The sequence below is a fragment of the Spongiibacter marinus genome (genome assembly GCF_016906995.1).
Lineage (GTDB): Bacteria > Pseudomonadota > Gammaproteobacteria > Pseudomonadales > Spongiibacteraceae > Spongiibacter > Spongiibacter marinus.
In genome coordinates, this window is the sequence record NZ_JAFBBD010000003.1 from 1 (window position 1) to 115,343 (window position 115,343).

Consider the following 115,343-nt stretch of genomic DNA (forward strand, 5'->3'; position numbering starts at 1 on the left):
CAGGCGGCACCAAGGTGCGCGCCAGCGGTGGACCACAACTGTAGCGCGGCGACCGCATCGGGCACGTCGGGGCGTGTGAGCCGAGCCGAGAGCGTGTCAGGCATCTTGTCACCAAACGCGGGCACGAGCACGACGTCTGGTTCCGGCACACCACGCGCAGTGACCACGGGGACCGTCAAGCCCTGCGCCGTTAGGATGCGACGCCGCACGCCCACCAGCGTGAGCTCTATGTGCGCGGGAGCCTGTGGCAGCGAGCTCGACATCGCATTGGCCAAGCCCACTGTGTCAGTGAGCGCCGCAAGCCCCAGATCAAACACGCCATCACAAACAAGGATATGAAGTTTCATGGCAATAATGATATCAAAGTTGTCATTTTTGTCTATATAAATGGTTGTCATGAAGACTTAGACTGCAGGCTCGTCGGTGCTTTCACCTAAACCATTTACCCAAAGGATTACAATATGACCAAGCTCGCCCTGTTTGTTCGCCTCGAAGCCAAACCCGGCCAGGAGGCTGCGCTTGCCGACTTCCTGGCCAGCGCACTGCCGCTCGCCAACGCCGAATCCGGCACCACTGCCTGGTTTGCATTGAAGTTTGGCCCTTCGACGTTCGGTGTGTTCGATGGGTTTGCCGATGAGGCAGGTCGCCGGGCACATCTGAACGGCCAGATCGCCGCGGCCTTGATGGCCAACGCCGCGACCTTGCTCAGTTCTCCGCCCAATATCGAGAAGGTCGAACTGCTTGCAGCCAAACTGCCTGCATGACAACCCGGCCTTGACTCAATCAGGTCACGCTGCGTAGGGCCACACGGCCCTACGCAGGCCGGGGGGATGTTCGGCGACAATTAGGATGACCAGTTGACGACAATTCTCTTGGCCGGTTGGGTGTCTCAATAGGTACCTTGTTTTCTGTTCGGAGTTCAAGGTGCCAAGAATATTAAACGCGCATACATGTAAAAGCGAAGCTCACCTGAGATTACGGTAATGCGCATTCCTTAAGTACTCTTAGCTATCTAAGCCCAGAGAGTTTTCAGTTGAAGAGCAGTGCTTGGTGAAGTGTCTACTGTTGCAGGTACGTATCAAAATTAAGTGGACACTTAAATTAGAACACCTACCTGTGATCGCCGGACGCTTAAAGTTATGTCAGGTCATCGGTTGAAGGCACCGCTTGCTCAACTTCTGCTTCTTTACCCTTGGCTTGAGCTGATTTTCGTGCTCGAATTTCGATATCAATAATGCGTCGTGCAAGTTTGATGATGCGCTGTTGCCATGCGTAGTTACCATCAACACGTTGCTTGTTGCTAAGCACGCTAGATAACCAGAGTGTGTCCATTGAGATCATCAACGCATCGAGTTTGCAAACTAAGCCGACAAACTGGCCAACCTGGGGCGAACTTATTTTTGCGTTGAAGGTTATCGGGTCGGTGTAGTCAGGTACTTCATCGATGCCGTTGGACTCCTGCATATTCCGCCCCAACCTGAACACCGATTCCGGACGAACGTGAACACCCATTCCGATCCATCGTGAACGCTGATTCCGGCGCAACGTGAACACTTTTACCGGGTTTTCCGGAATCACTGTTCATCTTCTCGGAACCGGTGTTCACGTTGAACCGGAATCCCGCTCAACGCATTGATTTTCTTTGAATTTGCTACCCTCTCCGCTTTTTCCGGAGGGGTCATGCCTGCCAAGAGGATCACCATGCGTAACATCCGAGAAGTGTTGCGGCTTCGACTCGCCGCTAACCTGTCACTGCGGCAAATCAACGCCAGTACCAAGACCAGCCTCGGCGCCATCCAGAAACTGGTGGCGCGAGCCGAGGAACTTTCCCTGACGTGGCCGCTGCCGGCCGAGCTCGACGACACCGCTCTGGCCACGCTGTTTTACCCACAAGCCGATACCACTGTGTCTGACCGTTATCACGTCCCCGACTGGGCTAGTGCCCACCAGGAACTCAAACGCAAAGGCATGACCAAGCAGCTCTTGTGGGAGGATTACACACCGAGCAGTTTCCCAACCGTTGCTACAGCTACTCCCAGTTCTGTGACCTGTACCGGCAGTGGAGCAAACGGCAGAAGCGATCCATGCGTCAGATTCACAAGGCGGGTGAGAAGTGCTTTGTGGATTACTGCGGGCAGACGGTGCCCATCGTTAACGGCGGTACCGGTGAGATCCGCGAGGCCCAGATCTTTGTTGGTGTGCTGGGCGCCTCGAACTACACCTATGCCGAAGCTACCTTCAGTCAATCCTTACCGGACTGGCTTGGCAGTCATACTCGCATGCTGGCGTTCTTTGGCGGTTGTCCCGCGATGATCGTGCCGGACAACCTGCGTAGCGGCGTCAGCCGTGCCTGTCGTTATGATCCCGATCTCAACCCCAGCTATCAGCAGTGGGCTGCACACTACCGCGTGGCCGTCGTGCCGGCTCGCCCCTACAAACCCAAAGACAAATCCAAGGCATAGGTCGGCGTACAAATCGTGGAGCGCTGGATTCTGGCGCGTCTGCGACGACAGACCTTCTTCTCTCTGGCAGAACTGAATCGCTGTATCCGGGTGTTGCTGGAAGAACTCAACGCCAGGCCCTTCAAGCAATTGCCCGGCAACCGAATTGAAGCCTTCCAGTCGTTGGATAAACCAGCACTGAACCCGCTACCCACTCAGGCCTACCGCTTCGTCGACATCAAGCCAGTGAAGGTCAACATCGATTACCACGTGCAATACCAACAGCATCATTACTCCGTACCGCACCACTATGTGGGTGAAACTCTGGAGCTACACGCTAGCGAATCCCTGATCACGATTTACTTCCGCCAGCGCCAGATTGCCTCCCATCCGCGCGGCCAGCGCCCCGGCACCACAACCGAAGCCGCGCACATGCCCACACGACACCGCAAGCACCAACAGTGGACACCAGGCCGTTTAAAGCAATGGGCAAGCAAGATCGGGCCGGAAACGCTTGTCTGGGTGGATGCCCAACTGCGTGCCCGCGCCCATCCGGAACAGGCCTACCGGGTCTGTCTGTCTTTGCAGAACCTCCATCTCCACCCATTCCTTTCAGTTATATCTCTGCGGAATCCGAATACGATGTCTATGGTTGGCATGTCACAATGATACGCGAGGCGATGGAATTCACTCGATTAGGCGACGTTTCTCCAGAGGGTTTCACTCTTGAGGGCAGCGGTGAAGCCGACATAACCTCCGCTCCCTAGTATGCACCAAACAAAACCTATGAAATCCATATATCTGGTGCAGAGGCATTCTCTGTGCAATCTGATAACTTTGGCAGACTGTCTTTTAGAGTTCCATTAGGCGCGGCCAATCGATTCCAGCAATACACTATTGAGTCGACTCTTGAAGGTCACCAGATTTTTCAATCTATCGTGAGTATTGCACAGCGCTGATATGCTTCCTGCTAGCAGAATAGAAATTATAAATTTGGCGTAAGTGTAAGTCGCCAATTGTATTCGGAGTTAGGCTCACTCGGTTTTGGCGACAGTTAACACATAGGAAGACTCTAGAACATCGGATTTGGCAATGGCTGCTAAGGGGGGCAAAAGAGGAAAAAGGTTCCGCATTCACCGCCCATTCTTGGCACCTTTGCGACCGACCCTGGACCGTACATGAACGGCGGCTTCATGCAGTGAGCGGCCACCTTTCAGATAAGCGCACTGACTGTTCATGGCACTCTGCCGACGCTGGTCACCCTCATTGTTGAACGGCCGTTTTATTGGCTTAGCGGGCGACAGGATCTGCAAACGTAATCCGAGAGTGTCGGTGGTCTATATGTCCGCTATTGTGAAAATAGTCGATTTTCACAAAGCGCGTAATGCCCCGACGACCTCAATGGCAGGCTCTTCATACAACAGCTGCTCCCTAACTGACATTGTTCCGAATTGCCCAAAGCGCTTCCGCCTCCGAAACGTGGTTAGTCACTCCTCTGAACATAATACCTTGACTTTATTCTACTTTTTCCTACCGGCTGTCCCGTGTCCCAGGACACGGGACATGTGGCGTCAGGGGTACGAAAAGTGGAAGTTGTAGTGGCGTGTTTTTATTCACTGGGGATGCCCCTACTTGTCTGATGCGAACCAACATGGCTGATCCAGAGACGAGGCTCCCAGCCGACGGGTATTCCTGCTTTGGAGTGGTAGCCCGATTGCCTACTTTGCTTGAAAAGTAGCGGCGGCATCAAACGTGATATTATTTTTCATTGAAATGCGAATTATACTTGAAATTTTCAAAAGAGATTCTCTTTATTGTCAATAAGTTACCTTTCGAACAATTGCTCACTTTATGAGGACATGCAGCATTTGCGACCCCTCGTTATGGCGGGCTTTTAGCTTTTTAACCACAGCTCGACTTCATCGTCGGTTTTGTTTGAAATCGTTACCGTCGTGCTCACTTACCTGTGTACTGTGGTTGCCGCCGCTCTATCCAGGCATGCAGGCCTTCTTTGCAGTCGCAGGTACCGGCCATGCGAGCAAACTGTTGTTTTTCGATCTCAAGGCCTTCGTCTATGGTGGTATTGATGCCGCGTGTGACGGCCGAGAGTATGCGCGCCGCCGCAAGTGGTGAATGGCGCAGAATGCGCTCGGCCATCTCCATGGCGCTGCTTAATAGTTGTTCATGGGGCACGACGTTATTTACCAGGCCGACTTCATAGGCTCGCTGCGCTGAAAATTGGTCTCCGGTTAGCAGCAGTTCTAGTGCGCGTTTTCTTCCTGCCAGCCTAGGTAGGCGCTGGGTGCCGCCAAAGGTCGGTGGAATGCCGATATTAATCTCCGGTTTGGCGAAGACGGCTCGTTCGCTGGCAATCGCTAAGTGAGCGGCCTCGGTAATTTCGCAGCCACCACCAAAGGCGATGCCATTTACGGCGACGATAATAGGCTTGGGAAATGACTCCAGCCTTGCCGTCATGCGCTGGCCACGGTTAACGAATGCTTTTACAGCGATATCGGTGCCTTGCTCAATGCTCTGTGTGAATTCATAAATGTCGCCGCCAGCAGAAAAGGCTCTGTCCCCTGCCCCAGTGAGAACTACGGCAGCAATGCCGGGGTCATCTTCTATCTGGTCGAGCAGGCTTAATAGGCGATCATTTGTGGCGTAATTCAGTGCATTTAATTTTTCTGGCCGGTTTAGGGTCAGCAGTGCAACGGCGCCCTGTTGCTCAAATAATACGGTACTGTCCATCGTCGTTTCCTCGTTGTGCATAGGCTGTTAAAGACCTTGTTCACGAGGATAGGAGTGGCGTAGCATTTAGTACACTCACTATACGGTATACCTAATGACGAAAGCCAAGGGCGACACCAAAGAAAAGATTGTGCAGGCCGCCAACACCTTGTTTTACCTGCTGGGCGTGAAGGCGACGAGTGTTGATGCAATCGCCGACAAGGCGGGGGTTACCAAACGCACGGTGTACTACCACTTTGCCAGCAAGGATGACTTGATAGCGGCGTATTTACGCTCGCGGGACCAACAGAATTTAGCTGCTTATCAGCAGGCGTTCGCCGAGCAGGATGGGGAAGTCACCGACAAGGTAGCAGCGATATTTGCCAATGTGGCCAGGGCGACCAGCCACCCAAAATGGCGCGGCTGCGGTTTTCAGCGTACAGCCGGAGAGCTGGCGAACAAACCGGGGCACCCGGCAATGAAAGCCGCATCTCGGCATAAAAAGAATGTGGAGCAATGGTTAACTGAGGCCTTTAGCGCCGCAGGACTGGCCGCGCCGGCGCTTACCGCGAGGCAGGTGTTTTTGCTACTGGAAGGTGCTCTGTCGAGTATGTTGATTCACCATGACCCAGCCTACATTACCGACGCGGGTCAGGCCGCAGCAGCCCTTGTCGCACAACATGCACTAGAGGCTAACTGAATAGAGGCTAAGTAGAGGCGCCGCTTGTGTCGTACCTAAATTTGGTCGAGACTAGCTGCCTGATTTTAGGGTGCCTGTGTTGTTGAACCGACTGTTTGGCCTGTTATTGATATGTGTGTGGTCTGGCGCTGCGGTGGCGGCGCCGCTGCGTATTGCTGTGGCCGCGAATTTCGCTCCCACACTGGAGAAGCTCGCCGCGCATTATGCGACCCTAGGCGGAGTGTCACCTGAGCTTGTTCGCGGTTCGTCGGGCAAGCTATACGCACAAATTCGCCAAGGTGCGCCCTTCGATATGTTTTTCTCGGCTGATATCGCCCGCCCGAAAGCGCTGGAGGATAACGGCTTCGTCATCGATGGCAGCCGCCAGGACTATGCGCGTGGCCGCTTAGTGCTGTGGCCGGTAAATAAAGATGGGCAGCGTGAACTGACAGCATTTAGCTATTCGCGTTTTGCCATTGCCAACCCGCGTTTGGCCCCTTACGGGCGAGCAGCGCAAGATGTTCTGCGGCATTTTAAGCTAGAAAAAGCGGCGGCAAAGCGACTGGTAGTCGGCGAAAATATCGCTCAGGCCTACCAATTTGTGCATTCCAAAAATGCGGAGGCGGGCCTGTTAGCGCGCGCTCAGATGCCCCCCTCTTCCACCGATTATTGGTTAATTCCCGATGACTGGCACCGGCCGATCAGGCAGCAACGAGTGCTGCTAACTCGCTGTGACGATATTGATGCTGCCCGGGCGTTTCTGATGTTTTTACAAACCGATATTGCTAAGCAGATCATTCGTAACGATGGTTATCAGCTGCCCACAAGGGAGGGTGCAGAATGATGGGGTTCGATAGCCAGGATATGACCGCGCTTTTACTTACCCTGAAATTGGCACTGGTCGTCACTGTTTTACTTTTGGTGATTTCGACACCGCTGGCCTGGTGGCTAAGCCGCAGCTGCTCTTGGTTGCGCGCTCCGGTAGCGGCGCTGATCACCCTGCCATTGATACTACCGCCTACAGTGCTTGGCTTTTATTTGCTGTTGGCAATGGGGCCGGAGGGGCCCATAGGCTACCTGAGCGAGCGTTTGGGAATTGGGAGCCTGGCGTTCAGCTTTACGGGCTTGGTGATTGGCTCCTTGTTTTATTCGCTGCCCTTTGTGGTACAGCCCATACAAAACGCAATGGAAAGCATGGGCGAGCGCCCTTTTGAAGTGGCCGCCACTTTGCGTGCCGGCCCAATTGATCGTTTCTTCACGGTGTTATTACCGCTGTGCCGAACGGGGTTTATCACTGCGGCGGTGCTGGGTTTTGCCCACACGCTGGGCGAGTTCGGTGTGGTGCTGATGATTGGCGGCAATATTCCGGGTGAAACCCAGGTGCTCTCGGTGCAGCTGTATGAACATGTGGAAGCCCTCGACTACCCCCGAGCGCATCGCCTCGCCGCGCTGATGTTGGCGCTATCCTTTATTACCATGCTACTGCTGCATGGGCTTCGCAGCGGCAAGCGCTCAGCAAAAGTATTGGGTTTCTAGCCGTGGTAAAGCAGCTTTCAGGTCATTTTAGATTGGCGTTTCCCGGCGACAAGTTCGCGCTTGATGCCGAATTTTCCCTGCCAATGGACCGTGTTACGGCGATATTTGGTCCTTCCGGTTCGGGAAAAACAACGTTGCTGCGCTGCATCGCAGGCTTGCAACGCGCTCGCGGCGAGTTGTTTTTTGGCGACGCTTGCTGGCAGCAAGGGCGCCACTGCCTACCCTGCCACCGCCGGCCGATCGCCTACGTTTTTCAAGAGGCGAGCTTGTTTCCACACCTCAGTGTGGCGGGCAACCTCCGCTATGCACAGCGGCGCGCAGCGCCCCAAGCGCCGGCATTGGAAGAAGTGGTGGATTTATTGGACCTTGCCGCATTGATGTCGCACAGGCCAGATCAGTTGTCGGGGGGAGAACGCCAGCGTGTGGCGATTGCGCGAGCGCTGTTAATCGGCCCAGAGTTGCTGCTGATGGACGAGCCCCTATCCGGCCTGGACGACCGCAGAAAAGCCGAGATATTGCCCTATCTGGAAACACTCTGCCGCGCGTCGAATATTCCTATTCTGTATGTCAGCCACTCTGTTGATGAGGTGTGCCGCCTCGCTGATACCCTGCTAATGCTGGAAAACGGCAACGTCAGCCACTACGGGCCAATGGAAGAGCTGCTCATGCAGCAGGTGATCGCCCGGCCGGGCAGCGCCGATGTGTCGGCGGTGCTGCGTGCCAGGGTGAACCGCATTGATGAACAATGGCAACTCGCGGAATTGGCCTTTAATGGGGGTGCACTTTGGGTACAACACAACGATGAAGCCTTAGGGAGCGAGCAGCGCCTGCGAATTCGCGCGCAGGACGTGAGTATTAGCCTGTCGGCCCACGGCGACAGCAGTATTTTGAATGTGCTGCCCTGCTCGATAACGGCAATCAGTGATGAGGCGGTAGGCGCCATGCAGGTACTAACCTTGCAGCTGGGTAGCGAGCGCCTATTGGCGAGGCTGACCCGGCGAAGTATCGACCACTTGGGCTTAACTGTGGGTATGTCGGTGTTTGCACAAATTAAGTCGGTGGCGATCATTCGCTAGGTGACAGGCATTTGGCGGGGCGGCGTTAGGGGGTTGTCATGTTCTCTTCACCCCAAAACGCCTTCATTGCACAGATTTTTCCGGCGTCATTAAAGGTGAATTGGTCGATGACTTCCAGGCGCATTTCGCCGTTGCCGGGGTTGAGTTCTACCACAAAGGGAAACACTGCATGGTTAGCGGCTAAGCGCACTGCGCCCTCTAATCTTGCAGAAATGCCGGAACTAAATGCGGTCTTGTAGAATCCTAGAATAGCGTCCTTACCGCGAATGACATCTCCGCCGACTGGGTCTTCCACGGTAGCGTTGTCATCAAAAAGTGCGTCAATTGCGCCGAGGTCGTGCTCAGTCAGCGCCTTGATATATGTTTCAACGGCTGTCACTTTAGGGTTTTTACTCACAATTGCGGGCTCCATCAGTTAGCCTAAGTGGATATTTTCAGTGTAACGCGGTATACCGATACGGGAAATCCGCTGATAGGAAATCACCGGAAAATTAGTCGTAAGACTGAACCACAGCGGAAAAACACAGGTAATTTATGCTTTTTACTCAACATCGTTCGTCGCGCACCCTTTTCGCTAGCGTTTCACTCCTCTTTTTATTCTTGCTGTCGCCCGCTTATGCGCTGACCGACTTAGAACCCAGCAAAGAGCATCGCAAGGCGATTCGCGACATGCTCAACCAACTCAATAGTAGCCACTATGTAAAATTGGCTGTTGATGACGCCTCGTCGTCGCGTTTGTTGGATGCCTACCTCAGTGACCTAGACCCTAATCGACAGTTTTTACTCGCCGAGGACATTGCCAGTTTTCAGCAATACCGCGACCGCCTGGACGATGAACTGAAAAAAGGCCGCCTGGATACAGGTTTTCTGATTTTTAACCGCTATCGTCAACGCATTGTGAGCCGTTTGGAGCGCAGCCTCGACGATCTGGAAAAAACCGTCGCAGCGATGGACTTCAGTGTCGACGAGAGCTTTTTGCTGGACCGCTCTGAACAGCCCTGGCCAAAAAACCAGACCGAAGCCGATGAGATTTGGCGCAAGCAGCTGAAAAATCGTGTTCTCGGTTTAAAGCTGGCGGGCAAAGAAGATAAAGCCATCGTTGAGTTGCTGGAGAAGCGTTTCCGTAATCAGGTGAAGCGCCTGACTCAGCTCGAGGCGGAAGACGCCTTCCAAATCTACGCGAATGCCCTCGCGTCGCTGTACGACCCCCACACCGATTACTTTTCGCCGAGGCTGTCGGAAAACTTCCAGATTAATATGAGCCTGAAGCTCGAGGGGATCGGCGCTGTTCTGCAAATGGAAGACGACTACACCAAGATCGTGCGACTGGTGCCTGCCGGCCCTGCCGATAAGCAGGGTGAGTTGCAGCCTGCAGACCGTATTGTCGGTGTTGCCCAGGGCAAGAAGGGTGATATGCAGGATGTAATTGGCTGGCGCCTGGACGATGTTGTCGACCTGATTCGCGGCCCGAAGGGGTCGGTTGTGCGCTTAGAAGTTATTCCTGCGCTGGCGCATAGCGACGAAGAGCGCAAGGAAATTGTGATCGAGCGCAACGAGGTGAAGCTCGAAGAGCAAAGTGCCAAGGGAGAGATCCTTGATATTGAAGATGCCTCGGGCAAGGTTAGAAAGATTGGGGTTATCGATATCCCAACCTTTTACTTGGATTTTGACGCCTTCCGCATGGGTGATCCCGACTTCCGCAGCACCACCCGCGATGTGCATCGCATTCTTGGTGAACTACTGGCCGAGGGCGCGGAAGGTATTGTGATCGACCTGCGTGACAATGGCGGCGGCTCGCTAGCCGAGGCCAACGGTCTGGTGGGCCTGTTCATTGAATCCGGGCCGACGGTGCAGATACGCCAGTCCAATTCCCGGGTGATTCGCGAAGGTAAGCGCCGCAGCTCGCCCTATTACACCGGCCCGTTGGCGGTGTTGATCAACCGCATGAGCGCATCTGCGTCGGAGATTTTCGCCGGTGCCATTCAGGACTACCAGCGCGGTATTGTGATCGGTACCCAGTCTTTCGGTAAGGGAACGGTGCAGTCGGTAAACCCGCTGAGTCACGGTCAGTTAAAAATGACCGAGTCGAAGTTTTACCGCATTTCGGGTGACAGCACCCAAAACCGCGGCGTGATTCCCGATATCAGCTTCCCTCCCCTCTATGATTCCGAGCAGATTGGCGAAAGCATTCTCGACAATGCGATGGCGTGGGACCGCATCGCCCGTGCTCGCCACAGCTATTATTACGACCTGCGCAGTGGCCTGGATAAGTTGGAAAAACGCCACGAGGAGCGCGTTGCTAAAGACCCTGATTTTCGGTTTTTGAAAGAGCAATTAGCGGCAATAGAAAAATATCGCGACAGAAAGTACCTGTCGCTGAATATTGCCAAGCGTAAAAAAGAGCGCGAAGAGCAAAAAGCCCTGCAGCTGGCGATGGAAAACCGCCGTCGTGTGGCCAAGGGTGAAAAGCCCTTGGATGTGCTGAAAGATGACGAGCTCGATACCCCGGATGATCTGTTGATCAGCCCGGATACCGAGGCGGAGAATGAGGGTGAAGAGAAAGACAAACGCCCTGACCCGCTGCTAAATGAGGCCGGCCATATTCTGGTGGACGCGATTCCTGCCTTCCAGCAGGAAAGACTCGCCGGGCGGCCCTAAAAAGGGCCTTCCCTTGAAGGCCAGCTTATCGGCTGGCCTCGCGCATGGTCACAAACTCTTCAGCGACCGTGGGGTGAATGCCAATAGTGGCGTCGAAAACGGCTTTGGTTGCCCCCGCCTTTATCGCCACTGCAAAGCCCTGGATTAACTCGCCGGCATCATCCCCGAGCATATGAACGCCGACAACGCGGTCTGAGGCTTTATCGACGATCAGCTTCAAAAATACCTTTGACGGATTCTCAGTGAGGGTGTGTTTCAGGTGTTTGAACTGCGACGTAAACACGCTGATATCGCCAAATTTCTCCCGCGCTTGTTCCTCGCTGTAGCCAACCGTTCCAATATTGGGTTGGCAGAAGATCGCGGTGGGAATGTATTCGTAGTCCATCGCCTGGTCAATGCCGCCATAGAGTCGCCGAGCGAGATTCATTCCTTCGGCGAGCGCCACAGGCGTCAGTTCCATGCCACCGATGACATCACCCAGTGCGTAAATACTGGGCGCCGCCGTTTGGAAGGTGTCCGACACGGCAATAAAGCCCTGCTCGTTGAGCGCAACCCGGGTGTTTTCAAGCCCAAGTCCCTCGAGTAGCGGCTGGCGCCCGGTGGCATAAAGCACAGCGCCGGTATTCAGCACGCCGCCGCTCTCCAGCTGAAGCTGCAAGCCGTCGGCGGTTTTCTCGATTGCAGTGACGTTTTCATTGAAACGCAGTTCGATGCCGCGCTGGCGCATTTCCTCTGCAAGGTGGCCGCGTATTTCCTCATCAAAGCCACGCAGAAACAGCGAGCGACGGTAAATTTGTGTGACCTTAACCCCCAGGCCGTTGAGGATGCCGGCAAATTCGGTGGCAATATAGCCTCCGCCCACTACCGTGGCATGTTCTGGCAGCTCATCGAGATAAAACAGCTCATTGGAGCTAATGGCGTGCTCTTTCCCAGGCACATCGGGGATATAGGGCCAGCCGCCAACAGCAATAAGAATCCGTTCGGCGCGATAGTGTTTGCCGTTTACGTCCACTGTGTGTTCGTCGACAAAGCGCGCGTGACCGTTGATCAGATCAACATTGGCATTTTTGAGAATATTGCCGTAGATGCCATTCAAGCGCTCAATTTCGCGGGTTTTATTGTCGCGCAGGCGCGGCCAGTCGATCAGGCCGTGCGAAACATCCCAACCAAAGCTGGCTGCATCGTGGAAGTTCTCGGTGAAGTGGGCCGCATAGCTAAAAAGTTTTTTAGGCACGCAGCCGACATTTACACAGGTGCCACCCAGATAACGGGCTTCGGCCACGGCCACGCGGGCGCCCATCGACGCTGACATTCTGGCCGCGCGAACACCGCCGCTACCGGCACCAATGACAAACAGATCGTAATCAAACTGACTCACAAAACCTCCGAATCAAGTGAATATGGCATTGGGACTCGCCGCAGCGACCGATGTTACAAACTTGGCGACGCGAGATCGTAGTGCTCGTACCAGGCCAGTTTTTCTCGCAAGCTGACCACTTCGCCGACAATAATCAGCGTGGGGGCTTTAACGGGATTTTTTGCCACTTCCTCAACCATGGTTGCCAAGGTGGCTACCACGACCTTTTGATGGCGCGTGGTGCCCTGTTGCACCAGAGCAATTGGTGTATCGGCGCTTCGACCGTGGGCGATGAGCTGCTCGCAGATCACCGGTAGGCCAACCAGGCCCATGTAAAAAACGATCGTTTGGTGGCCATGAACCAGCTCGGCCCAGGGCAGGTTAATGCTGTTGTCTTTCAAATGGCCGGTAACAAAACGCACTGACTGTGCGTAGTCGCGGTGGGTCAGCGGTATACCGGCATAGCTCGCGCAACCGGCCGCAGCAGTTACGCCTGGCACAACCTGAAAAGGGATCGATTCGTTTGCCAGCTGCTCAATTTCCTCACCGCCGCGCCCAAAAATAAAGGGGTCACCGCCTTTTAAGCGAGCGACTTTTCGGCCCTGCTTGGCGTGTTCAACCAACAAGGCGTTGATGTCTTGCTGGGGCACCGCATGATTCGAGCGCGCTTTGCCCACGAAAATACGCTCGGCATCTTTGCGGCACAACTCGACGATTTCCGGTGCGACCAAGCGGTCGTACAGCACAACATCCGCGCGCTGTAATAGCCGCAGCGCCTTAAACGTCATTAAGTCGGGGTCGCCGGGCCCGGCACCAATAAGGTATACCTCGCCGCCAGGACGAAGCTCTGCCTCATTGATCAATTTGCTGAGCATTTCGCCGGCCGCTTGTTCTTGCCCGGCATAGACCATCTCCGCCACAGGCCCCTGGAGCGTTTGCTCCCAGAAGTCACGGCGATCTTCTATGTCGTCAAAACGGGCTTTAACGGCGTCGCGAAATTGTCCGACCAAACCGGCTAGTCGCCCGTAAGCGGCGGGAATGCTCGATTCCAACCGCGAGCGAATCATCCGGGCCAGCACCGGGCTTTTACCGCCACTGCTCACTGCCACCACGATGGGCGAACGATCGATAATTGCCGGCAAAATAAAGCTGCACAGCGGCGGGTTATCCACCACATTTACCGGAATATTGCGCGCGTTGCAGTCCCGCGACACTTGCTCATTGAGGGCTTGGTCATCGGTGGCGGCGATGACTAAAAACACGCCATCCAGGTAATCCAAGCGGTAATCCGCGTGCAAACATTGCCCCGATTCACGGGCAAGCTGTTCCAGCTCAGGGGCAATATCCGGGGCGACAACGCGCAGTATCGCTCCTGCTTTACTGAGAAGCCGGGCTTTGCGCAAGGCGACTTCGCCACCGCCCACCAGCAAACAGGTCTTACCGTCGAGTTTGGTGAACAGCGGCAAAAAGTCCATCAGCCAAGTTCCTCAGCGCTGAGTTGCTCAATATTGCCCATATAGGGCTGCAATACACTCGGTATGGTCACCGAGCCGTCGGCGCGCTGGTAATTTTCCAGTATGGCGACCAGTGTTCGCCCCACTGCCAGCCCTGAGCCGTTCAGGGTGTGGAGCAGCTCAGGTTTACCGGTTTCGGGGTTGCGCCAGCGGGCCATCATACGGCGCGCTTGGAAGTCGCCGAAATTACTGCAAGAGGAGATCTCCCGGTAGGTGTTTTGGGCCGGTAGCCACACTTCCAGGTCGTAGGTTTTTTGCGCGGAAAAGCCAAGATCACCACCGCAGAGCAAGACCTTGCGGTAAGGCAGCTCCAGCTTTTGCAAAATGGCTTCGGCGTGCCCTGTCAGGGTTTCCAGCGCTTGGGCAGAATCGCCGGGCTTAACGAACTGCACCAGCTCCACTTTTTCAAACTGGTGCTGGCGAATCATTCCGCGGGTATCACGGCCGTAGCTGCCCGCCTCTGAGCGGAAGCACGGTGTATGGGCGGTGAACTTTAAGCCCTCTCCCAGCTCGCCCGCTTCGACGATAACATCGCGCAGCATATTGGTAACCGGCACTTCCGCTGTGGGGATCAGGTAGTACTCTGATTCGCTGTTAAGGCGGAACAGGTCCTCTTCAAATTTAGGCAGCTGCCCGGTACCGCGCAGTGAATCGCTGTTGACGATATAGGGCACGTAAACTTCTTGGTAGCCGTGCTCACCGGTGTGCGTGTTGAGCATAAACTGCGTGAGTGCGCGGTGCAGACGCGCCAAACCGCCGCGCATAACGGCAAAGCGACTGCCGGTGATTTTACTTGCGGTATCGAAATCCAGCCCGCCGAGGTTGCCGCCGACATCCACGTGATCTTTAACGTCGAAGTCGAACTGGCGCGGCTCGCCCCAACGCGAAATCTCTACATTGGCGTCCTCGTCTGCACCTTCGGGCACTTCCTCTACCGGTACATTGGGTACTGCCATCAACACCGCGTCGAGTTCGTCGTTCGCAGCCTTGGCTTCATTTTTTACGCGCTCGAGGCTCGCTTCTATAGTTGCCAGGGTTTCATTTACCTTGGCTTTGGCCTCATCGACCGACAGGCCGCTCTTTACTAATTCGCCAATTTGCTTAGAGGCTTGTTTGCGCTGTGCAAGCAGCTCCTGACTTTCCACATCGGCTTGCTTGCGACGGGTATCGAGTTGTTGAAAATGCGCCACGTCGAAGTCGTAGGCCTTTTTCTTCAAGGCGGCTGCCACGGCGTCCGGGTCCTGGCGAAGCTGCTTGATATCCAGCATTATATAAACTCTCCAAACCTTTGATATTTAAGCTATCTTGTAGCGATTATTCCTAGCCAGCAGGCCAGTACACATGTGGTAACAGTAGTGAGCATGTAGGCCAGCGCCAGCAGCGGTTTGCCCGCCTCCAACAGCGCTACAGACTCAAGGGAAAACGTGGAAAAGGTGGTGAAGGCACCAAAAAAGCCGACCATCAACACATAGCGCCAGTCGCTGTGCAAGGTGCTGCGCTCGGTAATCAGCACGTATACAACGCCAATGGCGGCGGAGCCGAGCACGTTCACTGCAAAGGTTGCCACTGGCCATTGGCTCGCGGGTAGCACCTGGCAAAGCCGGCCAATACCGTAGCGACTCAGCGCGCCGCTGGCACCACCTAAGGCGATCAGTAGATATTGCAGCACGCGCTTTCCCTGTTGGTTAAAGCGGGCATTTTAGCAAGAACTGCGCTCACGGATAACGCTTATGCGGGCTTTGTGCATCCAGTTGCTGTAAATAACGCATTTTTTCAGCAATTTTTCGCTCCAAACCGCGGTCGACGGGTTGGTAGAAATGCTCACCGTGAAGGGCTTCCGGCAAATAGCTCTCCCCGGCGGCGTAGGCATCGGGCTCATCGTGGGCGTAGCGATAGCCCTCGCCAAAGCCCTGGGCCTTCATTAACTTGCTGGGCGCGTTGCGTAGGTGCATGGGCACATCGTGACTTGGGTCGCTGGCGATGCGTTTTTTTAAGGCATTAAAGGCCGTGTAGACCGCGTTACTCTTGGGCGCGGCAGCTAAATAGGCCACGGCTTGCGCCAGTGCCAACTCCCCTTCCGGACTGCCGAGGCGCTCTTGTACATCCCAGGCGTCAAGGCAGACGCGCAGGGCTCTGGGGTCGGCATTACCGATATCTTCGCTGGCCATCCTTACCAAGCGCCGCGCGACGTAAATAGGATCGCAGCCGCCGTCGAGCATGCGAATAAGCCAGTACAGAGCGCCGTCGGGTGAACTGCCTCTTACCGACTTGTGCAAGGCGGAGATCTGCTCGTAAAACAGGTCGCCGCCTTTGTCGAAGCGCCGGGGTTGATGGCTCATTGCCTGCGAGACAGCGTCGGCGTCAATCGTTTGTTCGTCGCCCCGGTCGCGCATGATGTCCATTGCGAGCTCTAGCAGGTTAAGCGCTCGGCGTGCATCGCCGTCTGCCTGCAGAGCGAGCTCTGACAACAGTTCATCACTACACTGCCAGCCTTCCTCTTCACAGGCGTGGCGTAAAATTGCCAGCTGACTCTCGGCATCAAGCGCGTGAAGCGGGTACACCCGGGCGCGCGATAGCAGTGCGTTATTGATCTCGAAACTGGGGTTTTCGGTAGTGGCACCGACGAAAATTAGTGTTCCATCCTCCACATAGGGAAGAAAGGCATCTTGCTGGGCCTTGTTAAAACGGTGTACTTCATCGATAAACAAGACCGTCCGGCGACCGTACTGGCGCTCCCGCTTGGCCTCTTCAACGGCCTGACGTATATCCTTTACGCCCGCGAGTACCGCAGAGACCGTAATAAAGTGAGCGTCGCTATGCTGGGCAATCAATCTCGCCAGGGTGGTCTTGCCAACTCCCGGCGGCCCCCAAAAAATCATCGAGTGAAGCTGGCCTGAATCAAGCGCTGTGCGCAGCGCTTGCCCTTCAGCGAGCAAATGCGCCTGTCCTCGGTATTCAGCGAGTGATTGCGGGCGCATACGCGCCGCCAGCGGCGCGGGGTTACTCATGAGGGGGCGTTGTTTTCGGAAAAGATGAAGGTGTCGTCAGCCAGCGGTACGTTGTAGCGCGGCTTGATAAATTTCACCTCTGTGTACTGTTCCAGGTTGTCGCGCATACTCATGCCGATAAGTTTGCCCTGGCGAAAGCGCAGACTCATTTGGCTGAACATGCCGGGTTGTTTCGGCGTGAGAATAAACTCCCGCAGTGCGCCCTGTTTGTTAAACCGCACATCAAACTGACTTTCTAGCTGTTCAATGCTGGCGCCGATAATCATCGCCGGTGCTTCTGCCAGCTCGTCGCTAAATGGCTCGCTATTGAGCTGCTCCAAGTCGGCGTCGTAACGCCATAGCGTTACACCGTCGCTAATAAGTTGGTAGTGAAAAGGCTCGCGGCTCTCCCAGCGAAGCTTGTTGGGGCGCTCTACCGCAAGTTCGCCGCGGGTAAGCTGCAAAACGTTGCCGCTTTCATCGCGAACCTCTTGCTCAAACTGGGCTTGCAGGGTTTCCAGAGAGGATAAGTGCAAATGCAGTTGCGCAACATCACCGGCGTGTGCTGGCACCGCAAATATTACGCTAATAACGAGGGCCAAAAAGGCATTGTACATAAGGAAATCCTATTCGACCGGTGGCGGCGCCAGAACTTCTCTGCTGCCGTTGCTGGCCATCTCGGAGACCACACCTGCAGACTCCATGGTTTCTATCAATCGAGCAGCGCGATTGTAGCCAATGCGCAGTTTACGCTGCACAGAGGAGATCGACGCCCGACGGCTTTGGGTAACAAAGCGAACCGCTTCATCGTAGAGCGCATCGGCCTCACCGTCGTCATCGCCCCCTTCCGGGGCCATGCCTGGCATGGCATCGCTGCTGCTACCCTCCTCTAATAGACCATCGATATAGCGAGGTTCTCCCCGCTTTTTCCAATCGGCAACAACTCTGTGCACCTCATCATCACTACAGAAGGCGCCGTGCACCCGCACAGGCAGGCCGGAACCGGGTGGCAAATACAACATGTCACCGTGGCCAAGCAGCTGCTCTGCGCCACCCTGGTCAAGAATTGTGCGCGAATCGATTTTCGACGAAACCTGGAACGCAATCCGCGTGGGCACGTTGGCTTTGATCAAGCCGGTAATGACATCAACAGAGGGGCGCTGGGTGGCAAGAATCAAATGAATACCCGCCGCACGGGCCTTTTGAGCAATTCGTGCGATAAGTTCTTCAACCTTTTTACCCACGATCATCATCATGTCAGCAAATTCGTCGATGACCACCACAATAGCGGGCAGCGGCTCAAGGTCGGGCGCTAGCGCCTCTTCAAGGCCCGGCTGGTAGTTCTCGTCTGGCACGAATAGTGGGTCTTTGATGGGTTCGCCGCTTTGGATGGCATCCTTGATCTTGCGGTTGAAGCCCGCCAGGTTCCGAACGCCCATTGCTGACATTAATTTGTAGCGCCGCTCCATTTCAGCAACACACCAGCGCAACCCGTTGGCGGCATCTTTCATATCGGTAATGACTGGCGTCAGCAGATGGGGAATGCCGTCGTAGACCGATAGCTCAAGCATCTTGGGGTCTACCAACAGCAGGCGAACTTCCTCCGGCGATGACTTGTACAGCAAGCTAAGCAGCATCGCGTTAACGCCGACCGATTTACCGGAACCCGTCGTACCGGCAACTAATAAGTGCGGCATCTTAGCGAGGTCAGCGCAAACCGGCTCTCCCGAGATGTCGTGCCCCAGGGCCAGCGTGAGCGCGGACTTAGAGGCCTCAAAAGCCTGAGAGGAAAGCACCTCGCGGAAGTTCACGATCTCGCGATCTTCATTGGGAATTTCTATGCCAACGTAGGGCTTGCCTGGAATAACCTCCACGACGCGCACACTGACTACTGCAAGTGATCTGGCAAGATCCTTAACCAGGTTGCTGATTTTACTTACTTTAACGCCTGCATCTGGCTCCAGCTCGAAGCGCGTAATTACCGGCCCCGGAAACACCGCGACAACCTTTGCTGAGACACCAAAATCCAACAGCTTAATTTCGAGCAGCCGCGACATCGCCTCCAGCGTCTCAGGAGAGAAGCCTTTGTCTGGGTGGTGTTCCGCCGGATCGAGTAGTGATAATGATGGCAAGCTGCCGGTGACGATGCCGTCAAACAGCGAGGTTTGGCGCTCTTTCTCTACACGCGCCGATGGTGCGGCAGGCTTGGGCGGCGGCGTGATAGCCGGTGCAGTTCGGGTCTTTTGTATCTCGTTTTTCTTGGCCACCGACTCCTTGCGCTGTTGCTGCGCCTCGCGAGAGGCCTTGCGCTCTGCCCGCTGCTGGAGGAATTGGTAGTAGCGATCCTGAAGGCGCGCATAAAGCGTGAGGGTAATGCCCCCTAGACGGTCTATTAATTTCAGCCAGGACAGGTCGGTGAATACCGTCATTCCGAACAAAAAGATCGCCAACAGCAGCAGATGACTGCCGAAGTAACTGAAACCGGCGACGGTAGCGCTGCCGATCGCATCGCCCAGAACGCCCCCCGCACCGAATGGCAAGCCACTGTTGCCGTGATCTTCCGTGGCGGCCAGGCCGGTGCTGGCGATCATTACCAGCACAAAACCGATGCAACGCAAGGCGAAGACAACAGAGTCGAAACCGCTGGCATGCAGGCGGTCGCGAAACAGTTGTATCGCCCGAAAGGCCAGCATGGCGGGAAAGAGATAGGCCATGTAGCCGAACAATGCATAAAACACGTCGGCGAGCCAGGCGCCCACGGGGCCACCGGCGTTAGCGATATCTTCCCCACTGCCCGTTCTCGACCAACCAGGGTCGGCGGCGCTATAGCTGATTAGCGAGACAAAAATGTACAGGCAGGCCGCGACCAGAGCGATAAGCAGCCCTTCGCGCAAACGCAAATGCAGGGTGTCGCGGCCTTTGTCGGGAGTGTTGTTCTTTGACTTCGTGGTCTTTGCCAAGGGAAATCGGCTTCCTTCTTATCTTCGTAGCGATAAAACACTGCGCGGGCGCAAGCGAAGCGGTTGAAACCGCGAAATTTGGCCCAATATTAGCACTTCGAAGTGGCGTTTGTCGCCGTGTTAGCTTTTGCTGACCCCGGCCTTTTACCCTATGATAAGCGCCTAATCTCAGTCACCCGGGATGAGTACAAGTTCAATCCCCAAACACGGAATTCTGCCTTCATGAGCGACAGCCAACACCACCGTCTGATTATTCTTGGTTCCGGCCCTGCTGGATACACCGCCGCTGTATATGCTGCCCGCGCCAACCTCGACCCAGTGGTGATTACGGGTATGCAGCAGGGTGGACAGCTGACTACCACCACGGACGTCGACAACTGGCCCGGCGATCAAAACGGCGTTCAAGGCCCTGAACTGATGATGCGTATGCAGGAGCACGCCGAGCGCTTTGATACCAAAGTGCTGTTCGACCACATCGAAAGCGTGGACCTGAAGCAGCGCCCCTTCACGCTCACAGGCAGCAATACTTACACCTGTGATGCACTGATTATTGCAACGGGAGCCTCTGCTCAATATCTGGGGCTGCCCTCAGAAGAAGCCTTTATGGGCAAAGGCGTGTCGGCATGTGCAACATGTGATGGCTTTTTCTATCGTGGCAAGAAAGTAGCCGTTATTGGCGGTGGTAATACCGCTGTTGAAGAGGCCTTATACCTGTCAAACATTGCCTCAGAGGTGACCTTAGTGCATCGCAGAGACGCGCTGCGTTCTGAAAAAATCCTGCAGGATAAAATTCTTGAGCGCGCTGAGAATGGCAACATCAATATTTTATGGAACCATACTCTCGATGAAGTCCTGGGCGATGATTCAGGGGTAACCGGCTTGCGCCTGGCCAGCACACAAGACGACAGTACGCAGGAAATTGACGTTGCCGGTGTGTTTATTGCGATCGGTCACAAGCCCAATACCGGTATCTTCGAGGGGCAACTGGATATGCATAACGGCTACCTCAAGATTGCCAGCGGCACAGAGGGCAACGCGACCCAAACCTCAGTAGAGGGCGTGTTCGCGGCGGGCGACGTGGCCGACCATATCTACCGTCAGGCGGTGACCTCTGCAGGCTTTGGCTGTATGGCGGCACTGGACGCCGAGCGCTATTTAGACAACCTCGCCTAAATACGGGCACGTTGCTGTGCCCAGCATTCCCTGGTTAAGCGAAAATTCGCTGCAATTCCCAGAGATTGACTCCGCGCTGGATGACCCCAACGGCCTGCTCGCCGTTGGCGGTGATCTCTCCCCTGCTCGCCTTTTGGAAGCCTACCGACAGGGGATTTTCCCTTGGTATGAAGACCCACAACCCATTTTGTGGTGGTCGCCACAACCGCGAGCAGTGCTTTTCCCCGAAAAGATCTATGTGAACAGAACGCTGCGCAAGCAGTTAAAGCGAGAGCGTTTTCGGATCACTGCCGATCAATGTTTTGGCGAAGTGCTGGATGCCTGCGCTGAACTGAGTCCAAAGCGCCCAGGCACATGGATCACCGCAAACATGCGGAAAGCCTATAAACAATTGCATGAACTCGGCTGGGCGCATTCCATCGAAGTTTGGCAGCAAGGAGAACTGGTTGGCGGCCTGTACGGCTTGGCATTGGGGCGAATGTTCTTTGGCGAGTCGATGTTCAGCCATCGCAGCAATGGTTCAAAACTCGCGCTGCTGGGGCTGTGCAAACAACTACAGCGATGGGGGTTTGAACTTATCGACTGCCAGGTCGGCAATGACTACCTTTACAGCATGGGCGCCGAAGACCTAGCGCGCGCAGACTTTAAATCGATGCTGGAGACTTTCGCCCAACCGACAGCCAGTGATGCGAGCCACTGGACGCTGGACGCAGACCTGCTAGATAGCTATGAATGACGACCGACAAATTAAGCTCTACGCCACTGCCCCTCACCCGTGCAGTTACTTTGATGACCGCGAGGCGCAGACCCTGTTTGTAGACCCAGCCTGCGACGTTGGCTCTCCCCTTTATACTCGCCTGTCCCAAGCCGGCTTTCGGCGCAGTGGCAGCCACTATTACCGGCCAAATTGCGACGGTTGCAACGCCTGCATTGCCAGCCGGGTTCCTGTCGCCGACTTCAGCTTGAGTCGCAATCAGCGGCGGCAAATCGCCCGCAACAAAGACCTGGATTACTACTGGCGTGAATCGTTAGATGCTGAGGCCTACCCGCTGTATGAACGCTACATCAACGAGCGTCACCGCGATGGCGATATGTACCCCGCGTCGCGCGAACAGTTCGACAGCTTTATTGCCGACAGCCGTCAGGACACGACTTACCTGCATATATACCATCAACGTCAGCTGCTAGCGGTCAGTGTATGCGACCAGATGGGGGACGGGCTGTCGGCGATATACACGTTTTATGCGCCAGAAGCGCAACGTCGCAGCCTCGGCAAGCTGGCGGTCCTGCATATGATCGAAACCTGCCGGCAGCGACAACTACCCTATTTATATCTCGGTTATTGGATACGAGACTGCCAAAAAATGCGCTACAAAATTGATTATCGCCCCTTGGAGCTGCTTATGAGTCAGCGCTGGGTGCGATTGAATTGATCACAAATTGCCTAATCCCGCTATTTAGGGCAAAATGCGCGCAGTTTTTTCCGGGTCACTAGGCCCCACTCTCTACTTTCAACCACATCTGAGGATTGCTGCCGAATGGCGAAAGAAGACCAGATTGAAATGGAAGGCGAGGTTATTGATACCCTGCCCAACACCACGTTTCGCGTAAAGCTGGAAAACGGCCACGTTGTTACTGCCCACATCTCAGGGAAGATGCGCAAGCACTACATCCGTATTTTGACCGGCGATAAAGTTAAGGTTGAGCTCACGCCTTACGACCTGACCAAAGGCCGCATTACTTTCCGCGGCCGTTAAGCGCTAGCAATGAAACAGAGACCTGTGTCAGGCCTCTGTTTCTGTTTCCCGCTGAGTTTCCGCTTCCAGTGTTAGCGTATCTGCCTCGCTATTCACACTGATGTGCACAACACCTCCCTGCTCTTCCAGGCTGCCGAACAACACCATTTCCGCCAGCGGCTTTTTGATGTGTTCTTGAATGACTCTCGCCATCGGGCGGGCACCCATTGTGCGGTCGTAACCTTTTTTCACCAGCCAGCGGCGCGCGTCGTCATCAACGTGAAGAGCGACTTTTTTGTCGTCGAGCTGAGCTTGTAGTTCAACCAAGAACTTATCCACGACAGTAAGCACGACCTCTTCAGGCAGGGGCGCAAAGTTAATCACGCTGTCCAGGCGGTTGCGGAACTCCGGCGTAAACAGCCGGTTGATCGCCTCGCTGGCATCAGTGTGGTGATCCTGCTCGGTGAAACCAATAGAGCGGCGGCTAATACTCTCGGCCCCGGCATTGGTTGTCATGATAAAGATAACATTGCGGAAATCCGCTTTGCGGCCGTTGTTGTCGGTCAGTGAACCGTGGTCCATCACCTGCAGCAACAGATTGAAAAGCTCTGGGTGTGCTTTTTCGATCTCATCGAGCAACACAACAGAGTGTGGGTGCTTGGTCACCGCATCGGTTAATAACCCGCCCTGGTCAAAGCCGACATAGCCTGGAGGCGCACCGATCAGGCGCGATACCGTATGGCGTTCCATGTACTCCGACATGTCGAAGCGGATCAATTCCAAGCCCAGTATTTTTGCCAATTGGCGACAAACTTCTGTTTTACCCACGCCGGTGGGGCCGGCCAGCAGGAACGAGCCAATGGGCTTGTCCCCGGCTTTCAAGCCAGCTCGCGCCAGCTTGATGGATGCACTGAGCTCGGTGATTGCCTGATCCTGACCGAAGACCACCATTTTGAGATTATCTTCGAGCTTGGCCAGTGACGCTTTGTCATCCGACGATACGCTCTTGGGCGGTATGCGAGCAATTTTGGCGACAATGGCCTCAATATCGGCCACATCGATAACATCGACACGCTGATCCTCGGGCTGCAGGCGCTGATACGCTCCGGCTTCGTCTATTACATCGATGGCTTTATCGGGTAAAAAGCGATCATTGATATAACGCGCCGACAGTTCTGCGGCGGTTCGCAACGCTGCGTCACTGTATTTGAGCTCGTGGTGCCCTTCAAAACGTGACTTCAGGCCTTTCAATATATGGAAGGTATCTTCCACACTGGGCTCGCCGATATCCACTTTTTGGAAGCGGCGGCTCAGGGCGCGATCCTTCTCAAAGATCCCGCGATACTCCTGGAAGGTGGTAGAGCCTATGCAGCGAATTTGTCCGCTACTGAGCAGCGGCTTTAATAGATTCGAGGCATCCATAACACCGCCTGACGCGGCCCCTGCGCCGATAATCGTGTGGATCTCGTCGATAAACAGGATCGCACCTTCACGTTTTTTCAGGTCTGCTAGGAGGCCCTTCAGGCGTTTTTCGAAGTCGCCGCGGTATTTGGTCCCGGCTAATAGCGCCCCCATATCCAGAGAGTAAACGACACTGTCGGCCAGCACGCTGGGGACATCGCCATCGACAATCCGCTTTGCCAAGCCTTCTGCAATAGCGGTTTTACCGACACCAGACTCGCCGACGAGCAAAGGGTTGTTCTTGCGACGGCGGCTGAGTATCTGGGCAACGCGCTCTACTTCCTCTGTGCGACCAATTAAGGGGTCAATGCGACCGGACTGCGCCTCTTCGTTGAGGTTGGTCGAGAAGCTTTCCAGTGGGCGTTGCTCGGGATCACTGCCCTCACCCTCGTGCTCGCCGTGTTGCTCGTGCTCACCGGACTCTCCCCCGGACACCTTGGAAATGCCGTGGGTGATGTAATTCACGATGTCCAGGCGGTTAACACTCTGTGACTTCAGGAAATAGACCGCTTGGCTTTCCTGTTCGCTGAAAATAGCAACCAGAACGTTAGCGCCGGTCACTTCCTGTTTGCCGGAGGATTGCACGTGAAACACGGCTCTTTGCAAAACACGCTGGAAGCCCAAAGTGGGTTGGGTATCTCGCTCGACGTCATCGTCGGGAATACGCGGCGTGGTCGCGTCAACAAACTCGCTTAGTTCACCCTTTAACTGGGGTAAATCTGCTCCACAGGCCAGTAGCACCTTCACGGCGGCTTCGTTGTCTGCAAGGGCAAGCAATAAGTGCTCTACCGTCATAAATTCATGCCGACGGCTGCGGGCAGACTTGAATGCCTGGCTGAGTGTCGTTTCTAAATCTTTACTCAACATAGCCTGTTACGCCTTCTGTTGTTGCACATGGGTACTGCTTTGTACGTGACATGATCAGCCTTCGTTCTCTTCGATTTCGGCGAGTAGAGGGTGGCCGCTTTCACGTGAATACTGATTAACCTGCTCCGCTTTTGTTTCAGCGATATCGCGAGTAAATACGCCGCAAACCCCTTTCCCCTGGGTGTGAACGGTTAGCATCACTTGTGTTGCTTTTTGTCTATCCATATAAAAAAAGTCTTCGAGTACCTCGATGACAAACTCCATTGGGGTGTAGTCATCGTTTAGCAGCACCACTTTATAGAGCGGCGGCTTTTTCAGCTGTGGTTTCGACTCCTGTAGAGCGGTGCCTCCTTCATAATCGGAGTGATCTTCCTGGCTCATAACTGTGTTCGGGTACGGCATAATTCTGTTTACCTGAGCTTAGCATCGCGGTATTCCCCCACAATAGGGGTATTCACGAAGCGCGGCTAGCGAGAAGTCGCGGCTTGACGCCAAGCACTCCGTGTTTTAAAAATGGGTATTAGCGCGAGAAAAACAAGGTCTATCGCGTTAAATGTGACAATAACTATAACGAGAAATCAGGGTGTAAGGCTATGCAAAATGGTGTTGTAAAGTGGTTCAATAACGCCAAAGGTTACGGATTTATTCTCTCCGAAGATGGCAATCAAGAAGTGTTTGCGCACTACTCCGCGATCTCAATGGAAGGCTACAAAACGCTTAAGGCAGGTCAGAGCGTCTGCTTTGATGCCCAGCAGGGCCCGAAAGGCCTACATGCAACAAATATTCAGGCAGATTCTGAATTAGAACAAGAAGTTGAGCAGTGAACCAAGAAAAAGGCTAAGGTTTGCAAAGTGCCTTAGTCGCCACGAATACGTGGGCAATCACTCCGCGCTGTGATCCAAGCCCTCAATAAACGCGCCCACATCGACAGCAAGGCCACCCCACCAGGGGTGGCCGACACACTTACATGTGCTTGACGATCGCATCACCGAACTCAGAACATTTCAGCAAGGTTGCCCCTTCCATCAAACGCTCAAAGTCATAGGTGACGGTTTTGGCCTGAATCGCGCCGTTCATGCCGTCGATAATCAGGTCCGCTGCTTCATTCCAGCCGAGGTGGCGCAGCATCATTTCAGCCGACAGGATCAGTGAACCGGGGTTAACCTTATCCTGGCCGGTGTATTTTGGTGCTGTACCGTGAGTGGCTTCAAACAGTGCAACGTTGTCGCTGAGGTTTGCACCAGGTGCAATACCGATACCGCCAACCTGCGCGGCAAGTGCATCAGAGAGGTAGTCGCCGTTCAGGTTCAGCGTCGCGATAACGCTGTACTCATCCGGACGCAGCAATACCTGCTGGAGCATCGCGTCGGCAATTACGTCTTTAATGATGATTTCTTTGCCAGTGTTTGGGTTTTTCAGCTTGACCCATGGACCGCCGTCTAGCAGCTCACCACCGAACTCTTCCATGGCTAACTCGTAGCCCCAGTTCTTGAAGGCACCTTCGGTGAACTTCATGATGTTGCCTTTGTGAACCAGTGTCAGCGAAGGCAGGTCTTGATCGATAGTGTACTGAATCGCTTTGCGTACCAGGCGCTTAGTACCCTCTTCCGATACCGGCTTAACACCGATACCACACTCCTGCGGGAAGCGGATTTTGGTGACACCCATTTCTTCCTGCATAAAGTTGATCACTTTATCAGCTTCAGGAGTGCCCGCTTTCCATTCAATACCCGCATAAATGTCTTCCGAGTTTTCACGGAAGATCACCATATTGGTTTTGCCTGGCTCTTTAACGGGAGAAGGAACGCCTTCAAACCAGCGAACGGGGCGCTGACAAACGTAGAGGTCCAGTTCCTGGCGCAGTGCAACGTTCAAAGAGCGGAAACCACCACCAACAGGGGTAGTTAGTGGACCTTTGATCGCCACGACGTATTCTTTGATGGCATCCAGTGTTTCTGCGGGGAACCAGTCGCCGTCGTAGAGCTCGGCGGCTTTTTCGCCAGTGAAGATTTCCATCCAGCTGATTTTTTTATTGCCGGCGTAAGCTTTCTCAACCGCTGCATCCACAACGTTGATCATTACCGGAGTGATGTCGATCCCGATGCCATCGCCTTCGATAAAAGGAATAATTGGCCGATCGGGTACGTTCAGGGAAAGATCCGCATTAACGGAGATTTTCTCACCCTCTGTAGGTACCTTGATATGTTGGTATCCCATTTTTGACTCCATGGTTTATAGGTTAGTATCTGAGCTCGTTCGGTGGCGGCAACAGCGCAGTGTCGCTGCTACAATGCCGCCCCTCCAAGTCTGGTCAGCGAGCGCTTTAAAGCCTAGCTTTCTTTAAAAAGCGCCGCATTATAACACTTTATAGTCGAATTTCTTCCATGAATATTAGATTCCCGTGACAGTTCTTTATCTTTTTAATAAGCCCTTTCGGGTTATGAGCCAATTTACCCCCTGCGACGACCGCGAAACGCTGGCGAATTACATTGATATTCCCGCCATCTATCCCGCTGGCCGACTGGATTTTGACTCAGAGGGGTTAATGGTGCTCACCGGAGACGGTTCACTTCAGCACCGTATTAGCCACCCCGACCACAAGCTTAGCAAATGTTATTGGGTACAAGTGGAGGGTGAGATCAATGAATCGGCAATTAACGCCTTGCAAAATGGTGTGGAGCTAAACGACGGCCTGACCCAGCCCGCGCTAGCCCACGCGATGGACGAGCCTGCCGGACTGTGGCCCCGGCAACCGCCGGTGCGCTATCGCGCTGCGATTCCCACCAGCTGGCTGTCACTGGAAATCACCGAAGGTAGAAACCGGCAGATTCGCCGTATGACGGCAGCGGTAGGCTTTCCAACACTTCGGTTGATTCGGGCGAGCATTGGCCCTTGGTCACTCGACGATTTGGCCCCCGGACAATCGCGAATAGTAGAACTGAGTACTTCAGAGCAACGTAAATTATTTCCGAAGGCCGGGCGCGGTAGTACACGCAATGCTAAAACGCGCAAACCCAGGCCGCGAACTTCGCCAGCCCGGCGTGGCAAACGTAGCCCACGCTGAGCGGTGGCGGTACAATGCCCGGCTTTCGGTGCTGCGACAATTCACAACAGACTAGGAACCACTATGGACTGGCAGGCAAGAGTCACGGTCGCGTGTGTAATAGAAAATGACGGTAAGTTTTTGATCGTTGAAGAGATCCGTGACGGCAAGCGTGTGCTCAACCAGCCCGCCGGCCACCTGGAGGCCGACGAAGGGCTTTGTGAAGCGGCGCTGCGAGAAACGCTGGAAGAAACTCAATGGAAGGTTGAGTTACAGGGCGTCGTCGGTATTGGCCTGTATAGCCCTCCAGCAAAAAACGCAACGTATCATCGCACCACGTTTTTTGGCCGCCCCATGGCGTTTTGCCCTGAGAGCCCGCTGGACAGCGATATCGATAGCGTTCACTGGCTGACTATTGAACAACTTCGCGAGCGCCGCCATCAGCTGCGCAGCCCCATGGTGCTCGACTGCGTTGAACGCTATCTAGAAGGCCAACGTTTCCCACTGGCGATGATTTACGGAGAACCTTAATGAGCGCCACCGACTACAACCCTCTGGCAGACAAGGCCATTGCCGACACCAAAGTGATCGTCGGCATGTCCGGTGGTGTCGACTCATCGGTAACGGCACTGCTGTTAAAGCAGCAGGGTTATCAGGTCGAAGGCCTGTTCATGAAGAACTGGAATGAGGACGATGGCACAGAATACTGCACCGCCATGGACGATCTCGCCGACGCTGCTGCCGTGTGCCAAAAACTGGATATTTACCTGCACACCGCCAATTTCGCTCAGGAATACTGGGACAATGTCTTTGAGCACTTCCTCGAAGAGTACCGCGCGGGCCGCACCCCTAACCCCGATATTCTTTGCAATCGGGAGATTAAATTTAAGGCCTTTTTGGACTACGCATTGCAGCTGGGCGCCGATGGCATTGCCACCGGTCACTACACCCGGCGCAGCCCGGGCAGAGAACATACCCAACTCCTAAAAGGCATAGACAACAACAAAGACCAAAGTTACTTCTTGCATGCAGTCAGCGCCGATCAACTGGCCAAGACCTTGTTCCCAGTTGGGGAATTAGAGAAACCTGCCGTCCGCGCCCTCGCCGAGGAGCACGGGCTCGTCACCCACAACAAAAAAGACAGCACCGGGATTTGCTTCATCGGCGAGCGTCGCTTCAAGGATTTTTTGCAGCAATACCTGCCTGCTCAACCGGGCCGTATCGAAAGTCTCGATGGCCAGGATATGGGGCAGCACAGCGGCTTGATGTATCACACTATTGGCCAGCGTCAGGGCCTCGGTATCGGCGGTGTGCGCGGTGCCGGTGAACAGCCCTGGTACGTTGTTGATAAGGACTTGTCACGCAATGTTCTGCTGGTTGCCCAGGGCAGCCAGCACCCTGCGCTGTTTAAAAATTGCCTGCGGCTGTCCAGCATTCACTGGATCACTCCCCCGCCACCCCAGCTGCCGCTGCGTTGCAGTGCAAAAACGCGCTACCGCCAGGCCGACCAACCCTGCGAGCTGCTGGCGACCGAAGCCGGCTACGAGGTAATTTTCGATACTCCCCAGCGCGCAATAACCCCTGGTCAGTCAGCGGTTTTCTACCTGGGTGAGCAATGCCTGGGCGGCGGCATTATCGAATCGGGATACAATCGCTAATGGCTTTCTTTCCCAATGCAGAGCAACTCACAGAACAAACCCTGGCGTTGGCCGGCGTTCTGCAGGCCGTGACGCTGGTCGATCAAATTGCCCGAACCGGGCAAGCTGAACCCGCAGCGCTCGACGCTTCCCTGGCCAGCCTGTTTGCCTTCTCAGGGAATGACACCCGCAGTGTGTTCGGCAATATCAATGCACTTGAGCTGGGTATCCGCGCCCTGCGTGATTTGCTCAGTGGCAATGATTACGGCGAGCGCCAGGCCGTTACGCGCTACTGTATGGGCGTATTGTTCTTACAAAACAAACTGCGCCGGGACCATGCAGCCGCGAGCATCATGCGTAACCGTCTAGAGCACTGCGCCAAACAGCGGGAGTTTGGCGGTGAATTAACGAGCTTGGCGCCGGCTTTGGCAGATATCTATCAAGACACCCTATCCAAATATCGCTTTCGCATTCAGGTCAGTGGTAGCGCTCAACAACTGCAAAACAATGACAATGCCGCCAAAATTCGTGCACTGCTGTTAGCGGCCATTCGCGGCGCCTATCTCTGGCGAGCGGCGGGCGGCAATCGCTTTAGTCTGATGTTCCTCAGAAATCGCCTTTTTACCGAAGCGCAGCGGCTACTGGGCACTGAAATTCAGCACTGAGCAGTGTATGATTGCGCCCCATTAATTTGCCCTCCGCGTATAGAAAGGTAACCCCATGATGGAATTGTCCGCGCTCTCTGCTATTTCCCCTGTCGACGGCCGCTACGGCAGTAAGACAGCGTCGCTGCGCCCGGTGTTCAGCGAATTCGGTTTGATCAAAAGCCGTTTAATCGTCGAGCTGCGCTGGTTGGCCCAATTGGCGGCAAATCCTGGCATTGAAGAAGTACCGGCTCTCTCTGAAGACGCAGCCGCTAGATTAGAGGCCATGATCGCTGAATTCGGTGAAACACAAGCGGCGCGAGTCAAAGAGATTGAGTCCACCACTAATCACGACGTTAAAGCGATTGAATACTTCATTAAGGAAAGCATTGCAGACAACGCTGAATTAGCGGCGATTTCAGAATTCGTTCACTTTGCCTGCACCTCAGAAGACATCAACAACCTTTCCCACGCCCTGATGCTTCGTGAAGGCCGCGAGGTATTGCTGCAGGACATCGACGCTATCGTTGACAAGCTGGCCGAGCAAGCCCGCGAGTTTGCGGACATTCCGATGCTGTCTCGCACCCACGGCCAAACGGCGAGCCCCACCACAATGGGTAAAGAGCTGGCCAATGTGGTTGCGCGCCTGCGCCGCCAACGCGCCTGCATTGCCGACGTTGCCCTGCTGGGTAAAATCAACGGCGCGGTGGGCAACTATAACGCCCACATCAGTGCCTATGCCGACGTAGACTGGGAAGCCAACGCGCAGAGCTTTGTTGAAGGCCTGGGGCTTAGCTGGAACCCTTACACCACACAGATCGAACCTCACGACTATATCGCTGAGCTGTTTGATGCCATTGCACGCTTCAACACCATCTTGATCGACTTAGATCGCGACATCTGGGGTTATATTTCACTGGGCTACTTCAAACAGCGCACCATCGCCGGTGAAGTTGGCTCATCCACTATGCCTCACAAGGTCAACCCCATCGACTTCGAAAACTCCGAGGGTAACCTCGGCATTGCCAACGCGGTGCTGCAACACCTGGCGGCGAAGCTGCCGATCTCTCGCTGGCAGCGCGACCTGACTGACTCGACGGTTTTGCGCAATATGGGCGTTGGCATGGCGTACAGCATGATCGCCTATCAAGCCACGCTGAAAGGCTTGGGCAAGCTGCAAATCAACCCAGAGCGACTGGCCGCTGACTTGGATGATGCCTGGGAAGTACTGGCTGAGCCCATTCAAACCGTCATGCGTCGCTACGGCGTAGAAGAGCCCTACGAAAAACTGAAGGCCCTAACCCGCGGTCAGCGCATCACACGGGAGACTTTGGCCAGCTTTATTGACACGCTGGAGATCCCCGAGGCAGCAAAAGCGGAGCTTCGTCAGCTAAGCCCCGCGAGCTATATCGGCAACGCCGTCGCGCAAGCCAAGCGGATATAAAATGGCGCTGCAGGGCTTCGATGCGCAGCAATTCCTCGACGAGGATTGGCAGCGCCGTCCACGGGTGTTGCGCGGCGCCCTGCAGGGTTTTGAATGCCCCGTGGACGGTGATGACCTCGCTGGTCTGGCCTGTGAAGACGAGGTTGATTCACGGCTAATCTCACAACACGGCAGCGACTGGCAGCTACAACACGGGCCGCTGAAGGAGAGTGACTTCGCCGAGCTGCCCGCCAGCCATTGGACTCTCCTGGTTCAATCGGTCGACCAATGGATACCCGGCGTTGCAGAATTACTAAACGATTTCCGTTTTTTACCGCGCTGGCGTATCGATGACATTATGGTCAGCTACGCGGCCGATGGCGGCAGCGTGGGCCCCCACTACGATCAATACGATGTATTTCTCATTCAGGGCGGCGGCCGCCGTCGCTGGCAGCTGGGCCAGCACTGCGACGATAGCAGCGAACTGCTCGGCCACCCTGAATTACGCTTGCTTAAACACTTCGACTGTCAACAGGAAGTGATTCTTGAAGCCGGCGACATACTCTACATTCCCCCGGGTGTCGCACATTGGGGAACCGCTGTCGGCGATGACTGCATCACCCTGTCGGTGGGCTTTAGAGCCCCCTCCGACGCCGAGTTACTGAATAGCTGGTCAATCGAGCGAGAAACCGTGTTGAGCGACGGGCAGCGGTTTAGCGATCAGGCCCTAAATGCCAGCGCGCCCAGTGGCTGGATCCCTGAAGACGTTCTCCCGCAACTGCGAGAGCGCCTGAGCGCAGGGCTAGACGATGATCAAGCCCTTTCACGCTGGTTTGGACAGATGATGACTCACGTCGACCAGCAGCAGCGCTTCGATAACCCAGCGCTGTCATTTGAGGAATATGCTCTCCGCGAACAACAGGTGCCAGCCTGCCTGCGCCTGGGTGCGCGCTTGGCCTTCGACGCCCACTATCTGTTTGCCGATGGTATTGCCTACCCCTACCCCAGTGACTTGCGCCCCGCCGTGGCTGAGTTCTGTGAACAAGAAGGCGGTGATGATGTGATGGGGCTGGTGGTTGAGCTACGCTATCAGCTCTACCAAACAGGCACGGTGTATTTCGATGACGATGTTGAAGATTGAGCGCGTACGCTGGTCAGAACATTGGCGGGAATTAACGGAAATTCGGCGTCGGGTTTTTGTTGAAGAGCAACGCGTTCCCATTGAACTGGAACTTGACGAAGATGATTTCACCGCGCGTCACTGGCTGGCGCGATATGGCAGCGAAGTCGTCGGAACCGTTCGTCTTTTGGCTGACGGCCACGTCGGGCGTATGGCTGTCGCCGCTGACTATCGCGGCAGAGGTATCGGTCGCGCGCTGCTACATGCCGTAATTGATGACGCGATCCAACAGCAACTGCCCAAATTGGAGCTCGCGGCCCAAACACACGCCATCGACTTCTACCGGAAAGAAGGTTTTCAGCCCATCGGCGACAGTTTTATGGACGCCGGTATCGCTCACCAGTCAATGACGCGAACGCTGCGGGGAACACAACGCCTGGGAGAAGATGGCCGCAAATTTGCTGTTGAGTCACTGCCCGACAGCGCCCTGGCCTTAGCCAGTTTGAGTCGCCGACAGTTGTGGGTGTTTTGCCACAGTCTGGAGCCAGAGGTTTATGCCCAACCGCGCCTGATTGATATTGTCTCTACCCTCGCTCGAAAGCATCGCGACAGTGAAATACGACTGCTGATCTGCGACGACAGGCCGCTGCGAGAGAGTCGCCATCCCTTGGTAGAACTCAGTCAGCGGCTGAGCAGCAGTATTCATATTCGGGTTTCTAATCCAAAGCAGCACGGCGAACTTAGTGAATACTTCTTGCTCGCCGACAACGAGGCAACCCTCGTTCACAGTATGCGGCGCGGCGGCCGGGCCTGGGGCTGTTTTCATTCGCGGCCGACCGCAAGTGCCTACCGAGAACAGTTTGACCGCCTGTGGCAGCACGCAAAACCCTCTCCCTGGCTGCGCCCGCTGGTCTAATCGCCCAGCATTACACCGAGCTCGTTGTCTCGGTAGACCACCTCATAACACCTCAAGCCCCGACAGGGTTCTTCTGTCGCGTGAAGTAACTCACCACTGCGCAAGTCAAAGCGGTAGTGGTGCTTGGGGCAAACCAAATTCTCACCTCGGATATCCGACGTATCGAGAGGCCAGGCGCGGTGGGGGCAATTACTTTCGATCAAATAGTGCTGACCGTCGAGCTGCAGCAGCATCAATTGTGCATCATCAATCTTGAAGACTTTTCGGTATCCATCGTAAAGATTGATCAGCTTTTCAAGGCTGTAATAACGCATAACTAAAGGGTTCGCCAAGAGGTTTGCGCCATAGTAGCGCTTGGCGGAACCCCCTGCCAGCAGAAACAAAAAAGCCCGGTAGCAGTTCGCTCACCGGGCTTTAGCGTAGTTTGCCGAACTTATTTCAGCTTGTCGGCCAAGAACAGCCAGGTCTCCAGTACCGAATCCGGGTTCAGTGACACGCTGTCGATGCCCTGCTCCATCAGCCACTGCGCGAAGTCCGGGTGGTCTGAGGGGCCCTGTCCACAAATACCGATGTATTTGCCTTGCTCCTTACACGCCCGAATCGCATTGGAGAGCAGTACCTTAACGGCCTCGTTGCGCTCATCAAACAGGTGAGCGATCAAGCCGGAGTCGCGATCGAGACCAAGTGTCAGCTGAGTGAGGTCGTTTGAACCAATTGAGAAGCCATCAAAATGCTCGAGGAATTGCTCCGCCAACAGGGCATTGGCAGGTAGCTCACACATCATGATGACCTTCAGGCCGTTTTCACCGCGCTTTAAGCCATTATCGGCCAGTAGCTCTACCACTTGTTTCGCTTCGCCTACGGTGCGCACAAAGGGCACCATAATCTCAACATTTTGCAGATCCATCTCTTCGCGCACTTTCTTCAGCGCGCGGCACTCCAGCTCAAAGCACTCGCGGAACGAGTCAGAGATATAGCGTGAGGCACCTCGGAAACCCAACATGGGGTTTTCTTCTGAGGGCTCGTAAAGGCTGCCACCAATCAAGTGTGCGTACTCATTTGATTTAAAGTCGGACATCCGCACAATTACCCGCTCCGGGTAAAACGCGCTAGCAATGCTAGAGATGCCCTCAACCAGCTTCTCGACATAAAACTCAACAGGGTCGGCGTAGCCAGCCACACGACGCTTCACCGCTTGCTGAACATCGCGCGGCAAAGTGTCGTAGTTGATCAGTGCTTTGGGGTGCACACCGATCATGCGGTTAATGATAAATTCCAAGCGCGCCAAGCCCACACCGGCGTTGGGGTACGCCTGAAAATCAAACGCGCGATCGGGGTTGCCCACGTTCATCATAATTTTAAAGGGCAGCTCGGGCATGGCATCGAGCTTGTTACGGCTGATATCGAAGTCGAGCTGGCCGGCGTACACCATGCCCGTATCACCTTCCGCGCAGGACACGGTCACGTCCTGACCTGAGCTCAAACGCTCGGTGGCATCACCACAGCCAACGACCGCAGGAATACCCAGTTCGCGGGCGATGATAGCCGCGTGGCAGGTACGGCCGCCACGGTTGGTAATAATGGCGGCTGCGCGCTTCATTACCGGCTCCCAGTCGGGGTCGGTCATATCAGTAACCAAGACATCGCCCTGTTGTACTTGATCCATTTCCGCCAGGTTGTCGATAACCCGCACAGGGCCCGCGCCAATGCGCTGACCAATAGAGCGGCCCTCGCAAAGCACTTCGCCTTTTTCTTTCAGCAGGTAGCGCTCCATCATGTTGGCCGACTCGCGGCTCTTTACTGTCTCCGGGCGAGCCTGAACGATGTAGAGCTTGCCGTCGTCGCCGTCGCGCGCCCACTCAATATCCATGGGTCGGCCGTAGTGTTTTTCAATAATCAGCGCCTGACGGGCCAGCGACATGACTTCTTCGTCGGTGATGCAGAACTGGCTGCGATCGGCTTCGGGAACATCGACGGTTTCTACCGATTTGCCGGCCGATGCTTCACTGCCGTAGACCATTTTGATCAGCTTGCTACCCAGGTTGCGGCGCAGCACGGCGTGGCGGTCTTTTTCCAGCGTGGCCTTGTGAACGTAAAATTCGTCGGGGTTAACAGCGCCCTGAACCACGGTTTCACCCAGGCCGTAGCTGGCAGTAATGAAGACCACACCGTCAAAGCCAGACTCGGTATCCATGCTGAACATAACGCCTGCGGCACCGGTTTCTGAGCGCACCATGCGCTGAATACCGGCAGACAAGGCAACATCGGCGTGTTCAAACCCCTTGTGAACGCGGTAGGCAATAGCGCGATCGTTGTACAGTGAGGCAAAGACCTCCTTGATCGCGATCATAATATTGTCGAGGCCGTTGATGTTCAGGAAGGTTTCCTGTTGGCCGGCAAATGAGGCGTCGGGCAAATCTTCTGCTGTGGCCGAGGAGCGCACTGCGCAGGCCATTGCGGGGTTGCCGTCGATCATTTTAGCGTAGGCTTCGCTGATCGCGTCATTCAATGGCGCGGGAAATGGCGTATCAACGATGGCTTGGCGAATCTCCTTGCCTACCTTGGCAAGGGTTTTGACATCGTCGATATCCAGACCTTTGAGCATGTCCTGAATACGCTGGTTCAGGCCACTTTGGTCGAGGAAGTCGCGGTATGCTTGCGCCGTGGTGGCAAAGCCATCGGGTACCGATACACCGGCATTAGACAATTGACTGATCATCTCACCGAGAGAGGCGTTTTTGCCCCCAACGACTTCGACATCGTTCATTCCCAGGTCCCTGAACCAGATAACGTATTCAGCCATGCGGTGTATCTCCTTTTGCTATGCTTGGTGCATAGTGCAATAAGCGTAAAAAAATGCGACGCGAGCATACTAAAACAGCTATTCTGGAAATTCCCGTCGAAAACAACGCAGCATTCGGTAAAAAAACTACATGATGAGAACCGTTTTTTATATTTCTGACAGTACAGGCATCACCGCAGAAACCTTGGGCAACAGCCTGCTCTCCCAATTTGAACAGTTAAAATTTGACCACGTTGTCGTGCCCTATGTAGACACCGTGGAGAAAGCGCGCGCCGCCGTCGATAAAATCAATCAGGTCGCCGAGGCCACGGGGCGCCAGCCGATTATCTTTGACACTTTGGTCAACCAAGAGATTCGCGCCGTAATTGCCACCAGCAATGGTTTTATCATCGACGTGCTCGACACCTTCCTCAACCAGCTGGAAAGCGCCCTTGGGGAGAAACCCTCTAGCACGGTTGGCCGCGTCAAAAACGCCGACCGCGACGCCCAGTACAAACATCGCATCGACGCTGTTAACTTCGCACTGGACAACGACGACGGTGCAAGAATCAACCGCTACGACCAAGCCCAAGTGATATTGATCGGCGTTTCCCGCAGTGGCAAAACCCCAACCTGCCTTTACTTGGCGATGCAGGGCGGTATTTTCGTCGCCAATTACCCGCTCACCGAAGAAGACCTAGAAGAACGCAGGCTGCCAAAACCACTAGCTGCTTATCGCGACCGGCTCTTTGGTTTGACCATAGAACCGCAGCGACTTGCCGCAATTCGCAGCGAACGCCGTCCCGACAGCCCCTACGCCAGCCTGCGCCGCTGCGAGGATGAGGTGCGCGACGCCGAGGCGCTCTTTAGCCGCTTTGGCATTCCCTACTTGGATACGACGCATGCCTCTGTCGAGGAAATTGCTACGCGCGTGCTGGTTGAAAGCGGCCTGCGCGGTCAGCGGTCATAGCCGGGAAGTCTCGCGATGTCTTGTCCTGACGCCAGCGCCAGTCACGCCAACACCGGGCTCATTCTACCCGGCGGTGGCGCTCGTGCGGCCTACCAGGTTGGCGTGCTAAAAGCCATTGCATCGCTACACGGCAAGCGGCACAGCAACCCCTTCCCTATCCTGGCAGGAACATCGGCCGGCGCGATCAATGCCACCTCCCTTGCGGCGGGCGCACACCACTTTACCGGCACCGTGGAAACCCTGGAAATCATGTGGAAGCAGCTTTCCACTGACCGGATTTATCGCGCCGATTTAATGGGGGTTCTTCGCAATGCCCTGCGACTGGCCGGCTCCCTGTTTAACTCGGGCATTGCCGTCGGTCGACCGGTGGCACTGCTGGACAACAGCCCACTGCGCGAACTGCTAGAAGAGCGAATCCGCTTCGAGTCGATCGGCATGAACATCCGCAACGGTGACTTGGACGCACTCTCGCTCACGGCGATGAACTACAGCCTCGGCTTGTCGGAAACCTTCTTTCAGGGCGGACCACAGCATGCTGGCTGGCAGCGCTGGCGGCGACAGGGGCTGGCGACACCCATTCAGCTGCAACACCTGATGGCGTCCACAGCCATCCCGACGATCTTTCCACCCGCCAAGGTAGGCCGTTATTTCTACGGCGACGGCGCGCTGCGCCAATTGACCCCGATCAGCCCCGCCATCCATTTAGGTGCAAACCGGGTATTGGTGATTCCCGCCAACGGGCATAAACGGGTTTATCACCACACCCCAAAACCTATTCAGTCTCCGGCGTTCGGACAAATTATTGGTCAGTTACTTAACAGCGCTTTTATCGACAGCATCGAAACCGATATTGAGCGTCTGGAAAGAATCAACGAATTATTGGCGCTGATACCACGGGAAAATATGCAAATGATGGGGCGTGAGTTACTGCCGGTTGAGTGCCTGGTAATCAGCCCCAGCGAAGATATTGACGCCATTGCCGACGAGCATGTGAAAGAACTACCACGCAGTTTACGTGCTTTCCTGGGGCGCACCGGCAGTAGCCGCGGAGGTAGCGTGAGTATTGCCAGCTACCTGTTATTTACCGAGGAATATTGCGCCAAGCTGATCGATCTAGGCTACCGTGACGGGCTTGCTCAGCGCGATGACATCAACGCTTTCCTCTACCAATAAAAGCTACTGTTTTAGGCCGACGATCGCGTACAAGCCCTTAAAGCGCGCCGCGACTTCGCCGTTAACAATCACCTCTGAGCACAGTTCAATCTTGGCGCGGCCGCGCTCCTCAAAGCGAGTAAAAAATCCCTGCCAATCGGTGTCCTCTGCGGGCAGCGAGCGCGCGACAATATCGCTGGGCACTGGCAGTAAGTATTCGATCTCCGCTTTGGCCACCACAATATCCGGGTCCAGGCCGCGCTCAACACAATGTAGATACACGCTGCCCCAGCAAGCCATCACTGCCACCACATAGATGCTGCCACCAAAGGCGGTTTGCTTATCGTTAATACTCGGCCCCAGCGGGGCGGTCAGCGTTAATGCGCCATCGGAATAGTCACTAACAGAAAGCCGCATATGGCGCGCCGTGGGTAAGTGTTCGGCAATAAATTCACTCAGGCGGTGAGCGATAGGCTGCGACATGATTACGCTTCCTCAAACAGCAGGTTTATCAGTTTTTGCGCCGCTAAAAATGGCGTGGTCTGTCCGTCGGTCACCTTTCTATTCAGTTCCGGCAGCAGCGCTTTAACAGACGGGTTTTCCTTGAGTTTAATATCCAGCATCTCGTGCAATAGTTTGTTCATCCACTCCTTGGCCTGGCGGGCACGCTTGTCGGCAAGCGCTCCGTTTTTTGTGGCGTCGACCTGGAAGTCACTGATCATGCCCCACACCGCTTCGATATTCTCGTTCTTGATCGCCGAGCAGGTCATTACCTGTGGCGTCCAGAAGCTGCTGTGACGGAGCAAATGTAGCGCACTTTGGTAATGACGCCGGGTTTGCGTTGCGAGGTTAATACTCTCTCCGTCGGCCTTGTTAATCACCAGTGCATCGGCCAGCTCCATAATGCCTTTTTTGATGCCCTGCAGTTCATCACCGGCATTGGGCAGCATAAGCACCATAAAAAAGTCGACCATACTGGCCACTTCGTATTCCGACTGTCCGACACCCACGGTTTCGACCAAAATAACGTCGTAGCCAGCCGCCTCGCACAGCAACATGGTTTCGCGGGTTTTTAGCGCTACGCCACCCAGTGAGCCCTCGGAAGGCGACGGTCGAATGAAAGCGTCGCTGCTGCGCGACAACATTTCCATGCGGGTTTTATCACCCAGAATTGAGCCGCCCGCAATGGGCGAGCTCGGGTCGACCGCCAATACCGCGACACGCTTGCCCTGGCTGACCAAATACAGGCCGAACGCCTCGATGAACGTGGACTTGCCGACACCGGGAATGCCGGTGATACCGATACGAATGCTGTTGCCGGTTTGCGGCAGCACCGCCTCTAAGAGCTCCTGCGCCTGCGTGCGGTGCTCGACTTTTTTGCTCTCTACCAAGGTGATGGCTTTGGCCAGTGCGCGTGAATTGCCCTTGGTTAACGCTTCTATATCAATAGTCATAATCCCTGCCAATATAAAAACGGGAGGCCGGACCATCAGCAACGCTGAGCTCCGCCTCCCGCCTGCCGTTCTCTATGCGTGATTAGCCTTTGTAGGCCTCATTGATCGCATCGAGTACATCACGTGCCGCCAAGGGAATCTTGGTACCGGGACCAAAAATACCTTTTACGCCAGCGTTATACAGGAAGTCGTAGTCAGGACGGGGAATGACGCCACCGGCGACAACAATAATGTCATCGGCGCCCGCCTTTTTCAGCTCCTCAATTAACTGGGGAACCAGCGTTTTGTGGCCAGCAGCCTGGGAAGAAACGCCGACCACGTGCACGTCGTTCTCGACGGCCTGCTTAGCTACTTCTTCGGGTGTTGAGAACATCGGCGACAGGTCGATATCAAACCCGACATCAGCAAAGGCCGTGGCGATCACTTTCGCGCCGCGGTCGTGACCATCCTGACCCATTTTGCAGACAAGCATACGTGGGCGACGACCGTGTTTTTCAACAAACTGCTCGATGTCGCTGCTGATACCCTGCCAGTTCTCGTCGTCCTGATAGGCACTACCGTAGACACCTGAAACCGTTTGCGCCTGAGCATTAAAGCGACCGAATTCACGTTCCATAGCAAAGCTGATCTCCCCAACTGTTGCACGCAGACGCGTTGCCTTCACGGCCAGATCCAGCAGGTTGCCTTCGCCGCTGCAAGCACATTGATAGATGGCTTCCAGCGCATCTTCGACGGCTTTTTCATCGCGCTCAGCGCGAATACGAGCCAGTGCATCGACCTGCGATTGGCGCACTTTTTCATTGTCGATGTCCAGTACCTCAACATCGTCTTCTTCAGACAAGGTGTACTTGTTCACCCCGACAATCACGTCTTCACCGCGGTCAATACGCGCCTGTTTCTTCGCCGCCGACTCTTCGATACGCAGCTTCGGCATGCCGGTTTCAATGGCCTTGGCCATACCGCCCTTTTCTTCAACTTCTGCAATCAGTTGGCGAGCGCGGTCGGCGATATCTTTGGTCAGCGACTCCATCATGTACGAGCCGCCCCAGGGATCGGCCACCTTGGTGATGCCAGTTTCTTCCTGAATGATCAGCTGAGTATTGCGCGCGATGCGTGATGAGAATTGCGTCGGCAAGGCGATCGCTTCATCCAGTGCATTGGTGTGCAACGATTGTGTGCCACCAAATACTGCCGCCATCGCTTCGATCGTGGTGCGAACGATGTTGTTGTACGGATCCTGCTCGGTGAGCGACCAGCCCGAGGTCTGGCTGTGCGTTCTGAGCATCTTAGAGCGCGGGTTCTTCGGCTCAAATTCAGAGACGATTTCTGCCCACAGCAGACGCGCGGCACGCATTTTGGCAATTTCCATGTAGAAATTCATGCCAATGCCCCAGAAGAAGGACAGGCGGCCGGCAAACTTATCGATGTCCAGGCCAGCGGCGATCGCGGTGCGGATGTACTCTTTACCATCTGCCAGGGTATAGGCCAGCTCCAGCGCGGCATCAGCACCGGCTTCCTGGATATGGTAGCCAGAAATGGAGATGGTATTAAACTTCGGCATGTTTTCCGAAGCATAGGCAATAATATCGCCGATGATCTTCATTGAGGGCGCGGGCGGGTAAATATAGGTGTTGCGCACCATGAACTCTTTCAGAATGTCGTTCTGAATGGTGCCTGACAACATATCCTGACCAACGCCCTGCTCTTCGGCCGCCACAATGTAGCCCGCCAGCACGGGTAGTACCGCGCCGTTCATCGTCATCGATACAGAGACTTTGTCCAGTGGAATACCGTCGAACAGCACTTTCATGTCTTCGACAGAATCGATTGCAACACCGGCTTTACCGACGTCGCCGGTCACACGGGGGTGATCCGAGTCGTAACCGCGGTGGGTAGCCAGGTCAAAGGCGACCGATACGCCCTGACCGCCGGCTGCCAGTGCTTTGCGATAGAAAGCGTTAGATTCTTCAGCCGTTGAAAAGCCCGCATACTGACGTATTGTCCAGGGACGGCCGGCATACATGGTTGGCTGCGGCCCGCGGATAAAGGGCTCAACGCCTGGGAAGGTATTGGTATACGGCAGATCAGCAGTATCTTCTGCAGTGTACAGCGGTTTTACATCAATACCCTCTGGGGTATTCCAAACCAAGTCATCCAATGACTTGTTGCTGCGTTCAAGCGATTTATTGGCAATGTTCTGCCATTCGTCCAACGAAATCTCTGGGGCTTTGTAATCGGCCATATACGAGTACCTGTCGTGTGTCAGTGCCACGCCGCTTCTGTGAGTAGCTATGGCGACTAGGATTGATTAGTGGTCGGCAGCGGGCTGATTGATTTCAATCAGGACGCCGTCGCAAGACTTGGGGTGGATAAAGATAACTTGGCAGCCATGCGCACCGGGTGACGGCGCATCTGACAAAAACTGGTAGCCCTTCTCTTTCAAACGCGCGACATCGGCCTCGATGTCATCACTGCGAAAGCACAGGTGATGGATGCCGCCTGGCTTTTTCTCCAGGTACTTGGCGATAGGGCCTTCACCATTAAGCGGGTGAACGAGCTCAATACTGGTCGGGGGAAGCGGGAAAAACGCCGTCGAGGTCTTCGCGCTTTCAACATCTTCAGTGCCTTCAAAAGGCAAACCAAAGTCTTCCATGAAACGTTTGATGGCCTTTTCCAAATCCGGCACAGCGATGGCGATATGGTCTAGTGCAGTGATCATAAATACTCCGAATACGTCAGGGCAAACCGACGCGGGACTTAGCTGCCCCACACCGGTCGCCGTCGATTAGACGAGCTTAAGCAATGTGTTTAAGAAAACCATCGGTCGCAGCGCGACGCTCGGCGGCAATCTGCTCAGGGGTTACCACTTCGATCTTCTCGTCGGGGTTCACTTTGAACAGGGGTTGCCCCTTCTTAATAATCACACCATCGCCGTCGATCAACACCTTCTCGATGGTACCCGAGAACGGTGCAACGACTTTGTTGAACATTTTCATTACTTCAACAATGTAGAGCGTGTCGCCGGCTTCGAAGTGATCACCTTCGTTGACGAATACGTCCATACCCGGCGCTTCGCGCGGGTAGAACATGCCGCCGCTGGCAGCGAGGATTTCGTCTGACTTGGCCACCGGCGGTGGTACCAGCACCTTCGCCATGCGCTTTTGCAGTGCGTCATCGGTGAGACGCTCGGGAATATCAATGCTCAAGTCCGGCTGTACCGCCAAGTCAAAGAACCCAGTGGTTGAGGCAATGTGCGCAAGAATGGCCAATAGCTCCGTTCCCGCCATGTAACCGGCGTGAGCGCTGCGTACTGATGCCCATTCTTCGCTGCTAATACCCTGTGGCGCATCACCCGCGATAGCTTGCTCAATGGCGGTGAAGTCCTGTGTCGCCAACTTCTCTTCCAAGGCCTTGTAGAAGCTAACAGCGTCACTGAGGATCTCTGCATCGTGATCCCAGATCATGTAACGCGCGGGCTTGCCCGTTTCATAATCCATGTTCAAGTAGTGATACAGACGATCGAGCAGAAGAATTGGGTTTTCCAGCCACTGCACGCCGTTGTCGGTCATTTGCAGCGCTTTCTTGTTGATGCTCAGCCAGCCCGACATGTAGTGAGGCTCTGCGAACAGGCGCTCCAGCGGGCGTGTAAACAGCAGCTTTTTGGCATCGAGCACAGCCGCCCACTCCGCGGCCTGATCGCTGTTCTCGTCCAGATAACGCTGGCGAATTTCACCGTAGGCGTAATCCAGGTCGAGCTGATTCGCTTGCTCCTTGAGCAAACCAACCAAGGTCAGATACGGCACGATGAACCGGGTGCTTGGGCGAGCATTGATGCCGTTGCCGATAAACCAATGCACCAAGCCGTAGTGGAACTCCAGGTTGGTTGCCAGATCCTTGCCGCGCAGCTCAGTGCGACGCAGAATCTCCGCCAGGCGCTGGTAGCTGTCCATCCGGGTTTCACCGGTGGTGAGCAGCAGTGCAATGTTTGAGTCGTACGCACCAGCGAGGTGGTACTTCATAAACACGTCGGTATCCGGGTTGTGGGTGGAAATACCCTGGTCATCGCGAATCTCACCGGGAATCGCGTTGGACCAGTTTTCGATAATGCCGCCCGCGTGGGGTTGAAGCGCTTGGTTGGTCGCGTTCATACGCGCTTCCACCGAGGTTTTTTCACGCACAATGCGCTCTGGCTTGGGCAGGCGCTTACCGTGACGGGCCAACAGCGCCATCACTTCGACCAAGCTTTCAACAATAAAGAAGTCGCTGGGGTCATCCGGGTTGGTGAACTTAAGCTTGTAGCACAGCTCAGTAACACGGTGCTCAACCTGAATACGCGTATTCATCTCCATGAAATAGTGCGCTTCACCGTCGACGATACACTCAAAGGTGCCGACAGAGTCGAGTTTTACCGCTTGGCCGAAGATGGCGCCCTCTTCTTCCATTTTTTGAAGAATGACCAGATCTTTCTTCAATTGAGCCAGCTCGCCCTCTTTGCCCTCGGCTTCAGCGACGGCGATGGCGGCAACCAGCTCCTCCTCGGTCACCGACACCTCGAGTAGCTTTTGCTCGTGCATCTGCAATGAGCAGTCGCGACCACCCATCGTCATGCACCACTCACCGTTACCCACCACCTGGATTTCCTGGTGGCGAGTGGTATCGATGTTCATTTCAATCAATACGTTTTTGTTGTCGCCAACACCGTTGGTTTTCAGCTCGATCAAGCACTCGAGCACCAATGAGGGGACATTTTCAGCCGCTTTTTCAACCTTTTCTTCGAGGCTGGCGCCTTCGTAAGAATTGGCCGATTGCAGTATACGCTGACCTTTACCACCGCCACCGGCAATGGCTTTCAGGCGGAAGCGGTTGTTGGGCTTTTCAGCCAACATGCGCTTGGCTTCAACCTGCAGGGCTGCGCCGACGTCGGCGGCATCGATAATATCGATACCCGCTTCATAGGACGCCGCGAGCAACGCCAGGGCTTTTTCTTCATCGTCTTTGCAGCTAGCGAAGTCGACATTGAGGTTATTGTCTTTTGCGCAGGCTTCGAGGCCATCTTTGCCGTATTTGGCAAACAGCGCCAGGCTAGTGGCGTTATTCACACCCGGCGTAACCGATACACCAGTCTCCAGCGCGGTGCGCTTAGCCTGGTCCTTCATACCCGCCGATTTCTGCGTGAATGAACAAGGGCCAATGAAGTTCAGGCCGGCCTTCTCCATCGCTTCGACCATGTCGGCATCTTCCGACATAAAGCCATAGCCCGCGAAGATGGCGTTGTAGCCATTATCGTGGGCAATGCGAATGATCTGCTGGATGCGCTTGTTGCGTTCTTCTTTGGTGGCACCGGTGTAATCCGGCACACGGTGCACACGATCGGGGTCGGTCAGTGTGCGCAGTTCTGGCGCCAGGGCATTGGTATAGGTGATCGAGTCTTTCTCGGACAGCAAAATGCCGTAGCCGTTAATGCCCATTTCGTCGAAAACATCCATCGCTTCTTTACGGATGGGGCCGCGACAAATAATCAATGGTTTCAAGTCTTTACAAGAAAAACTTCTCACCCATTCTGAGTTAGATTTAGCCAGCTGACGGTCTTTGTGGATCAGCGGGTTGTTCAGGTAGTAATTATTGCTTGTCTGCACGTTGATAACCTCTTAAGCGAATCGTCTAGTAGTTGTTGTCGAGCAAGGCTGCTTAGTGGAACTCGCGCTGAGGACCGGACATCGGCTCAGGCGTGTACGCTTTCAAGTGCAGCTCCAATTGCTCGCCCAGGACTTTTCGCAGGTCCGCAGGCATGACGATCTGGGAAATCGATCCCAGGCTCAGTGCTTCATTGGGGTTCATCAGTTCTTTTTCGTAGCGTTGGGTTAACAGCGCTTCTTCTTGCTTTTGCCACTCGGCAACTGCCGCTTCAGCCTGGCTGCGCGCCTCGCCTTCGGCCATGCCAGCAGCAATATTCTGCTGGGTTGCCTCGGCGATGCGAGACTTGATTGAACCACGGATTTTGCGCACTTCATCCTTATACACGTACTCAACCCCTGCAGGCCCCATTACGGCCAGGCGAGTGGTTGGCAACGCGCAGACGAAATCCGCACCCGTTGGATAGTTGTTGAAGGAGGCGTATGCGCCGCCGAAGGCGTTGCGCACAATCATCAGGAAGCGCGGTGTGCGCAGGTCGATAATCGCGTCGAGCATGGCGCGTCCGGCTTGAACAATACCACCCGTTTCCTGGTCGCGACCGGGCAGGAAGCCGGTGGTGTCTTCCATAAAGATCACCGGAATGTTGTAGACATTACAGAAGCGGATGAAACGCGCGTTTTTGTAGGCGGCGTCTATATCGATCTGGCCCGATGACACGGCTGAGTTGTTGGCGACAAAGCCCACAACATTCCCGCCGATACGGCCAAGCGCACAAATGGTGTTACGAGCGCGCTCTGGCTGAATTTCAAAATAGTCGCCGTGATCGCACATCTGTTGAATGATAATGCTGATATCAAAGGGCGTGTTGAAACCGGTTGGGCTGTTAAAGGCCTTCTTCAGCAGCAGGTCGATATCCCAGGTTTTGCGATTCAGTGGGTCAGACGTCGGCTGGAAGGGAGGCTTCGACGATGCGTTGTCTGGCAGGTAGTTCAGCAGCTCTTTAACTTTGCGCAGCGCTGCAACTTCATCGGGCACAACAAAGTCTGTAACGCCAGACTGGCTGTGAACACTGGGGCCACCGAGTTCATCGGCGGTTACGTCTTCACCCAGTACCGACTTAACAACACCTGGGCCAGTCAGGCCAAAGAAGGTGTCGTTGGGCTGAATAACAAATGAGCCCTGACGCGGCAGATAAGCACCGCCACCGGCGTTATAGCCGAACATGCACATAATCGACGGCACCACACCGTTGATCTTACGCAGTGCCGTAAAGGCCTCGGCATAACCGTCAAGGCCGCCGACACCCGCGGGAATGTACGCCCCCGCAGAGTCGTTCATGCCGACCAGGGGAATACCCAGTTTACCGGCAAGCTGGAAAAGATTGGCCAGCTTGGTGCCGTTGGTGGCATCCATGGAACCCGCGCGAACGGTGAAGTCGTGGCCGTACATCGCCACATCGCGACCGTTAACCTTAACAATGGCTGTTACCAGTGAGGCTCCATCGAGGTTTTTACCCCAGTTTTGGTAGAGCACCTTTGGCTCACTGCCATCGTCCGCAAGCACCTGGATACGTTCCCAGATAGTCATGCGTTTCTTTTCGTGTTGCTTTTGAACGCCTTTTATTCCCGCAGCCTTCATTGGGCGCTGCTGCAAGTCGTAACCTGCTTGAAGCGCAGCTTCATAGAGGCCCGGATCGTAGTCAATTTGACCGGGCACAGTGAATTCCAGCTCGGATTTCTGCGCGAATGGATTATTCAGCGAGGGAGTCAATTGCTCTTTTTTACTCATGCCTGTCAGTCCCAGATGCAATATTGTTTTGTTTCCGCACCCGCATACAGGCTGAAGTAATCCACAGCCACTGAATTTCAGGCTGCCTAGATTCCTGCCAACTGGCATGTGAGCGACGGATGATTGAGAACGTGCCGTTCTAGGTGTCATTCCAACGACGGCTTATTTGATTCTCAAAGCGGCGGCTAACATTACTTTAGGGCGGTGGCGCTGTCAATCTGATATGGGTGACCATACCGATCACTATCGATGACAAAATGCTAGATTTTTCATAGGCCTAGCACGTACAATCAGTCTTTGCCAACCCGCTTTCAAGAGCACTATCGCCGCAGCAATGCCCAACCTCCAACGCCGTCCTTTAGCCTATTTTGCAGACAGCAGCCGCTACTTCGAGGCTGTGGCGTCGGCGCCGAATCCAGTGTTTATCGATTCGGGAAAGCCCCACAGCGACCGCGGCCGTTACAGCATCATTAGTGCCGATCCCACCACTATAATCAGCATTGCGCCACGTGATAACACGACTATCGGTATATTGCTTTCACAGGCGGAGGCCGCTATAAAGCAAGCCGTTGCCGGCATGCACAGCGCCGACGATTTGCCCTTCTGCGGCGGGGCGATTGGCTGTATCAACTATGAGCTTGGTGAGGCCAGGGATATGAACCTCTCCCCCTCTGCTGAACTGCCGCTGCTGCACGTTGGCATTTACGACTGGGCAATTATTGTTGACCACCACACGCAGTGCGCAGAGCTGGTGTTACAGCCTGACTGCCAAAGCAAGATAGCGCGCCAGCTGTCGTCATCGGCCCTCGAGCACGCCGTCAACGATGCCACATTTATGCTAACTGCGCCATTTCATAGCCATCTGGACTGGCCGGACTACGCTCGCTGCTTCGAGGCGATTCAGCGCTATATCCTCGACGGTGATTGCTACCAGATCAATCTCACTCGCCAGTTTAGCGCGCCCTACTCAGGCTCCCCGTGGCAGGCGTATAAACGCATGAGAAAGGTCGCCGCAGCGCCCTTTTCCGCCTATCTCGATTTAGGGGAATGCCAGCTGTTATCCCTTTCCCCCGAGCGTTTTATTGAAATCGATAAGGGCAGCATGCTGACCCAGCCCATCAAAGGTACCGCGCCACGATCCCCTGACCCGGTAACGGACAAGGCGAATGCCGAGGCCCTGGAGGCCAGTGAAAAAAATCGCGCGGAAAATGTGATGATCGTCGACCTGCTACGCAATGACCTGGGTAAAAACAGCACAGCGGGCAGTGTGCAGGTCGAGCGTTTGCTTGAGCTGCAAAGCTTTAACACGGTTCATCACTTGGTAAGCACCATTCGCAGTACGCTAAACCCCGAGATCACCGCGCTTCAGGCGCTATTGGATTGCTTTCCGGGCGGCTCCATCACCGGCGCGCCAAAACGACGGGCGATGGAGATTATCGCCGAGCTTGAACCAAACCGACGATCACTGTACTGCGGAAGCGTGTTCTATTTGTCGGCAAGTGGGCGGCTGGACAGCTCGATTACCATTCGAAGCTTTGTTTGCCACAACGGGCAGATTCGCGGCTGGGCCGGCGGCGGCATTGTTGCCGATTCTGAGGCAAAGATGGAATTTGTCGAAACGGAAGAGAAGCTCGGCAAGCTCATGGCGGTGCTTGCCGAGCCCGAGTAGCGCTCGTTACAAGCTCAGGTTGCGGTTAGAGGCCTTCAAAAACTCCAACTTCAGCGCTTCATAGTCGTGCACCGCTGGAAATTGCGGGAACTCTTCGATCACATTGCTCGGTGCTTTGAACAAAATACCGGCGTCTGCTTCCGCGAGCATGGTGGTGTCATTGTATGAATCACCAGCGGCAATAATGCGGTAATACAGGGTTTTCAGCGCCAATACCGACTGGCGTTTAGGGTTTACTTGGCGAATTTTATAGTCGACCACCTTTCCGACATTGTCGGTTTCCAGCTTGTGACACAGCAGGGTTGGCCAGCCGAGCTGGGCCATCAATGGCGCAGCAAACTCGTAAAAGGTGTCGGAGAGGATCACCACCTGAAAGCGTGCCCGCAGCCAATCCAAAAACTCGCGCGCGCCTTCCATCGGCCGCATATCGGCAATCACCGCTTGAATATCGGGCAGACCAAGGCCGTTTTCGTCCAGTAAACGAAGACGTTGCTGCATCAGCACATCGTAGTCGGGAATATCGCGGGTCGTCGCTTTTAGCGCCTCAATACCCGTGCGTTCGGCGAAGTCGATCCAGATTTCCGGAATCAGTACACCTTCCAGGTCCAGGCATGCGATTTCCACGGCGAAAGTCTCCTCAAGTAAAAAAGGCGGTCAATCTAACGGCTTGCCCCGCTAAAAGCAACGCCTCAGGTCAACACCGGAGCGATCTCGCTAAAGGGTGGGCAACTCGATAGGCGCAAACAGCGCTTCCAGGTCGGCTTTGCTATGGCATTGGTAGGCCTGGTCAACGAGCTCCGGCGTCAGATGCGGAGCAAATAATTCGACAAAGTCGTACATAAATTTGCGCATATACGTGCCGCGGCGAAAGCCCACTTTGGTAACGCTGGCTTCAAAAAGGTGGCTGGCATCGAGGGCAACCAAGTCGCTATCAACCTCGGGGTCGTAAGCCATTTGCGCGACAATACCTATGCCCAGGCCAAGTCTGACATAGGTTTTGATAACGTCGGCATCGGTGGCTGTGAACACGACTTTAGGCTCCAAGCCGCGCTGTAAAAACGCATCGTCTAATTTTGAGCGTCCCGTGAAACCAAATACGTAAGTGACGATAGGATGGGCAGCAACATCCTCCACAGATAGCTTGGAGACGCTGGCTAAAGGATGATCTCGCGGCACCAGTATCGCCCGGTTCCAGCGATAGCAAGGCATCATTATCAGGTCGCTAAACAGCTCCAGAGCCTCAGTGGCGATGGCGAAGTCCACACCGAAATTCGCCGCCAGCTCCGATATTTGCATGGGCGTTCCCTGGTGCATGTGCAGGGACACATCGGGATAGCGCTCGATAAAGGTTTTGATCACCGGCGGCAATGCGTAGCGCGCCTGCGTGTGCGTGGTGGCGATAGACAGGCTGCCTTTGCTCGGGTTTTTAAACTCCTGAGCAATGCTTTTGATGCCCTCAGCCTTGTGCAGTATTTCTCCGGCTTCTTTTAATATTGCCTCGCCCGCCGGCGTTACCCGTGTCAGATGTTTGCCATTGCGCGCGAAGATTTCCACGCCCAGCTCATCCTCTAGCATGCGAATTTGCTTACTGATCCCTGGTTGGGAGGTAAACAAGCTCTGCGCCGTTGCGGATACGTTCATCTCGTGATGGGCCACTTCCCAGATGTAGCGTAACTGCTGAAGTTTCATTGATTATTGTCTCCAAATACAACGGCTAAGCCTGTGGGGCGTTAGCAATACCGTGCGGGACATGCCCGGCTGGCACATGTTCACTGGCTGATTCACAGTGACTTTGCTGATCGTCGAAAAATACATCCGCACCATAGGCTTTCAAGAACTCGCCCTTTTCAAGGCCACCCAAAAATAGTGACTCATCGATCCGGATATTCCATTCGCGCAGTGTACGTATCACGCGCTTGTGCGCCGGTGCAGACCGGGCGGTCACCAAGGCAGTTCGAATTGGCGGCGCGTCCGATGGGAATTCTCGCTGTAAGGTATTTAGTGCTGACAGGAAGGGTTTAAAGGGGCCGCCACTCAGCGGGCGGTCCGCCGCCTCCACTTCACTGGCTGTAAAGGCCTCCAGCCCCTGCTGTTTGTATATCTGTTCTGCCTCATCGGAAAACAGCACGGCATCACCGTCGAAAGCAAAACGCAGTTCGCGCTGCGTTGACTGCTCAGACTTTTTACTGCGTGGTAACAAGGTCGCTGCAGCAACGCCGTTTTCAAGTGCTCGACGCACGTCTTCGGCATGGGTGGATAAAAACAGGTGGCAGCCAAACGCCGACACGTAATTGTAGGGACTCGCCCCACCACTAAAGGCGGCACGGCGTATGTTCAAACCGTAGTGCTCGATAGAGTTAAATATCCGCAGGCCGGTATCCGCGGAATTGCGAGACAATAAAATAACCTCAACGCGCGGTTCTTTCAGCAAGTCGTTAAGTTTGAGTAAGCGCTCAACAATATTGAAGGCCTCGCCTTTATCGAGCACCTCATCTTCGCGATCGATTTGATATTGTTGATACGCGTCCAGCCCCTGCGTTTCAAACACCTGATGACTGTCATCCAAGTTAAACAGCGCCCGTGATGAAATCGCAACGACTAACTTGTCTTCAAATCCCTTGGGCATGAATGTCCCTCAATACGTAGCGCCTCCACTATACAAGATGGCGAAGTGCAGACAAGAGCCGAAGCTAGAATTGCAAACGCTGCCAGTTCATCGAGCGCGGCTTGCTGCCCTGACGAATCAAGGCGATATCGTCGATTAATGCCTGGGAAAATACAGCCGCTATCGATGTGGCGGCGATGCCCTCGCTACTGACATTCGCCGACAATACCCCAACCGCTTTCATTCCCTCGCGCAGCATGGCGCCACTTTGGCCCGGCTGATTCAAGCAGTCGAGCCCGACAAGAGCAAGGTCACCACCTACCTCACTGCGCGGACTCGTCTGACAGCGACTCAACCACAAACCGCCAGAGAACGACGCGCTTGGGTAGGAAACTATCTCTATGGTGGCATCATTTGCAGACAGCGCTGCCAATGGCGCGCCGATAAAGCGCCCAGTAATCGGCAAGGCAAGCTGTACGAGTGCTACGTCACTACCTGCATAGGCAGCGAGGTCGCCAGCAAGCAATTGTGCATGCTTGTGGTCCAATGTCCACGCCGCCACCGCCGGGATTCCCGGGTTTTGCGCGCCATCGCGCGCCGGGTAGAACACCACCGAATGCGCTCTGCGTGCAGGCGAGCGCGGTTCAAACAAACAGTGCGCTGCCGTTATCAGCCAGCGCCGTGTTAATGCCGTGGCAGTACACCAGGCGTCCCCCTTGCGGTACTGGCTGTATAAGCGCCCCACTTGCCATTGCTGGACGCCAGCCTGTGGCCAAACACGGACTCTTCGGGCCTGCGCGTTAATAAAAAACACCGCACCACTGCTCTGCTCGCGTTGCGGCGTTGCGGCGCTAAACACCAGTTCAGGTCTGCCCTGCTCCCCCGCTAGCAGGTAATAGCCCGGATGCACAGGCAACGCGAGGCCGCGGCGACCGTCAATGGACACCCTTGGCAGAAACTCAGCAAGTCGATTGCTTAGCGCCAGGGCTTTATCCCGATAAATCATCGGCTGTCGATGGAATTCCCGGCGCAGGCGGCGCACCGCAGCCGACACGCTGAAATCTTGCGACGCCCCGAACAAAACATGGGCGACTCTTATGAGACGCAGTTGATCGCGGGCCTCCACCGAGGTCGCCAGCGCAGCATAATTCGCAGACTCAGCAACGGCCTGTTGCGTTGCGGGCCCGCTGAAAAAAATCGCCCATGCAAAATCTGCCGCCAGAGTCGGGCAGCGCTCGATAAGGCGACGTTGTGCCTGCATCGCCTGCCAAGCCGACACACTGATATAAAGCGCATCGTCGGCGTCTGCAGGTGAATAGCGCGGCGGGCATTGATTGTCGGACCACGCCGGAGAAACACCGAGCAGAAACACTGTCAGGGTAAACCAGAGGGCGGTAGAATTACGCGGGACGCGACAGCGGTAATCTCTCAACAGGCTTCGGAGCGGCAACATATCTTGCATAATACAACCTGGTTGGAATTTGATGCAGCGGCACTGCGCCACAATCTCGCTGTTGTGAAACAGTTAGCGCCGGGCGGCGCTATCTTAGCCATGCTCAAGGCCAATGGCTACGGTCACGGCGCGAATTGGGTTGCCGACACCCTGGGTGAACGCGCTCAGGGCTTTGGCTTGGCGCGCCTGTGTGAAGCACTGGCACTGCGCGAACACGCGCCGTCCAAACGTTTGCTTCTGCTCGGCACCTTGGTTGATGACAACACGCTTAAACACTGCGCCGAGGCGCGCCTGGACTTGGTTATTCATCGCCTTGAGGATGCACAACGGCTTTCCGGCGCTCGCTTAACTACCCCCCTGTCAATTTGGCTTAAGCGGAATGTCGGCATGAACCGTTTGGGCATGACCCATGAGGATTTTGTGGCCGCGCAGCAGCTTCTCGTCGGTAGCAAAAATGTGAAAGAAGTGATTCATATGAGCCACTTTAGTGATGCCGATACACCTCGGGCGGAAGTCACCGAAGAACAGGCTGAGCGTCTGTTCAGCAGCAGTCGAGCACTGGGCAAATTCCCTTTAAGCCTGGCTAATTCCGCCGCGATTATTGCCCACCCGCACACCCATGCACAGTGGCAGCGGCCAGGCATTATGCTCTACGGCGACGACCCCACGGGGACATTAACGGGCGATAACGCGCTGCGCCCGGTGATGCACTTCAAGAGCCGGATTATCGCGCTTAAAACCGTTCACCCGGGCGACGGCGTCGGTTACGGGCGGCGTTGGCAGGCCAGGGAACAACGCCTCATCGCCACTATTGGTGCTGGCTATGCCGATGGCTACCCGCGCCACGCCACTGACGGTACACCGCTAATGGTGAATGGTCAGCGCGCCTCGTTGGCCGGGCGTGTTTCCATGGACTTACTCACCGCCGACGTCACTGACGTCGAGCACGTTAAGGTTGGCGACGAGGTCACCCTTTGGGGCCAGGGCGTGAGTGCCGCGGAGGTCGCCGAGCGCTGCGGCACCATCAGCTATGAGCTGTTCACTCAGGTGTCATCACGGGTTGAGCGCTACTATGACTAAACGCACCGCTGGCAACGTTCACCGCCTGCGCAGCGGCGCAAGCAATGGCCTCTACGCCCTATTAACCTTGGTGCTTGCCGCCGGTCTTGCATGGCTGCTATCAGCGCAGCTCAACTACTTTTACGGCTTTTTTCACGACCATATCGGCATCGCTGAAACCATCGCGGAATACGGCCCCCAAAATCGCTTTAAAGATGACTTTGAAACAACTGACCGAGCACAGCGCATCACGCTCTTTGCCGAGATTGTTCGCGCCGTGCACAGCGATGGTGAAGGCCTTAAGGAGATAAGCTATCGCGCCGCAGGGCGAACCCGCGCTGTCGCCCTGTTGCACGAGGCGGAAATTATCCACCTCCAAGATGTCGCGCATCTGATTGGTGCAACTCGCTTGCTCGTTATCCTTACCGCGATGCTCTGGGCCGTTTGGACATTGGCAAAAATACGCCGCAAGGCGCCCTTCCCGCCTCTGACTCAGCAACTGGGTAAATTACTTGGCGTCTCTGTGTTAATAGCTGGCCTGCTGGGCGTTTTTGGCTTTGAAGCGGTGTTCTACCAACTGCATATTTGGGTGTTTCCGGCAGAGCACCAATGGTTTTTCTATTACCAAGACTCGCTGATGTCGACCATGATGCAAGCGCCAGTGTTATTTGCCTATATTGGCGGCAGCATTGCGGCGCTCGGCGTTGCGCTCTTTTGCGCTATAACGGCGCTATTGCACCGTTATTCGCGCAAAAATGCGGGGAAGTAAGTCGTCGCGTTGGCAGGATTTAAAAGGGCCAAAACGTCTCGGGTATTCGTCCCTGGCGCAGTAAAGAGGCCACATCCATACCAACCGCGACACCGGCATGAACGAAAAAGCCGCCCCAGATAGATCGCGAGCGCAGCGCCAATATACCCAGAAACAACCCAAACAGGATGGCACCCACCGCTTCAGGCCACAGCTTCGGAAAGTGGATCATCAGATAGGGAACACACATTACCCAGATTGCATTCGCGCCGATGGCCGGACGCAAGCCTTGCAGCACAAAGCCGCGAAAGAAGAACTCCAGGCAGATAAACTGGGTGAGGTACAGAAGCTCCCAACTAATGAAGTCAAACCAGCTTCTACCCGCCTGTTTATAGAAGGGATAGTGCTGTAAAAAATCGGGCCGAAAACTGGCCAGGTAAATGAACACAAGAATTGGACTGAGCAACAGCAGATAGCCCTGCCAGTGCCGATGGGTGTCCCCCCAGCCCCAGCCAAAATGGCGCATGCGCTCGCCCATTACTCGGCGAATTATCAGCCACGGCAGCAGCACGTAGCCAACCACATGCCAAGTGGTCCACCACAGGTAGGATAGCAACTCACCATAGCCACTGCGACGCAGCTCCCACCACCAATAGTTCGGTGTACGCCCCTGCACTTCACTGAGCCACTGGAGCAGGGTTTGCAAGCTAGAGGAAAACTTTAAGTAGTGGATGAGTAGCAAACTCACGGACACACAGGCCAGCACCGCAAAAACCCGCCTGAGCGCCGCCGGGCGCGATAAACGGTAACTATCTGCGTCGGCATCGATATCGTCGAGAAGAACGAGAATTCGCCGTGGGTTCAGGCGCTGCAATGCGCCAGATAAGCTAGCGCCTATACCGCTCATTCGCGCGCTTCCGCTGAGCCATTGCTGCCCAGGCGCTCACGCGTCAACGCAAAAACCACCGGACTGAGCAGTAGCAATGCCAGCAAGTTCGGCAGCGCCATCAGCGCGTTCAGGGTATCGGCCAATAGCCAGATAAAATCGAGCTCCGCCATCGCGCCGAGGGGAATTGCCGCGACCCAGGCCAGGCGGAAGGCAAAAATAGCGTGAGTGCCAAAAAAATACACCACGCAGCGCTCGCCGTAGTAGGCCCAGCCCAGCATGGTGGTAAACGCAAAGACCGCCAAGCCCACGGACACAATAAAGTCACCGCCGCCGATCAAGCTGTCGAAGGCCAACGCCGACAGCGCCGCGCCACTTTCGCCGCCCAGCCATGCCCCAGACAACAGAATGACAAAGCCAGTAATGCTGCACACCAAAATGGTATCGATGAAGGTGCCCAGCATGGCGATCAGGCCCTGGTTCACCGAGTTGTGTGTTCGTGCGGCGGCGTGGGCAATTGGCGCACTGCCCAAGCCAGCCTCGTTGGAAAATATTCCCCGCGCCACACCAAAGCGTATCGCGGCCACCACACTCGCGCCGGCAAATCCACCAACCGCCGCCGCGCCATTAAAGGCGGCATCGACTACCAGTAAGAACAGTGCCGGAATTTCGCTAATATTCATCGCAATAATAACGAGGCCCATCGCCATATACGCCACCGCCATGATGGGCACTAGCACGCCGGCAACCGAGGCGATGCGCTTCACCCCGCCCAACACCACCAGCGCAACCGCTGTTGCCAGCACCGCGCCGGTTACCCATACCGGCAGAGAAAACGTGGCGTGAAGCGCATCGGCCACAGAGTTAGCCTGAACCGTATTGCCAATGCCAAAGCCCGCAAAGACACCGAAAAATGCAAAGGTTGCCGCCAGCCAACGCCACTTTGGCCCCAGACCATTTTTTATGTAATACATCGGGCCGCCGCTGAAGTTGCCCTGCTCGTCTTGTTCGCGATAGTGCACGGCACAGACCGCCTCGGCGTACTTGGTTGCCATACCCACCAATGCTGTGCACCACATCCAAAACAGCGCACCGGGACCGCCGAGCGCGATCGCTGTGGCAACACCGGCGATATTGCCGGTGCCGATCGTTGCTGATAAGGAGGTCATTAAGGCCTGAAAGGGACTGATATCGCCGCTGTCCTGCTCGCCTTTGCGACCGCGAAATAACAGACCAAAGGCCTGGGGGATTCTGCGCAGTGGCATAAAGCCCAGCCCCAACATCAGGTAGGCCCCGGTGCCGAGAATAAGAATAAGCATGGGCCAGCCCCACACCAGACCATTGAGGCCGCCAATGACCGATGTAATTATTTCCATAGCGCTACCTTATCGTTGTTATTGGGTCGCGGTGCATAGTCGCAGCTGGCCCGCTAATAGCAGGTCAAATAGTCATCCACCCAATGAAGTAAAATGCTGCCGATGCGGGAAGACGCCAAAAATGCCGCCGGTATGCACAAAGACGATGTCCCCGTCGTCACCAAAGCGGCCGTTGTCGCGCTCTTCCAGCAACGCATGAAAGGCCTTCCCTGTGTACACAGGGTCCAGAATAAGGCCCTCGGTCGCGGCAAGGTCAGCGATGGTTTCATAAACCTTTTCGTCGGCCAACGCATAGCCCGGCCCAACGTAACCATCGATAACACTCACTTGTAAGTCGTCCAATGCGACGTCTAAGTCGTAACGGTGCTGCCAATCATGCAGGTCTTGGGCCACTTTATTTAAGAACCACGCTTCATCGTCGCAGACATTCACGCCCCACACGCGGCTACCGGCCAGATAATAGTGGGCTCCAGCGGTCAAGCCAGCCTGGGTGCCGCCGGATCCGGTTGCGCAGATAATATGGCGTGGACGAATGTCATGGTGGCGAAAATCGTCGGCTAACTCGGCACACGCCGAGAAATAGCCCCAAACCCCCACCGCATCGGATGCTCCGGTGGGTATGATAAACGCGCGCCGCCCTCTGTCGGCGTAGTACTGCTGCCACTGCGCGAGTAACTGCGGCAGCTGAGCCTGAAATTGCTTGGCGGGATAAGCCGAAATCTGGGCGCCCGCTAATTGGTCGAGCAGTAAATTTCCATCGGCATGCTCGGGCTTCTCGCCGCGCAGTAGCAGGTGGCACTTCAAACCGAGCTGAGCGCACAGCAAGGCGGTGGCCCGACAATGGTTGGACTGTAAGCCACCACAGGTAATGATGGTGTCACAGCCCTCTTCCAACGCCTGCGCCAAACTGAATTCCAGCTTGCGTATTTTATTGCCAGACAGTGCGCAGCCCGTTAGGTCGTCGCGCTTCACCCATATGCGCGGACCAGGACGAGCTTCCTGCAGGCGTGTCAGAAGCTGGAGCGGTGTTGGTAGATTGGCTAGGCCCAGACGTGGGGGCGTGAACTGAGTCGGGATAGTCATGTGAAACCCGCAATCGCTCGTTTATGACGTGAAATGAAAACGGGGCGCTTGATGCGCCCCGTTTACGGTATTAAATGGCTTTGAGCGTGCCCTTGGGCAGCACTGCATGCACGGCAACGCGCTGGAACTTCAGCTCTACGTTGTCCGCAACACTCAACACAACATAGTCATCGTCAAGCTTGGTGACTTTGCCGAGAATACCCGCACTGGTGACCACCTCGTCGCCTTTTGCCAGAGCGGCGACCATTGCCGCGTGCTCTTTTTGACGCTTGCGCTGAGGACGAATCGCAATGAAGTAAAAAAGGCCGAACATCAGCACCAGAAAGCCGATTTGGAACAACTCACCGCCCGGAGGGGCGCCTGCAGCGCCAGCAGTTTGTGCGTGGGCTTGAGAGATAAAAAAGCTCATCGTGTTTCCTTAAACAAAACTAAAAAAGCCGGGCGAAAGCCCTCAATTTGGGCTGCTCAGCAGATCCCGAGCGAAATATAGTACACAAGGCCCAGATTCAAAGCGAGATGTCATAGTCCATTATAAAAGGCGCATGATCGGAAAAGCGTTCTTCGCGGTATACCCAGCCATCGCGAATGCTATCGATGAGCCCGGGGGTGACCACATGGTAGTCGAGCCGCCAACCAACATTGTTGGCATAGGCCTGCCCTCGGTTTGACCACCAGGTGTATACCGCCTCGGTGTTAATCTGCCGAAAGGCGTCAACAAAACCCGCTTCGTCATAGAGCTTATCCAGCCACGCCCGCTCGTGGGGCAAAAAGCCTGAATTTTTGCGATTCGCGCGCCAGTTTTTTAGGTCAATTTCGCGGTGGCACATATTCCAGTCGCCACAAATGATCAGCTCCCTGCCCTGGGCTTTTAGCTCGACAAAATGCGGGTATATCTTTTCCAGAAAATCATCTTTCTTCTGCTGCGCCGCATCACTGCTTGAGCCGGAGGGCATATAAAGAGAGATAACACTGAGCTCGTCGTAGTCGGCTCTGACATACCGCCCCTCGCTGTCCAGCGGGTCCCAGCCCAGCTCGCAAACAAAGCGTTGTGGTGGCGTGCGACAATAGATGGCCGTGCCGCTATACCCTTTCTTGTGCGCATCATTGAAGGCCGATACATAACCCTGGGGGTGGAACAGTGGGTCACTTAGCTGGTGTTGCTGAGCCTTGGTTTCCTGAATACAAACCACATCAGCCTGCTGAGTTTCCAGCCAGGAATAGAAACCCTTGCGAGCTGCTGCTCGAATACCGTTGGTGTTTACGGTAATTACGCGCACCACGTACCCTCCAAAAAATGGCCGAGCTTAGCAGACCCGGCCTGCCGGCGAGTACTGCTGTACATTTTTTTTCACCAAATTCAATGTTTTGAAGCCATATAACGTCACCCATACAGAGCATGTTGTTCCGCGTCGCTTACCCTAGAATCAGGGTCGATAACAACCGCATTGCGGCAACATAAAGACCAAACAGGAACATTCGCTATGAACGCCAGCTCCGCTGACCAACTCTTACAGATCGAGGCGATTAAACGTCTCAAATATGTTTACTTGCGCGCAGTAGATACCCACGACTGGCAATTATTGGAAAGCACGCTCAGTGAAGACTGCGTTGCCCGCTACGACGGCGGCAAATATAGCTTCGACAACCGCAGCGAACTCATCGCTGGCCTGCGCGGCCACATGGATAGCCCCAATGTACTAACCATGCACAATGGCCACCACCCTGAAATCGAGTTGCTCAGCGAAAGTGAGGCACGCGGAAAGTGGTACCTGCAGGACCTCGTGTTCAATAAAGAGCAAAACTGGATGCTGTTTGGCACAGCCATCTACACGGATCACTATCGCCTGGATAATGGTGAGTGGAAAATTTGCCGAACGGAATATGAGCGGATAATGGAAACCATCAATGCGCCGATTCCATCGACCCTGAGCTTTACCCACAGTATGTTTGAAAAGAAATAGGCAACCCAGACTATGACCAATATTGCTCAAACGCTTCGCGACTGCCAAAACCAGCTCTGCGCCCCGGGTGCCCCCTATGAGATGGAAGACTGTGTGGTAAACGGGCAGCATTTCCGTCAGTTCAAGCAGGCACCATCGAGCATGCGTGAACTGCTCGATGCCGGCCGCCAGCATGGAGACGGAGAATTTCTGGTGTATGCCGAGCCGGGCAAGCCGGAAGAGCGGCGCAGCTTCGCACAATTTTTTCAGCGGGTGGACGCACTCGCCTACCAGCTTGTCCACCACTATCAACTCAAACAGGGCCAGCGTATAGCGATCGCCATGCGCAACTATCCAGAGTGGATGGAGGCCTACACAGCTATCGCGTCACTCGGTGCTATTGTGGTGCCACTGAATAGCTGGGGCAGCGCTGAAGAATTGGAGTTTGTACTGCGCGACAGCGCCGCTGACATTGTCTTCTGCGACGCTCGCCGTCTCGAGCTGCTCACACCAATGCTGGCCGATCTGCCCTGCCGCGCCATCGTTGCACGCAGCCAGGCCAGTGAACACGCCGAAAGTATGGAAGCGCTTATCGCCGGCGCAATGGGCCAAGCCATGCCGCAGCCCTGGCAATGCCAGCTGGATGACCCTGTACAAATCATGTACAGCTCTGGCACCAGTGGTAAGCCCAAGGGAGCACTTTCGAGTCATCGCAATATCATCCAGGCGATTATCAGCTTTGAGGTACAGGCCATCATGTCAGCGATGGCCAACCCGAAGGCGATCGAGGCGATGTTTGCCGGCGGCAATGCTCCCTGCTCACTGCTATCAGTGCCGCTATTTCACGTTTCCGGCTGCTATGCCGCCTTTCTGCTGAACCTTCGCGGCGGTCGCAAAATTGTGATGACCTATAAATGGGACGCCGCCGAGGCCCTGCGTTTGATTGAGCAGGAAACCGTCACGATATTCAGCGCAGCCCCCTCCATGGTGATAGACCTGCTGCAGCACCCTGACTTCGACAAACGCGACACCAGTAGCTTGTTTTCTCTCGGTGGCGGCGGCAGCGCCTGTCCACCGACGTTTAAACGCGTGATTGACGAGCGTTTTGAACAAGCCTACGTGGGCACCGGCTACGGAATGACGGAAAGCAACGCGATCTGCTCCAGCTGCACCGGCGCTGCCTACGAAGAAAAGCCCGGCGCAGCTGGAACATTGTCCCCCCTGGTCGACTTTAAAACCTGCGACGAGGAAGGCCGCGACCTCCCGCCGGGGGAAAAGGGGGAAATCTGGCTGCGCTCAGTGTGTAATATCCAGTCTTACTGGCACCGTCCTGAAGCAACCGCCAGCCAGTTTAAAGATGGCTGGATGGCCACCGGCGATATCGGATTCCTAGACGAAGACGGCTTCGTTCATCTCGCGGACCGCGCCAAAGACTTGATTATTCGCGGCGGGGAAAATATCTATCCAGCGGAAATTGAGACACTGCTAAGCCGCCACCCATCGGTTCTTGAATCCGCAGTTATCGGCTTGCCGGATGAGCGTATGGGAGAATCGGTAGCCGCCCTGGTCAGGCTGAATGACGGCGAAACGCTCACTGAAGATGCCCTGCTATCCTTTTTACGCGAGCAATTGGCCGGCTTTAAAGTGCCCTCGGCGCTGCACTTCGTACCACAGCCCCTGCCCCGCAATGCCGCAGGCAAGCTGCTGAAAAAGCAAATTAAGGAGGAGTACGCTACACTGGCGAAGGTTTAAGTTCTCACGCCCGGCTAACGGCCGGGCCATCCTTCGGAGCGCTAATGAAATTTTTCTCCGAGCGCCGGGCGCGCAAGATTCTTGAAGACGGGGCCGACGACGCCCAACAAGAACAGCTTGAAGCCACCCTGACAAACCGGCGGCGCATTCTCGATAAAGTCCTCACTAACGCATCACTGGCCCCTTACCTGGAACAAGTGAAAACCCTGTTTCAACTTGTGCAAGACTATGCTCGGGGCAATTATCGGGAAATACCCTGGTGGTCCATCGGCGCGGTCATTACAGCCCTTGGTTATATTTTAATGCCATTGGACAGCATCCCGGACTTCATTCCTGTAGCGGGCTATCTGGATGACGCCGTGGTGTTAAAACTGTGTTTAGACATGATCGCCCGGGACCTTCAGCAGTACCGTCTGAGTAAAGATGAGGCCGAGCAACAGGGCGAAATAAGCAACGAAGACACCGATTAATCGTCAGGCAGGTCACCGGCGAGAATGAAATTGAGGTCAGAGGGCGGTGGTTCGTCATTGAGCACGCTCTGGCAATAACGCACTGCCTCCTCCACAGTATCGCAGGCGACATAGGTCATCCCCGAGTCGGCGTAGGAAAAGTCCAGCGCTTTTAAGTCAACCGAGTTGCAGCCGACATAAACCTGGTCAACACAGCCTTGTAACTGGCACCAGAGCGACAACTTCGGCTGCGCCGCGGTGACTTCCGGGGTATGAAGGTCGTAATCGCGATAATCCACCACTCGACACCACGGCTGCTTGTCATAGCGGGCAACCACGCGCTCCAATTCTTGGAAATACGCCATGGCGCCCTCTATATTCCAGGCCCCGCGCAAGGTGGCAATAACGATATTGCCCTGAGTTTCTACGGAAAAAGAACCGTGTGCGTCGCTGCTCATCGGCATCTCCTGTGACGTTACCTCTTTATAGCAAGCCCACAGAACCTTGCCTATGCGTATTTATGCGCGGTTTCAGCCTAAATCCAGCTCATCGAGCAAGCTGATAACGTCGTCGTGATGGCGCTTGGTATTCACTTTTTCCATCACATGTTTTAAGCGGCCATCTTTGCCAATAATAAAGGTCGTACGCAAAATGCCATCGTACTCACGCCCCATGAACTTCTTGAGGCCCCAGGCGCCGTACTTGTCCGCTATAGCGTGGTCTTCATCAGACAACAGGGTAAAGTTTAACGGCGCCTCTTCCTTCTTGGGGTTTTCTTCAAATTTCTTCAATTTCGCAACCGGGTCGGGGCTAACAGCCAGCACCACGGTGTCCCGCTTAGCAAATTCTTTCTGCGTGTCACGAATACCGCAGGCCTGCACAGTGCAACCCGGGGTCTTCGCTTTGGGGTAAAAATACAAAACGACATTTTTACTACCCTTGAAATCTTTCAAGCTGACTTTGTCGCCATTTTGATCTTGCAACGTAAAGGCGGGAGCCAGATTACCGATTTTGGGGAACGCCATGATTTACTCCTCAATCATCTATCGCTGAATTGTCAGTATCGTCGTGTTGCAGATCAGCGCGATCGCTGAGTGCCGCTGGGATCTGCTTTTTAACCTTCGCACCCAGAGCCTCAAGCCTGGCAATACGACCAACCACGTTGCCGCGCCCCTCTGTCATACGCTTAAGGGTTTTCTCATAGGCTTGTTGGCCTCTTTCCAGGTGCTTACCCAGGTCTTCCAGAGACTCGGACACCAATACAAATTGGTCGTGCAAGGCACCCGCTTCGCGAGCAATTTTCTCGGCGTTGCGGTTTTGGCGCTCGTAACGCCAGATACTCTGCACCGTGCGCAGCGTCGCCAATAAGGTTGTCGGCCCGACAACCACAATGTTTTGCTCATACGCGCTGCGAAACAGCTCCGGATCATGTTCAAAAGCCGCCATAAACGCGGCCTCTACAGGGATAAAGATAAACACGAAATCCAGGGTTCGCAGGCCCTCAATATGCTGATAGGCCTTGGTCGACAGGCCTCCAATATGCTGGCGCACCGACTGGATATGTTCTTTGAGCGCTGCGCTGCGCTCGCTGTCATCCTCGCTGCTGCAGTAGCGTTCATAAGCAATAAGAGAGACTTTGGCATCGATAATGATGTCTTTGTCGTCAGGCAAGTGGACGATCACGTCGGGCTGACGGCGGCGCCCCTGCTCATCAGTAAAACTTTGCTGGGTGTCATACTCGTGGCCCTTGCGCAGCCCGGACTCCTCCAACACCCGCTCCAGAATCACTTCGCCCCAGTTGCCCTGCGCCTTGTTGTCCCCTTTAAGCGCGCGCGTTAAGTTGTGCGCCTCGCGACTGATACTGTGGTTCATTTCCTGAAGGGTTTTTAACTGCTCGCGCAATTCACCATGCTGGCGATTTTCGATGTCGTAAATTTGGTTTACGCGCTCCTGAAAGCCTTTAAGTTGTTCGCGAAAGGGATTGAGCGACTGCTGAAGGCTCTGTTGATTACTCTCGCTAAAGCGGCGGGATTTTTCGTCAAAGATCTTGTGCGCCAACTTCTCGAACTGCGCACTCAGTTCTTCCTTGGCCTGCTTGAGCAGGCCAATTTGCTCGGCGCTGGCAGTTTGCAGGTGCTGATAGTCACTCTCTTTGCGCGCCAGCGCCGCCTGAGCGTCCGCCAGTTGCTTGCGGTACGCCTCGGCTTTTGCCAGCTCCTCTGCCTGATGGCGCACTCTATCCTGAGCAACGGCTTCAGCGCGCTGCGCCTCATTAGCCCGTTGCTCAGCGGCATTCAAGCGATGTTGTGCGGTGTCTAAACGCGCGTTAAGGTCCTCGCTCTGTGCACGTAATGCGTCCATTTGCTGGACCGTTTTTTTTCGCTCAAGCACGGCTATGCGATGCCAGATCAGCGCACCAATACCCAGCCCTAGCAGTAGCGCTACCGCGCTGCTAACAAGCAAAATTAGATCTACATTATTCATCGTATTCGGGCTGACTAGAAAGTGAATGGAGTACTATACACCGAGCGCTGAAACCCTACCCGGGTGCCGCGCAGCGGCTATTGGTCGAAGTTCCAGTTTACGTGCTTGGCCCAGAGGGGGCCGGGCTTACCCAGGCGAATGGGGTAATCGTTGCGCCGACGGTCTTCGAAATAATCTATTAAAATATCGGTAACCACCGGAAACGCCAGCTCGGACCAGGGAATGTCTTCTTCTCGGAAAAGCTTACTTTCCAGGCTTTCCGGACCGACGCCGAAATCGCCGTCGAGTTCACCGCGGAAAAATACATACACCTGATTGATATGGGGAATATCGAATAATCGATACAGGCTCTCGTCCTTCACTTTCGCGGCCGCTTCCTCACGGGTTTCCCTGAGAGCGCCCTCCAGCATCGTCTCGCCGTTTTCCATAAAACCGGCGGGAATCGTCCAGAACCCCAACCGCGGCTCAATAGCGCGCCGGCAAAGCAGAACCTGATCGCCGATGGTGGGCAGGCAGCCCACCACCACACGGGGGTTTTGGTAATGAATAATGTCGCACTGAGTGCATGTATAACGTGGTCGGTCGTCTCCTTCCGGCACACGGAGTTCAACCGGCGCACCACACTCACTGCAAAACTTCATCTATACCGCTACTCCGCTGAGAGGCAAAGTCCTAGCGCAGTTCCTGATAGCCACCACCGTGGAAAACAAGAGGTTTACCAGTGGGACTCAGGTCCATTTCAGTAACTTTACCAACAAGAATCAAATGATCCCCGCCATCATAGCGCTGCCAGATATCACATTCAAAGCTAGTGAGTGCACCGCGCAGAACCGGCAGGCCACTTTTACCAATGCGGTAGTGATCCTTATCCAGTTGGTGAGCATCTTTCTTCGCATATTGGTTGGACAGGCCAACCTGCTCTTGGCTCAGTACGTTGACCGTAAAGCCATCGGCCGCTTCAAAGGCCGGGTAACATTCGGAGTCGTTACGCAGGCTCCACAACACCAGAGCCGGGTCCAGCGACACCGAGGCAAATGAATTAACCGTCATACCGAAAGGCTCATAGCCGCGTGGATTGGCGGTAATTACGCACACACCTGTCGCGAACTGACCGAGGGCATTGCGGAAGTTACGGGGATCGAAGCTCATAAATATCCTGTTATCTGTGATTCGCCGCCGACCTGCGTATGGGCCGGCGTGAGGAGCGCGTAGTATACCGTGGGAATGCATTCACCGATGCTGTTACAGCTCGTCCGAACGGCTGACGCCCTACCAGCGCGCGGCGGCCCTATCGTCGCTTTCCCTGGCGTCCACCCAGCGGCTCTCACCGTTGTGCAGTTGTTCTTTTTTCCAAAATGGCGCCTGGGTTTTAAGGTAGTCCATAACGAACTCACAGGCTTGAAATGCAGCGTGACGGTGCGCCGCGCTCACCGCAACCAGTACAATCTGCTCGCCGGGCAGCACGGTACCAACCCGGTGGATAACGGTGCAGCCAAGCAAGGACCAGCGCTCACTCGCCTCTACCACAATGCGCTCGATGCTGGACTCGGTCATACCGGGGTAATGCTCAAGGTGCATCGACGCCACGGTGTCGCCCTGGTTGTTATCGCGCATTACGCCTACAAACTGCACAATTGCGCCGCTGGCGGTGCTGCGCAGTTGCGCTACTTCAGCGCCTGCATCGAAATCCTCAACCTGAACTAAAACTTTAATCACTTAGCTTAACCTCCTGTAACTGGAGGAAAAAAAGCAACCTCATCACCCTTGGAAACAGGGCTTTCGTCGGCAGCAACTTGCTGATTAATCGCGCATAGCAAATTTTCCTGGGCGAACTGCTCGGCCCAACAATCATTGCGCGTGGACAGCTGTGCCTTAAGGCCGGCTACAGTGCCGGCGTAGTCAATATCCAAGTCAGAGGTGCCCAAGGTTTCACGCAGCTTGGCAAAGAACAAGACCTTAATCATGGTCATGCCCCTCCGCCGACCACTCGCCGGAACGCCCGCCTCGCTTGCTGAGAAGGCGGATGCCCTCAATGCACATGCCTTTATCGACAGCCTTACACATGTCGTAGATCGTCAATGCGGCCACAGATACGGCCGTAAGGGCTTCCATCTCGACGCCGGTTTGCGCAGCTAATTTACACCGCGCACGAATGTGCACGCACTGCCCTGCACTGTCGATGTCAAAATCGACCTTGACTGAAGACAGCATCAGCGGATGGCACAAGGGGATCAAATCGCTGCATTTTTTTGCCGCTTGAATGCCCGCCAACCTGGCTACACCGAGCACATCACCCTTTTTATGATTGCCAGCGGCAACCATAGCCAGCGTTTCTGCTTGCATCACCACACGGCCTGTCGCCTCGGCTTCCCTGGCCGTTACCGCTTTATCGGTCACGTCGACCATGCTCGCCTGGCCCTGTGCATCAAAATGCGTGAACTGTTTTTCTTCCACGTGATCACCCATAGCGACTGTCAGCAACGAAAGGATTGGTCTGGCGTTCCTCGCCGAATGTCGAGGTCGGGCCATGGCCGGGGATAAAGGTGACATCATCCCCTAGCGGCCAGAGTTTTTCTCGGATGGACGTAATCAAGGTATCGTAATCACCACGCGGGAAGTCGGTGCGACCGATCGAGCCTTGAAATAACACATCACCGACAATCGCCAGCTTGCTCGGCTCATGAAAAAACACCACATGCCCCGGGGTGTGCCCAGGGCAATGACTGACCGCCAGCTGCTGGTTCCCGAAACTAACAGACTCACCGTCATCCAGCCAGCGGTCCGGCGTGAAAGCCTCCGCATGGGGAAAGCCGGACATCTGGCACCATTCAGGCAATTTGTCGATCCAGAATGCATCGTCCTTATGCGGCCCGATGATCTGCACCCCGTATTTCTGGCGCAAGGTATCTGCCGCCGCGCAATGATCCATATGGCCATGGGTCAGCAAAATCACTGACAGTTTGCCGCCCAACTGCTCCAACGCTGCCTCGATGCGGTCAATATCGCCGCCTGGATCAACCACCGCGGCTTGCCCCGTTTCTTCACAGAGCAGCACCGAGCAATTTTGCTGATATGCCGTTACCGGCACCATCGCACACTTCATTTTTTCTTCCACTTCGTTATTCCACATCTGGCGACAATGATAAGCAGTCGACTGGCAACTTCATAGCGCAAGCGGCGATAAATCGATACTGGCACGCTGTTTGCTGACTGTTACTGAGAAACCACAAACGTCGCAAACACTAGCTTAGCTAGCCATTTACACAGGGAGGTGAGGAGTTCGCCAGGAGGCGATACATTATTAGAGGTAATTTCACTATGCAGCGTGCATTCGCATACACCCTAGCCCCCATCGTCCTCGCACTTGCTGCGTGCGGCGGCTCGTCCAGCTCATCAAGTACCAGCGCGCCGCCCGCGCCGCCTACCACTCCAGGTGGGGAGTTTGTGCTGGAAGAAGCCACCACGGCGGACGTCCACGCGGCGCTTCGCGGCGATCTCAGCCTTGCCGATGGTCAGCGACTCACCTGCGAAGCCCTCGTTAATATGTATATCCAGCGAATCTTCGCCTATAACGACAACCCCCAACCAAACGGTGGGCTGCCTATTCGCGGCGTGCTTGCTGTTAACCCCGACAGTATCGACCAGGCCAAGGCGCTGGATGCCCTCTATGCACGTGACGGTGGCATCGGCGACCGCCCGCTGCACTGCATGCCCGTTTTATTAAAAGACAACTACGACACCTACGATTACCCAAGCACACAGGGCTCCTACAGTATGCTCGGCCATCAGGCCGGGGTAGATGCCCACTCGGTTGCGGGCTTGCGACAGGCTGGAGCAGTCATTCTCGGCAAGGCCAATCAAGACGAATTCGCCTTTTTTACTACTGGCTTTTCCAATCGCGCCATCCAGGTAAGCAACCCCTATAACACCTCAGAAAGCCCCGCAGGTTCATCCTCTGGCACCGGCGCGTCTATCGCCGCCAACTTTGCCCTAGGCGGCACCGGTAGTGACACCTGCCAGTCAATTCGCCATCCCTCCTCAGTTAACGGCTTAGTGGGCATCCGCCCGAGTTTAGGTGTTATCTCTCAGCACGGTATCTTCCCCCTCAGCCACGAGCGCGACACCGGCGGGCCGATGACAAGAACGGTGCGCGACGCAGCGTTAATGCTCGATGCAATGGCGGGCGTTGATCCCCGCGACCCGAAAACCCTTCTCTACCCTGCCGAATTGCGGCCCGAAAGCTATATGAGCTTTCTGGACCGGGAAAAATATGGTCTGAAGGGAAGAAAAATTGGCGTGGTAAAACAGCTGGGCAGCAACAGCGATGCGGCAGGTACCGGCGCCCAGGGCGAACTGATTAGCGCTGCTGTTGAAAAAATGCGCGAATTGGGCGCAGAGGTCTATGACATCTACCTCCCCGATTTTGAAAGCCGCGGCGCGGGTTCACGGCACTATGATGTGAACCAGTACTTCCTCACCTTCGAGGAAGAAGGCGGAGACAGCCCCAGAGCCTGCGTAAGCAGCCTGGCGATTGCCACCAACGGCTCCGACTCCATCGCCCATGAGCGCGAGGCCTGCAGTGGCCTGGACGGCATACTTGAAACGGGCAGAGTGGGACCGCGCACAGCCGCGCTATTCGCGCTTGTTGCCGCAGACGACCCAAATCTTGCGCCTAGCGAAGCCCAGCTCAACGGTCTGATTGAAATGCGTGACTACACCACCTCACTTATGGACGCCTTGGTCGATGAGTCAGGCGAACCGGTACTGGACGAAAATGGTGCACAGGTACGCTTGGATGCGCTGATTTTGAGCCCGGGGCCGACCGGCGGCAGAACCTGCGATTTCGGTTCGACCACTCAAATGGGCTCAATCGTCGTGCCAGTCGGCTTTGACGACAGCGTTGGTGTACCGCGCGGCATGGAGATATTCGTTCGTCAGTATGACGAGGGAACCGGACTTGCCATCGCTTACGACTACGAACAGGCAACTCTGCACCGTCAGCCCCCCAGTATTTCGCCCTCTCCCCTGACAGCGGACCAGAGCATTGCAGACTTCAATGCACGCATGCAGCAGGCCTTATCAGAGGCAATGACCGAAGCCCCTGAGAACCTGCCCGTTGAGCATTACATTGAAGTTCTGGGAAATATTGGCGGCTAACACCGCCAGCAGAAAACCTTACTTATAAAACACCCGTCCCCGGTACACATGCTTTTTAGCGCCGGGGGCCGGGTTTTGCTGCTCATCAATAGAGGGGATCTTATGTCCCCGGTAAGTAATCTCGGTAATAGCCTCCAGCGATTTTTTCTCCGCCGACTCTCGACCAGCGAGGCTGAGTAGCTCGCCGATGGTGTTTTTCGAGATAGGGTCGCGGGTGCGGGGCGCCAACGCCGACAAAATATCTAGCAATTCCGGATCGGCCAAACGAATACGAATGCCAAACTCGGCATACAATCTGGAGCGCAGCTTCTGAAGGCGCGACACCATCTCCGGGGTATACAACATTGGATATCCTTAGCCGCACAAGGCGTAGCGTGAATAAGCAGCAACGTCGACGCAAGAAATGTTCCACTCTTAGCGCAGCCGCATGCGTCAATGTAAATTCACAATTGCCAAGGCGTAGAAAATCCCTTAGAGTGTCGGCCCTCAAAACACAGCCTCGGCTGTACCTGTTTTGGTGAGGTGTCTGAGTGGTCGAAAGAGCACGCCTGGAAAGTGTGTGTACGGCAACGTACCGAGGGTTCGAATCCCTCCCTCACCGCCATAAATAAAAAACCCGGCCTTGAGCCGGGTTTTTTATTTATGGCGTGTGGGTCGGTGAGAACCCTCGCCAGGGTTCTATAAAACGCAACGCGTTTTAGACGCCGAAGCAACGCGAAGGCGCCCCGAAGGGATAAGCAAATAGCTATTCATCGTGTAGTAAGGGCTAGGCCGCTCAACCTGCGGATACAACCCTTTCTCTAAGTCTGCTCAAGACTTGGGCACTGGCTCCAATTTGCGACGGAAGCTGCCCGAGATCCGCACGATATTGTCGCCATCGGGCATGATTTGCTCACCGTCGATAATCAGCGCTGTGGCCTTATAGGTGCCGGTCACATAACCATTGTCATCGGTAAGAATTTCTACCTGACAGGCTGCACCATCCAGCGTCAGCTCTGCCTTGGCGTCACGATCATACTGCGTAGTCTGGTACAGTGCGCCAATCGCCTGCAGATTCACCTGCACCGCGCGATTGTCGGCACTGTTTACATCGGCGCAGTTATACACACCCACTGCACGCGGCATATTGATCACATCCAACTTGAGGCCTTTGCGGCGATCCAGGGTGCGATAACCGTACTGACTGTAAGAACTCTCATAGCTGTAAAGCTGATCGAAGGGGTCATAGATAAATTTGAAACGATCGCCCGTCTGCCAATGGCCGCTGCCGTCTTCAACACGCATGGTCATGCCGACTTCGTCGGGCGCCAGTTCGCCTTCGTCACCGCTGTCATTATCAGGGCGCGTCAGCACAACGGCATAGTTACGGAATTTACCACTGATTTCCAAACGGCGATCGTCACCCTCCAATAAGTTTTCCTGGGCAAACAACGTCGCGGTGTAGCTAGCGTCATAGAATTTGCCACCACGCGACACGGTTACGATTTCACACTCACCACCGGCATCATCTGAGGTATAGCGTTGCTCCAGCAAATAGGTACCGACTTTTACCCACATGTGCATAGCGCCAGCACGATTTCGGTACTCGGTGCCACAGTGGTAGGTTGCATCCCCAGCAAAGCCACCCTGTGGCTGGGTGCCCGCATGCAGGCTAATGATATCGGAGGCATTGCCGGTAAACGGAGGCGTGCCGTCATCAGGGCTGGTACCACCGAGACCAACAGGGTTATCCAACAGGAAGTGCTGATCTGAACCCAGTTCATAACTTGGATTATCGGCCAGTTCGATACTGCCAAAATAGTCCCGAGGCAAGTCACCCTCAAGTGTTCCTGGTACACCCTCATGGTCATATACGCGGAACGGCACATTTTCAAGCTGAATAGCGTAGTCGTCCTTCTCCAGTGTGGCCGCAAGAATAACGCCTTGAATACCCCCCAACTCGCTGACGTAGTCAGTGCGTAGCCTACAGTCGCTGGCCGTGTAATCGCCGCGATTAGCTGGCGCTCCGGTAACGGCATTCATTGACAGCACCATCTGTAGCTGATCGTCGCAGATTTGCTCGCCCAGAATATGAGGAATATTCAGATACATGGCCGCAGGCACTACGCCTTCGTACTCTGTGGTATCGATGTTGTTACGGGTATCGACATTAAACCGCAGCTGCCGAACACCACCCAACGTGGTATACACGCTGGCATAATCCAACAAATAGCGATAATTACTGCCTGCAAACTTCAAGTAAGCGCCGTTCTTACCATTCAGAGAATCGTAAACCGGATTGTCGAGTTCGCCCGCGACGCCACCGCCTCCGGTCTCGCCCCCGGTTTCACCACCGCTGCTATTCTCGATCGTCGCCTTAAAGTAGCCATTGCTCACCGCCCGGCGAGGCTCCTCGCCCGAGAAATTACCGGAGAAGTAACCCTCGTAGACAGGGCCGGCCTGCACCACCTTAATCACACAGTCGCCATTGTTCGAAGCCAGTCCTGACTGATCGAGATCATCGGCATTGATGTACTGCAGTACTGTGTCGTGGCCACTATCGTCACAAGAATAGGTGCCTATTGCTTCCGGTACGTGAACTCGCCATTTCTCGCGCCGTTCACTATCCAGCCCCTCGAGATAAACCAGCCCGTTGCCGTTGTTACTTCTTAGGACATCGACAACATCGGTGAAGGTATAGCTCACTCCGTCGATATCGCCAGTGAAACCATCGCCAGTGAAGCGGCCTCGGCCTTGATTATCGACTTCCGGGTCTTCCCCGCCAGTCTCGCCACCAGTTTCCCCGCCAGTTTCCCCGCCAGTTTCCCCGCCAGTTTCCCCGCCAGTTTCTCCGCCAGTCTCTCCTCCGGTTTCTCCGCCAGTCTCTCCTCCGGTTTCTCCTCCGGTCTCTCCTCCGGTCTCTCCGCCAGTCTCTCCTCCGGTTTCTCCGCCAGTCTCTCCTCCGGTTTCTCCACCAGACTCACCTCCGGTTTCGCCGCCAGCCTCGCCTCCGGCTTCTCCACCCGACGCGTTGTCACCTATTGTGTTTGAATCGGGAATGAGGACTACTGTGTTTGCCTGTAGAGCAGTGTTGGCTAACAGCGCAGCCTGTGAATTGATCGCTGCAGACAAGTCCGCCACAAAATCAGTATAGGGAACGGCCACTGAAGAACCGTCCGAGACACCATCCAGGGCGCTGTCTTTACCATCGGCAATCAGCGCATTCATGGTGCTCACAGCAGGTAATCCTTCGCCAGAAGACATTTCCGCGAGAGCGGCCAGTAGCAGAGCGTAACGCCCTGCCTCGGTATCATCCAGGCTGTTGGCTTCCGTCGCACCAGACACGAGGCTCGGCACACTGAGAATACTAATTAAACTTGGCGCGATCGCAGTGCGAACCTCATCGTTAATCGCAGTCACAATATCGCTTGTCAGCGGAGAGCTGCCACGGGCCATAGCGATCTCATATGCGAGGTGGGTCAGTGGTGTTACCGCCAGGGCACGATTAGGAGCAATAGCCATCGCGCGCATACTCTGACCCGAAGGAAAAGCCAATGTTGCCCTGGCAGATTCGTCGTAATAGCTAGCACCACCGCCACCGAGCACTTCTACGACTACCGGCCCTTGGTAACGACCGTAGTCCACGCTAACACTGCCGTCAGCAGCCGTTGTTCCGGTACCGATAAGCGTGACGCCATCTGCCTCATAAATGTTAACCAGAGCACTGGACACCAAACCTAGAGACGGCGACACCGCTATCGACTCTGACTCACCGCCCTGAGGATATTTATGATCTTCATTACAAGCTGCCACCGTGACGACCAACGCCAGCACGGGAAGGTGCTTCCAAGCTACAAATTTCATAACGCTCTCCGACTATACGATCATCTAGTTCCGTCGCTGGGATAACAACTGCGCGAAACCTCTGAATAATTTTGCAAGCAGTATTCGCAGGACAAGCCCCTCCAACAACCCCGTATTCAGGGGTGCTGTGTCTAATCAGCGCGAGCTGTGGGTGGCCTTAGTACATTCAAACCGGACTTAATATTTTCCGCCGTAGCATGATTTAACTTGTGGGGATCACTCGTAGAGAAAGGCTTATATTCACCGGGACATGTTGATAATGCGGTAGCTAATGTAAAGGTAAATTGCACGAGAAAGGCTGACTATGCGGATGCAGTTGCGACAAAGCAGTGGGTGTAACAGGAGCAATGGCTGCGTATTCGTTTAACTTGACGCTATACCCCTGCGCAGGTTTAGCATGATGTTCCACTTCAATACATTGAAACGGATATCTCTTCGCTTACTCACAACGCCGCGCTGCTAAGAGTCAGCCATTTGAAGTTGATTCAGTTGAAGGATACCGTGCTGAATCGCAACCAGTGTCGCCATCGCCCGGTTTCTAACGCCGAGGTTTCGGTAAATGTCTTTCACGTATCCGTCTACCGTGTACATGCTGATGGATAAGATATTGGCAAATATCTTATTGCTCTTACCCATCGCGAGTTCGTGGAGTACCTGGCATTCGAGTGGCGTGGCCGTCAGTCCGATTAGAGAGCTATCGAAGTAGTCGGAGATGGCCCGGTACTTATTGATACACGTTGTGTGGGCTTCGTCGATAATTACCAGGTCGAAACGACCAATTCCAAAGCGTCGTTTACCGTCGGTCTTGATTTCAATTAAGCCCATCATAATGGGGTAGATACTAAAATAGACCGCACCCTTGGTGCCTTTCTCAGATACAAGGCTCACCGGGCTAGAATCCGACAGGTGTCCTTTGGACGCATTGACGGCCTACCATGCTTGTTGTCGCAACCCAATGCTTGCAAGCCGAGCATTTAATCGGTGAAACAGATTTCCTTGCCGTTGCCCTGGTCGTAGCAATCGCGGCGATTGGAGCTTGGCGCTGACGGCAACTGGTTTTGCGAGTTGTTGATCATTGTTCTATATGCAGCATCTGCAGCCTGTTTGCGGGCTTGGTCTTTGGCTGCCTGTTTATCGCGTTCCTGCCTGGCATAGAATTCACGCTGCGCCCGGCCCGCCTCATAAGCCTCTTTGGCTAGTTTCTGGCCCCGAATACTATCGAGATATTGCTGACGTTGAGCCGCTGCGATTTTTCGTGCTTTTTCGGCAACTTCTCGACCCGCTGCGTCGTTTTCCAGCGCGTATTCATAGGCGATGGCAGGAACATATCCACACCCTCGCGCATTGCGATGCTCGATTTGCGAGCGCCCCCAATGCATCAAGGCTTTATCTTTTGCTAGGTAGTGCGTCATTTTCGGCATTGCCGCTGCCGCGTTGCAGAAGTCGGCCGAGAATTCACCGCGAATCAGTCCAATCTCCTCGAAATTGAGCTCTGCGCTGCGCTCACCAAAGCAATCGCCGTAAATCTTTGTCACCATGATCATCGCTTCACGCGGCGGATACTCGGATATTCTGTCGAGAGGAAGCGGCTTGTGCTTTTCCAGCGCTTTTTCCACCTTTTTATCGGGCACAATGCCCCAGCGGTTTGGTTCGCCTTTCTTTAATTTATTGGAGTGATCTTGAGCCCATTTTCCAAATACCTGTGCTGCGAAGTCGCGTCGCATGTAGGAGGCCGCCGTTTGTATCCCCTCTTTGCCCTTCAGGGCCCAAAACGCAACAACACCAAAAGACTTGTCAACGGCGACGAAAGCACGGGGATTCTCGAGCTGCTCTGAGCTTAAATTACATGCGGGCGGAGGCTGACTGTTCGAGTCCAATTGCGCCACGGCAGAGGAAGAAAAAGACAAAATGGCAACGGTGGCCACTATTGATTTAACTATTGCGGCCGTAAACGCCCGGTCCGCCTTCGTATACTTGGGCATTAGGTTCCCTCTAAAAATGTTGCAGCGCTGGGTTGTCTTTACTGAGTTGCAGCGTTGTTCTGAGAAAAGTCTGCCATATCAAGATGGTTCAAATTAAGAATGCCGTGCTGGACGGCGACGAGTGTCGCCATCGCGCGATTTTTAATCCCGAGTTTTCGATAAATGTCTTTCACGTATCCGTCTACCGTGTACATGCTGATAGATAAGATATTTGCAATCATCTTGTTGCTCTTACCTAGTGCAAGTTCCTGGAGCACCTGGCGCTCACGGGGCGTGAGAGGCAGCGGCTTTACGTCGGAATACAGCATACTAGCGTTGTCGAGGGGCATGTTGGCGATCACTTTTCCGTTGCGATTGCCGAGTATCTTCCCCTGTGAATACGGGGCTGACAAATGAATAATTCAGCGCCGTCAGGTTAGATTATCTTATCCGACCATTCTTTAGCGATGATGCCAGACACCCACTGCTGGAAGTCCTGAATGACGCCATCGCCCCGATAGTTGTTGCTATAGGTTAAAAAACATTCCCCGTGCCGCGTCACCTTTTCTGACATTGGCAGTACTAGCTCATCATCACTACGCATGAATTGGTAGGATGTTGGCAGGTAGCCCATTGCAACGCCGATATTGCTCTTGACGGCCTCGATACTCGCCTGAACCGTGCTGACTACAAGCTCATTCGCAATATCCGAGAGCAGGCCCCACTGCGTTTGCCATCGTGGCCATTGATAACTGTCGTTGGCGATTTTGATGATCCGGCAACCCGTGAAGTCGCCTTCTGCCAAGCCGGGGTGCTCAGCGAGATAGCGACGCGTGCAGATAGGCGTGAGTGAGATTTCTACCAGGGGATGATAGGTAAGCTCTGGCTCATTACCACATTCGTGACGGATTGCGACGGTGGTTTCCGAGTTTTCTAGATCAACACGAGAAATATCGGAATCGATCTGAATTGTCAGATCTGGATATTTGGTTTGGAATTCGTGGATATTGGGAAAAAGTAATAGCGTTGCGATATTTGGCAAAGTATTGATAACAAAGCGCCGCTTTTTTTGCTCTTTGCGCACCGCCAGTGTAGCGGTATCAATCAAGTCTAAACCGCGTTTAACATGCAAATAATAGCGTTTGCCCTCCGCTGTCAAAGAGATTTTACGATTCTCTCGTTGAAACAAAGTGACACCAAGATTTTCCTCTAGCGCCTTAATCTGGTGGCTAACAGCCGGGGGAGACACAAACAGTTCATTTGCCGCGTCTTTAAAGCTTAATCGACGCGCGGCGACTTCGAAAACACGAATCAAGTTAAGTGAGGGCAGGTGCGGCGTGGGCATACGATACGACTCAACGATACAGCAGGCTAATCGATACAAACATTGCAGGGCAGCGACAAGAATATCTCAATGTTAGACGCGAGATCATCCTATATTACGGATGGCCTGAAAACCCCTCATTCCTGTGCCATTCGAAATCCAAACCGCCCAAACTATCATTTCCGCCGTTAGCGCGGCGAAGTGGGTGAAGCCAAATACAACCGTGTAACCACCTAGTCATATCAGCAAACAGGTGTGAGCCACTCAAGAACAAACCGAATGTATAATCGCCACATGTCATCAACACGAAGCCACACACCTAAGGCAAAGCAGAGCCGATGAGTACTGCCTGCACACCATTTCGGCATCAGCATGATCAACCGTACTCAACCGCGGACCACAAACAATTGTGTGCTGTGAATCTGGGCGGTATTATCCCGCCCCGGTTAACCGCCGCTTGTCACGCTCTCTACATCTTTACACAGAGTCTTTACCGCCATGGAAAAAATGTTTGAAAAACTCATGTATTCATCCCGCTGGATCATGGCGCCGATCTATCTCGGCCTCAGCCTGGTCTTGCTTGCTCTTGGCATCAAATTTTTCCAGGAAATTTTCCATGTGTTCCCGCATATCCTTTCGATGAAGGAAGCAGATTTAATTCTCGTCACCCTGTCGTTAATCGACATCGCCCTGGTGGGTGGCCTGATTGTGATGGTGATGTTTTCCGGTTACGAAAATTTTGTTTCCCAGCTGGATGTCGATGATGACGCCGATAAGCTTGGCTGGCTCGGCAAGTTGGATGCGGGCTCACTTAAGAACAAGGTCGCGGCTTCTATCGTGGCGATTTCGTCTATTCATCTGCTTAAGGTATTCATGAACGCCAAGCAGATCGATAACGACAAAATTATGTGGTACTTGCTGCTGCACATCACCTTTGTGGTGTCTGCTTTTGCGATGGGCTATTTGGACAAGATCACCCGCAGCGGCAAGTAAGGCAATGCGCTGGTCTGCATGATCAGCGCATTACTGCATGCTATGGCGCACTATGCGGCGCCCTCTTCCACCTCTTCGCCGCCAAAGGCGGCAATGACTGCCGGGATAAATTTCGCAAATTCGCCCGCCATAATGCTGAAGTCTGCATCGAATTGCTCGGCCATGGTATCGGCATTGATGTCGTCGGCGCGCTCACGGATCAAGTCACCAAACGCAATACGCTTTATACTCAGCTGATCATCAACCACGAAATCGATCCCGCCGGTCCATGTCATGGCCAACTTGCTGACAAACATACCAGACTGCAAATGGCTTTGAATTTGCTCCGAGGACAAGTCTTGGTTTTTGGCGCGAATGACGGCCGTTTCATCAGCGCGATCACGCAATTCACACTCTCCGCCTAATTCAAAACCGGTTGGCGCTGCGCCAGCAACCCATTCGGTCAGACAATGCTGAGCAGTGTTCTTAGCTTTCAGAGGAATAACGGGCAAACTGCCAAGGGTCTCGCGCAACAAGGTGAGAAGCTCCTCGGCCTTTTTGTGGGAGGCGCTGTCGACAAACAGCAAGCCCGCTTCAATGTCGATATAGGCGTACAGCTTTCTGGATCGCGAAAAAGCGCGCGGCAGCAGGTCGAAAACAATCTCTTCCTTCATATCCGTTCGCTCTTTTCGGCCCGGCTTGCGCCCGTCAGCTTCTTGAATTTCGCGAATTTTTTCATCGAGCACTTCGTTAACCACGGCGGCAGGCAAGACTTTTTCCTGCTGTTTAACACACAACATGACGCAGCCGTTTGCCGCGTGCAGATACTCGCTGCCGGCGTCGCCTAGGGGCTTGCTCCACCCATAGCTCGACTGCTCCTGGCTCGAACAGGGGTGGAATGCCGCTGCACTGAGCTTTTCATTAAGTTCTTCCAGGCTGGTGCTAAAGGGACGGGTAAAACGGTAGGCGAGCAGATTTTTAAACCACATAAAATCGATAATTCCAGTATAAAAAAGGCGGCAAAAAGGCCGCCCATTGTAGAGTTTTTTGCCGCCGACACCAGCGCTAGCTTACTGGCTATTGGCGCCAAACTCGGCCTGCATTGCGTCGCATCGGGTAATACCGTAGGCCTGCTGGCATATCTGCGCAATGGTCACATCGGCCTGTAGGCGGCACTGCCAGCGCAATGCATCAAAGCTCTCACCCTGACTCCGGCAAAAGCGCAGCGCCTGCTCTGCATGCAGCGCTTCCAGTTGTTCGCTGTAGTGCTTGTGTTTGGCAAGCAACGCACGGCGCAGTGTTGAGATATCCTTCGCACTGCGGCGCGATGCCCAAGGCCAACGTGAGAGCAGCGCATTAGAGTCTTGCTGCCAGCGCTGATAAAGGCTCAAGGCGCCGGGCAATTGCTTGACGGCATCCGCCGCTGGTTGCTGATAGGCTTTCACCAGTGCAGATTTCAGCGCTTCCGCCCGGCGCGTGTTTAGACTCCCTACCCCCTTGGCTTTAAATATCTGCTCCAGGCGCTCAGCGTCGTTGGCTGTTAGGCCATTGAGCGCGGCGTGCTGACTTTCAGATGGCGCGCTTCCCTCGCTGCCTTCGAGCCGGTGGCTGATAAAACGCGGCTCGCCAGCACTAAGCTGCTCAATACCTACGCCAACAGCTTGCCCGTGCTGTGCGTGGTGGGCGGCACGCAATTGACCATAATGCCAGTCTAAATACAGACCGTGGGGGCGCAATACCCCCTGCAATAAGGCCTCGGCATCCACCTCAAATTCTGAGGTATTACCGTGGTGCATGATACGTACTTTGTGGAAGCGGCCGCTGTTATCGATCTGGCTGCTGGCAATACTGAGCACAGAGGCCGGCAGGCTTTCACTCAATGCATAGAAATTACCACTGTCGCAGTCGTAGGCATAGACGTTGATCAGTTGCTGGGGGACGGTGAGGTTTGGCGCTTCGCAACCGCCGATAATGCTAACCCGCTCAAAGCTGCCCGGTTCAAAGTAAAAGTAGTGACTGCGCTGGTCGGGTAATTGATAGTTAAAATACTGGCGCTCAATAACATAACGCTGGCCGCTACTGAGTTCACGGCGAATTTGTGCAACACCGCGCGGCAGGCCGTCTTGATAGTTGGCTTTGACAATGAAGGGCCCCGACACGGGACGGTAGATGCTCAACAGTCGGCGGGGGGCGTTAGCGGGGCTGATATCGCGGCGATACTGGCGATACTGTTGTTTGCCATCCATGGCAAACAACGGCGGCGATATGCGAAACACCGCTGCCGGATAATGGCTCACCCATTGGCTCTTGTTTGACTCAGCCAATACGCGTTGTTTGCTATCGCTCAAAACAAAAGCGCCGCGAAAGCGTAACTGCCGCTCGCTAGCGTTATACCGAAACCGGCCATCCAAAGAGAGTGTAAGCGGCTCCCCGGAGCGATCAGAATACACCTGAGTCAGCACACCTTCTTTTGGAAAGCCGGCATCGTCAAAGCGGCCGCTAAACTCGCTGCGACTGGCGCTGAACACCAATTTCCCCTCGCGCGGCATGTCGCCATTCATCCGGCCTTCAAACACCACGCTGCCCGCATCACCATCGAACAGCACGCGCTCCTGAGTAGGCAGAGCACAGGCCGACACGAGCAATACACTGGCTAAAAAGCTGTTGCGAAAAACACCCAAGGAACTACATTTCATTTCATTATCTCTTTACCCTGCGTCATCCTAGCCCGGTATTTGTGCGTAGACGTTGATCGCTGTCGCGTCTTTACTGTCTACCTCGCTTCATGCCAATGTGGCGGGCTGTAACGTAAGTTTTAATCTTGGTGGTTTATGACCCTTACTTTGGTCAGCATTCTGGTTTTAGGTATTTTCTGTCAATGGCTGGCGTGGCGGTTCCGCCTGCCGGCCATTGTACTACTCGCTGCGGGTGGCCTGATACTTGGCCCACTCAGCGGCTGGATCTCGCCGCTGGACGACTTTGGCGACGGTTTAAAAGCCGTTACCTCACTGTTTGTAGCGATCATCCTCTTTGAGGGGGGACTGAACCTTCAGTTCCACGAATTGCGAGAAACCGCAAAAGTTACGCGGCGACTCACGTCCCTCGGGGTGATTTTTGCGTGGCTGCTGGGCACCGCCGCCGCCCATTGGGTTGGCCAGCTCAGTTGGGGCGTCTCGGCGCTACTCGGGGCGATTTTAGTGGTCACTGGCCCCACGGTAATCATGCCACTGTTAAAACACGCCAAACTGAATCGGCGCACCGCGTCTTACCTGAAGTGGGAAGGTATTATCAACGACCCCATCGGGGTGCTGCTCGCGGTGCTTGTCTATCAGTACTTGCTGTACTCGGGTGAAGGCCCAGCGATCGGCCACGTGTTAACCAGTCTGGGCCTGGCCATCAGTGTATCGCTGCTATTGGGCGGCGGCATTGCCTACGGCCTGGGAGTGAGCTTTCGTCAGGGCTGGATACCGGAATACTTGAAAGCGCCAGTAATCATCGCGTCGGTACTGGCGGTATATGCTCTGGCGGACTTGGTGCAGCACGAATCCGGCCTGCTGGCGACAACCCTGATGGGCATTGTGATGGGCAATATGCGCCTGCGCAGTCTGGATGAAATGCGGCGCTTTAAAGAGTATTTAACACTGATACTCGTGTCATTTTTGTTCGTGGTCCTCACCGCCTCACTCACCATGGAATCCATTCGCGCGATACACCCTCCGCTGATATTTATGGTGCTGGCGTTTCTGTTTGTGGTGCGCCCTCTCGCGGTGTACCTGGCAACGATCGGCGCGGGTGGCGACTGGCGCGACCGATTGTTAATTGGCTGGATCGCCCCTCGCGGAGTGGTGGCGGCGGCCTCGGCAGGTGCATTTTCACCAGCGTTGATCGATGCCGGCTTTAGTGATGCTCAGTATCTGGTACCCGCCGTCTTTATGTTGATATTTGTGACGGTACTTGCCCACGGCTTCTCATTGGGGCCCCTCACCCGCCTACTGAAATTAGGCTCGCCGGGCAAAGGCCGCATCTTGATTGTCGGCGCCTCACCGTGGGCCATAGAACTCGCACTGGAGCTGAAGAACCTAAAGCAGGATGTGATCATCGCCGACAGCGAGTGGGCGCGATTACAAACGGCCCGTCAGCGCGGTATTGAGACCTGGTTCGGCGAAGTATTGTCCGATATGGCAGAGGAAGCGATGGCGCTGGACAACATATACACCGTGCTGGCGGCCACAGGTAACAACCATTACAACTCCATGGTGTGTAACCACTACGCCCCCCATATTGGACGCCACCGCGTTTTTCAGCCCCACGACAGTGGCAGCGAGCGCGAAAAACACCAAGTCCCCGAGACCCGTCGCGGAATCACCGCATTTTCAAGCAATGTCTCCTACGCCGAAATGTGGACCCGGCTCATTCGCGGTTGGGGCTTTCGTAAAACCAGTATCACCGAGAGCTTCGACGAGTCCCAGTTTCTCAGTAGCCTGCCAGACGAGGCAGTGCAACTGGCCCTAATTCCGGAAAGTGGCAAGCTGGAGTGGTTGAGCAAATCCAGTCGCCGCTTGCAAAACGGCGACACAGTGATCAGCTTCGTGCCGCCGGATGCAAAGAAACTGACGACTAAACCCGAGGTGGTAACCAGTACTAAGCGCGACGGCGGCGCACCTGTGGACCTTCCGGCCTAGGGCTGCCTTTTACAAGCCCATAAAGTCGGGCACATTAAATACCCAGCTGCGCTCTTCACGGCGGCTGGAAATTTGCCAACCATTGTCGCCACGGCGGTATTCATCTACGTACCAGAGGCCCAGCATAAATACTTGGCTTTCTTCACCCAGCGGCATTTCCATCGGGTTAAAGCACATTACCCGCCCGGTTGCGCGGTCACCGTCAACGCGTATCTGAATGTTCGCGTTCAGGTGTTGGGTATTACTGAAGGCAGGCAGCGCTTCTTTCAAAAACGCGATTGTGGTCTCCACATCACCCACTGAGCCACCAAAAGCGCTGTAGTCTATCGCCGCGTCCGGCGTGAACACGTCACGCAGTTCGTCGGCCGCCTGCCGGTCGATAATATCGGCGTAATGGAATAGCAGGTCCTGTATTTCAAGGCGGTCAGAAATCTCTTGCAAGCTCAAGCTCACGGCAATGCCCTCTTATTGTTATCGTTAAAAATATAACGCCAGTACAACGAAAAACGGCAGTCTAGTGACTGCCGTTTTATCGCGCATGACCCAAGCGGGTGAATCAGTCGAGCTTGAACACGCGGCGTGCGTTTTCACTCAGGAACTTCGGCCATACTTCGTCTTTGAACGGCACATTGGGCATATCGCGGAAAATACGATCCAGTGACAGGCCCATCGGGAAGTAACCCGCGTACATGACTTTGTCAGCACCGCGACTATTGGCAAAGTTCACAATTTCTTGTGGGTAGTGCTTCGGCGCGAAGGCGCTGGTCATGTAGTACAGGTTTGGGTATTTCAGCATAAGCTTCCACGCCAATTTTTCCCATGGCTCGGCGCCGTGACGCATAACAACCTTCAGCTCGGGGAAGAACCAGCAAACCTCATCCAGCAGTTCCACCTTTTGCGGCGCCATGGGCAGTCGTGGTCCGGGAACCCCTACACATGGGCAGAATGGAATATCCAGCTCGACCAGCTTGGCGTAGATCGGATACCACTTTTTGTCGTTGTAAGGCACTTGCGGACACAAGCCCGAGGCAAAGCCAGTTACAGCTTTAATACCGTACTCTTCGTGGAAGCGCACAATTTTACGCACTTCGTCCATGCCATTGTTCGGGTTGACTTCCAGTGAGGTAAAGAAGCGATCCGGATGACGCTTGTAGGCTTCTTTGGCCACTTCGTTGTGGTCGTCAATGCCCAGCATTGCCCGCTCAATATTATGCTTGTCCATCTGTTCGATGGTGTAGGCAATATAGTCTTCTTTTTTACCGGTGTCGGGAATGTCTTTGAACATGTACTGCGCCGGCATTTTGAACATGGTCCGGCTTTCTTCGTCCATCAGCAGCGGCTTCATAAACTCGTACCACTGGCTGTTGTCTTCCCCGGGCACACTCAGCATCAGGTCCACGACCTTAATGTCACTGGGTATTGGCATGGGTTGGCTCCTCGATGATTCCTAAAGTGCCTTCATTCTCTGCGCAGACCGGCCTTCCCTCAATAGCATTACACGCCAGCCCATGCACAAAATCGGTCAATTACCCGCGGCCAGCGCCTCACGTAACGCCGCCGCGTTATCAGCCAATTGCTGCGGGTCACCCTGGGTGCGACCGTGTATTTGAATGCTTTGCCCCGGATAGGCGGGAATCAAATGCATGTGATAATGAAATACCGTTTGGCCAGCGGCGGCGCCGTTTAGCTGATGAACACCAATGCCATCTGCTTGGCAGTGCGCCTTTAAAATGGGCGCTAGGCGTCCAGCGAACTGGTTTACTGCCGCCAGCAAAGTGTCTGACATGGTGAAAATATCATCGTGGTGCTCATGCGGAATTATCAAGCAGTGGCCATTACTGGCCGGTGCGATATCCATAAAACACAGTAACTGATCATCGCGATACACTTCGTGACAGGGAAGTTGGCCCGCAACAATTTGGCAAAAAATACAATCGCTCATTTCTATACCTCCATCGGGCCATCATCGGGCTGATGCGGGCAGCGCGAGTAAGGGCTGCCATCCGGGTCTAAACTGCTGTAGCGATAAACGCCTTGCTCGTCCAGATGACGCTGTAAGCGCCCCTGGTAATACAAGTAATGCAGGTGGGCAATGGACTCACCGAGGGCCAGCGTTAATTGGCTCATCTCGACCTTGCGCGCGAACAGAACATCGAAAAGCTCAATGGCACATTTGGGCTGTTCACAGGCCTTCTCCACAGCCGCCAAGTGCCCCTTGTGATGATCAATCAAATACTCCAAGCGGTAATGCACGCCGTAGAACGGTGCATTGTGGGCCGGCATCACCAAGGTATCGGCAGGCAATGCTTCACGAAAGCGCGTGAGGGCGGCAAACCAGTCTGCGAGGGGGTTGGCCTCTGGCTCGCTGGGCATCACGCTAACATTTGACGTGATGCGCGGAATAATTTGGTCGCCGGAAAGCAACAGTTTATCGTCGGCAGAAAACAGACTGACGTGCTCCGGCGAATGCCCGCTGCCTGTCATTACCTGCCATCGTCGGCCACCAATCTTCAGCGTTTGACCGTCTCTCAGACGCTGGTAGGCCTTGGGCATTGGCTCAACGATATTGCCGAAGCCGCGGAATTTATTGCGCATTTTCTCTATGACGTCTGCGGGAATGCCGGCGTTCTGAAAATAGCGCTCAGTGGTCCATTCCAGATCACCCTGCCCCATCGAGCTAAACACGCGCGAGCTGATATATTCGCCAAAGCTCATATACAGGGGCACGCGGTGCTCGCGGCAAAGCCAACCCGCCTGACCAATATGATCGGGGTGCATATGGGTACAGATAACCCCCTTGAGCGGCTTGCCCGCCATCGGGCCGTCGAACAATAACTGCCAGCGCTCCTGGGTATCCCCTGTTTTCATGCCGGTATCGACGATATACCAACCGTCGCCGTCGTCCAGCACATATAAATTAATGTGATCCAAGGCCATGGGCAGCGCCATCTGCAACCAAAAGACGCCGGGCGCAACTTCAATCCACTCCCCTTTAGCAGGCGCCTGAGAGAAGGGATAACGAATAGGGTTTTGGGATTCGGAACTCATAGATACGGTCCATCGTTGCCGTGAAGAGAGGCAAAAACACCAGTTTGGCAGAAGATTGGCGAAGATGCAGCTAAACACGCCGCCAAAGCGGCGGCGGTTTAACCTCAGTGCAGACTTAGCTCAAACGCAAAGGAAGCTCGCGCAGACGCTGCCCGGTCGCCGCAAAAATGGCATTGGCCAGCGCCGGTGCCACGGGTGGCGTACCTGGCTCACCGACGCCGCTGGGCGGGTTGGTACTCGGCAGTATATGAACGTCAATTTCTGGGGATTCGTTAATCCGCAGCAACTGATAATCGTGGAAGTTACTCTGCTGGACAGCGCCATCCTCAAGGGTGATTTCGCCTTTCAGGGCCGCCGTCAAACCAAAGTTAATGCCGCTTTGCATCTGCCCAACGACGATATCCGGGTTAATCACTTGACCGCAGTCAACAACACACGTCACCTTGTGCACCCGAATGCGCCCACCGTCAGCTGACACATTCACCACCTCTGCCACCACACTGCCAAAGGATTCATGCACCGCTAAGCCCTGATACTGACCGGCAGGCGGGTTACCCCAATCAGCCAGTTCAGCGGCCTTACTCAACACCGCAAAGTGGCGAGACTCCGGATCCATATTGGCCAGACGAAAATCCAGCGGATTTTTGTTGGTTTGGTGAGCCAGTTCGTCGATAAAGCCTTCCATAAAGAACGCATTCTGCGAATGGCCCACTGAGCGCCAGTAACCCAGCGGCGCAGACACGTCCTGCATCACGTAGTTACTGCGCTTGTAAGCAAAGTTGTAGGGCGTGTGAATCAAGCCTTCTGTTGCCGCAGGGTCTGAGCCCGCCGCCATGCTACCAATACCGTCGTGTACACCCGATGGCAACCAGCTCGGTAACAAACTGCGGGTCATCACCGGTAAAAACTGACCGAAAATACTCGGCGCCACCGCTTTGATCTGCACGCTGCTTACGCTGTCGCCATCGATGGTCGCGGCCATCAATGCCGTAGAGTTGGGGCGATAAAAATCGTGGCGAGTGTCGTCCTCACGGCTCCATACCAGTCGCACAGGCTTGCCAGAGAGTTGGGCAATACGTGCTGCTTCAACCACATAGTCGTTCTGAATGCGTCGCCCGAAGCCACCGCCCAGAAAGTGGTTATGCAGGCGAATCCGTGAACGCTCAATTCCGGTGGCACGCTCTACCGCATCGAGCGCCAGTTGCACACCCTGCATACCAGACCAGATTTCTATGCCATCGTCACTGGCAACGGCCAGCGCGTTCATCGGCTCCATCGTGGCGTGTGCCAACAGTGGCACGTCGTAGAAAGCTTCAAAGCGCTCCCCTACCGCGGCACTTGCCTCACCGACCTCTTCAACTTGTTTGCCTTCTTCAGTCTTTGCCAGCTCGTGACGCTGGGCGCGCAGTGCTCTGCTACTCACACCAGCCAGTGGCCCCTTGTTCCACTCAACACTGATTTTGTTTGCCGCCTGGCGCGCTTGCCAATAATTACCGGCCAATACCGCCACGGCACCGTCGACTTCAAGCACCTGCTCGACACCGGGGCTGGACAAGGCAGCGCTGGCATCAAAGCTTTTTAAGCTGCCGCCAAAATGTGGACAGCGCACCAGCACGGCGCTCAGCGCACCAGGATACTGGGCATCAAGTCCGAAGTCGGCCTGCCCTGTCACTTTTGCCCGAGCGTCTAAGCGCGCATTGTGCTTGCCAATAAAACGGTAGTCGCGCGCGGCTTTGAGCGGCACCTCCTCGGGTAATTCTTGTTGACGAGCTCGATCAATCAGGCTGGCCGGCTTAACCTCTAAATCACCGATATAAACATTTCCATCGCGCAACATCACTGTCGCAATATCCACGCCCGCCTGCTCCGCCGCGGCGCTGCGCAGCAAATACGCAAGGCTGGCGGCAGCTTTACGCAAGGGCTCAAAACTGGTGCGAATCGATGAGCTGCCACCGGTAAGCATTACGTAGAAATCGGGGTCGATAAAATCCGGGTGGAATTGAGCTTGTTCGATATACAGCATGTTTGGCGGCATGTTCAGCTCTTCGGCGGCCATCGTCGCCATTCCTGTGTAGGTTCCCTGACCCATTTCCGATTTGTGCAACTGCAAGGTTATCTGCCCGTCGGGGCTCAGCTGCAAAAACGCATTGGGTTGAAGGTCTGCTGACGCGGCATGCGGCAGCGGCGTTGGCCCACAACCGGTGAGATTAACGCCCAGAACCAGGGACCCGCCGACGGCGGCACTACCTTGGATAAAACGGCGACGACGAATACTCATGACGCCACCTCCGCTTTATTTGCCTGGGGGTCATAATGTTGCACGCCCGCCGCTGCAGCGTGAATCGCCGCGCGAATTTTTGAATACGTACCGCAGCGGCAGATATTACCGGACATGGCCGCATCGATATCGGCATCGCTCGGTTGCGGATTGCTTTCCAACAAGGCCACCGCCGACATAATTTGACCGGACTGGCAATATCCACACTGGGGAACATTGTGCTCGATCCACGCTTCCTGAACCGGGTGGAGGCCACCCTGCTCGTCAACCAAGCCTTCAATCGTGGTGATTGCCTGGCCTACGGCCCCCTGAACAGGGAAGCTACAGCTGCGAATAGGGTTGCCGTTTAAGTGCACCGTGCATGCGCCGCACAGCCCCATGCCGCAACCGAATTTGGTGCCGGTCATTGCCAGCTCGTCGCGAATGACCCATAACAGCGGTGTGCTCGGGTCAACATCAAGTTCAACGGCCTTACCGTTTAGCGTAAATGCCAGACTGGTCATATTTTCTCCGTACTAGATCTGCATGCTCAGCAGCGAGCATACGACTATTTTTTATAACCGACGATTATGGAGAAAAGATGCTGACAACCCCATTACAGCTTGTTCATAATTCGCAGAACATGCAGCGAAAATGCATTATTATCGAGTTACATAGCCGTAACTTCCTAGAAGCTCATCACCACATCCAGTGACAACACATCGGCTGCTGACTCAAAGGAGCGGCGGTCATCTTCTAGAGGATAGTAGTCATAGGAAAGCGATACCGCAGCGGCGGGCGAGATCGCCATCATAAAGCCAACGCCCACATAGGGGTCGCTACCCTCAAGGGTGAATTGGCCGCGGCGATCGCTGTCGTCGACCCAGCCCTCCATTGTCCAGCCATACATCCCCGCTCGGAAAAAGGCCGACGCCGGTTCTGACATCGGCGTATGAAAGCGCACACCGAAAAACGCACCGTCTATGTCGCCATCGATCGCAACCGGCCCCGGCGCATAGCCATTATTTAACACCTGGCTACCGTCGGACTGCGCTCTGGCGCTGAGCTCACCCAAATGCGCGTAACCCAACTCCAGCGACAGCGCCTCACTGAGCACAACCCCAAATCCAAAACGCCCAGCGGTAGACTGGTTATCCACCTCGATATCTCTCAGTGAGCCGTCGCCAAAACTGTAGCGAATATCACCGGCATCGGTGGTGAACTCAGAGGCTCCCAGGCCTCCGAATAAATAAAAATTGGGAGAGCGGCTATAAGAAGAATAATGCCCGCCAGCGTGGCCGGCCGTCGCAACACCTGAGGTAGTAGAAAGTAAAAGCGCCCAGCCCATCAGTTGTGGCTTCATTGCAGTACTCCAAGAGTGAACAGTGAAGCCAGTGTGGCGCGCTCAGCCTGAATCGAGCCTGAATAACGACCTTAGCTAGTGGTGCCGTTTTGCAATTTCCACAATGCGCTCACGTAAATCGACTTGCGCTTCCAGCCTGCGCAGCAACCAGTAGCCGCCACTGAGAGAACGAGCGACGAAGGCCAGGTCAGGAACCGGCTTAAATTGCCCCCACACCGGCAGTGCGCGCCGCGCGATCGCCCGGGCGTCGGTAATAAAACTCGGATCTGCGAAATCGAATGGCGGCTCTACAATCATCCGCTCATGCAAAAACTCGGTGCTTTCCGTGTATGCGCGCTCCAGGCCAGCAGAGGGCTGACGGCCCGGCTTGGCCAAACTTCCCATCTCACCCAGCGATTGATGCAGCGCCGCCATGTTGCGCTCAACCACCGCACGCACTTGCTCGGCAATCAGCCGTTGGTCTTTGCCATTAACGCGCTTCACGCAACCAAAATCGAAAACAACAATGCTGCCGTCTTCGCGGAAACTGTAGTTACCGGGGTGCGGATCGGCGTGGACAATACCGTGATCAAATATCTGCGCCACCATCCAGTCGACATAGCGCTCACCGATGCGATCGCGCACAGCCTGAGGCCAGCGTTGCGCCACCTCGATGCCGCTACCGCTGACAAACTCCGTCACTACCACCGATGGACTGCAGAGCTCAGTGACGACATCGGGAACGATGATGCCATCGCGATTTGGCAAGCCGGCAAAAATTTCTAAATGTTCTCGCTCGCGCTGGTAATCCATCTCCTCGGCCATCCGCTCGCGAACCTCTTCCAACACGGCCTTCAGGCTGTCGCCATCAAAGGGCAAAATGCCCGCCATCCGTAGCATTCTGCCGAGATTACTAATATCAGCGTCCATCGCCGCAGCAACACTGGGGTAGCGTACTTTTACCGCCACCTTTCGCCCGTCACGAAGTGTTGCCACATGCACCTGACCAATCGAGGCACTGGCCAGTGGCGCGTGTTCAATCTCTGCAATCAGTTGCCACTGATGTGCTGACCACTGTCCATCAAGCACTTCGCGGATGCGCTCCCAGGGCAACGGCGCGGCGTCGGCCTGCAGTCGCGCCAACTGCTTAGACAACTCGGGCGGCAGCACATCGTGATACTGGGATGCTAGCTGGCCAAGTTTCATTGCCGCGCCTTTAAGCTCCCCCAGGGTTTCGTACCAGTCGCCCCCTACTCGCGCCCAGTGTGCCCCCGCATCTGATCGGGTAACGGTGCGCACTATGCCGCGCCCTAAGGTACGCGCCCCCGCCGCCAGGATGCGCCGCCCGCGCTTTGTAGAATTCGGCAATGCCATTTCCCTCCGATATAGGTTGGCGATATCCCAACGCCGATGAAATTCACCCGCCACGGCGGTTGATCACATCACTACTGAGCCATCTGTTACGGTATACGATGTTACAGCGCGTATTTGGATTACGGTTTATTTAATCGCCCCACAGGCGCGCGGCTGCATTCCCGCCCGCCCCGGCCGATCACTGTACACCCGTACAGTACAAAATGTATGATGAGCGAAGACCGATCGACGCAGTATCGCCAGTCGCTTTCCTCTAACTGCTAAGACCCCTGCTTCATTCACAAACACCCTCTATGAAAACAACGCCCTCGGATAAACGCCATCACAACGCAGAAATTCAGCGCGCCTCGCTGAACGATCCGCTGTACTACCTGGCGAATCTGGAAACGGTTATTCACTGGGTACGCAGCCACCACAGTGACTTATTGGAGACGGCAGAACGATCGATACTCGACCAGTTTATCGCGCTACCGAAGCACAGCCGCGCATTACTCGCCAGACTAAGCATGCGCAGTGGCACACTATTTCGTGGCGACGCGCTGCGCTATCGAGAGATTCCGTCTATCGATGACGCGCTACGGCCACTGGTCGACGCTGGCTGGGTGGCGCTAAACCCGACATTAACGGCCAACGACGTTCACAAGCTGTGCCGCCGAGCGGAATTACTGCAATTACTGACCAGCCGCGGCGTTGACTGCCCACGAACACTGCGCAAAAGCGAGATGCTGGCGCCGCTGCAAACCCTGGTTGCCAATCACTCCGCACAAACCATGCAGCAGTGGTGGCCCGAGGGCGCTATTAACACGATCAGCCTACTTCGCGACGCGCTATTGCAGCGAATTCGATTGATGTTCTTCGGCAATCTCTACCAAGACTGGTCGGAATTTGTGCTCGCCGAGCTGGGCTATCAGCGCTACGAGGCAGTGAGTTTCACGCCACAATCGCGCGCGTTTTCAGACCGCAATGACGTCGACGATTACCTCGACATCTACCACTGTCAAACAGCCCTGGCAGAGGGCGTTCCAGTCAATGAGCTTCAGGTGCCTGGCCCCAGCACAAATAACTGGCTGGAACACCGCCGACAAAAACTACTCTTTCAGCTCGCCCATCACGCTGAGCGCTGCGGTGATATCGATACCGCACTACAGTTCTACCGCGACAACCCCTTAGAAGAAGCACTGGTCAGGCAGTTTCGCGTGTTGGAAAAATCCACACCCTTACCCGAGCAACTGCTACCGCGTTTGGATGCGTCACTTCACAACGTGCAGCGCCCGGAAACTCGACTGCACTTACAACGGATTCAACATCGCCTTCGGCGCAAGGCCGGTCAGCCCAGCCCGACGCGCCGCGTGCAGCCTATTCCCAGCCAGACCCTGCTATTGCGTAAATCTGAACACAGCGTGGAAATTGCAACGCTAACCGCGCTAACCGAAAATAGCGCGCTTACCGGCTTCTATAGCGAAAACACCTTATTCACTGGGCTTTTTGGATTGCTGTTCTGGCCGGTGTTATTTGAACCACTGCCCGGCGCCTTCTTTCATCCTTTTCAGGCCGGCCCCGCCGACTTGTTTCGAGCCGATTTTGTCACTCGCCGGCAAACACTAATCGACCAGCGTTTACGCTTGCTCGAAACCAAGGCCTATCAGCAGGAAATATGGAAAATCTGGCGGGCCAAGCACGGTATTTCCTGCACATTGATACACTGGCCAGCGATGAGCGAAGCGCTTGTCCAAGCGGCGCTACGCTGTATTCCTGCCGAGCATTTGCGCATCGTTTTCCGCCACCTACTCAGCGATCTTCGCCACCACCGGCGCGGTATGCCGGATCTGGTGATATTCGATACCGCCCAATGCTGCTATCAACTGATTGAAGTCAAAGGCCCCGGCGACCGCCTGCAAGACCATCAGCGCCTGTGGATTGAAACCATGCTTCAGGCCGGTTTGCCCGTATCCGTTGCAGAAGTCGATTGGGAGAGCAAATCATGATCGAGGTATCGGTGCGCAACCTCTGCGAATTTGCCGCGCGAAGCGGCAGCCTGGAGTTTCGCTACACCCCCGCACCGAGCGCCGATGAGGGCATTATCGGCCACCTCACCGTTCAACAACGCCGGCCCGATCCCTATGTCGCGGAATACCGGTTAACCGGGGAGTGCTCGGGCATCGCGATAAGCGGGCGCGTAGACGGCTACTACGCGAACCCCGACAAATGCTATCTGGAGGAAATTAAAACGCATCGGGGAAATATCAATCGCATTGGACCCGGGCGGCGAGCCTTACACTGGGCGCAGCTAAAAGTGTACGGCGCTCTACTGTGCATGCGCGTCAAACGCGACAATATCGACCTGCGGCTCACCTACTTTGAAGTCCGCGACGAACAGGAAACGCAGGACACGCAAACCTTCGAGGCCACATTACTGACCCAGTTTTTAACCACACTTTGCGACCGCTATCGGCACTGGGCGGAAAGTGAAACCGCACACCGCCGCGCGCGGGACGAGGCCCTCGCGGCACTGCGTTTCCCCTACCCGGACTTTCGCACCGGCCAACGGGCACTGTCCGAAAACGTGTACAAGGCCGCAAGGCGCGACACGCCACTGTTACTCCAAGCGCCGACCGGTATCGGAAAAACCGTCGGTGTTTTATTCCCGGCGATAAAGGCTATGCCGGCCAGTGATCTCGATCGCGTGTTTTTTCTAAGTAATCGCAATACCGGGCGTCAGCTCGGCTTAGATGGCCTTCGCAGCATCCTCGACCACCAAGACACCACAGTGCCCCTGCGATTCGTGGAGCTCTCTGCCAAAGAAGCCAGCTGTGACCATCCAGACAAAGCCTGTCACGGCGATTCCTGCCCCCTGGCCAATGGTTTTTTCGACAGGCTTAGCGCAGCGCGTCAGCAGGCGACCCAGACGCGCTGTCTCGACCAAACAACGCTGCGCCGTATTGCCGCAGAGCACGACATTTGCCGCTACTTTCTCGCCCAGGAAATGGCGCGCTGGTCAGATATTGTGGTGGGCGATGTGAATCATTATTTCGATCAATTCGCCCTCCTATACAGCTTGGCCCAGCAACATTTATGGCGAGTAATGCCGGTGGTTGACGAAGCCCACAACCTTATCGACCGGGCCCGCGGCATGTACAGCATGGAGCTTTCCGAGGCCGAGTTACTTTACACCGTGCGCAAGGTTCCGGCACCGCTACTCAAACCGCTCTCTGAGTTGGAAACCGCCTGGGCCGCGTTGATTCGCCCCTATCTTGAGGACAGCGAGTTCGAACTTCACCACCAATACTATCTCGACGAGGTGCCAGAGGCGCTCAATAGCGCGCTGTACAGTGTCATTGCCGCCATTACCGACTACCTCACTGACCACCCAGCCGCCGCCGATGTACAACAGGTATTATTCACCGCCCTCGCCTTTCTGCGCCTGGCTGACAGCTTCGCAGACCACTCCCTGTGTACGCTCAGCTTTGAAACCGTAAGTGGTAGTCTTCAAGCGAAGCCGGGAAGTGGCAAACTGTGTATCGACAACCTTATTCCCGCCGACCATTTGCGGCCTCGCTTTGACGCCGCCGCCTGCACCGTGTTGTTCTCCGCCACCCTGTCCCCTCCTCAGTACCACCAAGACCTGCTGGGACTGCCCGCCGATACGGTTTTTAAGGATGTGGAGAGCCCATTTTCTCGCGAGCAAATAGACCTGAGACTCATCACCTCAATCAACACGCGTCAGCAGCAGCGCCAGCACTCACTCGCGCCAATTTGCGACCGTATCGTGCAACAAATGACCGCAATCCCTGGCAACTACCTGGTGTATGTCAGCAGTTTTGACTACCTAAACGCCCTGTTTGAATACCTTCGGGAGCACGCCCCCACATTGCGGCTATTGCGCCAACGCCCAGGCATGCCTCCCACTGAAAGAGACAGTTTTATCACTGAAGCCAGCGATGCCACCCCCAGTGTCGGGTTCGCGGTATTAGGCGGGGTATTTGGCGAGGGCATAGATTTACCGGGCGAACGGCTGATCGGCGTGTTCGTTGCCACCCTCGGCCTTCCTCCCCACAACGACCTGTACGAAGTTCTCCGGCAACGGCTTGAAGCGCGCTACGGCCGCGGTTATGACTACACCTACCTCTACCCCGGCATACAAAAAGTGGTACAAGCGGCAGGGAGATTAATTCGCACCGAGGAGGATCGCGGCGTTATCGAGTTAATCGATGATCGCTTTAGCCGGCCCGCAATCCGGGCATTACTGCCCAAGTGGTGGGGCCTGCGTTGACCGCCATGAATACTACGCTGTGAAAGAATCGGGAAAGTCCTTCAGCCGGGCATTATTGAGCTGGGGATCAACCGTCCTGGCTAACAGCGGAACACTTGCGCCAGACACAGCCGCCAGCACGTCTTTTGGCGCAAGCCGGTGGTCGAGCCAGTGGTTTATTTGCTCGCCCGATAGCATAACCGGCATACGCGGGTGGTAGCGGGTAAAATTGCTATCGGCAGGCTGCGTGAGCACTGATACCGACAGTAATTCCCCGCCCCTCTCCTCCCAGATAGCCGCTAGCGCCAGCGGCTTTGGGTCACCGGTAAAATAATAGGGCTGTTTCTTACCCGCTACCGTCTGCCATTCCATGAATGCTGACGCTGGAACAATCCCACGCCGGTATTTGAGCGGCCCCTTGTAGGCCCTGCTTGTCTGTACCGACTCGATCCGGGCGTTGAACATTGCAAACTTCGTGCTTGGCCCGTCTGACCAACTTGGCACCAACCACCAACGCATAGGGCTGATCGTCAACTGCCCCTCTAGAAAACGTACAACAGGCACGGCCTCAGTAGGTGCCACATTGGGCAACGACGGCATTTTAAAGTCATTAAACCCCAGTGCTCTGATTAACATTTCAACCGATGCACTGTGTTCAAAAAACAGGCGACCACACATTAGAGCTACCCAAACAACGCGGCTGCGCTCAGACAAGCACAGCCGCAATTCTTAAAACACGCTTGTTGGAATCGACAACAAGCCAGAGCGTTACTCGTCGCAACCCTACATTGACGGCAACTTACAGCGCTAGCGTTAAGTCCGACTTTGGCCTCGCTGAGCAAAGTAGGATTTTGTTTTTGCCTCCCGGCGGCTGAATATCATCGGGATAGCTGACCTCACCGGAAAGCAAGGTACACTCGCAAGCCTGGCAGGCGCCGTAGCGACAGCCCGAATTGGCATCAATGCCCTGCTCTTCGGCAAAGCTAAGCAAACTCTCCTGTTCAGGGTTCCAGTTTACTGTTTGCTCGCTCTGGCTAAAGTGGATGCGATACGCGGTTTGGTCGCCGTCATCGACGCCAAGGCTAGCACCGAAACTCTCGAAGTGCAGGCGTCCTGCGGCGATTCCGCACGCTAACAAGCCGTCGTGGAAGGCCTTACTGAATGCCGGTTTTCCGCAGATCAGAACGTCATATTTGTCGACATCGGGCAGTACAGCGCACACTCGCTCAGGGGTCATGCGACCCGCATGGCTGCCAACAGGCGGCTCACCTCCCTGCCCCGTCACAAAAAGCTGTAAGCGGAAATTGGCTAACTGCTGCTTCAGCCCCTCGAGCGCACCTTGGAAAGCAAAATCCTGCGGGTCGCGAATGCCATGAAATAAGCGCACATCCCGTTCGGGGTTTTCTTTGGCGACACTCTGCAGGATCGACAGCATGGGCGTAATACCGATGCCGGTACTAATTAACGCGAGCGGTCGGGAATCTGTCGGCACGGCGCCAAACTGCCCATTGGGATCTTTAATCGCCACCCTGTCACCAACGGCGAGTTGATCATGCAGCCAGCCGGAGCCTCTGCCCACCGCCGGTTCACCGTTCACCGAGCCGACTTCGCGCTTCACGGATATGCGAAAACTGTCCAATTGATGGCCGGGGCTGGACAGCGTGTAGGGCCGATAAACCAGGCCGCCATCAAGCTGCGGTATGGCCAGCACGATATGCTGACCGGGTACAAAGCGCGGCAGCTCGCTGCGCTCCGGGTCTTGAAACCACAGCGAGATAATATCGCTGGATTCCTGCTCCCGTTTAACCAGGGTAAAAGGACGGAATCCCCGGGGATAAGGCGATTTTAGCGCTGACGACGGGTCGCGCTTCTGCTCCTGCCACTGGGCAATACGATTCCCTGCCTTAACGACCTGCGACTTGACTCGACGCCCAACGTCATCAACCCAGACGTAAAGTTTTGTGCTTGCCTGGTCGACCAGCTCAACGCTATCACCGAGCTGAATCCCCGCGCGGTTACGCGGGCTCGCATACGCCCCCAGGTGCTGACCGGCATGCCGCATCACCGTGAGGGGAACATTGGGGTCTTGGTGAATACCGGGCTGCTGCGTGCCGGGCATAGAACAGCGGATAGTCGGATGATTACAGCGAATGAGGGCATCGCCGATACGCAGGTCACGGCCGCGCCAGCTGTTCTCCACTATGCCCGTTAGCTCGGGGTTAGTTTCGATAACAAAACTCGGCCGGTAGCGCTGGGGGCAAAAATTTCCCTCAGGGTAAATGGCATTCATGCTATCCAGCGCGGCAGTTGTGATGAAATGCAGCGGATAGACATCGTAGAGCGCACCTGGCGGCGTTGTGTACTTAGACAAATTGGTGAGTACTTTGAGCGAAAACCAAGAAAAATCCGGGTCTGGGTCATCCGCTGCCATGCCCAATATATAGCGGATTTCTCGCGGGCTCATCGGCTGAGTCAGGCGGTAGGCAGCCTTATCTCGCGCAGCCGGTCGCGGTATCAAGGTTACGCGTTTGCCGAGATACATCGACAAAATCGCCGATGCATAGGGATCATCAGAGCTCACGCGGCGCCCATCTGGAAATTCGATCTCTACCCGCGACGCCGCCACTGGGCCAAAACCGGTGGTCGGCTCAGTGAGATAGCGGGCCTTTAGCATCATTAGCTTGGGAATACGCCGAGCAGTGGCAATCTCATTGGTCTCGTCATCGCGGACCGCCCAGGTGCGATCATCTGCAAAGCCCGCATAGTCAATGTTGGCTGCGCTGATGCGCTCACCACCCATCGACTTTACAGGAAAACGCCATATTTCCTTAATGGTGCCTACATGCATTTTTCACCCATACCCTCAGAGAATCACCTGCCGTTTTAAGACAAAGTCTCGATCACTTGAGAAGCGGCGCGCTTCCCCGCGCGCACCGCCCCTTCGAAATAACCATTCCACTGCGTCGCCGTTTCCGTTCCCGCCCAAAACACCCGCTCGTGCGGCGCACGAATGCTATGCCCAACGGACGTCCAGTGGCCCGGGCCAGCAACTCCGGCGTAACAACCACGCGCCCAGTCATCATTTCGCCAACTGTGGTCGTAGTAATCCAGCGGGGTTGCTGCCTCATCGCCAAACCAATTTGCCAGCCCTGCCAAGAAGGCGTTGCGGCGCGCCGATTCACCCAACTCGGTGTATTTGACGCCTTCGCGCCCCTCGATAAAGCCCATAAGAATGCCGCGCGTTTCGTCGGGAGGCGTTACGTCAAAACACACATGTACCGGGGGCACATCCGAAACCGCCGAGCCAGACCAACCCTGTTTGCGCCAGAATGGCGTTTCATAAATAGCGAAACACTTAATGGCGCAGCCCGGTTGTAGATTGTTAAGCAGCGCTTTCTTTGCCTGCGGCAAGGGCGGCGTAAATACAATGTCATGCGCGAGAATTGGCGGCGCGGCGCATACTGCTGCCGCTGCCTGCCACTCGCGGGTATCGCTTTTCACTATTACCGCGCTGCCCGTCTGCTCGACGCTGCGCACAGGAGCATTCAGGAAAATCTGCACTCCGCGCTGCTGCAGGTGCTTAGCATAGGCCTCGGCCAAGGGTTGCACGCCTCTCTGCAGACGGTCTTGCTGCGCACCACCCTCGGATTCCACCAAGGAGAAAAAGCCCCCACCACTGCGAAAATAGAACAGCGCATGCAGCAGGCTGATATCGTCCGGGTGAGCCGCGAAGATACTTTCGACAGCAATACGAAAAACACTGAAGGCATCGGGGTGACGCACATGTTTGCGCATCCACTCCCCCACACTTTGGCTATCCAGCTCCTGCGCCCTCGGCGACAGCCAGGGGCTATTTCTGTCGACCTTTCGCATCAGGCGCAGCAAGCGTAAGTAGGCATAGCCTAAGCTAGAGAGTGCGCGCAGTGGCAAGTTAAGGGGAATGCTGCCGCGATATGAGCCGAGCCGCCCGGAAAACAAGGTGCGGTGCTTGCCAGCGGTATACATCGGCCAGGTGCTATGGCCCAAGCGCTTTGCCAGCGCATACATCTCGTCTTGCCCGGGCCCCAGCCATTGACCGCCGTAATCCAGCCAAATACCATTTTCCTGTTGCTGCGTGCGCGCTCGTCCACCAACGCGGTCACGCGCTTCCACAATGGTTACCGCCAGGCCCGCTGAATTAAGTGCATCAGCCGCGGCCAGCCCGGAAAAACCCGCTCCGATGACAATGACATTGTCGGCACCCGTAGCGATCATCAGCGCTCTCCTTCAAGCTGAGCATCAGTCTCGATGCTATAACGGCTATACTGCGATGCAACGTCGTTAACAGCCCCCTCGATGGCGGTCATGCAGACCTCGGTAGCTTCCATAAACGGCATATGACCAACCTCTTGGAACACCACCGTTTTGACCCGTTTAATCGCTCCCGCCAACAACAGGGATTGCTCGGCTGGAACAACAGGGTCGTGAGTGCCGGCAAGCAGATGGCACGGTATGGAAATGTCACTCAGCTGTTCAGCAATCTCCAGACGGTTGATACCTCGGAATAAATAAAACAGTGCCGAGGAGTCTTGGCTGCGAACATTAGCCCGAATATTGTCGATCATCTTCTGACTCAATAGGCTTGCCAGGTAAGTCTGACGGTCGTAGGCCAGCAAACTGGCAAACAAGCGCTGAACGAATGCGCTTTTTTTGGCCAACCAGATATTGAACGCAAACAGGCTTCTCGCCCAGCTTCCCGCAGCCGCCAGCTTAACGAGCAAACCTTCCACTCCGCCCCAGTTGCCGCTGTGAAAGCCAGCAATACTTACAATACCAATCACATTCGGCGCACGACGGATCGCCAGATTTAACGCGCAGAAACCGCCAGTGGAATGCCCGATAACAATTACCTTTCGGCTACCTAGCAATGCGGTAATTGCACCGTGAGTAATGTCGTAAAACCACTGCTCATCCAGGTTTTCAGAAGCAAAGTTTTCCGAAACGGTAGAGGGGTGATGGGCGGGCAAACTTAAGGCATACCACGCGCGCTGTTCACGGAAGCTGGCCGGCACACAGTCTCGCCAAAAGTTGACTGAGGCCAGCACTCCATGAATAAAGATAATCGTCGGCTGATCATCGCTCGCCAAGTGTTCATTGACCGCCAAATAAGCGAGGCGATGGCCATGCGACTCAACGAAACCCTCTCTGACCTTCATGCCAGCACTCCCCTAACAGCCGCGGATTATTCTAAAAGACCCAGTCTACTCTGTGAGTTGGCAGAGGTATTGAACGAAACAGCTATACCAAGGTTGATTGCGCCATCGCGCGCATCGCATCGGAATAGGTGAAGCCAAAAGACGCTGAAAACGCACGGCTCATATGCGCCAGGTCGCTAAAACCGGCCTGCATTGCCGCCTCCATCGGAGGCTGACCCGCCAACACCGCATCCACCGCCAGCCTCAACTTGAGCCATTTTTTGTAGCTCCGCAGTGGCACACCAGAACACTCAACAAACCAATGCGAAAAACGACTAGGAGATAAACCCGCGACCGCCGCCAGGGCATCTCGACTGATATCCCGTCCCAACGCCAGCTGCTGGCTGATTTCCTCGGCTACTAAAGCAAATCGCGGATCCATCGTCTGACGTGGCCTGAGCAAGTTCCCCGAATCTACGAGCGCCCGTAAATCTGTCTCTCGGTCAATGCCCGATAACCACTCCGGTAAGGTATCCAATGGCAACGTCGCCCAGCCATCAACCAGCTTAAAATCGACGCTATCGGGAAGCGGCGCTGCCAATGGATCAAGATAGATCGAACAGACAAAGCCCGACTCAAGGCGATGCTCAGTCTTTGAGGGGAAATACACCGCCCCGGCACTGCGCCGACCCGCGCGCGTTTCAAAAATGAGCTCAGAATCCAGCGCTATGGTTAACTGCGATGCCCAGTGGCTATGCAAACGATTATCGCCGACGCGACCGCGGTAAATTGCCACCCCTTGGGACACAACAATATCGCCACCCCAGTCTCTACTCGTCAACTAGCCTGCCTCGACAGTATTTTTGTATTGAAGGGCATCTTAACGGCATTTCCACAGAAAAATAGGTCGGGAGGCAAACAACGAGAAGTGTGATGACCTAGGAATACGACGTGTTGTTTTAGAAACAGTCACCGTTGATCATCTACGCGTCCCAATAAAGGCACTATTAAGGTCAGTAAACCAAGCTCGATCAAAGAAGATACACTATCTGCTTGAGAGGTATTGGTGCCCGGAGCCGGAATCGAACCGGCACGACCGTGAGGTCGAGAGATTTTAAGTCTCTTGTGTCTACCAATTTCACCATCCGGGCAAAACGCCGACGAGGCTATTGCAGCCATCGCGGTTTTTGTAGAGGCGGCAGATTCTACTGCCTACCCCCCTCAAAAACAATGCCTTAGCGCTGTTCTACACTTGAATCAGCGCTTTTTTTTGACGTCGGATGTGCAACGCGAGCAGCATCAGCAGTAAGCCTGCCGCGCTGCTCAGCGGATAACGAATAGAAAGTACCATTGGGTACAGGCCAGCACGAACCACCGATTTTGCCCATTCTCGCTCGGCAATGGCGTTGGCGAGTTTTGGCGAGTGCTGGTAGTAAAAGGCGACAAATTGTCTGCCAAGACCAAACTGCAACAGCACGCGGTCTCTGAAGTCCCGCAGCAGCTCAACATCTTCGGCAATAAAGCTACCGTAGGCAGCCGTGGCGATAAAACACCCACCACCGCCTCCGCCGGAGCTGCCACCGACACTACCTCCGCTGCCGCCACCGGTATTGCCGCCGTCATTATCCTGCGGCGGAGTGTCGTCGGTATTGTCATCGTCGCCAACACGCTGCGCTAAAAGATCCGCCGCTGCGCTGGCGTTTAGTAAGCCCGGGCCGGTTACATCGTCGTTGCCCGATGCGGCGCGAAATCCGGTGACATCAATGGCGCTATCGCGCGCGGCACTGATTAATTGCGCGGGCGTTGCGGCCGGAAATGCTTCCAACATCAGCGCAAAAACCGCAGCAACATTGGGGGCCGCGGCTGAGGTGCCAAAGAAATTGGGAAAGCCGTCGGGCTCGCCATCTTCGGGGGCTGCACTGCTGGAGGGCGAGCCCAGGAAGGTTGTGTTATTGCCATCGACGCCGGCGAAGGCAGGCGGGTTGCGATTGCTGGCTTGGTAGTTACCCTGGGAATCGAATTGGATGGTTTGGCTGCCACCGCGAGAGGTGAATGGCTCGGGGTCGATATCCGGTGTGGTGTAACGGCTGGGTGCAAACTCTGGTGATTCCCACCACGGCACGGCCGCCACGGCTGCTATGCCCGCGGTAAGCGCGTGCCCCCACGTACTGGGGCCGTTGTAGTCGTATTCAACAGAGTCAGGCGATGTACCGGAAAATAGCAGCCGGAACTCCAAGGGCACCCCCCTCTGTTGCGGGATGTCTCCCTGGCTGCCGGCATAGTGTTCAACGGCCAGGTAAAATGTCTGGGCAGTGCTGCCGGTTTCAAGCAATAAAAACTCGACGGCGTCGCCACGCGGGTTATTGGTGGTGCCCTGTGTATTGGCGCCGCGCGCATAGAAGCTTGCGTTAGTGGTGGTGAGAGCACTGATATCGGCGCGGGTTGTCGCGTAGAGGTCTAAGTCAACTTGCGCGCCATTGCTTGGGTTTACGCTGGCACTGGGTTGATTCCAGTTAAGCAATACAAACGTGGACGCTCGGGCTGGCAGGGTGACCGCCATAAAGTGGTCAGTGCCGCTCTGCGACCAATTGTGAAGATCGCTGCCCGTCGGCGCGTTGCGATTGCCGGCCTCTTCATCAACCAAGCGGTTGCTGTCGCGATAGACAAAGCGATGCCCTTGGTCGCCGTCATTACCGACCGCACTGACATAGGGAATGCCTTTGGCGACACAATTACTGGCCGCAATCGCCGGTAAATCGTCCTGATAACTGGATTCGGTTAGAAATAGAATATCGTCGACGACAATGCTGGCGCCACCATTGCAAAGGTTGCTGATTGCATCGGCGAATTCGCGGCGATTGCCCCCCGCGGTGTGGAATAGAATATCGGCGCCGGGAGCGATGTCGTACACCAGCTCGGCCATAGCGGCGCCTTCATCCGTACCGTCGAAATTCCCACTTTCGTCTCGGCTGCCATCGGCGAGGATGCGCACGGATTGCGGCAAATCGCCACTGTCTTGCGGCCGACTGCCCATTAACGTGCCCGTCTGGCCCACCGCGGGCGTGGTATTGGCGTCACGGACATTACTGGTGTGCGAGAAACTGTCTGAGATAATACCAATCGCTTGACCGCTGCCATCAACGGTATAGCTCGCCGCCAGTTGCTCGCTACGCAGCGCAACGCCTGCTCGGCTTCGGGCTTCACCACGGCGAAGAATGGCCGGCGGGGCAAAACTTGCTTCACTCAGCCACGGCTGCTGACTAAGCTGATCGAGCACATCCAGGTTGGAAATACTGATGCGCGCCCAGCGCCTATCGTTGCTCAGATAGCGCAGATCAACGCCCGCCAGGCTGTGTATTTCGCGGCGCAAAGCCTCGTCCGTGACATTCTCCGGGTTGATGCGCAACGTGATGAACAAGCGCGCTTGCTCCATGCTACTGCGCATCAAGCGCGTTAGCCCGGCGCTGTCTTGTTGGCCGACGCCTGCGCGCATATCCCGCAAATGGCTGCCCAATCGCTCGCTAATGGCAGTGTCTGCCCCCTGACTCAATGTTACTGAGCTCATGCCCAGGCTCAGTATTCCCGCGATCGCACATCCGATTTTTGCTGGGGCTAGGGTCATATCAGGGTCTCATTTAGAAATTGAGGATTGCATTGGCGCGAGAGATACCGCCGTTATTGCATCGATTTGTTGCAGTTGATGTAGCTTCTCTTCACTGTTCAGGCGCAGTGTAATCTGCAGAAAGGTCGCATTCGTCTTCTCCACAGCGTAGTCGTGGAGTTTTAAGCGCTCAAGTTAGTCGGCCAGACTTCCCGCGCGGTAATGCAGCAGAAAACGCTGTTCTGAATTAAACAAAACCTCCGCCCTGCCCCGTTCTATATATTCTCGTAATCGCGGCCCATAAAACCTGTCCGCTCGCCATTGTGCGTCGCCCGCTGAGAGCTTATGTTCCGGGCTTTCGGAGCACGCTAATAACAACGCGCTGGATAGCGTAATCGCGCAAAGCAGCCAATGTATTACGCGCAGCTTCCCCAACACCGATCCCTCACACTGGGTATGACACAAACACGAGGAAAAGGATAAAGCGAAGACGGTCGAGGAACTGTAAGGGATTCACGCAGTGTTCAGCGCCTCGGCGCTATGTCTGCACGGGCTGGCATAAAGGCCAAAGACTACTGCACACTTTTCTGCAGATACATGGTTTAACACTAGTTAAGTTAGGGGTTTTCGCGTCATTTCGCAGCAAAATAGCCGCAGCAATACCATTAGAAAAGGAGACACACTGCACGTTTTTCTGTAACAATAGGGAAAAATACGTATCTGGATTTGTTCCTACGCCAGACCAGAGACATAATAAAACCGTTAGAGCACAGAGGCGGATAAACCATGCGATTTTCAGACCTGAATTGCTTTGTGGACCTAAGCTGTTTTAAACAAACATGCTTTTATGACCTACGACTGGAGGAAGTCGCTCTTAAGGATGTTGCGGAAGCCCTTAACCGCATTGAGCTAATGGACGGTGCAAGCGCTAGGCACGACGCTTTCCACCGTTTACAAATTTCCGCCGAGCAAGCGGAGCAAAACGGTTGGATTGCAACCGCTAACAGCTTGCTGCCAGACCCATTAAGCAATGTGTCAGAAACGGGGTATATGATCTCGCGCTTTGAGCGGGGTGAGCGAGCTGCCATCTTGTTTGCCTTGAGCGAAAACCTGTCGCTACTCGAAGCCATTACCATGAAACGCAGTGACTTGCGTGGCGTCAAGCTAAGCCCCGCGGCCGCGCAGATTGCCAGCCGCCTGACACCGCATTTACACTGTGACTGGCTGTTCTGGCGTGACAGCGACGGTATTGCGGTGCCGCTGAGCAACCTACCCGGCCGCTGGCGCCAAAAAATGCCAATGAGTTGGGAACACTTTAGCCAGGCGCACCGGGGTCATTACGACACTACCCGCCATGTCGGCATTGCCTGATTTCAGATAAAGAAAACGTAAAGAAACACTACAAAACGGCTGATTATTCAGCCGTTTTTTTATGTCTGGAGAAAAATGGAGGCGCGGGTCGGAATCGAACCGGCGTACACGGAGTTGCAGTCCGCTGCATAACCACTCTGCCACCGCGCCTTTAATACTCCAACCGACTGGTTACAAGTATTGGAGCGGGAAACCGGGTTCGAACCGGCGACCTCAACCTTGGCAAGGTTGCGCTCTACCAACTGAGCTATTCCCGCACTTTGAGATGCCAGACAAGAACCCAACAGGGCGGCAACTCAAGAAGGCGCCTATTCTAGCTTCTCGCCGCTTGCTGTCAAGGAAAGTTGCTGATTTATCGCAGTTTTATCTGTTTTCTTCCGCTTTGCCGCGCAAATCAGGCCACGCCGCATGAAGATAGATCAACATTGACCACAGGGTTAATACCGCCGCAACATACAAGCACAGCATATTTGCTTGGTACCACAAACTGCCCTCCACGGGCGGCATCATCAGCAGGCCGATAATCGCGACGATTTGCGCCGTCGTTTTAACTTTACCTAAGTAAGAAACGGCCACGCTGGTGCGCTTGCCCAATTCCGCCATCCACTCACGCAGAGCGGAAATTACAATTTCGCGACCAATGATGACGATGGCAGGCACGGTAAACCAGAGGGTGTTGTAGCGCTCTATCAACAGCGCCAAGGCAACGGCGACCATAAGCTTATCGGCCACGGGGTCTAGAAACGCGCCCAGCGGGGTGGACTGCTCAAGCTTGCGGGCAAGGTAACCGTCGAGCCAGTCGGTCATGCCGGCTATCGCAAATACCGCGGCCGTTGCGATGTAACTACCGGGAAAGTCCAGATAGAACAGGATTACAAACACGGGAATCAATCCAATCCGGAATAGCGTCAAGGCGTTGGGTATATTCATGGGGCTCTCATTTCTTTGAATTGGCGCTATTTTAGGCTTTTTCTAGGCGCTACGCAGTCCTTCATAGATATCACGGGCAATTTTTTCGCTAATACCCGACACGCGACACAGGTCGGCAATACTCGCCTGGCGTACCGCTTGTAAACCGCCAAAATGGCGCAGCAGCTCTCTGCGACGCTTGGCGCCCACGCCGGGAATCGCCTCCAGGCCCGACTGTCGACGCGCCTTGTCGCGACGGGCTTTGTGCCCACCAATCGCAAACCGGTGTGATTCATCGCGGATATGCTGAATAAGATGCAGCGCGGGACTGTTGTCTGGCAAGCTGAGTTCGCGACCATTATCGCCGCGAATCAGCACTTCTAATCCCGCGCGGCGATCGGAGCCCTTGGCAACGCCCACGGTCAGCAGGTCGCGAATGCCGAGCTCATGCAAAACCGTAAGCGCCTGGTTCAACTGTCCTTTACCGCCATCGATGAACAGGATGTCGGGTTTGGGGACTTCGCCGCTGGCGATACGTTTGTAGCGGCGACTCAGCGCCTGGTTCATAGCCGCGTAATCATCCCCCCCGGTAATACCCTCGATATTCATCCGGCGGTAATCCGACTTCAGTGGTCCGTTATCGTCAAACACGACGCAGGAGGCGACCGTTGCCTCACCACTGCTGTGACTAATATCAAAACACTCCAGTCGCGACGGCGGCGCGTCCAAATCAAGCAGCTCCTGCAGGGCTCGATAGCGGCCAGCCATACTCTCTGTTGCCGCCAAGCGATTCTGCAGGTTCTGCTCGGCGGCGGTAATTGCCAGCTGCAACCATTTGGCGCGCTGGCTACGCACCCGGTGCGCGATGGAAACACTGCGCCCTGCTTGCTCACTTAAACTGCTGGCCAGCAACGGGGCATCGTTGAGCTCGATATTGACTACCAGCTCCTTCGGCAAATCCATTGCGCCGCTACCCGTCAGGTAGTGCTGAGCGATAAACGCTTCCACGTGATCTTGGACGCCCTCCTCCAATGCGCTTTTGGGAAAATAACTGCGACTGCCAAGCACCCGCCCACCGCGGACCGATAGTAGTTGTATGCAACACAGACCCGCGTTGATAACACCGGCCACGATATCCAGGTCGCCGGTTTCTCCCTCAATACATTGGCTGGCTTGAACTTGCTGCAGATAACCGATGCGGTCGCGCAGCTCCGCCGCTTTTTCAAACTCCAGGGCCTCGGCACTGCGCTCCATTTCATCGGCCAGTGAGGCCTGCAAATCGGCACTTTTCCCGCTGAGGAACATTTCTGTGTAGGCGACGTCGCGCCGATACTCGTCATCGGAAATTTTGCCGACGCAGGGCGCAGTACAGCGACCAATTTGATATTGCAAGCAAGGCCGACTGCGATTGCGGTAGTAGCTGTCCTCACACTGGCGGACTTTAAAGACTTTTTGCAGCCAGCTCAGGCTCTCTCGCACCGCGCCGGCACTTGGGTAAGGGCCAAAATACGTGCCCTTGGCGCGTTTGCTGCCGCGGTGCAGACTCAGGCGAGGATGACGATGATCGCTGCTCAGGTAGATATAGGGGTAGGATTTATCGTCACGCAGCAGGATGTTATAGGGCGGCCGGTACTGCTTGATGAGGTTTTGCTCCAACAGCAGAGCTTCTCGCTCTGTGCTGGTAACCGTCACTTCAATTTGATGAATGCGCGCCACCAACGCCATCGTTTTATTGGTCAGCCCGGCGCTGCGGAAATAGCTACTCAGCCGGTTTCGCAGATTTTTGGCTTTACCGACATAGAGAATATCGGCCGCTTCGCTGAGCATCACATAGACACCCGCTTTTTGGGTGACCGTCTTTAAAAAGCGCTGGTGGTCAAAACTCTGCGAAGACGCCATATTGTCCTATCAACTACTGCTTGGAGCCTCGATGAGGCCGTGGCGAATGGCCAGTAGCGTCAGTGCCACATCACCATTGACATCAAGCTTTTCAAAGATGCGATAGCGGTAACTGTTCACGGTTTTCGCCTGAATATGCAAGGTATCGGCAATATCCTGCACGCGTAAGCCATTGCCTATCATGATACTGATCTGAATTTCTCGCTCAGACAGGCTGTCAAAGGGCGACGCCGACTGCTCGTCATAACCCCTCAGCGCCAGGGCCTGGGCAATACTGGGGCTTAAATAGCGCTTGCCGCTGGCCACTTGGCGCACGGCGGTCAGCACCTCTTGTCCGCTGTCGTCACCACCCTTCGTCAGGTAGGCCCAGGCGCCGGCTTTCAATAAGCGGCTAGGCATCGGCTCCTGTTCGCAGGCGCTGACGGCGATAATCCGGGTATCCGGCGCAACCTGCTGAAGTTTTCGGGTGGCTTCAAGGCCACTCATGCCCGGCATTCGTATATCCATCAGCACGATATCAGGCCGAAGTTCGCGGCAACGTTGAATGGCCTCTTCGCCATTTGCCGCCTCGCCAATGACACTGATATCGTCCGCGTCGTCTAGCATCCTTGCTATGCCCGTCCGCACCATGGCGTGGTCATCTGCAACCAGCACTGTGATCATAGTGTTACTCCCTGTGTAAGACGCAAACGATACCATTTAGGGATATATTCAGGCTACAGGGAGCTCAGCGAATCAGCTGACGAAACGTGATATTTATGCGTGGACCGCGTTTTGCTCGCTTGGGGAGGCTATGCTGCCAGTGGGATTGGGTCGGCGGCAGCATCAGCAGCAGCGAACCGTGCTCCAGTGCGATACTCATGGGCGGACGGCCCGCCGCACACCCCTTGGGCGAGGGCCGAAGCCGAAAATCCCGACACTCCCCCACGCTGACCGAAGCGATGGCCGGCGATGGCCCCAGCTCACGCTCATTATCACTGTGCCAACCCATGCAGTCCTTGCCATCGCGGTAGTAATTTAATAATGCACAGTTGAATAACAGGCCGTATTTATCAGCCAGTTCGGCTTTTAGCGGTAACAGAGCATCTGGCCACGGCATACTGTCGTGCTGCTGACCACTGTAGCGATAGCTCAGCCCATCGTCGCCGACAAAGCTCACCAGGCGCGGCGTAGGAGACCAACGCCCGAAAACCTGCAGCATCGGCTGCTGCCACATAACGTGATCACGCAACTGCTGGAACAACTGATCCGGCGCCGGTACAAAATCCGCCTGATAAATTAACGCACCGCCGGGAAGTTGTATCTCCCGCTGGCCGGTCGCCATCGTCAGTAGACCCGCGGTTCGATGGCCAACTGCACACCAAAGCGCTGGGCGACATCGCCAATAATGGCATCGGCGAGGGCAAGAATATCCTCGCCCCTGCCCTGCTGGTAATTCACCAGCACAATCGCCTGCTTAGGATGCACGCCGACCGGGCCAAGGCGGCGCCCTTTCCAGCCGCACTGGTCCACTAACCAGGCAGCGGCCAGCTTCACCTGCCCATCGGGCATCGGCCAGTGCGCCATTTCCGGAAAATCGATAAGTAATTGCTTGGCGACATCAGCACTGACCAGCGGATTTTTGAAAAAACTGCCGGCATTCGGCTCAGCGTGCACATCGGGAAGCTTAGCAGCACGGATAGCGGCAACGGCTTGCGCAACGATACGAGGGTGAACCTCCTCGGGTGATTCGCCGTGCTCGACAAGGAATTGCCGCAGCGCAGGATAATCGGTATTGGCGTGGGCGCGATGGCGCAGATGTAGCCCGACTTCAGTAATGATGAATTGATCGCGCAACGCGCCCTTAAAAATACTGTCCCGATAGGCCAGCTGGCACTGCTCTGCCGACAGGCGCCGGCGCTCGCCGAGCTGCCGATCCCAGCCCTCTACCCAGGCCAGGCACTGAGACAGCTCCACCCCGTATGCGCCTATATTTTGCACCGGTGCGGCCCCCACGGACCCAGGAATGGCTATCAGGTTTTCGAGCCCATACCACCCTTGATCCAGACAATACCGCAGCAAGGCATCCCAGTTTTCGCCCGCGGTAACCCGCAGCGCCACGCCGCCCTCAATGGGACTTGCGCTGATACCGCGCTGGCGCATGTGTATCACTAAACCGGGGTAGTCATCACTCAATACTATATTGCTACCGCCACCCAGTACGAGACTTGGCAGGCCGTGCTGCTCGGCGTACTGCAGGGCGTCGCGCAAGTCGCCGTCGCTGTCGATCGCGCTGTAGGCGTATGCCTGCGCCGCTACGCCAAGGGTATTGTGATTGAGCAGTGAGACGTTTTTTGCGATTTCCAACATTAATGTTCTCGCTGCAGAGCCTGTAGCAGCCCCTCTGATGCGTCCTCGACAAGATCTAACACGGCGTTAAAGCCGTCATCGCCGCCGTAGTATGGGTCGGGAACCTCTTCAATCGTGCTGCTGCCAAAGTTCAGCAATAAGGAGACTGTCGCGCTGGCATCATTCGGCGCGATCTCTGCCAAGGAATCCATATTGGCGCGGTCCATCGCCAATATATAGTCAAAGCGATAAAAGTCGGCTTCACACACCTGTCGGGCACGCAGGGCCGATAAATCGTAGCCGCGCCGCGCGGCGAAGGCTTGGCTGCGCTCATCTGGCGACTTACCGGTATGCCAAGCCGCGGTGCCCGCCGAGTCTATCTCGATCTGCGCCTGCAAACCGGCATCAATCACCTTGTGCAAAAATACGCCGTGCGCCGTCGGCGAGCGGCATATGTTTCCCAGACAGACAAATAACACCCGCTTAACCACGGCCTGACTCCAAAATGGCGCGTACCGCATTGAGGTCTTCTTCGGTGTCTACACCGCCGGGAATATCGACACAGCTCTGCGCCACATGTATGCGCACGCCGTTCTCCATGGCCCGAAGCTGTTCCAGGCGCTCACAACTCTCCAGCTCGCCCGCGGGCCAGCTAACAAACTGGTGCAGAAAGCCGACGCGGTAGGCGTAGATACCAATATGCCGCCAGTATTCAACGCCCTCAGGCAGCACCCCCTGGCCATCGGACCATTGGTCGCGGCAATACGGGATGGGGGCGCGGCTAAAGTACAGTGCTAAACCCTGGCGATCGCTCACCACTTTTACCGCATTGGGATTGAAGACCGTCGCGGCATCGTTAATCGGCTCTTTCAGTGTTGCAATGCCGGCCTGAGTATTGGCCGCGAGGTTTTGCGCCACTTGCTCTATTGCCGGTGCGGGCAGCAGGGGCTCGTCACCTTGGACATTGACCACGATATCGTCATCGGCAAGCCCCAATTTGGCAACCACCTCTTGCAAGCGGTCAGTGCCACTCTCGTGCTCAGCACTGGTCATGCAAACTTGCGCCCCAAACGCTTCACAGCGGCGGGCCACGCGTTCATCTTCGGTTGCAATCACCACTCGTTCGGCGCCGCTCTGTGAGGCGCGCAGCCATACATGCTGAATCATCGGCATGCCCGCGATGTCCATCAGCGGTTTCCCCGGCAGACGGCTCGAGGCGTAACGGGCTGGAATAATAACGGTGTAAGACATGGAAACCTCTGGCGTTTAGGCAACTCGGTCGAGTAACTGATCAAGCGATTCAAAAAACGTGTCGGGCAACACGGCATCAACAGGAAGCATCCAGCTATCCGCCGGACTGATCTGTGCGCATTTAACCGCATCTTTCTCCGTCATCACCAGTGGTAATGACGAGTCCTGCTGCAGGTCTTCGGGTCGATATTCGTAGTGGTCGGGAAAAGCCTGCCCCCGACAGTCAAAGCCCAGCGCAGTCAATGCAGCAAAAAAGCGTGGTGGATGGCCAATACCCGCAATTGCATTCACCCGACGGGCATTCTCGGGCCAGTCTGCTGCCGCGCATCGCTCGCCCGAATGAACATTGATCAAGGTGTCGCCCTTCAGGCGCATTTCATAGCCGGATAACGCCGCAAGAACATCGCTTTCAACGCGGCCGTTGCTGATCACCAGATCCACTTCTTCACTGCGCCGCGGCGGTTCCCGCAGCGGCCCAAGCGGCAGGCAGTGGCCATTGCCAAAGCCGCGCGCTGCGTCAACAAGCAGAATTTCAACATCCCTGTAGAGGCGATAATGCTGCAGACCATCGTCGCTGATAATGACGTTGCAAGCGTGCTCGTCCACTAACAAATTTGCAGCGGCGACCCTGTCTGGCGCTACCGCAACCGGCAGGCCGCTGCGCCGCGCCATCAGGCAGGGTTCATCGCCCGCTTCCGAGGGCAGTGTGGCATTGGTGACGAATAAGGGATACTGCGCAGCCTTACCACCATAACCGCGGCTGACGATTCCGGGGCGCCAACCGCGCTGCTGGAGGTGCTGGGCGATCGCTAAAACAGCGGGGGTTTTACCACTGCCACCGACAGCGATATTGCCGACCACAATAACCGGCGCCGAACAGCGCTGTGGGCGGGTATTGCGCCGTCGCAATGCGGCCAATGCGCGAAACAGGCACTCCAGAGGCCAGAATGCATACAGCACTCCCGGCCGCCCGTACCAACGCGCATTCAGCCATTGCTCAAGCTTCACTATCTTCCTCAAAATTGCGGTTATACAACTGAGCGTAGCGTTGCCCCAAGGCCAACAAGTCAGCGTGGCTGCCCCGCTCCAGAATGCGCCCCTCCTCCATCACCACGATTTGGTCGGCACTCTCAATAGTGCTGAGTCGGTGGGCAATCACGATGGTCGTGCGGCCTTTCATGACCTCTTCCATCGCCTTTTGAATATGGGATTCCGCCTGGTTATCGAGCGCCGACGTTGCCTCGTCGAGTATCAGCAGCGGCGCATTTTTCAAAAATGCCCGGGCAATGGCCAAACGCTGACGCTGGCCGCCGGATAACATGACGCCGTCCTCACCGATGACGGTATCGATTCCCTCAGGCAAACTATTGATAAAGTCGCTGGCGTGGGCCGCCTCAACCGCGCGAAGCACCTCTTCACGGCTGGACGATGCCATGCTGCCATAGGCAATATTGTTGTACACCGTGTCGTTGAACAGCGTCACTTGTTGGGTAACCAAGGCGATATTGTGGCGCAGGTTATCCAGGGTGTAATCGCGAATATCAACGCCGTCGAGCAACAGCTCACCTTCGCTGTGTTGATAAAAACGCGACAGCAAGCTGACCAAGGTGGACTTGCCGGAGCCAGAAAGCCCCACCAAGGCTAGCGACGTACCGGGCTCCACATGCAGGTTAATATCGGTAAGCACATTCGGCAGCTCTGGGCCGTAGCGAAAATTGAGGTGGCGGATGTCAATCTCGCCACGCACCCGTTCACACTCGATGCGGCCCTCGTCTTTTTCCTGTTCGGCATCGAGAAACTCAAAAATACTCTCGGCGGCCGCCAAGCCCTTCTGAATCACGCTGCTCACTTCGGCCAGTTGGCGAATGGGTTTGGGCAAAAAGAGCGCCGCGGACAGGTAGGCCACAAAAGAACCGGGTGTCATTTGGCCGGTAAGCCCAAGAGCGATCCATATCAACAGGCCCGTCGCCAACACCACCGGAAATTGAATGACCGTTGGACTAATCGCGTTGTAAAACGCCATTTTAATATTTTGATTGCGGTTTTTTTCGCTTGCCGCCTGAAACCGCTTTGCTTCCTGGGCGCTGCCGCCATAAAGGCGAATTTCACGATAGGCATTAATGCTGTCGTTGGTGACTTGGTTCACCTCGCCCATTGCGTTCTGGATCTTGCGGCTGATCTTGCGAAAGCGCTTGCCCACCCACCACACGGTCACGCCGATCATTGGCAAGGCAAGTAAAAAAACCAGGGTCAGCTGCCAATTCATATACAGAAGGTAGGCCAGCAACCCAATCGCAAAGGTGCCTTCGCGCAGTACCACCTTCAAGGCGTTGACTGCAGCACCCGTCACTTGCTCCACGTTAAAGGTAATTTTCGAGATCAGTGCACCCGTGGAGCTTCGATCGAAATAGCTACTGGGGATGAACTGCATTTTTTGATAGAGCTCTACCCGCAACACGTGCACCAAGCGGTGTGAGATACCGGCAATAAAATAGTTACCCGCGAAAAAGCCCAGCCCGCGACCAACACCCAGTGCCACCAGCGCCACCACGATCCAGGTACGCGCCGAGCCCAGGTGGAAGTCATCACCGCCCAGCGCCCACATCATCTTGGCCGTTACCCCGCCCTCGCCCGGCTTAACATTTCCGCCGATGTAATCGACGATCAGCTGCATCATATCGGCGAGTAAAACCTGCACACCCGAATAGAATGAGAAGCCCAGAACACTGAGCAAAAACAACGGCCAAAATGGGATAACGTACTTTAAAAGTCGGCCATAAATAGCTAAATCTGAAGGTTTTTTGCTCATAATATAAGCCGCCCTAGTTTGGGCTGGCATCAGCTTCCTGTGTGGTAATTCTAAGCTTAACAAAGCCCAGGCGGCCCGCCGCATCCATCGCCGTAACAACTGCTTGATGGGGGCTGTTGGCGTCAGCGGTAATGGTGACCGGGCGCATCGTATCACCGCCCGAGGCATTCTGCAGAGCCTTAAGTAATGCCTCTAGACCACCATCACCCAGTGGTTGTTCATTGACTTGAAAACGGCCCTGCGCGTTGATGATAATTTCGATCAGGTCTGTGTCATCGCTAACCGACTCACCCTCGGCCGTGGGCAACTCCAGCTGTAGACGACTTTCCTTAGTAAAGGTTGTAGACACCATAAAGAAAATCAACAGGAGAAATACCACGTCGATCAGCGGCGTCAGGTTTACGCCGCCGTCATCGATACGCTGCCGGCGAAACTTCACGCCGAGCGCCCCGAGTGGCTATTTTCTTTCATTTGCACATCGCCGTGGACGGCATTAATGAGCTTGATGGTGTCTTGCTCCATCGTCACAACGATGGCATCAATACGGCGCAAG

The 115,343-nt window shown here is 55.2% G+C and carries 105 protein-coding genes, 4 tRNA genes and 1 pseudogene (1 of these 110 running past the window's edge); 34 read left to right on the top strand and 76 right to left on the bottom strand.

What is annotated here, in order from left to right; translation table 11 throughout:
- On the bottom strand, nucleotides 1-398 hold a 398-nt coding region (locus HNR64_RS04535), incomplete at its 3' end, for a type 1 glutamine amidotransferase family protein (RefSeq protein ID WP_204995368.1).
- Between the two features lie 63 nt (nucleotides 399-461).
- Between HNR64_RS04535 and HNR64_RS04540 the strand changes: the two genes are divergently transcribed.
- On the top strand, nucleotides 462-764 hold the full coding sequence (locus HNR64_RS04540) for a putative quinol monooxygenase (protein WP_204995369.1): 303 nt from the start codon (nucleotides 462-464) through the stop codon (nucleotides 762-764).
- Between the two features lie 373 nt (nucleotides 765-1,137).
- On the opposite strand, the gene HNR64_RS04545 is transcribed toward HNR64_RS04540, so the two are convergent.
- Nucleotides 1,138-1,578: a hypothetical protein gene (locus HNR64_RS04545; RefSeq protein ID WP_476749629.1), complete on the bottom strand. Its 441-nt coding sequence runs from the start codon at nucleotides 1,576-1,578 to the stop codon at nucleotides 1,138-1,140.
- Between the two features lie 102 nt (nucleotides 1,579-1,680).
- Here HNR64_RS04545 and istA point away from each other — a divergent pair.
- A pseudogene (gene istA / locus HNR64_RS04550) lies at nucleotides 1,681-3,035 on the top strand (IS21 family transposase); the annotation flags it as partial.
- Nucleotides 3,036-4,397: 1,362 nt separating this feature from the next.
- Here istA and HNR64_RS04555 read toward each other — a convergent pair.
- Nucleotides 4,398-5,189, bottom strand: a complete 792-nt coding sequence (locus HNR64_RS04555; protein ID WP_204995370.1) for a crotonase/enoyl-CoA hydratase family protein — start codon at nucleotides 5,187-5,189, stop codon at nucleotides 4,398-4,400.
- A gap of 94 nt (nucleotides 5,190-5,283) precedes the next feature.
- Between HNR64_RS04555 and HNR64_RS04560 the strand changes: the two genes are divergently transcribed.
- From HNR64_RS04560 to modC, 4 genes are all read left to right on the top strand, one after another.
- Nucleotides 5,284-5,868, top strand: a complete 585-nt coding sequence (locus tag HNR64_RS04560) for a TetR/AcrR family transcriptional regulator (RefSeq protein WP_204995371.1) — start codon at nucleotides 5,284-5,286, stop codon at nucleotides 5,866-5,868.
- A 79-nt stretch (nucleotides 5,869-5,947) separates the two neighbouring features.
- Nucleotides 5,948-6,691, top strand: a complete 744-nt coding sequence (modA, locus tag HNR64_RS04565; protein WP_204995372.1) for a molybdate ABC transporter substrate-binding protein — start codon at nucleotides 5,948-5,950, stop codon at nucleotides 6,689-6,691.
- Nucleotides 6,688-7,383, top strand: a complete 696-nt coding sequence (gene modB / locus HNR64_RS04570; protein ID WP_204995373.1) for a molybdate ABC transporter permease subunit — start codon at nucleotides 6,688-6,690, stop codon at nucleotides 7,381-7,383. The genes modA and modB overlap by 4 nt, the downstream gene beginning before the upstream one ends.
- Nucleotides 7,384-7,415: 32 nt before the next feature.
- Nucleotides 7,416-8,459 (top strand): molybdenum ABC transporter ATP-binding protein, encoded by a 1,044-nt coding sequence (gene modC, locus HNR64_RS04575; protein WP_204995374.1) that lies wholly within the window; start codon nucleotides 7,416-7,418, stop codon nucleotides 8,457-8,459.
- A gap of 25 nt (nucleotides 8,460-8,484) precedes the next feature.
- Here the strand turns inward: modC and HNR64_RS04580 are convergent, their stop codons facing one another.
- Nucleotides 8,485-8,856: a nuclear transport factor 2 family protein gene (locus HNR64_RS04580; RefSeq protein WP_204995375.1), complete on the bottom strand. Its 372-nt coding sequence runs from the start codon at nucleotides 8,854-8,856 to the stop codon at nucleotides 8,485-8,487.
- A 137-nt stretch (nucleotides 8,857-8,993) separates the two neighbouring features.
- Between HNR64_RS04580 and HNR64_RS04585 the strand changes: the two genes are divergently transcribed.
- Nucleotides 8,994-11,117: a carboxy terminal-processing peptidase gene (locus HNR64_RS04585; RefSeq protein WP_204995376.1), complete on the top strand. Its 2,124-nt coding sequence runs from the start codon at nucleotides 8,994-8,996 to the stop codon at nucleotides 11,115-11,117.
- Nucleotides 11,118-11,142: 25 nt separating this feature from the next.
- Here the strand turns inward: HNR64_RS04585 and gorA are convergent, their stop codons facing one another.
- From gorA to HNR64_RS04620, 7 genes are read right to left on the bottom strand one after another with little or no spacing between them, the layout of a single operon-like run.
- Nucleotides 11,143-12,495 (bottom strand): glutathione-disulfide reductase, encoded by a 1,353-nt coding sequence (gene gorA / locus HNR64_RS04590; RefSeq protein ID WP_204995377.1) that lies wholly within the window; start codon nucleotides 12,493-12,495, stop codon nucleotides 11,143-11,145.
- Nucleotides 12,496-12,548: 53 nt separating this feature from the next.
- Entirely contained in the window at nucleotides 12,549-13,949 is a 1,401-nt protein-coding gene (gene cysG, locus HNR64_RS04595) for a siroheme synthase CysG (protein ID WP_204995378.1), read from the bottom strand.
- A complete protein-coding gene (serS, locus tag HNR64_RS04600; protein ID WP_204995379.1) occupies nucleotides 13,949-15,256 on the bottom strand; it encodes a serine--tRNA ligase in 1,308 nt (435 codons plus the stop codon). The genes cysG and serS overlap by 1 nt, the downstream gene beginning before the upstream one ends.
- Nucleotides 15,257-15,288: 32 nt before the next feature.
- Nucleotides 15,289-15,657 carry a fluoride efflux transporter CrcB gene (crcB, locus tag HNR64_RS04605; RefSeq protein ID WP_027872497.1) on the bottom strand — a complete coding sequence of 123 codons (369 nt, stop codon included), beginning with the start codon at nucleotides 15,655-15,657 and terminating at the stop codon, nucleotides 15,289-15,291.
- 46 nt (nucleotides 15,658-15,703) lie between these two features.
- Complete coding sequence (locus HNR64_RS04610; RefSeq protein ID WP_204995380.1) at nucleotides 15,704-16,996, bottom strand: replication-associated recombination protein A; 1,293 nt, start codon at nucleotides 16,994-16,996, stop codon at nucleotides 15,704-15,706.
- Nucleotides 16,993-17,592, bottom strand: coding sequence for an outer membrane lipoprotein periplasmic chaperone LolA (gene lolA, locus HNR64_RS04615; RefSeq protein WP_204995381.1), 600 nt, complete (start codon nucleotides 17,590-17,592; stop codon nucleotides 16,993-16,995). The genes HNR64_RS04610 and lolA overlap by 4 nt, the downstream gene beginning before the upstream one ends.
- 9 nt (nucleotides 17,593-17,601) lie before the next feature.
- A complete protein-coding gene (locus tag HNR64_RS04620) occupies nucleotides 17,602-19,935 on the bottom strand; it encodes a DNA translocase FtsK (RefSeq protein ID WP_204995382.1) in 2,334 nt (777 codons plus the stop codon).
- 222 nt (nucleotides 19,936-20,157) lie between these two features.
- Between HNR64_RS04620 and trxB the strand changes: the two genes are divergently transcribed.
- From trxB to infA, 4 genes are all read left to right on the top strand, one after another.
- Nucleotides 20,158-21,108, top strand: coding sequence for a thioredoxin-disulfide reductase (gene trxB / locus HNR64_RS04625; protein ID WP_027872501.1), 951 nt, complete (start codon nucleotides 20,158-20,160; stop codon nucleotides 21,106-21,108).
- Nucleotides 21,109-21,124: 16 nt separating this feature from the next.
- Nucleotides 21,125-21,844, top strand: coding sequence for a leucyl/phenylalanyl-tRNA--protein transferase (aat, locus tag HNR64_RS04630; RefSeq protein WP_204995383.1), 720 nt, complete (start codon nucleotides 21,125-21,127; stop codon nucleotides 21,842-21,844).
- Nucleotides 21,837-22,541, top strand: coding sequence for an arginyltransferase (locus HNR64_RS04635; RefSeq protein ID WP_204995384.1), 705 nt, complete (start codon nucleotides 21,837-21,839; stop codon nucleotides 22,539-22,541). Before aat ends, HNR64_RS04635 begins: the two co-directional genes overlap by 8 nt.
- A 105-nt stretch (nucleotides 22,542-22,646) precedes the next feature.
- Entirely contained in the window at nucleotides 22,647-22,865 is a 219-nt protein-coding gene (infA, locus tag HNR64_RS04640) for a translation initiation factor IF-1 (RefSeq protein ID WP_027872503.1), read from the top strand.
- Between the two features lie 27 nt (nucleotides 22,866-22,892).
- Here the strand turns inward: infA and clpA are convergent, their stop codons facing one another.
- Both clpA and clpS read right to left on the bottom strand, forming a co-directional pair.
- Nucleotides 22,893-25,172: an ATP-dependent Clp protease ATP-binding subunit ClpA gene (gene clpA / locus HNR64_RS04645; protein ID WP_027872504.1), complete on the bottom strand. Its 2,280-nt coding sequence runs from the start codon at nucleotides 25,170-25,172 to the stop codon at nucleotides 22,893-22,895.
- Between the two features lie 54 nt (nucleotides 25,173-25,226).
- Nucleotides 25,227-25,553, bottom strand: coding sequence for an ATP-dependent Clp protease adapter ClpS (gene clpS, locus HNR64_RS04650; RefSeq protein ID WP_084497787.1), 327 nt, complete (start codon nucleotides 25,551-25,553; stop codon nucleotides 25,227-25,229).
- A 212-nt stretch (nucleotides 25,554-25,765) separates the two neighbouring features.
- On the opposite strand from clpS, the gene HNR64_RS04655 reads away from it, so the two are divergent.
- Complete coding sequence (locus HNR64_RS04655; RefSeq protein WP_027872506.1) at nucleotides 25,766-25,996, top strand: cold-shock protein; 231 nt, start codon at nucleotides 25,766-25,768, stop codon at nucleotides 25,994-25,996.
- Nucleotides 25,997-26,135: 139 nt separating this feature from the next.
- On the opposite strand, the gene icd is transcribed toward HNR64_RS04655, so the two are convergent.
- Entirely contained in the window at nucleotides 26,136-27,389 is a 1,254-nt protein-coding gene (gene icd / locus HNR64_RS04660; RefSeq protein ID WP_027872507.1) for an NADP-dependent isocitrate dehydrogenase, read from the bottom strand.
- A 184-nt stretch (nucleotides 27,390-27,573) separates the two neighbouring features.
- Here icd and HNR64_RS04665 point away from each other — a divergent pair, with 184 nt between their 5' ends.
- From HNR64_RS04665 to HNR64_RS04695, 7 genes are all read left to right on the top strand, one after another.
- Nucleotides 27,574-28,236, top strand: a complete 663-nt coding sequence (locus HNR64_RS04665; protein WP_204995385.1) for a pseudouridine synthase — start codon at nucleotides 27,574-27,576, stop codon at nucleotides 28,234-28,236.
- 63 nt (nucleotides 28,237-28,299) lie between these two features.
- Nucleotides 28,300-28,746 carry an NUDIX hydrolase gene (locus HNR64_RS04670; protein WP_027872509.1) on the top strand — a complete coding sequence of 149 codons (447 nt, stop codon included), beginning with the start codon at nucleotides 28,300-28,302 and terminating at the stop codon, nucleotides 28,744-28,746.
- Nucleotides 28,746-29,873 carry a tRNA 2-thiouridine(34) synthase MnmA gene (mnmA, locus tag HNR64_RS04675; RefSeq protein WP_204995386.1) on the top strand — a complete coding sequence of 376 codons (1,128 nt, stop codon included), beginning with the start codon at nucleotides 28,746-28,748 and terminating at the stop codon, nucleotides 29,871-29,873. The genes HNR64_RS04670 and mnmA overlap by 1 nt, the downstream gene beginning before the upstream one ends.
- Nucleotides 29,873-30,517, top strand: coding sequence for a high frequency lysogenization protein HflD (gene hflD / locus HNR64_RS04680; protein ID WP_036255397.1), 645 nt, complete (start codon nucleotides 29,873-29,875; stop codon nucleotides 30,515-30,517). The genes mnmA and hflD overlap by 1 nt, the downstream gene beginning before the upstream one ends.
- 58 nt (nucleotides 30,518-30,575) lie before the next feature.
- Nucleotides 30,576-31,940 carry an adenylosuccinate lyase gene (purB, locus tag HNR64_RS04685; protein ID WP_027872512.1) on the top strand — a complete coding sequence of 455 codons (1,365 nt, stop codon included), beginning with the start codon at nucleotides 30,576-30,578 and terminating at the stop codon, nucleotides 31,938-31,940.
- Between the two features lies 1 nt (nucleotide 31,941).
- Complete coding sequence (locus tag HNR64_RS04690; protein WP_204995387.1) at nucleotides 31,942-33,060, top strand: cupin domain-containing protein; 1,119 nt, start codon at nucleotides 31,942-31,944, stop codon at nucleotides 33,058-33,060.
- Nucleotides 33,041-33,955, top strand: coding sequence for a GNAT family N-acetyltransferase (locus HNR64_RS04695; RefSeq protein ID WP_204995388.1), 915 nt, complete (start codon nucleotides 33,041-33,043; stop codon nucleotides 33,953-33,955). Before HNR64_RS04690 ends, HNR64_RS04695 begins: the two co-directional genes overlap by 20 nt.
- Here the strand turns inward: HNR64_RS04695 and HNR64_RS04700 are convergent.
- Together HNR64_RS04700 and ppsA are read right to left on the bottom strand one after the other, a co-directional pair.
- Nucleotides 33,952-34,287: a Rieske (2Fe-2S) protein gene (locus HNR64_RS04700; protein WP_239547627.1), complete on the bottom strand. Its 336-nt coding sequence runs from the start codon at nucleotides 34,285-34,287 to the stop codon at nucleotides 33,952-33,954. The two genes, HNR64_RS04695 and HNR64_RS04700, sit on opposite strands and share 4 nt — an antisense overlap.
- A gap of 101 nt (nucleotides 34,288-34,388) precedes the next feature.
- Nucleotides 34,389-36,758: a phosphoenolpyruvate synthase gene (gene ppsA, locus HNR64_RS04705; protein ID WP_204995389.1), complete on the bottom strand. Its 2,370-nt coding sequence runs from the start codon at nucleotides 36,756-36,758 to the stop codon at nucleotides 34,389-34,391.
- Nucleotides 36,759-36,888: 130 nt separating this feature from the next.
- On the opposite strand from ppsA, the gene ppsR reads away from it, so the two are divergent.
- Entirely contained in the window at nucleotides 36,889-37,707 is an 819-nt protein-coding gene (gene ppsR / locus HNR64_RS04710) for a posphoenolpyruvate synthetase regulatory kinase/phosphorylase PpsR (RefSeq protein WP_204995390.1), read from the top strand.
- Nucleotides 37,708-37,722: 15 nt separating this feature from the next.
- Nucleotides 37,723-38,880 carry a patatin-like phospholipase family protein gene (locus HNR64_RS04715; RefSeq protein ID WP_204995391.1) on the top strand — a complete coding sequence of 386 codons (1,158 nt, stop codon included), beginning with the start codon at nucleotides 37,723-37,725 and terminating at the stop codon, nucleotides 38,878-38,880.
- A gap of 3 nt (nucleotides 38,881-38,883) precedes the next feature.
- On the opposite strand, the gene HNR64_RS04720 is transcribed toward HNR64_RS04715, so the two are convergent.
- From HNR64_RS04720 to HNR64_RS04745, 6 genes are all read right to left on the bottom strand, one after another.
- Complete coding sequence (locus HNR64_RS04720; RefSeq protein ID WP_204995392.1) at nucleotides 38,884-39,342, bottom strand: YiiD C-terminal domain-containing protein; 459 nt, start codon at nucleotides 39,340-39,342, stop codon at nucleotides 38,884-38,886.
- 2 nt (nucleotides 39,343-39,344) lie between these two features.
- Complete coding sequence (meaB, locus tag HNR64_RS04725; RefSeq protein ID WP_204995393.1) at nucleotides 39,345-40,313, bottom strand: methylmalonyl Co-A mutase-associated GTPase MeaB; 969 nt, start codon at nucleotides 40,311-40,313, stop codon at nucleotides 39,345-39,347.
- Between the two features lie 82 nt (nucleotides 40,314-40,395).
- Nucleotides 40,396-42,555, bottom strand: coding sequence for a methylmalonyl-CoA mutase (scpA, locus tag HNR64_RS04730; RefSeq protein ID WP_204995394.1), 2,160 nt, complete (start codon nucleotides 42,553-42,555; stop codon nucleotides 40,396-40,398).
- 66 nt (nucleotides 42,556-42,621) lie between these two features.
- Entirely contained in the window at nucleotides 42,622-43,032 is a 411-nt protein-coding gene (gene mce, locus HNR64_RS04735) for a methylmalonyl-CoA epimerase (protein WP_027872522.1), read from the bottom strand.
- Nucleotides 43,033-43,108: 76 nt separating this feature from the next.
- A complete protein-coding gene (locus HNR64_RS04740; RefSeq protein WP_204995395.1) occupies nucleotides 43,109-45,949 on the bottom strand; it encodes an ATP-binding protein in 2,841 nt (946 codons plus the stop codon).
- A gap of 52 nt (nucleotides 45,950-46,001) precedes the next feature.
- On the bottom strand, nucleotides 46,002-47,735 hold the full coding sequence (locus HNR64_RS04745; protein ID WP_204995396.1) for an acyl-CoA carboxylase subunit beta: 1,734 nt from the start codon (nucleotides 47,733-47,735) through the stop codon (nucleotides 46,002-46,004).
- Nucleotides 47,736-48,069: 334 nt separating this feature from the next.
- Here HNR64_RS04745 and pabB point away from each other — a divergent pair, with 334 nt between their 5' ends.
- Nucleotides 48,070-49,404, top strand: coding sequence for an aminodeoxychorismate synthase component I (pabB, locus tag HNR64_RS04750; RefSeq protein WP_204995397.1), 1,335 nt, complete (start codon nucleotides 48,070-48,072; stop codon nucleotides 49,402-49,404).
- A 6-nt stretch (nucleotides 49,405-49,410) separates the two neighbouring features.
- Here pabB and thrH read toward each other — a convergent pair whose 3' ends face one another.
- The 4 genes from thrH to HNR64_RS04770 all read right to left on the bottom strand — a co-directional run bounded on the left by thrH (nucleotide 49,411) and on the right by HNR64_RS04770 (nucleotide 53,471).
- Nucleotides 49,411-50,028, bottom strand: a complete 618-nt coding sequence (thrH, locus tag HNR64_RS04755) for a bifunctional phosphoserine phosphatase/homoserine phosphotransferase ThrH (RefSeq protein ID WP_027872526.1) — start codon at nucleotides 50,026-50,028, stop codon at nucleotides 49,411-49,413.
- A gap of 90 nt (nucleotides 50,029-50,118) precedes the next feature.
- The gene (gene cysB / locus HNR64_RS04760; protein ID WP_204995398.1) at nucleotides 50,119-51,093 is read right to left on the bottom strand and encodes an HTH-type transcriptional regulator CysB; all 975 of its coding nucleotides are present in this window, start codon (nucleotides 51,091-51,093) and stop codon (nucleotides 50,119-50,121) included.
- A 25-nt stretch (nucleotides 51,094-51,118) separates the two neighbouring features.
- Nucleotides 51,119-52,030, bottom strand: coding sequence for a 5'-nucleotidase (locus tag HNR64_RS04765; protein WP_027872528.1), 912 nt, complete (start codon nucleotides 52,028-52,030; stop codon nucleotides 51,119-51,121).
- A gap of 64 nt (nucleotides 52,031-52,094) precedes the next feature.
- Complete coding sequence (locus HNR64_RS04770) at nucleotides 52,095-53,471, bottom strand: trypsin-like serine peptidase (RefSeq protein WP_204995400.1); 1,377 nt, start codon at nucleotides 53,469-53,471, stop codon at nucleotides 52,095-52,097.
- Here HNR64_RS04770 and alr point away from each other — a divergent pair.
- Nucleotides 53,466-54,542, top strand: coding sequence for an alanine racemase (gene alr, locus HNR64_RS04775; protein ID WP_204995402.1), 1,077 nt, complete (start codon nucleotides 53,466-53,468; stop codon nucleotides 54,540-54,542). The genes HNR64_RS04770 and alr overlap by 6 nt on opposite strands.
- Complete coding sequence (locus HNR64_RS04780; RefSeq protein WP_204995403.1) at nucleotides 54,535-55,290, top strand: lipoprotein intramolecular transacylase Lit; 756 nt, start codon at nucleotides 54,535-54,537, stop codon at nucleotides 55,288-55,290. The genes alr and HNR64_RS04780 overlap by 8 nt, the downstream gene beginning before the upstream one ends.
- A gap of 19 nt (nucleotides 55,291-55,309) precedes the next feature.
- On the opposite strand, the gene HNR64_RS04785 is transcribed toward HNR64_RS04780, so the two are convergent.
- The 5 genes from HNR64_RS04785 to HNR64_RS04805 all read right to left on the bottom strand — a co-directional run bounded on the left by HNR64_RS04785 (nucleotide 55,310) and on the right by HNR64_RS04805 (nucleotide 59,891).
- Nucleotides 55,310-56,176 (bottom strand): CPBP family intramembrane glutamic endopeptidase, encoded by an 867-nt coding sequence (locus tag HNR64_RS04785; protein WP_204995404.1) that lies wholly within the window; start codon nucleotides 56,174-56,176, stop codon nucleotides 55,310-55,312.
- Nucleotides 56,173-57,531 (bottom strand): alanine/glycine:cation symporter family protein, encoded by a 1,359-nt coding sequence (locus HNR64_RS04790; protein WP_204995405.1) that lies wholly within the window; start codon nucleotides 57,529-57,531, stop codon nucleotides 56,173-56,175. Before HNR64_RS04790 ends, HNR64_RS04785 begins: the two co-directional genes overlap by 4 nt.
- Nucleotides 57,532-57,603: 72 nt before the next feature.
- Entirely contained in the window at nucleotides 57,604-58,614 is a 1,011-nt protein-coding gene (locus tag HNR64_RS04795; protein WP_204995407.1) for a D-cysteine desulfhydrase family protein, read from the bottom strand.
- A 70-nt stretch (nucleotides 58,615-58,684) separates the two neighbouring features.
- The gene (gene yajC / locus HNR64_RS04800; protein ID WP_027872534.1) at nucleotides 58,685-59,023 is read right to left on the bottom strand and encodes a preprotein translocase subunit YajC; all 339 of its coding nucleotides are present in this window, start codon (nucleotides 59,021-59,023) and stop codon (nucleotides 58,685-58,687) included.
- A gap of 97 nt (nucleotides 59,024-59,120) precedes the next feature.
- Entirely contained in the window at nucleotides 59,121-59,891 is a 771-nt protein-coding gene (locus HNR64_RS04805; protein ID WP_204995408.1) for an exodeoxyribonuclease III, read from the bottom strand.
- A gap of 204 nt (nucleotides 59,892-60,095) precedes the next feature.
- Between HNR64_RS04805 and HNR64_RS04810 the strand changes: the two genes are divergently transcribed.
- Genes HNR64_RS04810 through HNR64_RS04820 form a run of 3 tightly spaced genes read left to right on the top strand, consistent with a single transcriptional unit; the run spans nucleotide 60,096 to nucleotide 62,776 of the window.
- On the top strand, nucleotides 60,096-60,575 hold the full coding sequence (locus HNR64_RS04810) for a nuclear transport factor 2 family protein (RefSeq protein WP_204995410.1): 480 nt from the start codon (nucleotides 60,096-60,098) through the stop codon (nucleotides 60,573-60,575).
- Between the two features lie 12 nt (nucleotides 60,576-60,587).
- On the top strand, nucleotides 60,588-62,306 hold the full coding sequence (locus tag HNR64_RS04815; RefSeq protein ID WP_204995411.1) for a class I adenylate-forming enzyme family protein: 1,719 nt from the start codon (nucleotides 60,588-60,590) through the stop codon (nucleotides 62,304-62,306).
- A 44-nt stretch (nucleotides 62,307-62,350) separates the two neighbouring features.
- The gene (locus tag HNR64_RS04820) at nucleotides 62,351-62,776 is read left to right on the top strand and encodes a YkvA family protein (protein WP_204995413.1); all 426 of its coding nucleotides are present in this window, start codon (nucleotides 62,351-62,353) and stop codon (nucleotides 62,774-62,776) included.
- Here HNR64_RS04820 and HNR64_RS04825 read toward each other — a convergent pair.
- The 9 genes from HNR64_RS04825 to HNR64_RS04865 all read right to left on the bottom strand — a co-directional run bounded on the left by HNR64_RS04825 (nucleotide 62,773) and on the right by HNR64_RS04865 (nucleotide 68,342).
- On the bottom strand, nucleotides 62,773-63,213 hold the full coding sequence (locus HNR64_RS04825) for a hypothetical protein (RefSeq protein WP_204995414.1): 441 nt from the start codon (nucleotides 63,211-63,213) through the stop codon (nucleotides 62,773-62,775). The two genes, HNR64_RS04820 and HNR64_RS04825, sit on opposite strands and share 4 nt — an antisense overlap.
- Nucleotides 63,214-63,285: 72 nt before the next feature.
- The gene (gene bcp / locus HNR64_RS04830; protein ID WP_204995415.1) at nucleotides 63,286-63,780 is read right to left on the bottom strand and encodes a thioredoxin-dependent thiol peroxidase; all 495 of its coding nucleotides are present in this window, start codon (nucleotides 63,778-63,780) and stop codon (nucleotides 63,286-63,288) included.
- 10 nt (nucleotides 63,781-63,790) lie between these two features.
- Nucleotides 63,791-65,239, bottom strand: a complete 1,449-nt coding sequence (locus HNR64_RS04835) for a DNA recombination protein RmuC (protein ID WP_204995417.1) — start codon at nucleotides 65,237-65,239, stop codon at nucleotides 63,791-63,793.
- A gap of 77 nt (nucleotides 65,240-65,316) precedes the next feature.
- Nucleotides 65,317-65,880: an NUDIX hydrolase gene (locus HNR64_RS04840; protein WP_027872541.1), complete on the bottom strand. Its 564-nt coding sequence runs from the start codon at nucleotides 65,878-65,880 to the stop codon at nucleotides 65,317-65,319.
- A 31-nt stretch (nucleotides 65,881-65,911) separates the two neighbouring features.
- Nucleotides 65,912-66,388: a flavin reductase family protein gene (locus HNR64_RS04845; RefSeq protein ID WP_027872542.1), complete on the bottom strand. Its 477-nt coding sequence runs from the start codon at nucleotides 66,386-66,388 to the stop codon at nucleotides 65,912-65,914.
- Nucleotides 66,389-66,508: 120 nt separating this feature from the next.
- A complete protein-coding gene (moaE, locus tag HNR64_RS04850; protein ID WP_204995726.1) occupies nucleotides 66,509-66,952 on the bottom strand; it encodes a molybdopterin synthase catalytic subunit MoaE in 444 nt (147 codons plus the stop codon).
- Between the two features lie 8 nt (nucleotides 66,953-66,960).
- Nucleotides 66,961-67,209 (bottom strand): molybdopterin converting factor subunit 1, encoded by a 249-nt coding sequence (gene moaD, locus HNR64_RS04855; RefSeq protein ID WP_239547628.1) that lies wholly within the window; start codon nucleotides 67,207-67,209, stop codon nucleotides 66,961-66,963.
- Entirely contained in the window at nucleotides 67,196-67,705 is a 510-nt protein-coding gene (moaC, locus tag HNR64_RS04860; protein WP_027872545.1) for a cyclic pyranopterin monophosphate synthase MoaC, read from the bottom strand. The genes moaD and moaC overlap by 14 nt, the downstream gene beginning before the upstream one ends.
- Nucleotides 67,698-68,342, bottom strand: a complete 645-nt coding sequence (locus tag HNR64_RS04865; RefSeq protein WP_204995728.1) for an MBL fold metallo-hydrolase — start codon at nucleotides 68,340-68,342, stop codon at nucleotides 67,698-67,700. The genes moaC and HNR64_RS04865 overlap by 8 nt, the downstream gene beginning before the upstream one ends.
- Before the next feature lie 215 nt (nucleotides 68,343-68,557).
- On the opposite strand from HNR64_RS04865, the gene HNR64_RS04870 reads away from it, so the two are divergent.
- Nucleotides 68,558-70,396 carry an amidase family protein gene (locus HNR64_RS04870; RefSeq protein ID WP_204995419.1) on the top strand — a complete coding sequence of 613 codons (1,839 nt, stop codon included), beginning with the start codon at nucleotides 68,558-68,560 and terminating at the stop codon, nucleotides 70,394-70,396.
- 18 nt (nucleotides 70,397-70,414) lie between these two features.
- On the opposite strand, the gene HNR64_RS04875 is transcribed toward HNR64_RS04870, so the two are convergent.
- Entirely contained in the window at nucleotides 70,415-70,741 is a 327-nt protein-coding gene (locus tag HNR64_RS04875) for a hypothetical protein (RefSeq protein ID WP_204995421.1), read from the bottom strand.
- 171 nt (nucleotides 70,742-70,912) lie between these two features.
- On the opposite strand from HNR64_RS04875, the gene HNR64_RS04880 reads away from it, so the two are divergent.
- Nucleotides 70,913-71,000: transfer RNA gene (locus tag HNR64_RS04880), tRNA-Ser, on the top strand.
- Nucleotides 71,001-71,206: 206 nt separating this feature from the next.
- Here HNR64_RS04880 and HNR64_RS04885 read toward each other — a convergent pair.
- The 5 genes from HNR64_RS04885 to HNR64_RS04905 all read right to left on the bottom strand — a co-directional run bounded on the left by HNR64_RS04885 (nucleotide 71,207) and on the right by HNR64_RS04905 (nucleotide 77,515).
- Entirely contained in the window at nucleotides 71,207-74,239 is a 3,033-nt protein-coding gene (locus HNR64_RS04885; protein WP_204995423.1) for a hypothetical protein, read from the bottom strand.
- A 459-nt stretch (nucleotides 74,240-74,698) separates the two neighbouring features.
- Nucleotides 74,699-75,127 carry a LuxR C-terminal-related transcriptional regulator gene (locus HNR64_RS04890; protein WP_204995425.1) on the bottom strand — a complete coding sequence of 143 codons (429 nt, stop codon included), beginning with the start codon at nucleotides 75,125-75,127 and terminating at the stop codon, nucleotides 74,699-74,701.
- A gap of 86 nt (nucleotides 75,128-75,213) precedes the next feature.
- Complete coding sequence (locus HNR64_RS04895) at nucleotides 75,214-76,221, bottom strand: hypothetical protein (protein ID WP_204995427.1); 1,008 nt, start codon at nucleotides 76,219-76,221, stop codon at nucleotides 75,214-75,216.
- 38 nt (nucleotides 76,222-76,259) lie between these two features.
- Entirely contained in the window at nucleotides 76,260-76,550 is a 291-nt protein-coding gene (locus HNR64_RS04900) for a response regulator transcription factor (protein WP_204995429.1), read from the bottom strand.
- An 86-nt stretch (nucleotides 76,551-76,636) separates the two neighbouring features.
- Nucleotides 76,637-77,515: a LysR family transcriptional regulator gene (locus HNR64_RS04905; RefSeq protein ID WP_204995431.1), complete on the bottom strand. Its 879-nt coding sequence runs from the start codon at nucleotides 77,513-77,515 to the stop codon at nucleotides 76,637-76,639.
- Nucleotides 77,516-78,022: 507 nt separating this feature from the next.
- Between HNR64_RS04905 and HNR64_RS04910 the strand changes: the two genes are divergently transcribed.
- The gene (locus HNR64_RS04910) at nucleotides 78,023-78,517 is read left to right on the top strand and encodes a TIGR00645 family protein (RefSeq protein ID WP_027872556.1); all 495 of its coding nucleotides are present in this window, start codon (nucleotides 78,023-78,025) and stop codon (nucleotides 78,515-78,517) included.
- Between the two features lie 50 nt (nucleotides 78,518-78,567).
- Here HNR64_RS04910 and rdgC read toward each other — a convergent pair whose 3' ends face one another.
- Nucleotides 78,568-79,485, bottom strand: a complete 918-nt coding sequence (gene rdgC / locus HNR64_RS04915) for a recombination-associated protein RdgC (RefSeq protein ID WP_204995433.1) — start codon at nucleotides 79,483-79,485, stop codon at nucleotides 78,568-78,570.
- Between the two features lie 81 nt (nucleotides 79,486-79,566).
- Nucleotides 79,567-81,192: a hypothetical protein gene (locus tag HNR64_RS04920; protein ID WP_204995435.1), complete on the bottom strand. Its 1,626-nt coding sequence runs from the start codon at nucleotides 81,190-81,192 to the stop codon at nucleotides 79,567-79,569.
- Nucleotides 81,193-81,327: 135 nt separating this feature from the next.
- Here HNR64_RS04920 and HNR64_RS04925 point away from each other — a divergent pair, with 135 nt between their 5' ends.
- Nucleotides 81,328-83,178 (top strand): cation:proton antiporter, encoded by a 1,851-nt coding sequence (locus HNR64_RS04925; protein WP_027872559.1) that lies wholly within the window; start codon nucleotides 81,328-81,330, stop codon nucleotides 83,176-83,178.
- A gap of 9 nt (nucleotides 83,179-83,187) precedes the next feature.
- On the opposite strand, the gene HNR64_RS04930 is transcribed toward HNR64_RS04925, so the two are convergent.
- The 8 genes from HNR64_RS04930 to HNR64_RS04965 all read right to left on the bottom strand — a co-directional run bounded on the left by HNR64_RS04930 (nucleotide 83,188) and on the right by HNR64_RS04965 (nucleotide 91,193).
- The gene (locus tag HNR64_RS04930; protein ID WP_027872560.1) at nucleotides 83,188-83,631 is read right to left on the bottom strand and encodes a nuclear transport factor 2 family protein; all 444 of its coding nucleotides are present in this window, start codon (nucleotides 83,629-83,631) and stop codon (nucleotides 83,188-83,190) included.
- A 103-nt stretch (nucleotides 83,632-83,734) separates the two neighbouring features.
- A complete protein-coding gene (locus HNR64_RS04935) occupies nucleotides 83,735-84,604 on the bottom strand; it encodes an amidohydrolase family protein (RefSeq protein WP_204995437.1) in 870 nt (289 codons plus the stop codon).
- Between the two features lie 96 nt (nucleotides 84,605-84,700).
- Nucleotides 84,701-85,120, bottom strand: coding sequence for an HIT family protein (locus HNR64_RS04940; RefSeq protein ID WP_204995439.1), 420 nt, complete (start codon nucleotides 85,118-85,120; stop codon nucleotides 84,701-84,703).
- Between the two features lie 2 nt (nucleotides 85,121-85,122).
- Nucleotides 85,123-86,226, bottom strand: coding sequence for an MBL fold metallo-hydrolase (locus HNR64_RS04945; protein ID WP_204995441.1), 1,104 nt, complete (start codon nucleotides 86,224-86,226; stop codon nucleotides 85,123-85,125).
- 115 nt (nucleotides 86,227-86,341) lie between these two features.
- Nucleotides 86,342-88,504: a xanthine dehydrogenase family protein molybdopterin-binding subunit gene (locus HNR64_RS04950; protein WP_204995443.1), complete on the bottom strand. Its 2,163-nt coding sequence runs from the start codon at nucleotides 88,502-88,504 to the stop codon at nucleotides 86,342-86,344.
- Nucleotides 88,501-89,007 (bottom strand): (2Fe-2S)-binding protein, encoded by a 507-nt coding sequence (locus tag HNR64_RS04955; RefSeq protein WP_027872564.1) that lies wholly within the window; start codon nucleotides 89,005-89,007, stop codon nucleotides 88,501-88,503. Before HNR64_RS04955 ends, HNR64_RS04950 begins: the two co-directional genes overlap by 4 nt.
- A gap of 164 nt (nucleotides 89,008-89,171) precedes the next feature.
- Entirely contained in the window at nucleotides 89,172-89,846 is a 675-nt protein-coding gene (locus HNR64_RS04960; RefSeq protein WP_204995445.1) for a porin family protein, read from the bottom strand.
- Between the two features lie 75 nt (nucleotides 89,847-89,921).
- A complete protein-coding gene (locus HNR64_RS04965) occupies nucleotides 89,922-91,193 on the bottom strand; it encodes an ABC1 kinase family protein (RefSeq protein WP_204995447.1) in 1,272 nt (423 codons plus the stop codon).
- A 299-nt stretch (nucleotides 91,194-91,492) separates the two neighbouring features.
- On the opposite strand from HNR64_RS04965, the gene HNR64_RS04970 reads away from it, so the two are divergent.
- Nucleotides 91,493-93,184 (top strand): VRR-NUC domain-containing protein, encoded by a 1,692-nt coding sequence (locus tag HNR64_RS04970; RefSeq protein ID WP_204995450.1) that lies wholly within the window; start codon nucleotides 91,493-91,495, stop codon nucleotides 93,182-93,184.
- Nucleotides 93,181-95,469 carry an ATP-dependent DNA helicase gene (locus HNR64_RS04975; protein WP_204995452.1) on the top strand — a complete coding sequence of 763 codons (2,289 nt, stop codon included), beginning with the start codon at nucleotides 93,181-93,183 and terminating at the stop codon, nucleotides 95,467-95,469. Before HNR64_RS04970 ends, HNR64_RS04975 begins: the two co-directional genes overlap by 4 nt.
- A gap of 12 nt (nucleotides 95,470-95,481) precedes the next feature.
- Here the strand turns inward: HNR64_RS04975 and HNR64_RS04980 are convergent, their stop codons facing one another.
- From HNR64_RS04980 to HNR64_RS05010, 7 genes are all read right to left on the bottom strand, one after another.
- On the bottom strand, nucleotides 95,482-96,126 hold the full coding sequence (locus HNR64_RS04980) for an SOS response-associated peptidase (RefSeq protein ID WP_204995454.1): 645 nt from the start codon (nucleotides 96,124-96,126) through the stop codon (nucleotides 95,482-95,484).
- A 121-nt stretch (nucleotides 96,127-96,247) separates the two neighbouring features.
- Complete coding sequence (locus HNR64_RS04985) at nucleotides 96,248-98,296, bottom strand: MOSC N-terminal beta barrel domain-containing protein (protein ID WP_204995456.1); 2,049 nt, start codon at nucleotides 98,294-98,296, stop codon at nucleotides 96,248-96,250.
- Between the two features lie 35 nt (nucleotides 98,297-98,331).
- Nucleotides 98,332-99,702 (bottom strand): flavin monoamine oxidase family protein, encoded by a 1,371-nt coding sequence (locus tag HNR64_RS04990; RefSeq protein ID WP_204995458.1) that lies wholly within the window; start codon nucleotides 99,700-99,702, stop codon nucleotides 98,332-98,334.
- The gene (locus HNR64_RS04995; protein ID WP_204995460.1) at nucleotides 99,702-100,643 is read right to left on the bottom strand and encodes an alpha/beta fold hydrolase; all 942 of its coding nucleotides are present in this window, start codon (nucleotides 100,641-100,643) and stop codon (nucleotides 99,702-99,704) included. Before HNR64_RS04995 ends, HNR64_RS04990 begins: the two co-directional genes overlap by 1 nt.
- 82 nt (nucleotides 100,644-100,725) lie before the next feature.
- Nucleotides 100,726-101,463, bottom strand: coding sequence for a helix-turn-helix domain-containing protein (locus HNR64_RS05000; protein ID WP_204995462.1), 738 nt, complete (start codon nucleotides 101,461-101,463; stop codon nucleotides 100,726-100,728).
- A gap of 223 nt (nucleotides 101,464-101,686) precedes the next feature.
- A tRNA-Leu gene (locus HNR64_RS05005) sits at nucleotides 101,687-101,773 on the bottom strand.
- A gap of 95 nt (nucleotides 101,774-101,868) precedes the next feature.
- Complete coding sequence (locus tag HNR64_RS05010; protein WP_204995464.1) at nucleotides 101,869-104,187, bottom strand: S8 family peptidase; 2,319 nt, start codon at nucleotides 104,185-104,187, stop codon at nucleotides 101,869-101,871.
- 822 nt (nucleotides 104,188-105,009) lie between these two features.
- Here HNR64_RS05010 and HNR64_RS05015 point away from each other — a divergent pair.
- Entirely contained in the window at nucleotides 105,010-105,594 is a 585-nt protein-coding gene (locus tag HNR64_RS05015) for a hypothetical protein (RefSeq protein ID WP_027872573.1), read from the top strand.
- Nucleotides 105,595-105,670: 76 nt separating this feature from the next.
- Here HNR64_RS05015 and HNR64_RS05020 read toward each other — a convergent pair.
- From HNR64_RS05020 to HNR64_RS05080, 13 genes are all read right to left on the bottom strand, one after another.
- Nucleotides 105,671-105,744, bottom strand: a tRNA-Cys gene (locus HNR64_RS05020).
- Nucleotides 105,745-105,775: 31 nt separating this feature from the next.
- Nucleotides 105,776-105,851: transfer RNA gene (locus HNR64_RS05025), tRNA-Gly, on the bottom strand.
- Nucleotides 105,852-105,957: 106 nt separating this feature from the next.
- A complete protein-coding gene (pgsA, locus tag HNR64_RS05030) occupies nucleotides 105,958-106,524 on the bottom strand; it encodes a CDP-diacylglycerol--glycerol-3-phosphate 3-phosphatidyltransferase (protein ID WP_027872574.1) in 567 nt (188 codons plus the stop codon).
- A 42-nt stretch (nucleotides 106,525-106,566) separates the two neighbouring features.
- Nucleotides 106,567-108,402 (bottom strand): excinuclease ABC subunit UvrC, encoded by a 1,836-nt coding sequence (gene uvrC, locus HNR64_RS05035; RefSeq protein WP_204995466.1) that lies wholly within the window; start codon nucleotides 108,400-108,402, stop codon nucleotides 106,567-106,569.
- A gap of 9 nt (nucleotides 108,403-108,411) precedes the next feature.
- On the bottom strand, nucleotides 108,412-109,065 hold the full coding sequence (locus tag HNR64_RS05040) for a response regulator (protein ID WP_204995468.1): 654 nt from the start codon (nucleotides 109,063-109,065) through the stop codon (nucleotides 108,412-108,414).
- 64 nt (nucleotides 109,066-109,129) lie between these two features.
- Nucleotides 109,130-109,726: an alpha-ketoglutarate-dependent dioxygenase AlkB family protein gene (locus tag HNR64_RS05045; protein ID WP_036255406.1), complete on the bottom strand. Its 597-nt coding sequence runs from the start codon at nucleotides 109,724-109,726 to the stop codon at nucleotides 109,130-109,132.
- A 2-nt stretch (nucleotides 109,727-109,728) separates the two neighbouring features.
- Complete coding sequence (gene murB / locus HNR64_RS05050) at nucleotides 109,729-110,751, bottom strand: UDP-N-acetylmuramate dehydrogenase (protein ID WP_204995470.1); 1,023 nt, start codon at nucleotides 110,749-110,751, stop codon at nucleotides 109,729-109,731.
- On the bottom strand, nucleotides 110,751-111,251 hold the full coding sequence (locus HNR64_RS05055) for a low molecular weight protein-tyrosine-phosphatase (RefSeq protein WP_204995472.1): 501 nt from the start codon (nucleotides 111,249-111,251) through the stop codon (nucleotides 110,751-110,753). Before HNR64_RS05055 ends, murB begins: the two co-directional genes overlap by 1 nt.
- Nucleotides 111,214-111,981: a 3-deoxy-manno-octulosonate cytidylyltransferase gene (kdsB, locus tag HNR64_RS05060; RefSeq protein ID WP_204995474.1), complete on the bottom strand. Its 768-nt coding sequence runs from the start codon at nucleotides 111,979-111,981 to the stop codon at nucleotides 111,214-111,216. The genes HNR64_RS05055 and kdsB overlap by 38 nt, the downstream gene beginning before the upstream one ends.
- A gap of 15 nt (nucleotides 111,982-111,996) precedes the next feature.
- On the bottom strand, nucleotides 111,997-112,989 hold the full coding sequence (gene lpxK, locus HNR64_RS05065) for a tetraacyldisaccharide 4'-kinase (protein ID WP_204995476.1): 993 nt from the start codon (nucleotides 112,987-112,989) through the stop codon (nucleotides 111,997-111,999).
- Entirely contained in the window at nucleotides 112,979-114,790 is a 1,812-nt protein-coding gene (gene msbA / locus HNR64_RS05070; protein ID WP_204995478.1) for a lipid A export permease/ATP-binding protein MsbA, read from the bottom strand. The genes lpxK and msbA overlap by 11 nt, the downstream gene beginning before the upstream one ends.
- Nucleotides 114,791-114,803: 13 nt before the next feature.
- Nucleotides 114,804-115,229 (bottom strand): biopolymer transporter ExbD, encoded by a 426-nt coding sequence (locus HNR64_RS05075; protein ID WP_204995480.1) that lies wholly within the window; start codon nucleotides 115,227-115,229, stop codon nucleotides 114,804-114,806.
- A protein-coding gene (locus HNR64_RS05080) for a MotA/TolQ/ExbB proton channel family protein (protein ID WP_204995481.1) crosses the window boundary here: on the bottom strand, nucleotides 115,226-115,343 show its 3' portion. Its footprint extends 524 nt past the window's final position; 118 of the gene's 642 nt are visible here — the last part of the coding sequence; the start codon falls outside the window, past its right edge; its stop codon occupies nucleotides 115,226-115,228. Before HNR64_RS05080 ends, HNR64_RS05075 begins: the two co-directional genes overlap by 4 nt.

Coding starts and splice junctions, on each gene's coding strand:
- HNR64_RS05045 (WP_036255406.1), bottom strand. CDS start 109,726: ATGGCGACCGGCCAGCGGGAGATACAACTTCCCGGCGGTGCGTTAATT.
- HNR64_RS04875 (WP_204995421.1), bottom strand. CDS start 70,741: ATGTTGTATACCCCGGAGATGGTGTCGCGCCTTCAGAAGCTGCGCTCC.
- HNR64_RS04815 (WP_204995411.1), top strand. CDS start 60,588: ATGACCAATATTGCTCAAACGCTTCGCGACTGCCAAAACCAGCTCTGC.
- HNR64_RS04810 (WP_204995410.1), top strand. CDS start 60,096: ATGAACGCCAGCTCCGCTGACCAACTCTTACAGATCGAGGCGATTAAA.
- HNR64_RS04670 (WP_027872509.1), top strand. CDS start 28,300: ATGGACTGGCAGGCAAGAGTCACGGTCGCGTGTGTAATAGAAAATGAC.
- msbA (WP_204995478.1), bottom strand. CDS start 114,790: ATGAGCAAAAAACCTTCAGATTTAGCTATTTATGGCCGACTTTTAAAG.
- HNR64_RS04715 (WP_204995391.1), top strand. CDS start 37,723: ATGTCTTGTCCTGACGCCAGCGCCAGTCACGCCAACACCGGGCTCATT.
- uvrC (WP_204995466.1), bottom strand. CDS start 108,402: ATGGCGTCTTCGCAGAGTTTTGACCACCAGCGCTTTTTAAAGACGGTC.
- HNR64_RS04935 (WP_204995437.1), bottom strand. CDS start 84,604: ATGCCAATACCCAGTGACATTAAGGTCGTGGACCTGATGCTGAGTGTG.
- HNR64_RS04820 (WP_204995413.1), top strand. CDS start 62,351: ATGAAATTTTTCTCCGAGCGCCGGGCGCGCAAGATTCTTGAAGACGGG.
- HNR64_RS04985 (WP_204995456.1), bottom strand. CDS start 98,296: ATGCATGTAGGCACCATTAAGGAAATATGGCGTTTTCCTGTAAAGTCG.
- hflD (WP_036255397.1), top strand. CDS start 29,873: ATGGCTTTCTTTCCCAATGCAGAGCAACTCACAGAACAAACCCTGGCG.
- HNR64_RS04940 (WP_204995439.1), bottom strand. CDS start 85,120: ATGAGCGATTGTATTTTTTGCCAAATTGTTGCGGGCCAACTTCCCTGT.
- moaD (WP_239547628.1), bottom strand. CDS start 67,209: ATGACCATGATTAAGGTCTTGTTCTTTGCCAAGCTGCGTGAAACCTTG.
- mce (WP_027872522.1), bottom strand. CDS start 43,032: ATGATCACTGCACTAGACCATATCGCCATCGCTGTGCCGGATTTGGAA.
- infA (WP_027872503.1), top strand. CDS start 22,647: ATGGCGAAAGAAGACCAGATTGAAATGGAAGGCGAGGTTATTGATACC.
- ppsA (WP_204995389.1), bottom strand. CDS start 36,758: ATGGCTGAATACGTTATCTGGTTCAGGGACCTGGGAATGAACGATGTC.
- HNR64_RS04835 (WP_204995417.1), bottom strand. CDS start 65,239: ATGAATAATGTAGATCTAATTTTGCTTGTTAGCAGCGCGGTAGCGCTA.
- HNR64_RS04695 (WP_204995388.1), top strand. CDS start 33,041: ATGACGATGTTGAAGATTGAGCGCGTACGCTGGTCAGAACATTGGCGG.
- HNR64_RS04970 (WP_204995450.1), top strand. CDS start 91,493: ATGAAAACAACGCCCTCGGATAAACGCCATCACAACGCAGAAATTCAG.
- rdgC (WP_204995433.1), bottom strand. CDS start 79,485: ATGTGGTTTAAAAATCTGCTCGCCTACCGTTTTACCCGTCCCTTTAGC.
- HNR64_RS04790 (WP_204995405.1), bottom strand. CDS start 57,531: ATGGAAATAATTACATCGGTCATTGGCGGCCTCAATGGTCTGGTGTGG.
- HNR64_RS04975 (WP_204995452.1), top strand. CDS start 93,181: ATGATCGAGGTATCGGTGCGCAACCTCTGCGAATTTGCCGCGCGAAGC.
- HNR64_RS04950 (WP_204995443.1), bottom strand. CDS start 88,504: ATGAGTATTCGTCGTCGCCGTTTTATCCAAGGTAGTGCCGCCGTCGGC.
- ppsR (WP_204995390.1), top strand. CDS start 36,889: ATGATGAGAACCGTTTTTTATATTTCTGACAGTACAGGCATCACCGCA.
- HNR64_RS04920 (WP_204995435.1), bottom strand. CDS start 81,192: ATGAAATGTAGTTCCTTGGGTGTTTTTCGCAACAGCTTTTTAGCCAGT.
- HNR64_RS04955 (WP_027872564.1), bottom strand. CDS start 89,007: ATGACCAGTCTGGCATTTACGCTAAACGGTAAGGCCGTTGAACTTGAT.
- HNR64_RS04635 (WP_204995384.1), top strand. CDS start 21,837: ATGAATGACGACCGACAAATTAAGCTCTACGCCACTGCCCCTCACCCG.
- HNR64_RS05015 (WP_027872573.1), top strand. CDS start 105,010: ATGCGATTTTCAGACCTGAATTGCTTTGTGGACCTAAGCTGTTTTAAA.
- HNR64_RS04825 (WP_204995414.1), bottom strand. CDS start 63,213: ATGAGCAGCGACGCACACGGTTCTTTTTCCGTAGAAACTCAGGGCAAT.
- yajC (WP_027872534.1), bottom strand. CDS start 59,023: ATGAGCTTTTTTATCTCTCAAGCCCACGCACAAACTGCTGGCGCTGCA.
- lolA (WP_204995381.1), bottom strand. CDS start 17,592: ATGTACAATGCCTTTTTGGCCCTCGTTATTAGCGTAATATTTGCGGTG.
- HNR64_RS04540 (WP_204995369.1), top strand. CDS start 462: ATGACCAAGCTCGCCCTGTTTGTTCGCCTCGAAGCCAAACCCGGCCAG.
- pabB (WP_204995397.1), top strand. CDS start 48,070: ATGCCCAACCTCCAACGCCGTCCTTTAGCCTATTTTGCAGACAGCAGC.
- HNR64_RS04795 (WP_204995407.1), bottom strand. CDS start 58,614: ATGACTATCCCGACTCAGTTCACGCCCCCACGTCTGGGCCTAGCCAAT.
- HNR64_RS04585 (WP_204995376.1), top strand. CDS start 8,994: ATGCTTTTTACTCAACATCGTTCGTCGCGCACCCTTTTCGCTAGCGTT.
- HNR64_RS04870 (WP_204995419.1), top strand. CDS start 68,558: ATGCAGCGTGCATTCGCATACACCCTAGCCCCCATCGTCCTCGCACTT.
- HNR64_RS04745 (WP_204995396.1), bottom strand. CDS start 47,735: ATGAGTAAAAAAGAGCAATTGACTCCCTCGCTGAATAATCCATTCGCG.
- cysB (WP_204995398.1), bottom strand. CDS start 51,093: ATGAAACTTCAGCAGTTACGCTACATCTGGGAAGTGGCCCATCACGAG.
- HNR64_RS04895 (WP_204995427.1), bottom strand. CDS start 76,221: ATGCCCAAGTATACGAAGGCGGACCGGGCGTTTACGGCCGCAATAGTT.
- HNR64_RS04910 (WP_027872556.1), top strand. CDS start 78,023: ATGGAAAAAATGTTTGAAAAACTCATGTATTCATCCCGCTGGATCATG.
- HNR64_RS04960 (WP_204995445.1), bottom strand. CDS start 89,846: ATGAAGCCACAACTGATGGGCTGGGCGCTTTTACTTTCTACTACCTCA.
- HNR64_RS04865 (WP_204995728.1), bottom strand. CDS start 68,342: ATGAAGTGTGCGATGGTGCCGGTAACGGCATATCAGCAAAATTGCTCG.
- HNR64_RS05055 (WP_204995472.1), bottom strand. CDS start 111,251: ATGCGGTACGCGCCATTTTGGAGTCAGGCCGTGGTTAAGCGGGTGTTA.
- moaC (WP_027872545.1), bottom strand. CDS start 67,705: ATGGGTGATCACGTGGAAGAAAAACAGTTCACGCATTTTGATGCACAG.
- scpA (WP_204995394.1), bottom strand. CDS start 42,555: ATGGCCGATTACAAAGCCCCAGAGATTTCGTTGGACGAATGGCAGAAC.
- murB (WP_204995470.1), bottom strand. CDS start 110,751: ATGTTGGAAATCGCAAAAAACGTCTCACTGCTCAATCACAATACCCTT.
- HNR64_RS04980 (WP_204995454.1), bottom strand. CDS start 96,126: ATGTGTGGTCGCCTGTTTTTTGAACACAGTGCATCGGTTGAAATGTTA.
- HNR64_RS04610 (WP_204995380.1), bottom strand. CDS start 16,996: ATGAGTAACCCCGCGCCGCTGGCGGCGCGTATGCGCCCGCAATCACTC.
- kdsB (WP_204995474.1), bottom strand. CDS start 111,981: ATGTCTTACACCGTTATTATTCCAGCCCGTTACGCCTCGAGCCGTCTG.
- bcp (WP_204995415.1), bottom strand. CDS start 63,780: ATGGCGTTCCCCAAAATCGGTAATCTGGCTCCCGCCTTTACGTTGCAA.
- purB (WP_027872512.1), top strand. CDS start 30,576: ATGGAATTGTCCGCGCTCTCTGCTATTTCCCCTGTCGACGGCCGCTAC.
- mnmA (WP_204995386.1), top strand. CDS start 28,746: ATGAGCGCCACCGACTACAACCCTCTGGCAGACAAGGCCATTGCCGAC.
- meaB (WP_204995393.1), bottom strand. CDS start 40,313: ATGACTATTGATATAGAAGCGTTAACCAAGGGCAATTCACGCGCACTG.
- HNR64_RS04785 (WP_204995404.1), bottom strand. CDS start 56,176: ATGAGCGGTATAGGCGCTAGCTTATCTGGCGCATTGCAGCGCCTGAAC.
- HNR64_RS04780 (WP_204995403.1), top strand. CDS start 54,535: ATGACTAAACGCACCGCTGGCAACGTTCACCGCCTGCGCAGCGGCGCA.
- HNR64_RS04840 (WP_027872541.1), bottom strand. CDS start 65,880: ATGAAGTTTTGCAGTGAGTGTGGTGCGCCGGTTGAACTCCGTGTGCCG.
- HNR64_RS04885 (WP_204995423.1), bottom strand. CDS start 74,239: ATGAAATTTGTAGCTTGGAAGCACCTTCCCGTGCTGGCGTTGGTCGTC.
- HNR64_RS04555 (WP_204995370.1), bottom strand. CDS start 5,189: ATGGACAGTACCGTATTATTTGAGCAACAGGGCGCCGTTGCACTGCTG.
- pgsA (WP_027872574.1), bottom strand. CDS start 106,524: ATGAATATACCCAACGCCTTGACGCTATTCCGGATTGGATTGATTCCC.
- HNR64_RS04995 (WP_204995460.1), bottom strand. CDS start 100,643: ATGAAGGTCAGAGAGGGTTTCGTTGAGTCGCATGGCCATCGCCTCGCT.
- HNR64_RS04720 (WP_204995392.1), bottom strand. CDS start 39,342: ATGTCGCAGCCTATCGCTCACCGCCTGAGTGAATTTATTGCCGAACAC.
- HNR64_RS04765 (WP_027872528.1), bottom strand. CDS start 52,030: ATGCCCAAGGGATTTGAAGACAAGTTAGTCGTTGCGATTTCATCACGG.
- HNR64_RS04900 (WP_204995429.1), bottom strand. CDS start 76,550: ATGCCCCTCGACAACGCTAGTATGCTGTATTCCGACGTAAAGCCGCTG.
- HNR64_RS04655 (WP_027872506.1), top strand. CDS start 25,766: ATGCAAAATGGTGTTGTAAAGTGGTTCAATAACGCCAAAGGTTACGGA.
- clpS (WP_084497787.1), bottom strand. CDS start 25,553: ATGAGCCAGGAAGATCACTCCGATTATGAAGGAGGCACCGCTCTACAG.
- HNR64_RS04560 (WP_204995371.1), top strand. CDS start 5,284: ATGACGAAAGCCAAGGGCGACACCAAAGAAAAGATTGTGCAGGCCGCC.
- cysG (WP_204995378.1), bottom strand. CDS start 13,949: ATGGACTTTTTGCCGCTGTTCACCAAACTCGACGGTAAGACCTGTTTG.
- clpA (WP_027872504.1), bottom strand. CDS start 25,172: ATGTTGAGTAAAGATTTAGAAACGACACTCAGCCAGGCATTCAAGTCT.
- HNR64_RS04690 (WP_204995387.1), top strand. CDS start 31,942: ATGGCGCTGCAGGGCTTCGATGCGCAGCAATTCCTCGACGAGGATTGG.
- HNR64_RS04770 (WP_204995400.1), bottom strand. CDS start 53,471: ATGCAAGATATGTTGCCGCTCCGAAGCCTGTTGAGAGATTACCGCTGT.
- HNR64_RS04945 (WP_204995441.1), bottom strand. CDS start 86,226: ATGAGTTCCGAATCCCAAAACCCTATTCGTTATCCCTTCTCTCAGGCG.
- HNR64_RS05040 (WP_204995468.1), bottom strand. CDS start 109,065: ATGATCACAGTGCTGGTTGCAGATGACCACGCCATGGTGCGGACGGGC.
- HNR64_RS04990 (WP_204995458.1), bottom strand. CDS start 99,702: ATGATCGCTACGGGTGCCGACAATGTCATTGTCATCGGAGCGGGTTTT.
- HNR64_RS04845 (WP_027872542.1), bottom strand. CDS start 66,388: ATGAGCTTCGATCCCCGTAACTTCCGCAATGCCCTCGGTCAGTTCGCG.
- icd (WP_027872507.1), bottom strand. CDS start 27,389: ATGGGATACCAACATATCAAGGTACCTACAGAGGGTGAGAAAATCTCC.
- modB (WP_204995373.1), top strand. CDS start 6,688: ATGATGGGGTTCGATAGCCAGGATATGACCGCGCTTTTACTTACCCTG.
- trxB (WP_027872501.1), top strand. CDS start 20,158: ATGAGCGACAGCCAACACCACCGTCTGATTATTCTTGGTTCCGGCCCT.
- serS (WP_204995379.1), bottom strand. CDS start 15,256: ATGCTGGATATCAAGCAGCTTCGCCAGGACCCGGACGCCGTGGCAGCC.
- HNR64_RS05010 (WP_204995464.1), bottom strand. CDS start 104,187: ATGAGCTCAGTAACATTGAGTCAGGGGGCAGACACTGCCATTAGCGAG.
- HNR64_RS04925 (WP_027872559.1), top strand. CDS start 81,328: ATGACCCTTACTTTGGTCAGCATTCTGGTTTTAGGTATTTTCTGTCAA.